Annotated in this window: 104 protein-coding genes, 1 pseudogene and 1 riboswitch (2 of these 106 only partly in view); of the genes and pseudogenes, 68 read left to right on the top strand and 37 right to left on the bottom strand. The window is 61.9% G+C overall.

Going from position 1 to position 112741, the window contains the following annotated elements:
• The 22 genes from tsf to ispD form a co-directional block, all read left to right on the top strand.
• Positions 1-99, top strand: the 3' end of a protein-coding gene (tsf, locus tag DNK06_RS15360; RefSeq protein ID WP_131180859.1) for a translation elongation factor Ts. It extends 765 nt beyond the left edge of the window; only the last 99 of its 864 coding nucleotides appear in the window; its start codon lies beyond the left edge, outside the window; its stop codon occupies positions 97-99.
• 187 nt (positions 100-286) lie between these two features.
• Complete coding sequence (gene pyrH / locus DNK06_RS15355) at positions 287-1027, top strand: UMP kinase (RefSeq protein WP_131180858.1); 741 nt, start codon at positions 287-289, stop codon at positions 1025-1027.
• Entirely contained in the window at positions 1027-1584 is a 558-nt protein-coding gene (frr, locus tag DNK06_RS15350; RefSeq protein WP_131180857.1) for a ribosome recycling factor, read from the top strand. The genes pyrH and frr overlap by 1 nt, the downstream gene beginning before the upstream one ends.
• 16 nt (positions 1585-1600) lie before the next feature.
• On the top strand, positions 1601-2365 hold the full coding sequence (uppS, locus tag DNK06_RS15345) for a polyprenyl diphosphate synthase (protein WP_131180856.1): 765 nt from the start codon (positions 1601-1603) through the stop codon (positions 2363-2365).
• The gene (locus DNK06_RS15340; RefSeq protein ID WP_131180855.1) at positions 2365-3180 is read left to right on the top strand and encodes a phosphatidate cytidylyltransferase; all 816 of its coding nucleotides are present in this window, start codon (positions 2365-2367) and stop codon (positions 3178-3180) included. The genes uppS and DNK06_RS15340 overlap by 1 nt, the downstream gene beginning before the upstream one ends.
• Positions 3177-4370 (top strand): 1-deoxy-D-xylulose-5-phosphate reductoisomerase, encoded by a 1194-nt coding sequence (gene ispC, locus DNK06_RS15335; protein ID WP_131180854.1) that lies wholly within the window; start codon positions 3177-3179, stop codon positions 4368-4370. The genes DNK06_RS15340 and ispC overlap by 4 nt, the downstream gene beginning before the upstream one ends.
• Positions 4367-5719, top strand: a complete 1353-nt coding sequence (rseP, locus tag DNK06_RS15330) for an RIP metalloprotease RseP (RefSeq protein ID WP_131180853.1) — start codon at positions 4367-4369, stop codon at positions 5717-5719. The genes ispC and rseP overlap by 4 nt, the downstream gene beginning before the upstream one ends.
• 73 nt (positions 5720-5792) lie before the next feature.
• On the top strand, positions 5793-8153 hold the full coding sequence (gene bamA / locus DNK06_RS15325; protein ID WP_131180852.1) for an outer membrane protein assembly factor BamA: 2361 nt from the start codon (positions 5793-5795) through the stop codon (positions 8151-8153).
• Positions 8154-8201: 48 nt separating this feature from the next.
• Positions 8202-8705 carry an OmpH/Skp family outer membrane protein gene (locus DNK06_RS15320; protein WP_131180851.1) on the top strand — a complete coding sequence of 168 codons (504 nt, stop codon included), beginning with the start codon at positions 8202-8204 and terminating at the stop codon, positions 8703-8705.
• Positions 8705-9766, top strand: a complete 1062-nt coding sequence (lpxD, locus tag DNK06_RS15315; RefSeq protein WP_131180850.1) for a UDP-3-O-(3-hydroxymyristoyl)glucosamine N-acyltransferase — start codon at positions 8705-8707, stop codon at positions 9764-9766. The genes DNK06_RS15320 and lpxD overlap by 1 nt, the downstream gene beginning before the upstream one ends.
• Before the next feature lie 48 nt (positions 9767-9814).
• Complete coding sequence (gene fabZ, locus DNK06_RS15310) at positions 9815-10255, top strand: 3-hydroxyacyl-ACP dehydratase FabZ (RefSeq protein WP_042555181.1); 441 nt, start codon at positions 9815-9817, stop codon at positions 10253-10255.
• Positions 10252-11028: an acyl-ACP--UDP-N-acetylglucosamine O-acyltransferase gene (lpxA, locus tag DNK06_RS15305; RefSeq protein WP_131180849.1), complete on the top strand. Its 777-nt coding sequence runs from the start codon at positions 10252-10254 to the stop codon at positions 11026-11028. Before fabZ ends, lpxA begins: the two co-directional genes overlap by 4 nt.
• A 3-nt stretch (positions 11029-11031) precedes the next feature.
• Positions 11032-12165 (top strand): lipid-A-disaccharide synthase, encoded by a 1134-nt coding sequence (gene lpxB / locus DNK06_RS15300; RefSeq protein ID WP_131180848.1) that lies wholly within the window; start codon positions 11032-11034, stop codon positions 12163-12165.
• Positions 12165-12773, top strand: a complete 609-nt coding sequence (rnhB, locus tag DNK06_RS15295) for a ribonuclease HII (protein WP_131180847.1) — start codon at positions 12165-12167, stop codon at positions 12771-12773. The genes lpxB and rnhB overlap by 1 nt, the downstream gene beginning before the upstream one ends.
• A 76-nt stretch (positions 12774-12849) precedes the next feature.
• Complete coding sequence (gene dnaE, locus DNK06_RS15290; RefSeq protein WP_131180846.1) at positions 12850-16389, top strand: DNA polymerase III subunit alpha; 3540 nt, start codon at positions 12850-12852, stop codon at positions 16387-16389.
• 256 nt (positions 16390-16645) lie between these two features.
• A complete protein-coding gene (locus DNK06_RS15285; RefSeq protein WP_131180845.1) occupies positions 16646-17596 on the top strand; it encodes an acetyl-CoA carboxylase carboxyltransferase subunit alpha in 951 nt (316 codons plus the stop codon).
• A 121-nt stretch (positions 17597-17717) separates the two neighbouring features.
• The gene (tilS, locus tag DNK06_RS15280; protein ID WP_131180844.1) at positions 17718-19043 is read left to right on the top strand and encodes a tRNA lysidine(34) synthetase TilS; all 1326 of its coding nucleotides are present in this window, start codon (positions 17718-17720) and stop codon (positions 19041-19043) included.
• 295 nt (positions 19044-19338) lie between these two features.
• Positions 19339-20970: a CTP synthase gene (locus DNK06_RS15275; RefSeq protein WP_131180843.1), complete on the top strand. Its 1632-nt coding sequence runs from the start codon at positions 19339-19341 to the stop codon at positions 20968-20970.
• Between the two features lie 3 nt (positions 20971-20973).
• Positions 20974-21819: a 3-deoxy-8-phosphooctulonate synthase gene (kdsA, locus tag DNK06_RS15270; RefSeq protein ID WP_131180842.1), complete on the top strand. Its 846-nt coding sequence runs from the start codon at positions 20974-20976 to the stop codon at positions 21817-21819.
• Between the two features lie 148 nt (positions 21820-21967).
• Positions 21968-23257 carry a phosphopyruvate hydratase gene (gene eno, locus DNK06_RS15265; protein WP_131180841.1) on the top strand — a complete coding sequence of 430 codons (1290 nt, stop codon included), beginning with the start codon at positions 21968-21970 and terminating at the stop codon, positions 23255-23257.
• Between the two features lie 157 nt (positions 23258-23414).
• Positions 23415-23693, top strand: coding sequence for a cell division protein FtsB (ftsB, locus tag DNK06_RS15260; protein ID WP_131180840.1), 279 nt, complete (start codon positions 23415-23417; stop codon positions 23691-23693).
• Positions 23690-24400, top strand: coding sequence for a 2-C-methyl-D-erythritol 4-phosphate cytidylyltransferase (ispD, locus tag DNK06_RS15255; protein ID WP_131180839.1), 711 nt, complete (start codon positions 23690-23692; stop codon positions 24398-24400). The genes ftsB and ispD overlap by 4 nt, the downstream gene beginning before the upstream one ends.
• Positions 24401-24605: 205 nt before the next feature.
• On the opposite strand, the gene DNK06_RS15250 is transcribed toward ispD, so the two are convergent.
• Both DNK06_RS15250 and DNK06_RS15245 read right to left on the bottom strand, forming a co-directional pair.
• Complete coding sequence (locus DNK06_RS15250) at positions 24606-24929, bottom strand: HPF/RaiA family ribosome-associated protein (RefSeq protein ID WP_131180838.1); 324 nt, start codon at positions 24927-24929, stop codon at positions 24606-24608.
• 119 nt (positions 24930-25048) lie between these two features.
• Positions 25049-25936 (bottom strand): LysR substrate-binding domain-containing protein, encoded by an 888-nt coding sequence (locus DNK06_RS15245; RefSeq protein ID WP_131180837.1) that lies wholly within the window; start codon positions 25934-25936, stop codon positions 25049-25051.
• 135 nt (positions 25937-26071) lie between these two features.
• On the opposite strand from DNK06_RS15245, the gene DNK06_RS15240 reads away from it, so the two are divergent.
• Together DNK06_RS15240 and fghA are read left to right on the top strand one after the other, a co-directional pair.
• Positions 26072-27184 carry an S-(hydroxymethyl)glutathione dehydrogenase/class III alcohol dehydrogenase gene (locus DNK06_RS15240; RefSeq protein ID WP_131180836.1) on the top strand — a complete coding sequence of 371 codons (1113 nt, stop codon included), beginning with the start codon at positions 26072-26074 and terminating at the stop codon, positions 27182-27184.
• A gap of 79 nt (positions 27185-27263) precedes the next feature.
• Positions 27264-28103 (top strand): S-formylglutathione hydrolase, encoded by an 840-nt coding sequence (fghA, locus tag DNK06_RS15235; protein WP_131180835.1) that lies wholly within the window; start codon positions 27264-27266, stop codon positions 28101-28103.
• Positions 28104-28229: 126 nt separating this feature from the next.
• Here fghA and DNK06_RS15230 read toward each other — a convergent pair whose 3' ends face one another.
• Both DNK06_RS15230 and DNK06_RS15225 read right to left on the bottom strand, forming a co-directional pair.
• Positions 28230-28775 (bottom strand): Dps family protein, encoded by a 546-nt coding sequence (locus DNK06_RS15230; protein WP_131180834.1) that lies wholly within the window; start codon positions 28773-28775, stop codon positions 28230-28232.
• Positions 28766-29008 (bottom strand): hypothetical protein, encoded by a 243-nt coding sequence (locus DNK06_RS15225; protein WP_131180833.1) that lies wholly within the window; start codon positions 29006-29008, stop codon positions 28766-28768. The genes DNK06_RS15230 and DNK06_RS15225 overlap by 10 nt, the downstream gene beginning before the upstream one ends.
• Positions 29009-29296: 288 nt before the next feature.
• Here DNK06_RS15225 and ispF point away from each other — a divergent pair, with 288 nt between their 5' ends.
• From ispF to rpoS, 7 genes are all read left to right on the top strand, one after another.
• Positions 29297-29770 carry a 2-C-methyl-D-erythritol 2,4-cyclodiphosphate synthase gene (ispF, locus tag DNK06_RS15220; protein WP_131180832.1) on the top strand — a complete coding sequence of 158 codons (474 nt, stop codon included), beginning with the start codon at positions 29297-29299 and terminating at the stop codon, positions 29768-29770.
• Positions 29767-30825: a tRNA pseudouridine(13) synthase TruD gene (gene truD, locus DNK06_RS15215; RefSeq protein ID WP_131180831.1), complete on the top strand. Its 1059-nt coding sequence runs from the start codon at positions 29767-29769 to the stop codon at positions 30823-30825. Before ispF ends, truD begins: the two co-directional genes overlap by 4 nt.
• Positions 30813-31565: a 5'/3'-nucleotidase SurE gene (gene surE / locus DNK06_RS15210; RefSeq protein ID WP_131180830.1), complete on the top strand. Its 753-nt coding sequence runs from the start codon at positions 30813-30815 to the stop codon at positions 31563-31565. Before truD ends, surE begins: the two co-directional genes overlap by 13 nt.
• Entirely contained in the window at positions 31562-32230 is a 669-nt protein-coding gene (locus tag DNK06_RS15205; RefSeq protein ID WP_131180829.1) for a protein-L-isoaspartate(D-aspartate) O-methyltransferase, read from the top strand. The genes surE and DNK06_RS15205 overlap by 4 nt, the downstream gene beginning before the upstream one ends.
• A 26-nt stretch (positions 32231-32256) precedes the next feature.
• Positions 32257-33186, top strand: a complete 930-nt coding sequence (locus DNK06_RS15200) for a polyprenyl-phosphate transporter (protein WP_131180828.1) — start codon at positions 32257-32259, stop codon at positions 33184-33186.
• Positions 33187-33294: 108 nt separating this feature from the next.
• Complete coding sequence (locus DNK06_RS15195) at positions 33295-34086, top strand: peptidoglycan DD-metalloendopeptidase family protein (protein ID WP_131180890.1); 792 nt, start codon at positions 33295-33297, stop codon at positions 34084-34086.
• A gap of 110 nt (positions 34087-34196) precedes the next feature.
• On the top strand, positions 34197-35207 hold the full coding sequence (gene rpoS / locus DNK06_RS15190; RefSeq protein ID WP_131180827.1) for an RNA polymerase sigma factor RpoS: 1011 nt from the start codon (positions 34197-34199) through the stop codon (positions 35205-35207).
• Positions 35208-35461: 254 nt separating this feature from the next.
• On the opposite strand, the gene mqo is transcribed toward rpoS, so the two are convergent.
• Positions 35462-36964: a malate dehydrogenase (quinone) gene (mqo, locus tag DNK06_RS15185; RefSeq protein ID WP_131180826.1), complete on the bottom strand. Its 1503-nt coding sequence runs from the start codon at positions 36962-36964 to the stop codon at positions 35462-35464.
• Positions 36965-37451: 487 nt separating this feature from the next.
• Positions 37452-37646, bottom strand: coding sequence for a hypothetical protein (locus DNK06_RS15180; RefSeq protein ID WP_131180825.1), 195 nt, complete (start codon positions 37644-37646; stop codon positions 37452-37454).
• Between the two features lie 145 nt (positions 37647-37791).
• Between DNK06_RS15180 and DNK06_RS15175 the strand changes: the two genes are divergently transcribed.
• Positions 37792-38376, top strand: coding sequence for a YajG family lipoprotein (locus tag DNK06_RS15175; RefSeq protein WP_131180824.1), 585 nt, complete (start codon positions 37792-37794; stop codon positions 38374-38376).
• A 63-nt stretch (positions 38377-38439) separates the two neighbouring features.
• Here DNK06_RS15175 and DNK06_RS15170 read toward each other — a convergent pair whose 3' ends face one another.
• Positions 38440-39603, bottom strand: coding sequence for a 1-acyl-sn-glycerol-3-phosphate acyltransferase (locus DNK06_RS15170; RefSeq protein WP_131180823.1), 1164 nt, complete (start codon positions 39601-39603; stop codon positions 38440-38442).
• Positions 39604-39755: 152 nt separating this feature from the next.
• On the opposite strand from DNK06_RS15170, the gene DNK06_RS15165 reads away from it, so the two are divergent.
• From DNK06_RS15165 to DNK06_RS15145, 5 genes are all read left to right on the top strand, one after another.
• A complete protein-coding gene (locus tag DNK06_RS15165; protein WP_131180822.1) occupies positions 39756-39938 on the top strand; it encodes a CPXCG motif-containing cysteine-rich protein in 183 nt (60 codons plus the stop codon).
• Positions 39938-40198 carry a putative signal transducing protein gene (locus DNK06_RS15160; protein WP_131180821.1) on the top strand — a complete coding sequence of 87 codons (261 nt, stop codon included), beginning with the start codon at positions 39938-39940 and terminating at the stop codon, positions 40196-40198. The genes DNK06_RS15165 and DNK06_RS15160 overlap by 1 nt, the downstream gene beginning before the upstream one ends.
• Positions 40199-40235: 37 nt before the next feature.
• Positions 40236-40853 (top strand): SOS response-associated peptidase, encoded by a 618-nt coding sequence (locus DNK06_RS15155; RefSeq protein WP_131180820.1) that lies wholly within the window; start codon positions 40236-40238, stop codon positions 40851-40853.
• Positions 40854-40920: 67 nt separating this feature from the next.
• A complete protein-coding gene (locus DNK06_RS15150; protein WP_131180819.1) occupies positions 40921-41736 on the top strand; it encodes a M48 family metallopeptidase in 816 nt (271 codons plus the stop codon).
• Positions 41737-41796: 60 nt separating this feature from the next.
• Positions 41797-42795: an NAD-dependent epimerase/dehydratase family protein gene (locus DNK06_RS15145; protein WP_131180818.1), complete on the top strand. Its 999-nt coding sequence runs from the start codon at positions 41797-41799 to the stop codon at positions 42793-42795.
• Positions 42796-42811: 16 nt separating this feature from the next.
• On the opposite strand, the gene DNK06_RS15140 is transcribed toward DNK06_RS15145, so the two are convergent.
• The 3 genes from DNK06_RS15140 to DNK06_RS15130 form a co-directional block, all read right to left on the bottom strand.
• Complete coding sequence (locus DNK06_RS15140) at positions 42812-43399, bottom strand: TMEM165/GDT1 family protein (protein ID WP_131180889.1); 588 nt, start codon at positions 43397-43399, stop codon at positions 42812-42814.
• 90 nt (positions 43400-43489) lie between these two features.
• A riboswitch (yybP-ykoY riboswitch) is annotated at positions 43490-43644 on the bottom strand.
• 61 nt (positions 43645-43705) lie between these two features.
• Positions 43706-44704 carry a class I SAM-dependent methyltransferase gene (locus DNK06_RS15135; RefSeq protein ID WP_131180817.1) on the bottom strand — a complete coding sequence of 333 codons (999 nt, stop codon included), beginning with the start codon at positions 44702-44704 and terminating at the stop codon, positions 43706-43708.
• 84 nt (positions 44705-44788) lie between these two features.
• Complete coding sequence (locus DNK06_RS15130; RefSeq protein WP_131180816.1) at positions 44789-45754, bottom strand: 2-hydroxyacid dehydrogenase; 966 nt, start codon at positions 45752-45754, stop codon at positions 44789-44791.
• Positions 45755-45916: 162 nt separating this feature from the next.
• Between DNK06_RS15130 and DNK06_RS15125 the strand changes: the two genes are divergently transcribed.
• On the top strand, positions 45917-46546 hold the full coding sequence (locus DNK06_RS15125; RefSeq protein WP_131180815.1) for a LysE family transporter: 630 nt from the start codon (positions 45917-45919) through the stop codon (positions 46544-46546).
• 32 nt (positions 46547-46578) lie between these two features.
• On the opposite strand, the gene DNK06_RS15120 is transcribed toward DNK06_RS15125, so the two are convergent.
• Positions 46579-47754 carry a thiolase family protein gene (locus DNK06_RS15120; RefSeq protein ID WP_131180814.1) on the bottom strand — a complete coding sequence of 392 codons (1176 nt, stop codon included), beginning with the start codon at positions 47752-47754 and terminating at the stop codon, positions 46579-46581.
• A gap of 183 nt (positions 47755-47937) precedes the next feature.
• On the opposite strand from DNK06_RS15120, the gene DNK06_RS15115 reads away from it, so the two are divergent.
• The 7 genes from DNK06_RS15115 to DNK06_RS15085 all read left to right on the top strand — a co-directional run bounded on the left by DNK06_RS15115 (position 47938) and on the right by DNK06_RS15085 (position 59135).
• Positions 47938-49620: a fatty acid--CoA ligase gene (locus DNK06_RS15115; protein WP_131180813.1), complete on the top strand. Its 1683-nt coding sequence runs from the start codon at positions 47938-47940 to the stop codon at positions 49618-49620.
• 226 nt (positions 49621-49846) lie between these two features.
• The gene (locus tag DNK06_RS15110) at positions 49847-51763 is read left to right on the top strand and encodes a DUF1302 domain-containing protein (RefSeq protein WP_131180812.1); all 1917 of its coding nucleotides are present in this window, start codon (positions 49847-49849) and stop codon (positions 51761-51763) included.
• Between the two features lie 28 nt (positions 51764-51791).
• Complete coding sequence (locus tag DNK06_RS15105; protein WP_131180811.1) at positions 51792-53159, top strand: DUF1329 domain-containing protein; 1368 nt, start codon at positions 51792-51794, stop codon at positions 53157-53159.
• 234 nt (positions 53160-53393) lie between these two features.
• A complete protein-coding gene (locus DNK06_RS15100) occupies positions 53394-56105 on the top strand; it encodes a winged helix-turn-helix domain-containing protein (protein WP_131180810.1) in 2712 nt (903 codons plus the stop codon).
• A gap of 90 nt (positions 56106-56195) precedes the next feature.
• Positions 56196-56840 carry an MBL fold metallo-hydrolase gene (locus DNK06_RS15095; protein ID WP_131180809.1) on the top strand — a complete coding sequence of 215 codons (645 nt, stop codon included), beginning with the start codon at positions 56196-56198 and terminating at the stop codon, positions 56838-56840.
• Between the two features lie 121 nt (positions 56841-56961).
• Complete coding sequence (locus tag DNK06_RS15090) at positions 56962-57618, top strand: YiaD family glycine zipper/OmpA-like lipoprotein (RefSeq protein WP_131180808.1); 657 nt, start codon at positions 56962-56964, stop codon at positions 57616-57618.
• Between the two features lie 173 nt (positions 57619-57791).
• Positions 57792-59135 (top strand): GGDEF domain-containing response regulator, encoded by a 1344-nt coding sequence (locus DNK06_RS15085; RefSeq protein ID WP_131180807.1) that lies wholly within the window; start codon positions 57792-57794, stop codon positions 59133-59135.
• Positions 59136-59139: 4 nt separating this feature from the next.
• Here the strand turns inward: DNK06_RS15085 and DNK06_RS15080 are convergent, their stop codons facing one another.
• The 4 genes from DNK06_RS15080 to DNK06_RS15065 form a co-directional block, all read right to left on the bottom strand.
• On the bottom strand, positions 59140-60039 hold the full coding sequence (locus DNK06_RS15080) for an acyltransferase (protein ID WP_131180806.1): 900 nt from the start codon (positions 60037-60039) through the stop codon (positions 59140-59142).
• Between the two features lie 137 nt (positions 60040-60176).
• Complete coding sequence (gene pta / locus DNK06_RS15075; protein WP_131180805.1) at positions 60177-62270, bottom strand: phosphate acetyltransferase; 2094 nt, start codon at positions 62268-62270, stop codon at positions 60177-60179.
• A 13-nt stretch (positions 62271-62283) separates the two neighbouring features.
• On the bottom strand, positions 62284-63468 hold the full coding sequence (locus DNK06_RS15070) for an acetate kinase (RefSeq protein WP_131180804.1): 1185 nt from the start codon (positions 63466-63468) through the stop codon (positions 62284-62286).
• Positions 63469-63813 (bottom strand): DUF3565 domain-containing protein, encoded by a 345-nt coding sequence (locus tag DNK06_RS15065; RefSeq protein ID WP_131180803.1) that lies wholly within the window; start codon positions 63811-63813, stop codon positions 63469-63471.
• Here DNK06_RS15065 and DNK06_RS15060 point away from each other — a divergent pair.
• On the top strand, positions 63782-64267 hold the full coding sequence (locus DNK06_RS15060) for an FKBP-type peptidyl-prolyl cis-trans isomerase (protein ID WP_042555353.1): 486 nt from the start codon (positions 63782-63784) through the stop codon (positions 64265-64267). The genes DNK06_RS15065 and DNK06_RS15060 overlap by 32 nt on opposite strands.
• A gap of 138 nt (positions 64268-64405) precedes the next feature.
• Positions 64406-64888, top strand: a complete 483-nt coding sequence (locus tag DNK06_RS15055) for a glutathione peroxidase (RefSeq protein WP_131180802.1) — start codon at positions 64406-64408, stop codon at positions 64886-64888.
• Positions 64889-64892: 4 nt separating this feature from the next.
• Here DNK06_RS15055 and DNK06_RS15050 read toward each other — a convergent pair whose 3' ends face one another.
• Together DNK06_RS15050 and cysZ are read right to left on the bottom strand one after the other, a co-directional pair.
• A complete protein-coding gene (locus DNK06_RS15050) occupies positions 64893-66107 on the bottom strand; it encodes a glycosyltransferase family 4 protein (protein ID WP_131180801.1) in 1215 nt (404 codons plus the stop codon).
• A gap of 39 nt (positions 66108-66146) precedes the next feature.
• Positions 66147-66914, bottom strand: a complete 768-nt coding sequence (gene cysZ / locus DNK06_RS15045) for a sulfate transporter CysZ (RefSeq protein WP_131180800.1) — start codon at positions 66912-66914, stop codon at positions 66147-66149.
• Between the two features lie 243 nt (positions 66915-67157).
• On the opposite strand from cysZ, the gene trxB reads away from it, so the two are divergent.
• A complete protein-coding gene (trxB, locus tag DNK06_RS15040; RefSeq protein ID WP_423228063.1) occupies positions 67158-68105 on the top strand; it encodes a thioredoxin-disulfide reductase in 948 nt (315 codons plus the stop codon).
• Between the two features lie 90 nt (positions 68106-68195).
• On the opposite strand, the gene DNK06_RS15035 is transcribed toward trxB, so the two are convergent.
• From DNK06_RS15035 to metG, 5 genes are all read right to left on the bottom strand, one after another.
• Positions 68196-68375: a PA3496 family putative envelope integrity protein gene (locus tag DNK06_RS15035; protein WP_131180799.1), complete on the bottom strand. Its 180-nt coding sequence runs from the start codon at positions 68373-68375 to the stop codon at positions 68196-68198.
• A gap of 107 nt (positions 68376-68482) precedes the next feature.
• The gene (gene nth / locus DNK06_RS15030) at positions 68483-69121 is read right to left on the bottom strand and encodes an endonuclease III (protein ID WP_131180798.1); all 639 of its coding nucleotides are present in this window, start codon (positions 69119-69121) and stop codon (positions 68483-68485) included.
• Between the two features lie 31 nt (positions 69122-69152).
• A complete protein-coding gene (locus DNK06_RS15025) occupies positions 69153-70496 on the bottom strand; it encodes an RnfABCDGE type electron transport complex subunit B (protein ID WP_131180797.1) in 1344 nt (447 codons plus the stop codon).
• Positions 70497-70662: 166 nt separating this feature from the next.
• On the bottom strand, positions 70663-71466 hold the full coding sequence (locus tag DNK06_RS15020) for a DUF4349 domain-containing protein (protein ID WP_131180796.1): 804 nt from the start codon (positions 71464-71466) through the stop codon (positions 70663-70665).
• Positions 71467-71910: 444 nt separating this feature from the next.
• Complete coding sequence (metG, locus tag DNK06_RS15015) at positions 71911-73944, bottom strand: methionine--tRNA ligase (RefSeq protein ID WP_131180795.1); 2034 nt, start codon at positions 73942-73944, stop codon at positions 71911-71913.
• A gap of 151 nt (positions 73945-74095) precedes the next feature.
• Between metG and DNK06_RS15010 the strand changes: the two genes are divergently transcribed.
• Positions 74096-74788 carry a YiaD family glycine zipper/OmpA-like lipoprotein gene (locus tag DNK06_RS15010; RefSeq protein WP_131180794.1) on the top strand — a complete coding sequence of 231 codons (693 nt, stop codon included), beginning with the start codon at positions 74096-74098 and terminating at the stop codon, positions 74786-74788.
• A gap of 102 nt (positions 74789-74890) precedes the next feature.
• Positions 74891-75985, top strand: a complete 1095-nt coding sequence (gene apbC / locus DNK06_RS15005; RefSeq protein ID WP_131180793.1) for an iron-sulfur cluster carrier protein ApbC — start codon at positions 74891-74893, stop codon at positions 75983-75985.
• Between the two features lie 153 nt (positions 75986-76138).
• On the opposite strand, the gene DNK06_RS15000 is transcribed toward apbC, so the two are convergent.
• The gene (locus DNK06_RS15000; RefSeq protein WP_042555234.1) at positions 76139-76348 is read right to left on the bottom strand and encodes a cold-shock protein; all 210 of its coding nucleotides are present in this window, start codon (positions 76346-76348) and stop codon (positions 76139-76141) included.
• Between the two features lie 328 nt (positions 76349-76676).
• Between DNK06_RS15000 and dcd the strand changes: the two genes are divergently transcribed.
• On the top strand, positions 76677-77243 hold the full coding sequence (dcd, locus tag DNK06_RS14995; RefSeq protein WP_131180792.1) for a dCTP deaminase: 567 nt from the start codon (positions 76677-76679) through the stop codon (positions 77241-77243).
• A 336-nt stretch (positions 77244-77579) separates the two neighbouring features.
• Positions 77580-77807, top strand: a complete 228-nt coding sequence (locus tag DNK06_RS14990; protein ID WP_131180791.1) for a hypothetical protein — start codon at positions 77580-77582, stop codon at positions 77805-77807.
• A gap of 18 nt (positions 77808-77825) precedes the next feature.
• Here the strand turns inward: DNK06_RS14990 and DNK06_RS14985 are convergent, their stop codons facing one another.
• From DNK06_RS14985 to DNK06_RS14935, 11 genes and pseudogenes are all read right to left on the bottom strand, one after another.
• The gene (locus tag DNK06_RS14985) at positions 77826-78680 is read right to left on the bottom strand and encodes an ABC transporter ATP-binding protein (RefSeq protein WP_131180790.1); all 855 of its coding nucleotides are present in this window, start codon (positions 78678-78680) and stop codon (positions 77826-77828) included.
• 11 nt (positions 78681-78691) lie between these two features.
• On the bottom strand, positions 78692-79537 hold the full coding sequence (gene ntrB / locus DNK06_RS14980; protein WP_131180789.1) for a nitrate ABC transporter permease: 846 nt from the start codon (positions 79535-79537) through the stop codon (positions 78692-78694).
• Between the two features lie 14 nt (positions 79538-79551).
• Positions 79552-80883, bottom strand: a complete 1332-nt coding sequence (locus tag DNK06_RS14975; RefSeq protein ID WP_131180788.1) for a CmpA/NrtA family ABC transporter substrate-binding protein — start codon at positions 80881-80883, stop codon at positions 79552-79554.
• A gap of 391 nt (positions 80884-81274) precedes the next feature.
• A complete protein-coding gene (locus tag DNK06_RS14970; RefSeq protein WP_131180787.1) occupies positions 81275-82582 on the bottom strand; it encodes a nitrate regulatory protein in 1308 nt (435 codons plus the stop codon).
• A 73-nt stretch (positions 82583-82655) separates the two neighbouring features.
• Positions 82656-83402 carry a uroporphyrinogen-III C-methyltransferase gene (gene cobA, locus DNK06_RS14965; RefSeq protein ID WP_131180786.1) on the bottom strand — a complete coding sequence of 249 codons (747 nt, stop codon included), beginning with the start codon at positions 83400-83402 and terminating at the stop codon, positions 82656-82658.
• A 38-nt stretch (positions 83403-83440) separates the two neighbouring features.
• A complete protein-coding gene (locus DNK06_RS14960; protein ID WP_131180785.1) occupies positions 83441-86182 on the bottom strand; it encodes a nitrate reductase in 2742 nt (913 codons plus the stop codon).
• A 56-nt stretch (positions 86183-86238) separates the two neighbouring features.
• A pseudogene (locus DNK06_RS14955) lies at positions 86239-87447 on the bottom strand (NAD(P)/FAD-dependent oxidoreductase); the annotation flags it as partial.
• A 387-nt stretch (positions 87448-87834) separates the two neighbouring features.
• On the bottom strand, positions 87835-90306 hold the full coding sequence (locus DNK06_RS14950; RefSeq protein WP_423228064.1) for a penicillin acylase family protein: 2472 nt from the start codon (positions 90304-90306) through the stop codon (positions 87835-87837).
• A 179-nt stretch (positions 90307-90485) separates the two neighbouring features.
• Positions 90486-90938, bottom strand: a complete 453-nt coding sequence (locus DNK06_RS14945) for a DUF2489 domain-containing protein (protein ID WP_131180782.1) — start codon at positions 90936-90938, stop codon at positions 90486-90488.
• The gene (locus DNK06_RS14940) at positions 90928-91134 is read right to left on the bottom strand and encodes an SEC-C metal-binding domain-containing protein (protein WP_131180781.1); all 207 of its coding nucleotides are present in this window, start codon (positions 91132-91134) and stop codon (positions 90928-90930) included. The genes DNK06_RS14945 and DNK06_RS14940 overlap by 11 nt, the downstream gene beginning before the upstream one ends.
• Before the next feature lie 6 nt (positions 91135-91140).
• Positions 91141-91638, bottom strand: a complete 498-nt coding sequence (locus DNK06_RS14935; protein WP_131180780.1) for an LEA/WHy family protein — start codon at positions 91636-91638, stop codon at positions 91141-91143.
• 210 nt (positions 91639-91848) lie between these two features.
• On the opposite strand from DNK06_RS14935, the gene DNK06_RS14930 reads away from it, so the two are divergent.
• Positions 91849-92388 (top strand): hypothetical protein, encoded by a 540-nt coding sequence (locus tag DNK06_RS14930; RefSeq protein ID WP_131180779.1) that lies wholly within the window; start codon positions 91849-91851, stop codon positions 92386-92388.
• Between the two features lie 14 nt (positions 92389-92402).
• Here the strand turns inward: DNK06_RS14930 and DNK06_RS14925 are convergent, their stop codons facing one another.
• Together DNK06_RS14925 and DNK06_RS14920 are read right to left on the bottom strand one after the other, a co-directional pair.
• Positions 92403-92885, bottom strand: coding sequence for a YchJ family protein (locus DNK06_RS14925; protein ID WP_131180778.1), 483 nt, complete (start codon positions 92883-92885; stop codon positions 92403-92405).
• 2 nt (positions 92886-92887) lie between these two features.
• Complete coding sequence (locus tag DNK06_RS14920) at positions 92888-93385, bottom strand: DUF6231 family protein (protein WP_131180777.1); 498 nt, start codon at positions 93383-93385, stop codon at positions 92888-92890.
• Between the two features lie 163 nt (positions 93386-93548).
• Between DNK06_RS14920 and DNK06_RS25540 the strand changes: the two genes are divergently transcribed.
• From DNK06_RS25540 to DNK06_RS14905, 3 genes are all read left to right on the top strand, one after another.
• Positions 93549-94184: an OmpA family protein gene (locus DNK06_RS25540; protein ID WP_131180776.1), complete on the top strand. Its 636-nt coding sequence runs from the start codon at positions 93549-93551 to the stop codon at positions 94182-94184.
• Between the two features lie 65 nt (positions 94185-94249).
• Positions 94250-94636, top strand: a complete 387-nt coding sequence (locus DNK06_RS14910; RefSeq protein ID WP_317621889.1) for a DUF1145 domain-containing protein — start codon at positions 94250-94252, stop codon at positions 94634-94636.
• The gene (locus DNK06_RS14905; protein WP_131180775.1) at positions 94629-95393 is read left to right on the top strand and encodes a collagen-like protein; all 765 of its coding nucleotides are present in this window, start codon (positions 94629-94631) and stop codon (positions 95391-95393) included. The genes DNK06_RS14910 and DNK06_RS14905 overlap by 8 nt, the downstream gene beginning before the upstream one ends.
• An 11-nt stretch (positions 95394-95404) precedes the next feature.
• Here DNK06_RS14905 and DNK06_RS14900 read toward each other — a convergent pair whose 3' ends face one another.
• Positions 95405-95869 (bottom strand): CopD family protein, encoded by a 465-nt coding sequence (locus DNK06_RS14900; RefSeq protein ID WP_131180774.1) that lies wholly within the window; start codon positions 95867-95869, stop codon positions 95405-95407.
• 267 nt (positions 95870-96136) lie between these two features.
• On the opposite strand from DNK06_RS14900, the gene dinG reads away from it, so the two are divergent.
• The 12 genes from dinG to DNK06_RS14840 form a co-directional block, all read left to right on the top strand.
• Positions 96137-98281, top strand: coding sequence for an ATP-dependent DNA helicase DinG (gene dinG / locus DNK06_RS14895; RefSeq protein WP_131180773.1), 2145 nt, complete (start codon positions 96137-96139; stop codon positions 98279-98281).
• 333 nt (positions 98282-98614) lie between these two features.
• Positions 98615-100852 (top strand): beta-agarase, encoded by a 2238-nt coding sequence (locus tag DNK06_RS14890; protein ID WP_131180886.1) that lies wholly within the window; start codon positions 98615-98617, stop codon positions 100850-100852.
• Between the two features lie 47 nt (positions 100853-100899).
• Positions 100900-102045 carry a serine hydrolase domain-containing protein gene (locus DNK06_RS14885; RefSeq protein WP_131180772.1) on the top strand — a complete coding sequence of 382 codons (1146 nt, stop codon included), beginning with the start codon at positions 100900-100902 and terminating at the stop codon, positions 102043-102045.
• Positions 102046-102174: 129 nt separating this feature from the next.
• The gene (locus DNK06_RS14880) at positions 102175-102876 is read left to right on the top strand and encodes an OmpA family protein (protein WP_131180771.1); all 702 of its coding nucleotides are present in this window, start codon (positions 102175-102177) and stop codon (positions 102874-102876) included.
• A 48-nt stretch (positions 102877-102924) separates the two neighbouring features.
• Positions 102925-103572 (top strand): pyridoxamine 5'-phosphate oxidase, encoded by a 648-nt coding sequence (gene pdxH / locus DNK06_RS14875; RefSeq protein ID WP_131180770.1) that lies wholly within the window; start codon positions 102925-102927, stop codon positions 103570-103572.
• A 95-nt stretch (positions 103573-103667) separates the two neighbouring features.
• Positions 103668-104777, top strand: a complete 1110-nt coding sequence (locus tag DNK06_RS14870) for a sugar diacid recognition domain-containing protein (protein WP_131180769.1) — start codon at positions 103668-103670, stop codon at positions 104775-104777.
• 140 nt (positions 104778-104917) lie between these two features.
• Positions 104918-106276, top strand: coding sequence for a GntP family permease (locus tag DNK06_RS14865; RefSeq protein WP_131180768.1), 1359 nt, complete (start codon positions 104918-104920; stop codon positions 106274-106276).
• Positions 106277-106330: 54 nt separating this feature from the next.
• Positions 106331-107473, top strand: coding sequence for a glycerate kinase (locus tag DNK06_RS14860; RefSeq protein WP_131180767.1), 1143 nt, complete (start codon positions 106331-106333; stop codon positions 107471-107473).
• Between the two features lie 240 nt (positions 107474-107713).
• Positions 107714-108178, top strand: a complete 465-nt coding sequence (locus DNK06_RS14855) for an outer membrane lipoprotein (protein ID WP_131180766.1) — start codon at positions 107714-107716, stop codon at positions 108176-108178.
• A 484-nt stretch (positions 108179-108662) separates the two neighbouring features.
• Positions 108663-111455 carry a monovalent cation/H+ antiporter subunit A gene (locus tag DNK06_RS14850; RefSeq protein ID WP_131180765.1) on the top strand — a complete coding sequence of 931 codons (2793 nt, stop codon included), beginning with the start codon at positions 108663-108665 and terminating at the stop codon, positions 111453-111455.
• Positions 111455-111781 carry a Na+/H+ antiporter subunit C gene (locus DNK06_RS14845; RefSeq protein ID WP_131180764.1) on the top strand — a complete coding sequence of 109 codons (327 nt, stop codon included), beginning with the start codon at positions 111455-111457 and terminating at the stop codon, positions 111779-111781. The genes DNK06_RS14850 and DNK06_RS14845 overlap by 1 nt, the downstream gene beginning before the upstream one ends.
• Positions 111781-112741, top strand: the 5' portion of a protein-coding gene (locus DNK06_RS14840; RefSeq protein ID WP_131180763.1) for a monovalent cation/H+ antiporter subunit D. It continues 542 nt past the right edge of the window; only the first 961 of its 1503 coding nucleotides appear in the window; its start codon is at positions 111781-111783; its stop codon lies beyond the right edge, outside the window. Before DNK06_RS14845 ends, DNK06_RS14840 begins: the two co-directional genes overlap by 1 nt.

Genomic DNA, 112741 nt, shown 5'->3' with positions numbered 1-112741 from the left:
GTTTCCTTCGTACGTTACGAAGTGGGCGAGGGCATCGAGAAGGCCGAGACCGACTTCGCTGCCGAAGTCGCTGCCCAGGTTGCTGCCAGCAAGCAGTAACAGGCACCTCAGCTAGCGCCCCAGAAGAGGCTGCCCGCTCACGCGCGCGGCCTCTTTTACAAATGGGATTTTTTTCAAGGCGGCGGTTGGTGCCTAGGGCACCAACGGTCGTGAGCGCTGTCGAAGCGCTCGATATGGGCGAGCCACAGGGTTCGCACGCTTTCTTACGCCGCAGGAGAGACTGGTAATGGCTCAGCAGGTGAGTGGTCGTCAACCGCGCTACAAGCGCATTCTGCTCAAACTCAGCGGCGAGGCCCTGATGGGGTCGGAAGATTTCGGCATCGATCCCAAGGTACTGGATCGCATGGCGCTGGAAGTCGGCCAGTTGGTCGGTATCGGCGTACAGGTCGGCCTGGTGATCGGTGGCGGCAACCTGTTCCGCGGCGCAGCGCTGAGCGCCGCCGGCATGGATCGGGTCACCGGTGATCATATGGGTATGCTGGCCACGGTGATGAATGCCCTGGCCATGCGCGACGCCCTGGAGCGCTCGAATATTCCCGCGCTGGTCATGTCGGCCATCTCGATGGTCGGGGTCACCGATCACTATGATCGTCGCAAGGCCATGCGCCACCTGAAAACCGGTGAGGTGGTGATTTTCGCCGCTGGCACTGGCAACCCTTTCTTCACCACCGACTCGGCCGCCTGCCTGCGGGCAATCGAGATCGACGCCGATGTGGTGCTGAAGGCAACCAAGGTGGATGGTGTGTACACTGCCGATCCATTCAAGGATCCGCATGCGGAAAAATTCGATCGCCTCACCTATGACGAGGTATTGGATCGCAAGTTGGGCGTGATGGATCTGACGGCCATCTGCCTGTGCCGTGACCACAGCATGCCGCTGCGTGTTTTCAATATGAACAAGCCGGGTGCCCTGCTCAATGTCGTGGTGGGTGGCGCCGAAGGTACTTTGGTCGAGGAAAGTAAGTAATGATCAACGAAATCAAGAAAGACGCTCAGGTGCGCATGCAGAAGAGCCTGGAATCGCTTGCCCACGCATTCAGCCGCATCCGTACCGGTCAGGCTCACCCGAGCATCCTCGGTGGGGTGATGGTGCCTTACTACGGCGTTGATACGCCTTTGAATCAGGTTGCCAGCGTAACCGTAAAAGACTCGCGTACCCTGCAGGTCGTGGCGTTCGAGCGCAGCATGCTGTCTGCCGTGGACAAAGCGATTCAGAGCTCCGGTCTGGGCTTCAATCCGACCAACCTCGGCGAACTGCTGCTGATTTCCATGCCGGCGCTGACCGAAGAAACCCGCAAGGGCTTCACCAAGCAGGCGCGTGACGCTGCGGAAGACGGCCGTGTGGCCGTGCGCAATATCCGTCGTGATGCCCTGAGCCAGCTCAAGGATCTGGTCAAGGAAAAGGAAATCAGCGAAGACGAAGAGCGTCGCGCTGCTGACGACATCCAGAAGCTGACCGACAAGTTTGTGGGCGAGATCGAAGTTGCCGTCAAGCAGAAAGAAGCGGATCTGATGGCCGTCTGACGGCCAGGAAGTCGCCATGGACAATTCCAAAGTCGGTGCCGTGATGGCCGTTCCACGGCATGTGGCGATCATTATGGATGGTAATAACCGCTGGGCGCGCAAGCGCCTGCTGCCCGGTGTGGCCGGGCACAAGGCGGGCGTCGATGCGGTGCGTGCGGTGATCGAGGTGTGCGCTGAATCCGGGGTCGAGGTGTTGACTCTGTTCGCGTTCTCCAGTGAGAACTGGCAGCGGCCTGCCGAAGAGGTCGGGGCTCTGATGGAGTTGTTCCTCAGTGCCTTGCGGCGGGAAACCCGCAAGCTCGACGAGAACGGTATCAGCCTGCGCATCATCGGTGATCGTTCGCGCTTTCATCCTGAGCTGCAGGCCGCCATGCGAGAGGCCGAGGCCAAGACGTCGGGCGCCGCTGGCGAAAAACGCTTCATCCTGCAAATCGCCGCGAACTACGGTGGTCAATGGGATATCGCCCAGGCTGCCCAGCGCCTTGCGCGGGAAGTTCAGGGCGGGCATCTGCAACCTGAAGACATCACCCCGGGCCTGCTGCAAAGCTGTCTGGTCACGGGCGAGTTGCCGTTGCCCGATCTGTGCATCCGCACGGGTGGTGAGCACCGAGTCAGCAATTTCCTGCTCTGGCAGATGGCCTATAGTGAGCTGTACTTCTCCGACCTGCTATGGCCGGACTTCAAACACGACGCCATGCGCGCAGCGCTGGCGGATTTCGCCAAGCGTCAGCGACGCTTTGGCAAAACCAGTGAACAAGTCGAAGCCGAGGCCCGCGCCTGATGCTCAAGCAACGAATCATTACGGCGCTGATCCTGTTGCCGATCGCCCTGGCGGGGTTCTTCCTGCTCGAAGGTGGCGCATTTGCGCTGTTCATCGCCGCGGTGGTGGTGCTCGGTGCCTGGGAATGGGCGCGCCTGGCCGGTTTCGCCACTCAGCCGCTGCGTATCGCCTACGCGGCGCTGGTGGCGCTGCTGTTGTACCTGTTGCACGGTTTGCCGACGCTGGCGCCCTGGGTATTGGCTGTGGGTGTGCTGTGGTGGGCGTTCGCGACCTTTCTGGTGCTCAATTATCCGCACAGCAGCCGTTACTGGGGTGGCCCGCCTGGCCGCTTGCTGATTGGCCTGTTGATTCTCTTGCCGGCTTGGCAAGGTCTGGTGGTGCTGAAGCAGTGGCAACTGGCCAATTGGCTGATTCTGGCGGTCATGGCGTTGGTCTGGGTGGCGGATATCGGGGCCTATTTCTCCGGTAAGCGTTTCGGCAAGCGCAAGCTGGCTCCGCAGGTCAGCCCTGGCAAGAGCTGGGAAGGTTTGATCGGTGGTTTGTTGCTCAGTTTGCTGCTGACCGTCGTGGTCGGTGTCTACCGCGACTGGTCGTTTGCTACGTTCTTGCTGGCGCTGCCGGCGGCTGCATTGGTGGTGCTGATTTCAGTAGTCGGTGATCTAACCGAGAGCATGTTCAAGCGCCAGTCCGGCATCAAGGACAGCAGTAACCTGTTGCCTGGGCATGGCGGCGTACTCGATCGTATCGACAGCCTGACGGCGGCCGTGCCGGTATTTGCCGTACTGCTGTTGCTCGCCGGCTGGGGCACGCTGTGACTCAGGTGCAACTCATTAGCGTTCTTGGTGCGACGGGTTCCATCGGTCTCAGTACGCTCGACGTCATTGCTCGGCATCCCTCGCGGTATCAGGTGTTTGCTCTGACCGCGTTCAGCCGCGTGGCTGAGCTGGAGGCGCTATGCCTGATTCATCGTCCAGGTTTCGCCGTCGTTGCGGATGCGCAGGCGGCGAACGACCTGCAGGCTCGTCTGCGCCTTGCTGGCCTCGATACTCGCGTGCTGTTTGGCGAAGCAGGATTGTGTGAGGTCTCCGCGCATGCCGAGGTAGACGCCGTGATGGCGGCCATCGTGGGTGCGGCGGGGCTCAAGCCGACCCTGGCTGCGGTGGAGGCAGGCAAGAAGGTCTTGCTGGCCAACAAGGAAGCGCTGGTGATGTCGGGCGCGCTGTTCATGCGTGCGGTGCGTCAGAGCGGCGCTGTGCTGTTGCCTATCGACAGCGAGCACAACGCGATTTTCCAGTGCCTCCCTCAGGATTACGCTCGTGGCCTGCAGCCGGTCGGCGTGCGGCGTATTCTGCTGACTGCATCTGGCGGGCCGTTCCGGGAAACCTCGGCCGAAGCGTTGCATGCGGTCACGCCCGAGCAGGCCTGTGCTCATCCCAATTGGTCGATGGGGCGCAAGATTTCCGTCGACTCGGCCAGCATGATGAATAAAGGGCTGGAGCTGATCGAGGCCTGCTGGCTGTTCGACGCGCGCCCCAGGCAGGTCGAGGTGGTGATCCATCCGCAGAGCGTCATTCATTCTCTGGTCGATTACGTCGATGGTTCGGTGCTCGCACAGTTGGGCAACCCCGACATGCGTACGCCCATCGCCCACGCCCTGGCCTGGCCGCAGCGCATCGATTCCGGCGTTGCGCCGCTGGATCTGCTCGCGGTGGCACGGCTGGACTTTCAAGCCCCCGACGATACCCGCTTCCCTTGCCTGCGCCTGGCGCGGCAGGCGGCAGAGGCGGGCGGCAGTGCGCCAGCCATGCTCAATGCGGCGAATGAAGTAGCGGTGGCGGCATTTCTCGAACGGCGGATTCGCTTTACCGATATCGCGCGTATCATTGACGGCGTTCTTGAAGCCGAGCCGGCTGTTGCGGTGGAGTGCCTCGACGCTGTGCTCGAGGCCGACCGCCGTGCGCGGGAATTGGCTGGGCAGTGGTTGAATCGTGGAGAGGTGGCATGAGCGCGCTGTATATGATCGTTGGCACCCTGATTGCGCTCGGGGTGCTGGTGACTTTTCATGAGTACGGTCATTTCTGGGTTGCCCGACGCTGTGGCGTCAAGGTGCTGCGTTTTTCGGTGGGCTTCGGTACGCCGCTGGTGCGCTGGCATGATCGCCAGGGTACGGAGTTCGTGATCGCCGCGATCCCGCTCGGTGGCTACGTGAAGATGCTCGATGAGCGCGAAGGCGACGTGCCGCCGGCGCTGGCCGAGCAGTCGTTCAATCGCAAGACCGTCGGGCAGCGCATCGCCATCGTGGCGGCAGGTCCGGCGGCCAACTTCGCGCTGGCGCTGGTATTCTTCTGGCTGGTCGCCATGCTCGGCAGCCAGCAGGTGCGCCCGGTCATCGGCGCGGTCGAGGCTGGCAGCCTGGCCCAGGTCGCCGGTCTACAGGTCGGCGAAGAGATCGTGTCGGTCAATGGCAAGGCGACTTCTGGCTGGTCGGCGGTGAATCTGCAACTGGTGCGCCGTCTCGGCGAAAGCGGCGAGCTGGAAATTGCCACGCGTCATACGGATGGCGGCGCTGACACGCTGCATCGCATCGATCTGGATAACTGGCTGCGCGGCGCCAATGAGCCGGATCCGATCGCTTCGCTGGGCATTCGTCCGTGGCGCCCGAGCCTTGAACCGGTGCTGGCCGAGTTCGATCCGCAGGGGCCTGCGCAAGCTGCCGGCCTGCGTGTGGGCGACCGCCTGCTAGCGCTCGATGAACAGCCTCTGGTCGACTGGCAGGATCTGGTCGATCGTGTTCGTGGGTTGCCGGGGCAATCGGTATCGATTTCGCTGGAGCGCGATGGGCAGCGTCTGGACGTGCCCGTCACTCTGGCTTCTCGCGGTGAGGGTGGGGCGGCCAGTGGTTATCTGGGCGCCGGTGTCGCTGCTGCCCAATGGCCGGCGGAAATGCTTCGCGAGGTCAGCTACGGCCCGCTGGAGGCCATCGGCGAAGGGGCGTCACGTACCTGGACAATGAGTGTTCTGACCCTCGATTCACTGAAGAAAATGCTGTTCGGCGAGCTCTCGGTAAAAAACTTGAGCGGGCCGATAACCATTGCTAAAGTGGCGGGCGCTTCGGCCGAGTCAGGCCTCGGGGACTTCTTGAATTTCCTCGCCTACCTGAGTATCAGTCTGGGCGTTCTCAATTTGCTGCCTATTCCGGTTCTGGATGGCGGGCATCTGCTTTATTACCTGGTCGAGTGGGTACGGGGTCGTCCGCTCTCCGAACGGGTGCAGGGTTGGGGGATGCAGATTGGCATCAGCCTGGTGATCGGGGTGATGCTGCTGGCTCTGGTCAATGACCTGGGGCGCCTGTGACCTCTGCTGAATTACATATCTTTCGTCTCGAACGACTGATTTCTTATCGTTAGTTGGAATAAGAAAGGACTTCATGAAACGTCTGCTGCTACCTGCGGTTCTTGCCGCATTGATGATCGCCGAAGTTCACGCCGAGTCCTTCACCATCTCCGATATTCGCGTAAACGGCCTGCAACGCGTCTCCGCGGGCAGCCTGTTCGGCGCGCTGCCATTGAATGTGGGCGAGTCGGCCGACGACCGCACGCTGGTCGAAGCGACCCGCGAACTGTTCAAAACCGGTTTCTTCCAGGACATCCAGCTGGGTCGCGATGGCAACGTGCTGGTCATCACCGTGGTCGAGCGTCCGTCGATTTCCAGTATCGAGATCGAAGGCAACAAGGCCATCAGCAGCGATGACCTGCTCAAGGGGCTGAACCAGTCCGGTCTGTCCGAAGGCGAAATTTTCCAACGTGCCACCCTCGAAGGCGTACGTAACGAACTGCAGCGCCAGTATGTGGCCCAGGGGCGATATTCTGCCGAGATCGATGCCGAAGTGATCCCGCAGCCGCGTAACCGTGTCGCGCTGAAGATCAATATCAACGAAGGCACCGTCGCGGCCATCCAGCACATCAACGTGGTGGGCAACAATGTCTTCTCCGATGAGGATCTCAACGATCTGTTCGAGCTGAAGACCACCAACTGGCTGTCGTTCTTCCGCAACGATGACAAGTACGCCCGTGAAAAACTCTCCGGTGACCTGGAGCGACTGCGTTCCTACTACCTGGATCGCGGCTACATCAACATGGACATCACCTCCACTCAGGTGTCCATCACGCCGGACAAGAAGCACGTCTACATCACCGTCAACATCGATGAAGGCGAGAAGTACACCGTCCGCGACGTGAAGCTTTCCGGCGATCTCAAGGTGCCGGAAGAAGAAGTCCGTGCCCTGCTGCTGGTCAAGGAAGGCCAGGTGTTCTCGCGCAAGGTCATGACCACCACCAGCGAGCTGATCACCCGCCGCCTGGGTAACGAGGGTTACACCTTCGCCAACGTCAACGGCGTGCCCGAGCCGCATGATGATGACAACTCGGTATCGATCACTTTCGTCGTCGATCCGGGCAAGCGTGCCTACGTCAATCGCATCAACTTCCGTGGCAACACCAAGACCGAAGACGAAGTGCTGCGCCGCGAAATGCGCCAGATGGAAGGCGGCTGGGCTTCGACCTACCTGATCGACCAGTCCAAGGTGCGTCTGGAGCGTCTGGGCTTCTTCAAGGAAGTCAACGTCGAGACCCCGCAAGTACCGGGTACCGATGACCAGATCGACGTCAACTACAGCGTCGAGGAGCAGGCTTCCGGTTCTATCACCGCCAGCGTCGGTTTTGCGCAGAACGCCGGTCTGATCCTGGGTGGTTCGATCACTCAGAACAACTTCCTGGGTAGTGGTAACCGCGTCAGCCTTGGCCTGACCCGGAGTGAATACCAGACCCGCTATAACTTCAGTTTCACCGACCCCTACTGGACCGAGGACGGTGTGAGTCTGGGCTATAACGCCTTCTACCGCACCACCGACTACGATGAGCTCGATGTCGATGTATCCAGCTACTCGGTCGACAGCCTGGGTGCCGGTATCAATATCGGTTATCCGATCAGCGAGACCTCTCGCCTGAGCTACGGCCTGACCGTGCAGCAGGATGAAATCAACACCGGTCGCTACACCGTCGACGAGATCTTCGACTTCACCGAGCAGGAAGGCGAGAAGTACCTGAACTTCAAGGCCTCCGTCGGCTGGTCGGAGTCGACCCTCAACCGTGGCGTGCTGGCCAACCGCGGTCATTCGCAGAGTCTGGTGTTCGAGACCACCGTGCCGGGCAGCGACCTGTCGTTCTACAAACTCGACTACCGTGGCCAGGTGTTCAAGCCGCTAACCGATACCTACACCATGCGTTTCCATACGCAGTTGGGTTATGGCGGGGCCTTCGGCTCCACCAATAAGTTGCCGTTCTACGAGAACTACTATGCCGGTGGTTTCAACTCGGTGCGCGGTTTTGAAGACAGCAGCCTTGGCCCGCGCAGTACTCCAAGTGACGGTACCAAGCCAGGCACTATCCGCGACCCGGATCAGGATCCGCTGCCGTTCGGTGGTAACGTACTGATCCAGGGTGGTGCCGAGTTGTTGTTCCCGTTGCCGTTCGTCAAGGATCAACGTTCGCTGCGTACCGCTCTGTTCTGGGATGTGGGTAATGTGTTCGATACCGACTGCAATTCCAACCAGAAGCGACGTGGCGATAGCTGCGACATCGATTTCGGCAATCTGGCCAGCTCGGTTGGCGTGGGGGTCACCTGGATCACGGCCCTCGGTCCGTTGAGCTTCAGCCTGGCGATGCCGGTGAAGAAACCGGACGACGCCGATACTCAGGTATTCCAGTTCTCCCTCGGCCAGACGTTCTAAGCGTCTGCTCATGAATCACGAAGACAGTTTTTCTGCAGGAGTTGCACCGTGCGTAAGTTGACTCAACTGGTTCTGTTAAGCGCCGCTCTGCTGGCCACCCCGGCATTTGCGGAAATGAAGGTTGCGGTACTCAATTATCAGATGGCCTTGCTCGAATCCGACGCAGCCAAGCGTTATGCCGTGGATGCCGAAAAGAAATTCGGCCCGCAGTTGAACAAGCTCAAGGCCCTGGAAAGTGATGCCCAGCGCATTCAGGATCGCGTCGTCAAGGACGGCGACAAGATGCAGACTGCCGAACGCGAGCGTCTCGAACTGGACTTCAAACAGAAGGCCCGTGACTTCCAGTTCCAGTCCAAGGAGCTGAACGAAGCCAAGGCTGCCGCTGACCGCGATATGCTCAAGAAGCTCAAACCCAACCTGGACAAGGCTGTTGAGGAGGTCATCAAGGCCGGCAATTTCGACCTGGTGCTGGAGCGTGGCGCAGTGATCGATGTCAAACCGCAGTTCGACATCACTCGCCAGGTCATCGAGCGCATGAACCAGATGCGTTGATGATGTCCATACCTGTATTCACCCTCGGCCAGTTGGCCGAGCGGTTGGGTGCCACTTTGCGTGGCGCCGCGGATCAGACGGTCGACGGGCTGGCAACCTTACAGGATGCCGGCCCGTCTCAGCTGACGTTCCTGGCGAACGCTCAGTACCGTAAGCACCTGAGTCGCTGCCAGGCCGCTGCCGTGTTGCTGACTGCCGCTGATGCCGAAGGTTTTACCGGCAATGCCTTGATCGTCGCCAATCCCTACCTGGCCTACGCTTCGCTGTCCCACCTGTTCGATCGCAAGCCCAGGGCGGCGGCGGGTATTCATCCCACCGCGCTGGTGGCCGACGATGCCCAGGTCGATCCAACTGCCGCTATCGGGCCCTATGTGGTGATCGAGAGCGGTGCGAAGATCGGTGCAGGCGTATCGCTGGGCGCTCATTGCGTAGTCGGCGCGCGCTCCGAGATCGCTGAGGGCGGCTGGTTGGCACCGCGGGTTACGTTGTACCACGACGTGCGTATCGGTAAGCGAGTCGTCATTCAGTCGGGCGCGGTGATCGGCGGCGAGGGCTTCGGCTTCGCCAACGAGAAGGGCGTCTGGCAAAAGATCGCCCAGATCGGCGGTGTGAGCATCGGCGACGACGTCGAGATCGGGGCCAACACCACCCTTGATCGTGGCGCGCTGTCCGACACCCGCATCGGCAACGGCGTGAAGCTGGATAACCAGATCATGATCGCGCATAACGTGCAGGTCGGTGACAACACGGCGATGGCTGCCTGCGTCGGTATTTCCGGCAGTACCTCGATCGGCAAGAACTGCATGATCGCTGGCGGCGTTGGCATGGTCGGGCACATCGATGTGTGCGACGGCGTATTCGTGACGGGCATGACCATGGTCACACGCTCGATCACCGAGCCGGGTGCCTACTCATCGGGTACCGCCATGCAACCTGCGGGCGAGTGGAAGAAAAGCGTGGCGCGTATCCGCCAGCTGGACGACATGGCACGGCGTGTGAAGCAGTTGGAAAAACAGCTGAATGCCGTGACCTCGAGCGGGAATGCCTCATCTGATGCCTGAGTCTGCTGATGGCTGGCTCTCTTCTTTTTATTACGGGCTTCTCTGGAAATGATGGACATCAACGAAATTCGCGAATACTTGCCGCACCGTTACCCGTTTCTGCTGGTGGATCGGGTTACGGATCTGGATCTTGAAGGCAAGAGCGTTCGTGCCTATAAGAATGTCAGCGTCAATGAGCCATTCTTCAATGGCCATTTCCCCGAGCACCCGATCATGCCTGGTGTCCTCATCATCGAGGCCATGGCGCAAGCCGCCGGCATTCTGGGTTTCAAGATGATGGACGTGAAGCCTGCCGACGGCACGCTCTACTACTTTGTCGGCTCCGATAAACTACGCTTCCGTCAGCCGGTAGTACCTGGCGACCAACTGATCCTCGAGGCCAAGTTCCTCAGCAGCAAGCGCAGCATCTGGAAGTTCGAATGCAAGGCCACGGTCGATGGCAAGGAAGTATGCTCGGCCGAAATCATCTGTGCGGAACGCAAGTTATGAGTTTGATTGACCCTCGCGCCATCATCGATCCCAGCGCCAAGCTGGCAGACGACGTCGTCGTCGGCCCTTGGTCGATTATTGGGCCCGACGTAGAAATTGGCGAGGGCTGCGTGCTGGGTCCCAATGTGATCATCAAGGGGCCTACCCGTATCGGGAAGCACAACCGGATTTATCAGTTCGCCTCGCTTGGCGAGGACACTCCGGATCGCAAGTACAAGGGCGAGCCTACGCGTCTGGTCATCGGTGATCACAACATCATCCGCGAAGGCGTGACCATGCATCGTGGTACCGTTCAGGATCGTGACGAAACCACGATCGGTGACCACAACCTGATCATGGCCTATGCCCATATCGGTCATGACAGTGTCGTCGGCAACAACTGCATTCTGGTCAACAACGTGGCGCTGGCCGGGCACGTACACATTGGCGATTGGGCGATCCTTTCCGGCTATACCCTGGTTCATCAGTTCTGCCACATCGGTGCGCATGCCTTCGCTGGCATGGGCGCGGCGATCGGCAAGGACGTTCCGGCTTATGTCACCGTATCCGGCAACCCCGCCGAGGCGCGCAGCATGAACTTCGAAGGCTTGCGCCGTCGTGGGTTCAGCTCCGAGGCGATGCAGGCGCTGCGTCGTGCATACAAGATCGTCTACCGCCAGGGTTTCACCATCGAAGAAGCGCTGGTGGAACTGGAAGACGTGGCAACGCAATTCTCCGAAGTAGCGGTTTTCCGTGACTCCATCCTGACCTCCAGCCGCGGCATCACCCGCTGACCCATGGCTGAAGTATTGCGTGTCGCGCTGGTCGCCGGCGAGGCATCCGGCGATATTCTTGGCGCAGGCCTGATGCAGGCGCTGAAAATCCAGCACCCCAATGTCGAGTTCATCGGCGTCGGCGGCCCGCGCATGCAGGCCGAGGGGCTGGTCAGCGATTTTCCCATGGAGCGCCTGGCGGTCATGGGCCTGGTCGAGGTGCTCGGCCGTTTGCCTGAACTGCTGTCACGCCGTCGTCGCCTGGTCGCCAGCCTGATCGAACGCAAACCCGATGTGTTCATCGGCATCGACGCGCCTGACTTCACCCTTGGTGTCGAACTCAAGCTACGCCGTGCCGGTATTCGCACCGTGCATTACGTCAGCCCCTCGGTCTGGGCCTGGCGGCAGAAGCGCGTACTGAAAATTCGCGATGCCTGCGACCTGATGCTCACTCTGTTTCCGTTCGAGGCGCAGTTCTACGAGGCGCACCAGGTGCCCGTGTGCTTTGTCGGGCATCCGCTGGCTGATGCCATTCCGCTGCAGGCGGATCGCCCTGCTGCCCGAGAGATGCTGGGACTGCCCGTCGATGCTCCCGTGGTGGCTCTGCTGCCGGGTAGCCGCGGTGGTGAAGTGTCGCGCCTCGGCAGCCTGTTCCTCGATGCCGCCGAGCGACTGCGCGCACTGCGCCCTGGCGTGCGTTTCGTATTGCCCTGTGCCAGCCCGGAGCGTCGCCAACAGCTCGAGCAGATGCTCGGTGGCCGTGACCTGCCGCTGTTGCTGCTCGATGGTCGCTCCCACGACGCCCTGGCTGCTTGCGATGCGGTGCTGATCGCGTCCGGCACCGCCACGCTCGAGGCGCTGCTGTACAAGCGGCCGATGGTGGTGGCCTATCGTGTGGCACCCATGACCTTCAGCATCCTCAAGCGTCTGGTGAAAAGCCCTTATATCTCGCTGCCCAACCTGCTCGCGCAGCGGCTCCTGGTGCCCGAGCTGATTCAGGATGCCGCCACTGCCGACGCGCTGGCCCAGACTGTGGCACCGCTGCTGGTCGATGGCGTGGTGCAGACCGAAGGCTTCGATGCCATTCACCGTACCCTGCGACGTGGTGCCTCCGAGCGCGCCGCTGCCGCAGTGCTCGATTTGCTGGGGCGTCGCTGATGCAATTGGGGCTGGATTTCTCGACAGTCGAAGAACTGGTCGCCGGTGTCGACGAAGTTGGCCGCGGCCCCTTGTGCGGTGCGGTGGTGACTGCCGCGGTGATTCTCGATCCGGCGCGGCCGATCCTTGGCCTCAACGATTCCAAGAAACTCAGTGAGGCGCGCCGCGAGAAGCTGTTCGATGAAATCCGCGAAAAGGCCCTGGCCTGGTGCATTGCCCGCGCCGAAGTGGAGGAGATCGACCAACTGAATATTCTGCATGCCACCATGCTGGCCATGCAGCGCGCCGTCGAAGGCCTGAGTGTTACACCGAAGCTGGCGCTGATCGATGGCAATCGCTGCCCGAAGCTGTCCGTACCCAGCGCCGCTGTTGTGCAGGGTGACGGTCGCGTGCCGGCCATCGCTGCTGCCTCGATCCTCGCCAAGGTCAGCCGGGATCGCGAAATGCGTGAGCTCGATGCCCTCTATCCGGGTTACGGTATCGCCCTGCACAAGGGGTACCCGACGCCCGTGCACCTGGAGGCTCTGCTTCGCCTGGGCCCGACTCCGATCCACCGGCGCTCCTTCGCGCCGGTACGCCGCCTGCTGGAAGCCGCAACCGGTAACTGAGCGCACTCAGCCCACTGCCCCTGCTTCCAGTTACGGTACAATCCGCGTTTTGTCGCTTTTCCTGCAGGGCTTTTTCATGGCTGTTTCGTTCGTTCATCTTCGCCTGCACACCGAGTATTCCCTGGTCGACGGTCTGGTTCGCGTCAAACCCCTGGTCAAGGCCGTGGCCGGTTCGGGCATGCCTGCCGTGGCCGTCACCGACATGAGCAACATGTGCTCGCTGGTGAAGTTCTACAAAGCCGCCATGGGTGCAGGCATCAAGCCGATTTGCGGCGCCGATATCTGGCTCGCCAGCGCCTACGAAGATGGCCCGTTGACCCGTATGACCCTGCTGGCGATGAACCCCAAGGGTTATCGCAACCTTACCGAACTGGTTTCCCGCGGCTGGAGTGAAGGGCAGAGCAATGACCTGGTGATCATCCAGCGCGACTGGGTGAAGGCTGCCAGCGAGGGCTTGATCGCGCTGTCCGGTGCCAAGGAGGGTGAGATCGGTCATGCCCTGCTCGATGGCGAACTGGCCAAGGCCGAAGCGCTGCTGCAGGAATGGCAGGCGGTGTTCCCAGGGCGCTTCTACCTGGAAGTACAGCGCACCAGTCGCGTCAATGATGAAGAGCATGTACATGCTGCGGTGGCCTTGGCGGACAAGCTTGGTGCGCCTCTGGTCGCGACCAACGATGTGCGTTTTCTCAAGCAGGACGATTTCGAAGCCCACGAAACTCGCGTATGCATCGGTGAAAGCCGCATCCTCGACGACCCACGTCGACCGCGCATCTATTCCGATCAGCAGTACCTGAAGTCGCCGGAAGAAATGGCCGAGCTGTTCAGCGATCTGCCCGATGCGCTGGAAAACACCGTCGAGATCGCCAAGCGCTGCAATATCGAAGTGCTGCTGGGCAAGTACTTCCTGCCGGACTTCCCGGTTCCGGAAGGAATGACCATCGACGAGTATTTCCGCAAGGTGTCGTTCGATGGCCTGGAGGAACGCCTGGAAGTCCTGTTGCCCAAGGACACGCCGGACTACGACGCGAAGAAGCAGGTCTATATCGACCGGCTGAATTTCGAGCTGGATATCATCATCCAGATGGGTTTCCCCGGTTACTTCCTGATCGTTATGGACTTCATCCAGTGGGCCAAGAGCAATGGCGTGCCCGTCGGTCCGGGCCGTGGTTCGGGTGCCGGCTCGCTGGTGGCCTACGTGCAGAAGATCACCGACCTGGATCCACTGGCCTACGATCTGCTGTTCGAACGCTTCCTCAACCCAGAACGTGTATCCATGCCCGACTTCGACGTCGACTTCTGCATGGATGGCCGTGACCGGGTCATCGACTACGTGGCCGAGAAGTACGGCCGTAATGCGGTGAGCCAGATCATCACCTTCGGCTCGATGGCGGCCAAGGCGGTGGTACGCGACGTGGCTCGGGTGCAGGGCAAGTCCTACGGCCTGGCCGATCGCCTGTCGAAGATGATTCCCTTCGAAGTCGGCATGACCCTGGAAAAGGCCTTCGAGATGGAGGAGCCGCTGCGCGACTTCCTCAAGAACGACGAAGAGGCCGCCGAAATCTGGGACATGTCCCTCAAGCTCGAGGGCATCGTCCGTGGTACCGGCAAGCACGCCGGGGGCGTGGTGATCGCGCCGACCAAGCTTACCGACTTTTCGCCGATCGCCTGTGATGAAGAGGGCGCCGGCCTGGTGACCCAGTTCGACAAGGATGACGTCGAGCAGGCTGGCCTGGTGAAGTTCGACTTCCTCGGCCTGCGTACGTTGACCATCATCAAGTGGGCGTTGGAGACCATCCATCGCGATCAGCGTGCTGCCGGTGAGCCGGAAGAGAAGCTGATCAACATCGATTTCATCCCGCTGGACGACAAGCCGACCTATCAGATGCTGCAGAAAGCGGAGACCACCGCGGTCTTCCAGCTTGAATCGCGTGGCATGAAGGAGCTGATCAAGAAGCTCAAACCCGACTGCCTGGAAGACATGATCGCACTGGTGGCGCTGTTCCGTCCCGGTCCGCTGCAGTCCGGCATGGTGGACGACTTCATCAACCGTAAGCACGGTCGTGCCGAGCTGTCGTACCCGCACCCTGATTACCAGTACGCGGGCCTGGAACCCGTGCTCAAGCCGACCTACGGGATCATCCTCTACCAGGAACAGGTGATGCAGATCGCCCAGGTCATGGGCGGTTATACCCTCGGTCAGGCGGACATGCTGCGTCGCGCCATGGGTAAGAAGAAGCCCGAGGAAATGGCCAAGCAGCGCGGCGGTTTCATCGAGGGTTGCGCCAACAACGGCATCGATGCCGAGCTGGCGGGCAACATCTTCGACCTGGTGGAAAAATTCGCCGGTTACGGTTTCAACAAGTCTCACTCGGCGGCCTACGGCCTGGTTTCCTATCAGACGGCCTGGCTGAAGGCGCATTACCCGGCACCGTTCATGGCAGCGGTACTGTCGGCGGACATGCACAACACCGACAAGGTGGTGATCCTCATCGAGGAATGCCGCAGCATGAAGCTGCGCATCGACCCGCCAGACGTGAATGCCTCCGAGTTCAAGTTCACCGTCAGTCATGACGCGAATAATGTCCCGCGGATTCTCTATGGTCTGGGTGCGGTCAAGGGCGTTGGCGAGGGCCCGGTGGAGGCCATCGTCGAAGCGCGTCAGGGCGGCCCGTTCAAGGATCTGTTCGATTTCTGCTCGCGTGTCGACCTCAAACGCATCAACAAGCGCACCATGGACGCGTTGGTTCGCAGCGGTGCACTGGATCGTCTGGGCCCGCATTTTTACGACGAGCTCAAGGCCTATCAGGCCAATATCGACCGCAACCGTGCGGTGCTGCTGTCGGCGATGGAGGAGGCCGTGCAGGCCGCCGAGCAGACTGCGCGCAGCCATGACAGCGGGCATATGGATCTGTTCGGCGGCGTGTTCGCCAGCCCCGAGGCGGACGTTTACGCCAACCATCACCGCGCCAAGGAGCTATCGCTCAAGGAGCGCCTCAAGGGCGAGAAGGACACCCTGGGCCTGTACCTGACCGGCCATCCGATCGACGAGTACGAGAGCGAGGTACGGCGTTTCGCCCGCCAACGTATCGTCGACCTCAAGCCGGCACGTGATACCCAGACAGTCGCGGGCCTGATCGTCAACCTGCGGGTGATGAAGAACAAGAAGGGCGACAAGATGGGCTTCATCACCCTGGACGATCGTTCCGGGCGCATCGAAGCCTCGCTGTTCGCCGAGGCCTTCTCCAGCAACCAGGCGCTGCTGCAGAGCGACGCGCTGGTGGTGGTGGAAGGGGAGGTGAGCAACGACGATTTCTCCGGCGGCATGCGCCTGCGCGCCAAACGGGTGATGAGCCTGGAAGAGGCGCGTACCGGCCTGGCCGAGAGCTTGCGCGTGCGCGTGCAGGCCACCGCGCTGAAGGGCGATCGTCTACGCTGGCTGGGCGAGCTGTGCCAGCGTCACCGTGGTGCCTGCCCGATCACCCTGGATTACACCGGCGCAGATGCGCGAGCCTTGCTGCAGTTTGGCGAGGACTGGAGAATCGACCCGGCCGACAGCTTGATTCAAGCTTTGCGTGACCAGTTCGGACGAGAAAACGTCTTCCTGCAATACCGCTAGAATTGCGGCGCTGAAATGCGGGGCCAAACAGTCTGTAAAGGCTCCGCACGATGCCCGTGACACTGCATGATCGCCGCTGGCGCGACCGAATCCCTGGGGTTTGGCTGCCGAGCGAATGCCAAAGTGCGTTTGCTGGCATATTCGCTGCCGGAAGTGCCTTGCAAGTGTCGACCTGAATGCGCCTGTTCCTATAAGGTAGGCGCCAAATGGATACACGCTCCCCGGCCCTGTGGCCGTCGACGCATGACGGATGCCTATGAACCCGAATTATCTCGATTTCGAACAGCCGATTGCCGACCTGCAAGCCAAGATCGAAGAGCTTCGCCTGGTTGGTAACGACAACTCCCTGAACATCGGCGACGAAATCGCCCGCCTGCAGGACAAGAGCAGTACGCTGACCGAGAGCATCTTCGGCAATCTGACCAGTTGGCAGATTGCCAGGCTTGCCCGTCACCCGCAGCGGCCCTATACCCTGGACTACCTGCAGCACATCTTCACCGAGTTCGATGAACTGCACGGCGACCGTCATTTCTCCGATGACGCCGCCATCGTCGGTGGCGTGGCGCGTCTGAACGGCCAGCCGGCCATGGTCATCGGTCACCAGAAGGGCCGTGAAGTCCGTGAAAAGGTACGCCGCAACTTCGGCATGCCGCGTCCGGAAGGCTACCGCAAGGCTTGCCGTCTGATGGAAATGGCCGAACGCTTCAAGATGCCGATCCTGACCTTCATCGACACGCCGGGCGCCTATCCGGGCATCGATGCCGAAGAGCGTGGTCAGAGCGAGGCCATCGCCTGGAACCTGCGCGTCATGGCGCGCCTGAAGACGCCAATTATCGCCACCGTGATCGGTGAAGGCGGCTCTGGCGGTGCACTGGCCATTGGCGTGTGCGACAGCCTGAACATGCTGCAGTACTCCACTTACGCGGTGATCTCGCCGGAAGGCTGCGCGTCGATCCTGTGGAAAACCGCCGAGAAGGCGCCGGATGCCGCCGAAGCCATGGGCATCACCGCCGAGCGTCTGAAAGGTCTGGGTATCGTCGACAAGGTGATCGCCGAGCCGCTGGGCGGCGCACACCGTGATCCGGCCGCCGCCGCCGAGTCGATCCGTCAGACTCTGGGCGCTCAGCTCGACGACCTGCGCGAGCTCGACACCGACGCCCTGCTGGCACGTCGTTACGAGCGCCTGATGAGCTACGGTATTGCCTGAGCCGCAAGGCGGATGGCCGCCCCCTACAAGCGGCAAGCTGCAAGTGGGACGATCTCGCTTGGAGCTTGTAGCTTGTAGCTTGTAGCTTGTAGCTTGTAGCTTGTAGCTTGTAGCTGTGCTCATGTCCCTCGAATCCCATCTGCTCGCACGCCTTGCCGTGTGGCGTGAGGCACCTGCCTGGCGGGTGGCTTTCTCCGGTGGTCTGGATTCCAGCGTGTTGCTGCATCTGCTGGTGCAGGCTTCCCGGCACAACGCGCTACCGCCAATCTCCGCTATTCATGTTCATCACGGCCTGCAGGCCGCCGCTGACGCGTGGCCCGCACATTGCCAGCGTCTGTGCGATGAGCTGGGTGTGTCGCTGAGCATTCAGCATGTGCAAGTCGAGCCAGGTGCCAGCCTGGAACGAGCCGCCCGCGAGGCGCGCTATGGGGCGTTCGCTGCGGCTCTGAATGCTGGTGAGGTGTTGCTGCTCGCCCAGCATCAGGATGATCAGGCTGAAACCGTCCTCTATCGGCTGTTGCGTGGCGCTGGAGTGCAAGGACTTGCTGCCATGGCTGATAGCCGCCCGCTCGCTGATGGGCATGCTGTCCGGCCTCTGCTGGGCGTGCCGCGCAGCGTGCTGGAGGCTTATGCCGCAGCCCACGGGCTGCTCTGGGTGGACGACCCATCGAATACCGATACGGGTCTTGCCCGCAATTTTCTACGCCAGGAGATTCTGCCGCGTTTGCAACGGCATTGGCCGAAGGCTGCCCAGGTGCTGGCGCGTGCAGCGGAGCATCAGGCCGAGGCGCAGGGGTTGCTGCAGGCGTTGGCCGAGCTCGATATGCAGCACGCACGCGGACGGCTGAATCTCGATTGGCTGGATATTCCCTGTCTCGATTTACAAGCGCTGCGCCAGCTGTCCGATGCCCGTCAGCGCAATCTGCTCCGGTACTGGCTGGCGGACTTCACTCGCTTACCCGATAGCCGCCACTGGCAGGGATGGCACGATCTGCGTGATGCCGCAGCCGACGCCAGCCCGATCTGGCGTCTGGAGCGTGGAGAGCTCCGTCGCCATGGTGGCAGCCTGTTGTGGCTCGATGCTCGGTGGCGCGCACCCTGGTCGGGACAGCTGCAACCCTGGTCGCAGGTGGAACAGCCGCTTTTGTTACCTGGCAATGGCCGGGTCTGGCTAGAAGGTGTCGTGCCGGCAGGGCAGTTGAGCATCGGCTATCGCCAGGGCGGCGAGATTCTCGATGTGCCTGGGCGTGGTCGGCGCGATCTGAAGCGTCTCTTGCAGGAAGCGGGCGTGCCCGAGTTTATCCGTGGGCGTATCCCGTTGCTGCTGTGCGACGGGCGGCTTGTCGCCGTCGCCAACCTGCTCGCCAGCTCTGGTTGTGGCAAGCTTCACTGGCACCCGCCCGAGCCTGAGTCGCGCCAGAGTGTGCACGGTAACCATCGCCCGTGAGGGCTGGCTGGTGATCGAATCCCACAGGGCGCATCTCCCTTGCTAAAGGCTTTTGGCCGGAAAGTCGCTGTTTCATTTCAGCAGGTTTTGCCGCGCTTTGGGCTTCGTGTTCTTCCCCCGTCAGGACGTTTCCGGTAGACTGCCCTCCCGTCTCTATTCAGGTATTTGCTGCTTCTTCCGGAAGCGGTGAATGTTTGCTATTTGCAGCATGGTTCGCCATGTTTGCTAAGGTGAACCAAGGCCTTCTCTGCTCCCCGGCGGCTTGACCGCCAATGCTGACTTCTTAGGGTTTTTCATGACGCGCTTCATTTTCGTCACGGGTGGTGTTGTTTCTTCATTGGGGAAAGGCATCGCCTCGGCATCCTTGGCGGCCATCCTGGAGGCGCGGGGCCTGAAGGTCACGATGCTCAAACTGGATCCCTACATCAACGTCGATCCGGGCACCATGAGCCCGTTTCAGCATGGTGAAGTGTTCGTCACTCACGACGGTGCCGAGACCGATCTCGATCTGGGCCATTATGAGCGGTTCATCCGCACCACGATGACCCAGAACAACAACTTCACCACCGGCCGCGTCTACGAAGACGTGCTGCGCAAAGAGCGCCGTGGTGATTACCTGGGCGCGACCATTCAGGTCATCCCGCACATTACCGACGAGATCAAGCGCCGCATCATCAAGGGTGCGGGCGACGCAGACGTGGCCATGGTCGAAATCGGCGGTACGGTCGGCGATATCGAGTCGCAGCCGTTCCTCGAGGCGATCCGCCAGCTGCGTTTCGAAGTGGGCGCCAAGCGCGCCATGCTGATGCACCTGACCCTGGTTCCGTACATCGCCACCGCCGGCGAAACCAAGACCAAACCGACCCAGCACTCGGTCAAGGAACTGCGTTCCATCGGCCTGCAGCCGGATGTGCTGGTGTGCCGCTCCGATCACCCGATCGACCTGTCGTCGCGCCGCAAGATCGCCCAGTTCACCAACGTCGAAGAGCGTGCGGTGATTGCCCTGGAAGACGCCGACACCATTTACAAGATTCCCGGCATCCTGCATTCGCAGGGCCTGGATGACTTTGTCGTCGAGCGTTTCGCCCTGGAATGCCGTGGCGCCGATCTGTCGGAATGGGATCGCGTGGTCGATGCCAAGCTGAACCCGGAAAAAGAAGTCAACATCGCCATGGTCGGCAAGTACATGGAGCTGCTGGATGCCTACAAGTCGCTGATCGAAGCGATGAGCCATGCCGGTATCAGCAACCGTACCAAGGTCAACCTGCGCTATATCGATTCCGAAGACATCGAGAATCAGGGTACCGACCTGCTGCAGGGCGTTGATGCCATTCTGGTTCCAGGTGGCTTCGGTCTGCGTGGCGTGGAAGGCAAGATCAAGACCGTCCAGTACGCTCGCGAGAACAAGATTCCCTACCTGGGCATCTGCCTCGGTATGCAGGTCGCGGTCATCGAGTTCGCTCGTAACGTGCTGGGCTGGAGCGACGCCAACTCCACCGAATTCGATATCGCCAGCCAGCATCCGGTGGTCGGTCTGATCACCGAGTGGCAGGACGCGACCGGTGCTACCGAACAGCGCACCGAAGCTTCCGATCTCGGCGGCACCATGCGTTTGGGCGCCCAGGATTGCCAACTGCTGGCCGGCTCCAAGGTGCATGCCTGCTATGGCAAGGATGTGATCGTCGAGCGTCACCGCCACCGCTACGAAGTGAACAACAATCTGCTGCCGCAACTGCTCGAGGCCGGTCTCAAGGTTACCGGCCGCTCCGGCGACGGCGCTCTGGTTGAAGTGGTGGAAAGCCCGGATCACCCGTGGTTCGTCGCGTGCCAGTTCCACCCCGAATTCACCTCCACGCCGCGTGACGGCCACCCGCTGTTCAGTGGCTTCGTCAACGCAGCACTGGCGCACCAAGCGAAGAAGGCCTGACCCATGGCTCAGAAGACCATCCGTGTTGGCGCGATCGAGGTCGCCAACGACAAGCCGTTCGTGCTGTTTGGCGGTATCAACGTACTGGAGTCCCGCGACCTCGCCCTGCGTGCCTGCGAGGAATACGTGCGGGTTACCGACAAGCTCGGTATCCCCTATGTGTTCAAGGCGAGCTTCGATAAAGCCAACCGTTCGTCGGTGACTTCCTTCCGTGGCCCAGGCCTGGAAGAGGGCATGAAAATCTTCGAAGAAGTGAAGAAGACCTTCGGCGTGCCGGTGATCACCGATGTGCATGAACCCCACCAGGCGCAGCCGGTGGCGGACGTCTGCGACATCATCCAGTTGCCGGCCTTCCTCTCTCGGCAGACGGATCTTGTGGTGGCCATGGCCAAGACCGGTGCGGTGATCAATATCAAGAAGGCGCAGTTCCTCGCGCCTCAGGAAATGAAACATATTCTCGCCAAGTGTGTCGAAGCCGGGAACGATCAGCTCATTCTCTGTGAGCGCGGCTCCTCCTTCGGGTACAACAACCTGGTGGTGGACATGCTGGGCTTCGGCATCATGAAGGCCTTCGAGTACCCGGTGTTCTTCGACGTCACCCACGCCCTGCAGATGCCGGGCGGCCGCTCGGATTCCGCTGGCGGGCGCCGCGCTCAGGTCACGGAACTGGCCAAGGCCGGTATGAGCCAGGGCCTGGCGGGGCTGTTCCTCGAGGCTCATCCGGATCCGGAAAATGCCAAGTGCGATGGCCCTTGTGCCTTGCGTCTGGACAAGCTCGAGCCGTTCCTGGCACAGCTCAAGCAACTGGATGATCTGATCAAGAGTCAGGATCCGATCGAAACCGCCTGATTGGCGTTTCCGTGGTTCGCTTATCTGTTTCACCGCCCGGCCTTTTGGCCGGGTTTGTCATGTCAGCCCGGTCTGCCGTTGATCGTGTCCGGCGCTGGCAGCCGAATGCAGCAGTGCGTTTTCGACAATTTCTGGAGAGCTTACAAGAATGGCAAAGATCGTCGACATCAAGGGTCGTGAGGTTCTCGACTCCCGTGGCAACCCCACCGTGGAAGCGGATGTAATCCTCGACAATGGCATCGTCGGCAGCGCTTGTGCGCCATCCGGTGCCTCCACCGGTTCGCGCGAAGCGCTGGAGCTGCGTGATGGCGACAAGAGCCGTTACCTGGGCAAGGGTGTTCTCAAGGCCGTGGCCAATATCAACGGCCCGATCCGCGATGCGCTGCTGGGCAAGGATCCGCTCGACCAGAAAGCTCTGGACAAGAGCATGATCGATCTGGACGGCACCGAGAACAAAGCCACCCTGGGCGCCAACGCCATCCTCGCCGTTTCTCTGGCTGCCGCCAAGGCCGCTGCACAGGATCAGGATCTGCCGCTGTACGCACACATCGCCAACCTCAATGGCACCCCGGGCCAGTACTCCATGCCGGTACCGATGATGAACATCATCAACGGCGGTGAGCATGCCGACAACAACGTCGACATCCAGGAATTCATGGTGCAGCCGGTTGGTGCGAAAAACTTCGCTGACGGCCTGCGCATCGGTGCGGAAATCTTTCATCACCTCAAAGCCGTGCTGAAAGCCCGTGGCCTGAGCACTGCAGTCGGTGACGAGGGTGGTTTCGCGCCGAATCTGGCTTCCAACGAAGACGCGCTGTCGGCCATCGCCGAAGCTGTCGCCAATGCCGGTTACAAGCTGGGCACCGACGTGACCCTGGCGCTGGACTGCGCGGCCAGCGAATTCTACGAAGACGGCAAGTACAACCTGTCTGGCGAAGGCAAGTCGTTCGACGCCGAAGGTTTCGCCGAATACCTGAAAGGCCTGACCGAGCGCTTCCCGATCATTTCCATCGAAGACGGTCTGGACGAGTCCGACTGGGCTGGCTGGAAGATCCTCACCGACAAGATCGGCGCCAAGGTGCAACTGGTTGGCGACGACCTGTTCGTGACCAACACCAAGATCCTCAAGGAAGGCATCGACAAGGGCATCGGTAACTCGATCCTGATCAAGTTCAACCAGATCGGCACCCTGACCGAAACCCTGGAAGCCATTCAGATGGCCAAGGCCGCTGGTTACACCGCGGTCATCTCGCACCGCAGTGGCGAGACCGAAGACAGCACCATCGCCGATCTGGCGGTCGGTACTGCCGCTGGTCAGATCAAGACCGGTTCGCTGTGCCGTTCCGACCGCGTATCCAAGTACAACCAGTTGCTGCGTATCGAAGAGCAACTGGGCGCCAAGGCGCCGTACCGTGGTCGCGGCGAGTTCCGCGGCTAAGGTAGGTTCGCACGGCGAGGTGGCCAACACCTCGCCACGCGGGCTCTGTCGAGAGCTGCCGAGTCGCCTTCACGGTCTTGTTGGATGCCGATGACGCAGGGAGAATCGACAGATGTCCGCAGCAGCGACCCTTTCTTATCCGAGTGCCTCACCTGTCATGCGTAGTTCCTACTGGCTGTTTTTCGTTCTGGTTCTGGTGCTTGCAGGGCTGCAATATCGCCTGTGGGTAGGCGAGGGCAGTCTGGCGCAGGTTAGCGATCTGCAGCAGCAGATCGCCGATCAGGAAGGCGAGAACGAGCGCCTGCTCGAGCGCAACCGTATCCTCGAAGCGGAAGTCATGGAGCTGAAAAAGGGTATGGAAACCGTCGAGGAGCGTGCCCGCCATGAACTGGGCATGGTCAAGGACGGCGAAACCCTCTACCAGTTGGCCGAATGAACACACCTGACCTGCCGTCCTTCTGGGCGGTGATTCCGGCCGCCGGCATCGGTAGCCGCATGCATGCCGACAGGCCCAAGCAATACCTGCAACTGGCCGGCAAAAGCATTCTCGAACATACCCTCAATTGTTTTCTCGATCATCCGTGCCTACGCGGCGTGGTGATCAGCCTGGCCGAGGACGATCCGTTCTGGCCAACCCTGAGTTGCGCCCACGATTCACGCATTCACATTGCCGCAGGCGGTGCAGAGCGTGCCGGCTCGGTACTCAACGCTTTGCTGCGCCTGGGCGAGCTCGGTGCTGCTGAACAGGATTGGGTGCTGGTGCATGACGCTGCACGCCCTAATCTGGCGCAGAGCGATCTCGATCTGCTGTTGGCCGAGCTGGCTGATGACGCTGTAGGCGGGCTGCTCGCCGTTCCTGCTCGGGATACGCTCAAGCGTGTCGGCAGCGATGGGCGTGTGCGCGAAACCATCGATCGCTCGGTGATCTGGCAGGCCTATACGCCGCAGATGTTCCGCCTCGGTGCGCTGCACCGCGCGCTGGCCGAAGCGTTGGTGTCGGATGTCGCGGTGACCGATGAAGCCTCGGCCATCGAATGGGCTGGTCAGTCGCCGCGCCTCGTGGAAGGCCGGGCGGATAACCTCAAGGTCACCCGCCCGGAAGACCTGCACTACCTGGAGCGCCTGTGGCGTGGCCGGAATTGATGCCGCAATAATATGATCGTGTAGGAGCTGCGGGGCGTCTAGCCTTGCGGGCGAATGGTGCAGTTTGTGGACGACGTTTCACCTACGCGGTTCGATCCGTCCACCACTCCGCGATCGCAATGGTGGGTGAAAAAACATCACCCACCCTACGCGCTTCAGCAGCCAGCAGATTGCTGTGTTGATGCAGGGCAGCCCGCTGCCGCTCTCAGTGAATCCACTTCTTGGCATTCTTGCCAAGGTTGCGATCGAGCACACTGGTGAGCTTGTTCATGGCACCGTCGATGGCCTGCTGCATTTCACTGGCATCGAAGGAAACCGACATGGGGTCGCGCCCTTTCATGCGCGCTTCTACCTTGCAACGCTTGTCCTGTGGGCCGCTCTTCAGCGCGTTTTCGTCCGAGAGATGAATTTCCACGCGTGTGAGGTGCTCCTCATAGCGCTGTAATTTGTCCCGGACTCGACCTCGGATATCTGTCTTGAACGCCATCGAGGTGTCGACGTGCTTTCCGCTGTTGACCATGACCTGCATAACCATTTCCTCATGCTGGTGGGTTCGCAACGGCCCGAACAAGGGCCTCATGATTTACGACGAGCTGATGGCGACAGAGGTTCGCTGGCGGTTGTGACAGCATATGAGCGGCTGGGTGCTCAGGTGTATTCAGCACGCTGGCTCAACCCGTCCCGTAACGCATCGATCAATTGCCTGACCTTGGGCGACAGATGCCGCTGTTGCGGATAGAGCGCCCACACAGCGGTATTCGGTGGTTGATGGTTGTCGAGCAGGGACACCAGGGCACCGCTGCGCAAGTGTTCGAGCACGTAATAGTCGGGCAACTGACACAGACCAAGCCCGCCCAGCGCAGCGTCCAGCACGGCCTGGCCACTGTTGCAGCGCCAGTTGCCCTGAATCCGCTGCGAGGCCTCACGGCCATCCAGCTGGAATGTCCAGACATCGCTGCTACCGACCAGGCAGTTGTGGCGAGCCAGCTCCGACAGGCTGTGCGGTCGTCCGTAGCGCTGCAGGTAATCGGGGGATGCACAGAGGTACATGCGCCGGGGCGCCAGGCGCGTCGCCAGCATCCGCGAGTCTTGCAGGCGGCCGAGGCGAATCGCGATGTCGAAACCGTCCTGCAGCAGATCCAGAGTGCGATTGCTCAGCTCGATATCCACGGAAAGCCGTGGATGACGGGCCGCGAATGCAGTGACCAGCGGCACGATGAAGCGCTCGCCGTAGGCCACCGCACAGGTCATGCGCAGCAGCCCCTTGGGCTCGCTGCCGAGATCGCCAATCGCGTTGAGCGCTTCTTCGCGCGCGTCCTGCAGGCGTTGGCAATGCTGCAGAAATGTCTGCCCCGCTTCGGTCAGCGCCACCTTGCGCGTGGTGCGATAGAACAGCCGCGTATGCAGGCGTTCTTCCAGGCGTGCGATCTGCCGGCTCACCTGGGATGAAGAAAGGCCCAGGCGCTCGGCAGCGGCGGTGAACTGACCGCATTCGGCGACGGCTACGAATTCGTCCAAGCCTTCCCAGCGATTCATGCGTTCCCCTTGTCAGGTCGGTAAGCGTCTCATTATCCCTGAATGGCAATAATGTTTTGCATTCTGTCTGATTATCTCTACTGGCAGCTCAACTACACTCCCTGACCATCGCCTTCCCCTCTGGAGAATCAAGTCATGATCAAGTCGCGCGCCGCCGTGGCCTTTGCGCCCAACGAACCATTGAAGATCGTCGAAGTGGATGTCGAGCCGCCCAAGGCTGGCGAAGTACTGGTACGCATCGTCGCCACCGGTGTTTGCCATACCGATGCCTACACCCTCTCCGGCGCTGACTCTGAAGGTGTGTTCCCGTCGATTCTCGGTCACGAAGGTGGCGGTATCGTCGAAGCCATCGGCGAGGGCGTGACCTCGGTGGCCGTGGGCGATCACGTGATCCCGCTGTATACCGCCGAATGCCGCCAGTGCAAATTCTGCCTGTCCGGCAAGACCAATCTGTGCAGTTCGGTGCGTGCCACCCAGGGCAAGGGCCTGATGCCCGACGGCACCTCGCGCTTCAGCTACAACGGCGAGCCGATCTACCACTACATGGGCTGCTCGACGTTCTCCGAGTACACCGTGTTGCCGGAAGTATCCCTGGCGGTGATCCCCAAGGAAGCACCACTGGAAAAGGTTTGCCTGCTCGGTTGCGGTGTGACCACCGGTATCGGCGCCGTGCTCAACACCGCCAAGGTGGAAGAGGGTGCCAGCGTGGCGATCTTCGGCCTGGGCGGTATCGGCCTGGCGGCGATCATCGGTGCGAAGATGGCCAAGGCCTCGCGCATCATTGCCATCGACATCAATCCGGCCAAGTTCGACGTGGCCCGTGAGCTGGGCGCGACCGACTTCGTCAACCCGAAGGACTACGACAAGCCGATCCAGGACGTGATCGTCGAGCTGACCGATGGCGGCGTGGATTACAGCTTCGAATGCGTCGGCAATGTGCAACTGATGCGTGCGGCGCTGGAATGCGCACACAAGGGCTGGGGCGAATCGGTGATCATCGGTGTGGCCGGTGCCGGCCAGGAAATCAGTACCCGCCCATTCCAGCTGGTGACCGGTCGTGTCTGGCGCGGTTCGGCCTTCGGCGGCGTCAAGGGCCGTACCGAGCTGCCGAGCTATGTGGAGAAGTCGCAGAGCGGCGAGATCCCGCTGGACACCTTCATCACCCACACCATGGGCCTGGAGCGGATCAACGAAGCCTTCGACCTGATGCATGAAGGCAAGAGCATCCGTACCGTCATCCATTATTGATAGCTGCAGCGACAAGCTACAAGTGACCTGCGCTGCTTGGCGCTTGAGGCTTGCAGCTTGAAGCTGCCCGGAGGGCCCCATGGAAATCGTTTCCAGCAACAAGAGCTTTGGCGGCTGGCACAAGCGCTATCGCCACCGCTCCACGTCGCTCAACTGCGACATGGTATTCGCCGTCTACCTGCCGCCGCAGGCCGAGCAGGGCGCCAAACTACCGGTGCTGTACTGGCTCAGCGGCCTGACCTGTACCGATGAGAACTTCATGCAAAAGGCCGGTGCCCAGCGCATGGCGGCCGAGCTTGGCCTGATCATCGTAGCGCCGGACACCAGCCCTCGTGGCGAAGGTGTGCCTGATGATGCCAATGGCGCCTACGACTTCGGCTTGGGCGCCGGCTTCTACGTCAATGCCACCCAGGAACCCTGGGCACGCCATTACCGCATGTACGACTACGTGGTGCAGGAGCTGCCGGCGCTGATCGAGGCCAACTTCCCGGTATCGGACAAGCGCGGCATCGCCGGGCATTCCATGGGCGGCCATGGCGCGCTGATCTGCGCCCTGAAGAATCCGGGCCGCTATCAGTCGGTCTCGGCTTTTTCGCCGATCACCAATCCGCTGAGCTGCCCGTGGGGCGAAAAGGCATTTTCAAACTACCTGGGCGAGGATCGTTCGCGCTGGCGCGAGTGGGATGCCAGTGTGCTGATCGCCGAAGCGGCAGAGAAACTGCCGATCCTGGTCGACCAGGGCGATCGCGACGATTTCCTGGAAGACCAGCTCAAACCCAATGTGCTGGAAGCGGCGGCCAAGGCGGCGAATCACCCGCTGACGCTGCGCCTGCAACCGGGCTATGACCATAGCTACTACTTCATCGCCAGCTTTATCGAGGATCACCTGCGCCATCATGCCGAGGCGCTGACTCGCTGAATAAAAAATGGCCGGGAGCCATTTTTAACGTCGCTTGCGACGGCCCGGAGGGTGGCCGCCAGGGATGGCAGGCCATAAAAAAGGGCGCTGCAGACTCAGTCTGCAGCGCCCTTTTTCTGCTACGTGTCACTCGCCAAGGCTGGATCTCAGCATCCAGGCGTTCTGCTCGTGCACACCGATGCGCGCGACCAGCATGTCATGGGTAAACAGATCACCCGCCTCTTCCGCCAGCTCGGCAAACTCGCTTATGCGCCGGGCAACAGCCTCGTTATCCTTGACCAGCTCCTTGATCATCTGCGGGGTCGGCTTATGGGGCGCCTCGTTATCGATCACGGTGAGCGCACGAAAGGTTTCTGCGCCCGTCGGTGCCAGTTTCCCCAGCGCCCGGATACGCTCGGCGAGCTCGTCGGCCGCCTGGTGCAGCTCGTTGTACTGGGCGTCGGTCAGCTTGTGCAGGCCGTAGAAGTTGGCGCCTTGCACGTTCCAGTGCACGCCGAGGGTTTTCACATACAGGGTGTAGCTGTCCGCCACCGCCTTGGTCAGTGCTTCGGCGACCTTCTCACGAGCAGTGCTATCGACGCTCGTGTTGATGGCAAGGCCATCGCCCTTGAGCTTTTGCTGCGTTGCTTTCGACTTGGGTTTTGCTGCTGTCGGTTTGCGTGCTACGGCCATGATGGTCTCCATGGGTGATAGAAATGTTCTGCTATTTCTTGTCGACTCTCGGCAGGCCGAGAACATTCCAACATTTTTATCGCAGATGGCGGGTAAGGGTGAATCGAGGCAAGGTTCGAGAAGTGGTTGAACGTCGCAGCGGCAAAGCAGCGCCCGTCTTCCAGGCATACCGAGAAACGGATGCCCAATGCCTGGATCTGGCGCTGTTCCAGCGCGGTGTCGATCATGTTCATGGCAGTTCGGCTTGCAGGCTATGGAGCACGCAGTGCTGCAGCGCTTTAGCGATCTAACGGTTGACCGTGATGAGCGGCACGTCCTTGTAAGGCAGGCCGTCGAGTTGCGAAATCCTGGTAAATCCGCCCGGCCCGTTGCCGGAGTGCTGCGTCCTTGCTCTACATGAAGGGCTCTGAAATGGGTGGCTAGGAATGCACGTCATTTTCTTGGTTGCTTCAGCGGCCGGGCAAGTCCGCTTCCCACTGTTCTTTCGGGTAGAATCGGCCTTTTTGCGAGGGCACCGGCTCATGCGGATTGGCCATGGTTACGATGTGCACCGTTTTGGCGAAGGGGATTTCATCACCCTGGGCGGTGTGCGTATTCCCCACAGGTTCGGGTTGGTCGCCCATTCCGATGGTGACGTGGTATTGCACGCGCTGGCCGATGCGCTGCTGGGTGCGGTAGCGCTTGGCGATATCGGCAAGCATTTCCCGGACACCGACCCGAACTTCAAGGGTGCCGACAGCCGTGTACTGCTGCGCCATGTGCTGGGGCTGGTACAGGCCAAGGGCTGGAAGGTCGGCAACGTCGACGCGACCATCGAAGCCCAGGCGCCGAAGATGGCGCCGCATATCGAGGCCATGCGCAGCCTGATCGCCGAGGATCTGCAGGTCGAACTGGATCAGGTCAACGTCAAGGCCACCACCACGGAAAAACTGGGTTTCGTCGGCCGTGAGGAAGGTATTGCCGTGCACGCGGTCGCCTTGCTGGTCAGCGCATGACTGAACTGGAATTGCTCGGCCCGCGCGCTCATGGCGAACCCTGTGGTCAGGCCGTGCTCAAGGCCACGGCCGAGGATTTTCACGTCGATGAAGTGCTGGATATCGAGCTGTCCGGTGCTGGCGAGCACCTGTGGCTGTGGGTCGAAAAGCGTGGCCTGAATACCGAGGATGCCGCGCGTCGCCTGGCGCGTGCCGCGGGCGTGCCCGTGCGGATGATCAGTTATGCGGGCTTGAAGGATCGCCAGGCGCTGACTCGCCAGTGGTTCAGCATCCATCTGCCGGGCAAGAGCGATCCTGATCTCGGCGCGGCCCAGGATGAAACCCTGGCCATCCTCAGGCAGGTGCGCCACTCGCGCAAGCTGCAGCGCGGCGCCCATGCGGCCAACGGCTTCACCCTGCGTCTGATCCGGTTGCAGGCCGATCACACCAGGCTGGACGAGCGGCTGCAGCGCATCGTGGCCCAGGGCATTCCCAATTACTACGGCGCTCAGCGTTTCGGCTTCGAAGGGGGCAACGTCGCCCACGCCCGGCATTTTGCCGAGCGCAAGGAACTGCCCGAGAAGCGCAATGTGCGTTCGCGGGTGTTGTCCGCCGCGCGCAGCTTCATTTTCAATCGAGTGCTGGCCGAGCGTGTCGCCGCCGGTACCTGGAAGCAGGCCTTGCCCGGCGACCTGCTGGCGTTCACCGACAGCCGCAGTTTCTTCGCCGCCGGCGAAGCTGAATGCCAGGATCCACGGCTGGCTCAGCTGGATTTGCACCCAACCGGGCCGCTGTGGGGCGAGGGCAAGTCTCCGGCAGGTGAAGCCACTCAAGTACTGGAACAGGGCATTGCCGATGCCGAGGAGCAGTTGGCTGCATGGTTGGCAGAAGCGGGCATGGCGCACGAACGGCGTATCCTGCGCCTCCCCATTAGCGGTTTGACGTGGCATTATCCCGAGCCTGACATTCTGCAACTGGAATTCGTCCTGCCGGCTGGATGTTTCGCCACCGCACTGGTGCGCGAAATCGTCGACCTTTTGCCTGCAGGGCAGACGGACAACCCATGCGTATTCTGATTTCAAACGATGACGGCGTGGCCGCACCGGGCCTCGCCGCGTTGCACGCTGCGCTGGCCGATTACGCCGACTGCACGGTGATCGCACCCGATGGTGATCGGAGCGGCGCCAGCAGTTCGCTGACCCTCGACCGCCCGCTGCACCCGTGTACCCTGGCCAACGGTTACATCAGCCTCAATGGCACGCCGACCGATTGCGTGCACCTGGGACTCAATGGCCTGTTGAGCGAAGCCGCCGATCTGGTGGTGGCAGGTATCAACCTGGGTGCCAACCTGGGCGATGACGTGCTGTATTCCGGTACTGTGGCCGCGGCCCTCGAAGGCCGTTTTCTGGCTCGTCCGGCATTCGCGTTCTCGCTGCTTTCGCGTTCGGCCGAACACCTGCCGACCGCTGCCTATTTCGCCCGCAAGCTGGTGGAGGCTCATGAGCATCTCGACCTGCCGCCGCGCACTGTCTTGAACGTCAATGTGCCTAATCTGCCGCTCGAACATATCCGTGGCGTGCAGTTGACCCGACTCGGCCATCGCGCTCGTGCGGCTGCGCCGGTGAAAATGGTCAACCCGCGCGGCAAGGAAGGCTACTGGATCGCCGCCGCCGGCGATGTCGAGGATGGCGCTCAGGGCACTGACTTCCATGCCGTGATGCAGGGTTATGTATCGGTTACACCGTTGCAGCTCGACCGTACCTATCAGGATGGCCTGAACCGCCTTGAACCTTGGCTGGAGGGGCTGCTGACATGAATCGGGAGCACGACCGCCACGGGATTGGCATGACCTCTCAGCGTACCCGCGAACGCCTGATCCAGCGCCTCTACGACGAGGGTCTGTCCAACGCCCAGGTACTCGAGGTGATTCGCCGCACGCCGCGTCACCTGTTCGTCGATGAAGCCCTGGCCCACCGTGCCTATGAAGACACGGCCTTGCCGATCGGCCATAACCAGACCATCTCGCAGCCTTACATGGTCGCGCGAATGAGCGAGTTGCTGCTCGCCGCCGGGCCGCTGGACAAGGTACTGGAGATCGGTACCGGCTCGGGTTACCAGACCGCGATCCTGGCTCAACTGGTCGAACGGGTGTTCACCGTCGAGCGTATCCAGGGATTGCAGGAACGGGCGAAGGAACGCCTGGTCAAACTGAGTCTGCGCAACGTGGTATTTCGCTGGGGTGATGGTTGGGAAGGCTGGCCGGCGCTGGCACCCTACAATGGGATTATCGTGACCGCGGCCGCATCCGAAGTGCCTCAGGCATTGCTCGATCAATTGGCTCTGGGCGGGCGCCTGGTGATTCCTGTCGGTACAGGCGACGTTCAGCAACTGTTATTGATCATTCGCGAGGAACAGGGTTTCTCTCGGCACATACTCGACGCAGTACGGTTCGTGCCCCTGCTTAACGGCCCTTTGGCCTGATTTGATTCACCCGAACGGAAGGATGCATGAAGAAAACCTTGTTGCTGTATACCAAAGGGATGGCCATGGGCGCCGTCGATGTGGTGCCCGGTTTTTCCGGCGGCACCGTTGCCCTGATCACCGGTATATACGACAAGCTTCTCGCCTCGTTCGCTGCCATGCCCAAAGCACTGATGCTGGTCGTTCGCGGGCGTATCAAGCAGGCCTGGCAGGCTTGTAACGCCAGTTTCCTGCTGGTCGTGCTACTTGGCATCCTCAGCAGTATCTTCACCTTGGCACGCGCCATCAGCTATCTGATGAACGAGCACCCGGTTCTGCTGTGGGCGTTCTTCTTTGGTCTGGTGCTGGTGTCCGTTTACCTGGTGGGGCGCGAGGTGAGTGCCTGGCGAACCAACCGATTTGTAGGGTTTGCCGTCGGGCTGTTGTTTGCGCTGTGGATTACTCTGGCTGTGCCCATGCAGCTTTCCGCAGATCCGCTGATGCTATTCATCGCGGGCGCCATCGCCATCAGCGCGATGATTCTGCCGGGAATTTCCGGCAGCTTTATCCTTGTGCTGCTGGGGCTCTACCCGGTCGTGCTGGGGGCGGTGAAGAATTTCGATATGGCGGTACTGGCGGTGTTCTGCGCCGGTTGCGTGCTGGGATTGCTGACTTTTTCCAAGGTGCTGAGCTGGTTGCTGGCGCACATGCGTGACCTGACCATGGCCTTTCTGGCCGGCCTGATGCTCGGCTCGCTGGTCAAGGTGTGGCCCTGGAAGCAGACGCTGACCTGGCAAACCAACCGACATGGTGAATCGTTTCCGTTGGAGCAGGTCAATCTATTGCCATGGCAGTTCACCGAGGTCAGCGGTGAGGATGCGCAATTGTTGCTGGCCATCGCTTTGAGCTGCTGTGCCATCGTACTGGTGCTGGGTGTGGAATGGCTGGCGCGCCGCCGTCAGTTGAAAGATGTCTGACGTTCCGGCGTTTGTTACTGGCCGTCTGCAAGGGAGATACGGGTGAGTTTCACAGCCAATCAAGGGCGCTGTTCCTCGGGCACGCTACGTAACCTGCTGGCCCTGGCAATGATCGGCACGTTGCTGGCCGGTTGCGCCAGCTCACCTTCCGGTGGCGTGCAGGTGGTCGATCGCAACAGCGCTGCGGCACAGCGCCAGCCGGTTACGTCCGGTCAGTACCGTGTGCAACGCGGTGACACACTTTATTCCATCGCCTTTCGTTACGGCTGGGACTGGAAGGCCCTGGCCTCGCATAACGGCATCGCCGCTCCCTACCTGATCCGTGTCGGGCAGGTGATACGTTTCGATCGGGGCGCCCCCAGCAGACCTGCTGTCGCTTCCAGGCCTACCGTCACAGCTCCCGTGGTGACTACGCCGAGCCGTCCTTCCACTCCGGTTCAGGCGCCTCCCGCGCAGACCACTACGCAGCCTGCCACTCCGGTGGTGGTAACGCCGGCGACCACGCCCGTGCAGACGGTACAGCGTTCCGCCACGGGCTGGGCATGGCCTGCCAATGGTGCGATTATCGGCCGATTTTCTTCAAACGGTAGTTTGAATAAAGGCATTGATATCGCCGGTGAATTGGGACAGCCTGTTTTAGCTGCGTCTGGTGGCTCAGTGGTCTACGCCGGGAGTGGTTTACGGGGCTACGGCGAGTTAGTGATCATCAAACACAGCGATACCTACGTGAGTGCCTACGGCCACAACCGCAGGCTGTTGGTAAAGGAGGGGCAGCAGGTCAAAGTCGGGCAGCAGATTGCCGAGATGGGTTCCACAGGAACTGACCGGGTGAAGCTTCACTTCGAGATTCGTCGCCAGGGTAAGCCTGTAGATCCAATGCAATACCTGCCACGCCGTTGATTTGTCGCTCGTCTGTTCCCTCATGTGGGATGGACGGGCTCGGATGTAGCCAAGGATAGAGGCGACATCGGGGCTTGCTGGTCGAACTCAGCAAGGGACGGAACGATAAAATGGCACTCAAGACCAAAGAAGCGCCGGAGTTTGACATCGACGATGAAGTGCTCCTGATGGAGCCTGACATCGATCTGGACGATGGGGCTGGCGAGCAGGCAGGTGCAAAGACCGCTGCGCGCAGTAAAGCCAAGCAATCCACCGGCAGCAAGCAGCACAAGTACATCGACTACACCCGGGCGCTCGACGCCACTCAGCTTTATCTCAACGAAATCGGTTTTTCTCCCCTGCTCACTCCGGAAGAGGAAGTGTTCTTCGCGCGTCTCGCGCAGAAGGGGGATCCTGCCGGCCGCAAGCGCATGATCGAGAGCAACCTGCGGCTGGTGGTCAAGATCGCCAGGCGCTACGTCAACCGCGGGCTCTCGCTGCTGGATCTGATCGAAGAGGGCAACCTCGGTCTGATTCGGGCCGTTGAAAAATTCGACCCCGAACGTGGTTTCCGTTTTTCCACCTACGCCACCTGGTGGATTCGGCAGACCATCGAGCGGGCCATCATGAATCAGACCCGCACCATTCGCCTGCCCATCCATGTGGTCAAGGAGCTCAACGTCTACCTGCGCGCCGCGCGGGAATTGACCCAGAAGCTCGATCACGAACCCTCCCCCGAAGAAATCGCCAACCTGCTGGAAAAACCGGTGGGCGAAGTCAAGCGCATGCTTGGCCTGAACGAGCGCGTATCGTCCGTGGACGTGTCGCTTGGCCCGGATTCCGACAAGACGTTGCTCGATACGCTCACCGATGATCGACCCACCGACCCTTGTGAGTTGCTGCAGGATGACGACCTTTCCCAAAGCATTGATCAGTGGCTTTCGGAGTTGACCGACAAACAGCGTGAGGTGGTGGTACGCCGTTTCGGCTTGCGTGGACACGAAAGTTGCACGCTCGAAGAGGTTGGCCAGGAAATAGGCCTGACCCGTGAGCGCGTGCGGCAGATCCAGGTAGAAGCACTCAAACGCCTGCGCGAGATCCTCGAGAAGAACGGCCTTTCTGCCGACTCCCTGTTCCAGTAACCCCGGCCTGCCAGCCGTGTGCCAGTCAGCTTTGCTGACTGGCATTTTTATTGGGCGGCGCGCTTCCTGGGAGCGTACTTTCGCAGCAGCTCTGTTCGCTTGGGGAAGGGTGCTTTCATAAATGAGCGGGCAAAAAATCGCCGGGAGCGATTTTTGACGTCGCTTGCGACGGCCCGCAGGGTGCCCGCCAGGGATGGCGGGGCACAAAAAAACGGCGCCTGAGCAGGCGCCGTTTCATTTTCACGCTTGGATGATCAAGCCGGCAGCGTTTCTTTCAGCTGCAGCAGTTCATCCGATTGCGACTGCACTGCACGATACTGCTCGGCATCGCTGCTCAGCACCTCAGAAGGTGCCGGGAAGATCTCGTGCAGCTTGCTGCTCCACTCGGCCGAAGCCGCCTGCTCGGGGAAGCAGCGACGGATCAGGTCGAGCATGATCGAGACCGTCACCGACGCGCCTGGGGAAGCGCCCAGCAGGGCGGCGATGGAACCGTCCTTGGCAGCCACCAGCTCGGTGCCGAACTGCAGAATGCCGCCTTTCTTGGCATCTTTCTTGATGATCTGCACGCGCTGGCCGGCGATCTCCAGGCGCCAGTCGCTGGCCTTGGCTTCCGGGTAGAAGCCGCGCAGCGTGTTGAGGCGCTGCTCCTGGGACTGCATGACTTCCTTGACCAGATAGCGGGTCAGGTCGAAGTTGTCGCGAGCCACTGCCAGCATCGGACCGATGTTGTTGAGGCGCACCGACATGGGCAGGTCGAGGAACGAACCCTTCTTCAGGAACTTGGTGGTGAAGCCGGCATAGGGCCCGAACAGCAGGGACTTCTTGCCGTCGACCATACGGGTGTCCAGGTGCGGAACCGACATGGGGGGCGAACCCACTGCGGCCTGGCTGTACACCTTGGCCTGGTGCTGGTTGACCACTTCCGGGTTGTCGCAACGCAGCCACTGGCCGCTGACCGGGAAACCGCCGAAACCCCTGCCTTCTGGAATCCCCGACATCTGCAGCAGGGGCAGGGCACCGCCGCCGGCACCGAGGAACACGAAGCGGGCCTGGATCTCGCGGTGGTGGCCGCTCTTCTGATCCTTGGTGCTCACGCGCCAGCCTTGCTCGTTGCGAGTCAGGTCTGTGACCTTCTGGCTGCAGGTCACGCGTGCATTGCCCTGTAGCGCCAGGTAATCCAGCAGGCTCTTGGTCAGCGCGCCGAAGTTGATATCGGTGCCATTGGCCACGCGGGTCGCTGCAATAGGCTCATCGGGGCTGCGACCCGGCATCATCAGTGGCATCCACTGAGCCATGGTGTCGCGGTCTTCGCTGTACACCATGTCTTCGAAGGCATGGTGTACACGCAGGGCCTCGAAGCGCTTCTTCAGGTAATCGATGCCTTCCTGGCCGCGAACGAAGCTGAGGTGTGGAACCGAGTTGATAAAGGTCTTGGGCGAGCCAAAGGTGCCTTTCTTGACCAGGTAAGCCCAGAACTGCTTGGATTCCTCGAACTGGGCGTTGATGCTCACCGCCTTCTTGATGTCGATGGAACCGTCCGCGGACTCTGGTGTGTAGTTGAGCTCGCACAGGCCGGCGTGGCCGGTGCCTGCGTTGTTCCAGGGGTTGGAGCTTTCCACCGCACCGGAATCCATCGCTTCCACGATTTCCAGTTTGATGCCCGGATCGAGTTCCTTGAGCAGCACGGCCAGTGTTGCGCTCATGATGCCGGCTCCGACCAGCACTACATCTACAGCTTCGTAATCGTTCTGCGCCATTACCACATCTCCAAAAAATCAGCTTCCAATCGATGGCCTTCGGCCTGGGCGTCAGATGCGCCTGTCAGCGGTTGCAGAGCTGTCCTGGGGATCCGGATGACGGGAGGGGGTCGCCTTGTCCTGCCGCAAGATGATTCATATGTTCGCCACACTCTTGTGAAGTTTATTGAAACCGTTTTTTCACGTTCTTTTGGAACGCGAACCTCAAAAGTTCATGTGCCTGTTGGGCCATCCTCGGTGGCAGATGTTCCGCGAAAACGCGGGAATCGCTGCATGGCGCGAGGAGGGCTGTCGATATCGAGCAGCACGAAGTGGGCGACTCTCTGTGGCATTGCCGATGGCATGAAGTGCATCAGCGGTACGGCGAGGCCGATCAGGAGGCGTCCTTATAATCGGGGCGCGATTATAAGGCGAAAGCGAGGAAATTGATCGACTGCGTGTGACTTTTATTGCACACGCGTTCGGGGCGAAAGTGACGGGGCGGTGTTCAGCGGGGAATGAAGGCGCTTTCCGGGAGCGAAGTACCTAGCCAGGTCAGGCGTTGTTCGTTGACCTCGTGCCAGCTCGCAGGCCCCGGAGGCTGGGCGCTCTGGCGGAATGCACGGCAGATACCTTGCTCGTCGAGGCAGGCAAAGATGCGCGGGCGTGGCGGGGTGGCGACCTTTTCCAGGAGTGCGTGCATCAAACAAACTTCCATCATGCAAAGCGACTAAAGTCTTATACCGCTGGCATGTGACGGGTCTGTGACCGGAACCGCTTTCACCCATTGCAGGTCGATTGGTTATACTTCGCGGCGCCTTATGCGCCCCCTCCATGGAGAACCGAATATGCATCGCCTGTTGTTTGGTCTGGTTGCCGTTATCAGTCTGGCCCTTGTTGGCTGTGCCCATAGCCCTCAACAACTCAGCCCGCAGCCCAAGCTCACCGGGCCGTTGACCGCAGTCGGTCAGGGGCAGCCCGTCGTGGTGCGCGTGGTTGATGGGCGTCCATCTCCGGTTCTGGGAACCCGTGGTGGTCTGTATCCGGAAACCAGCGCCATCAGCGTGACTGGTCAGGATGTACTGCCCAAGTTGCAGGCTCAGGCCGAAATAGCGGTGCGCCTGCTGGGCTTCACCCCGTCGGCCAACGCCTACAACGCGCCTCAACTGACCCTGACTCTGGCCGAGCTGAAATATCAGTCGCCGAAAGAAGGCCTGTATGTCACCGAAGCTGATATGACTGCCACCTTCCGTGCTGATGTGCAGAACAGCAACCGCCGTTACAGCGGTCGCTACGGTGCGTCCCTGAACCAGCGCTTCGGCATGGCGCCGAACCAGGAAACCAACACCAAGCTGGTCAGTGATGTGTTGAGCGATGCGCTGACCCGTGCGTTCAAGGATCCGACCCTGGCGCAGATCCTCAGCGGCCAATAAGCCGGTTGCGCTACAAGAAAAAGCCCCGACATGTCGGGGCTTTTTCGTTTCTGTGCCAAGGTTTTAGAGCGCAAGACCAGCCTTGATACGGTACTGGTTGCGTACCGGCATGGCGTACTGCAGCACCAGGTAGGGCTGTTGCTCGCTCGGACAGTTGCTCAAGCGTTGCTGCCATTGTTGCTTGGCGGCTGCCAGTTCGGCAGCATCGAACAGCGATTCGGCCGCTGGTACCTCGAGCTGCGGGTCACGCTCGCTCCACATGGCATACGCCAGGTAGTGCACGGGGAACAGGCGGTAGCCGGTGAGGATATGTGCATCGGTGATGGCCGCCAGTTGCTTGGCATCCTCGAAACCACTGGTCAGCGGATCACCGAAGTGCACGTGCACGCGACCCTTGTAGCCAGTGATGCCCAGGGCGATGCTCTTGTCGTCCTCGCCAGGTTGTTTGGTATAGCTGCCGGTCGTGGCGCGGGTGTAGAGCTCACGTGCCTTGGCCAGGTCACAGGGGTCGTATTCGTAGCTGATCGATACCGGGGTCAGCTTGAGGCTGCTGATGACCTCGGCGAACGGCTCGTTCTTGCGGCTCATGTGGAACATCTTGAGGATCGCTGAGTCGGTGCGGTCGTCACCGTCCTTGGCACGGCCTTCGGCCTGGGCGATCCAGATCGACTCGCCGTCGTGGCGAATCGAGTGGCTGATGTAAGCCGACAGCAACTGGTAAGCCGCCAGTTTCTCGCGGCGGCCGCTGATCGAGCGGTGCACGATGAAACTCTTGTTCAGGCGCATCAGATCGCTGACGAAAGGCTTCTGCAGCAGGTTGTCGCCAATGGCGATGCGTGGCGTCTTCAGGCCGGCGTGGTACACCGCGTAGTTGACGAAGGCCGGATCCATGACGATGTCGCGGTGATTGGCCAGGAACAGATAGGCGCTGCCGGACTTCAGGGTTTCAACGCCGGAGTAGGTCACGCCATCGGTGGCTTTCTCGACGGTACGGTCGACATAGGGCTCGATGGTGTCCTGCAAGGTGCTCACCGAATCGATGGAGCGGAACTGCGAGCGCAGCCGATGAGCTATAAGAGGTTTGAGCAGCCAGCCGAATGGCCCCGCCAGACGCGGGAAACGAAACTGGGTAAGGATGTCGAGGAATGCATCATCGGCCAACAGGCGCGCCAGAACCGCTGGAATTTCCGCGTCGGCGTAGGGTCGGATGCTATCGAATTCGCCCATCATGATCTCTTGTGGTTGTCGCTGCGATTGAGAGGTTAGTGCCCCGTCGAGGAGAGACGCTGCCGTTCGAGCCTGTGGGGCGCGACGACAGCCGACTCGAGAGGCAGCAATAGACCGCCGATTATACCCTGCAAGTCACATGGAGGCGCCCTATGCTGGAAACCCAGGATTACCAATGCCCATACTGCGGTGAGCCGGTCGAGGCGGTGCTCGATCTCTCGGCGGGTGATCAGCAGTACATCGAGGACTGTCCGGTGTGCTGCCGGCCGATCATCTTCTCGCTCAGTACCGACGGTGTGGACTGGCAACTGGATGTGCGCGGGGAGAACGACTGATGAAGCGGATCTACGAGCCACAGGATCTGATGGAGGGCGAGCTATTGAAGGGCATGCTCGCCAGTGAAGGTATTCAGGCACACCTGGTTGGCGGGCACCTGGTCGGTGCGGTTGGCGAGCTGCCGGCCTGTGGTTTGCTCGGGATGCTGGTCGAAGACGACGATGCCGAACGCGCCCACCAGTTGATCGCCGAGTACAATGGTGCGCAACCGCTGCCCGGTGACGAACCGGATAATTTTCAGGGCGTGTTGCTGTGCTGAGACAGTGGCGCGTCCGCCAATCCTATCGGGTCACCCCATGAGTGGACGCTTCGCCCTGTTTCGCTGGACGCCTGCCTTTGCAGCGCAACCCGGCTTCCCCGCTGATCAACAGCCGCACTGGAACCTCGCGCCCGGTTCCCAGGTGCTCTTGCAGCGTGCCGATGGCGAGCAGCGTTCGCTGGTTCGGGCGCGCTGGGGGCTTACTCCGCCCTGGCTTACGGATCTGTCGAAAACGCCGGCCCACGCCCGCGCCGAGACGCTGGTCGATCAGCCGATGTTTCGCGAGGGTTTTCGCCTGCGTCGTGGGTTGATCCCGGCCAACGGTTTCTACGAGTGGCGCGGTGCCGCGCGCAAGCGCCCCTACTGGTTGAGTGGCCAGGACTCGCTGCTTTATTTCGCGGCCATCTGGGAGGCCTATCCGGTCGAGGGGCATGTCTACCACAGTACCGCCATGGTCACCCAGGCCGCCGCCTCGCTGCGTCGCCCGCTGATTCTGAATGCGCAGGATCAGCAGCGCTGGCTGGCTACGGATACGCCATTGGAGGAGCTGCAGGCGCTGCTCGTCGGCCCGCCGCAGGCACTGCGGGAACGGGTGTTGAGCAACCTGGTCAATGATCCGAAGCTCGATGGGCCGGAGTGCCTGACGCCCGCCTGACCGCTTGGCTTGCGAGCACCTCTAACACCCCCTAGCATACGTCGCTCAGTTCTCAGGGAGATCCAGCATGAAACCGTCGTTGTCTTTCACCACTCTGGCAGCGGCCTTGCTGTTGGCAGGATGCCAGGCCGTCAATACCACCAGCGGTGGCGCGGTCGGCGTCGAGCGCAAGCAGTACATGTTCAGCGCGCTGTCGACCGATGAAGTCAACCAGATGTATGCCCAGTCCTACCAGGCAACGCTCAAGGAAGCTTCCACCAAGGGCGTGCTGGACAAGAACAGTGCGGACGCCAAGCGCCTGCAACGCATCGCCGACCGCCTGATCAAGCAGGCACCATTGTTTCGGCCCGATGCCGCGCAGTGGCAGTGGGAGGTCAACCTGATCGACAGCCCTGAGCTGAATGCAAACTGTGGCCCCGGCGGCAAGATCATTTTCTACACCGGCATCATTCAGAAGCTGAAACTCACCGATGACGAGATCGCTGCGGTGATGGGCCATGAAATCGCCCATGCCCTGCGCGAGCATGGTCGCGAAGCGATGTCCAAGGCTTATGGCGTGAACCTGGCCAAGCAGGGCGCTGCCGCGCTGCTGGGCGTGACGCCGGACAAGATGGCCCTGGCCGATGCTGCAGTGAACTATGGTATGACCCTGCCCAACAGCCGCAGCAACGAGAACGAAGCCGATCTGATCGGTCTGGAGTTGTCGGCGCGTGGGGGATTCAACCCCAATGCGGCGGTTTCGCTGTGGGAGAAAATGGCCAAGGCCAGTGAGGGCGCACCGCCCGAGTTCATGAGCACTCACCCTTCGTCGTCGAGTCGCATCGCCTCGCTACAGGCAGCCATTCCGAAAGTGATGCCGTTGTATGAGCAAGCGAAGAAGTGACCTAGCCGTTACGTTCGAGCCCCATCCGTTGGGATTCTCCCGGATGCCTGGGAGCCTTTCGTGAAAATCGCCGTCGTCGGTGCACCGGGCCTGCTCGGGCATCACGCGGCTCGTGCGGTCAAGGCTGCCGGGCATCAGCTGGTGCTGATTCACAGGCTGTCTTCGCGCATCGAGCGCCTGGCTTATCTTGGTGCCGAATGCCGGGCCGCTGAGCTGCTCGACCAGCGCGCCCTGACCCGAGCCCTGCAAGGTGTCGATGGCGTCATCTTCTGCGCCGGGTACTACCCGCAGCGGCCTCGGCACTGGCAGGACGAGGTCGCCAGTGCGCTCGACCAGACCCAGCATTTCTACAATGCCTGCCAGGCGGCTGAGGTGACGCGCATCGTTTACGTCGGCTCGGCGATCGCCCTGCCACGGCATCCCCAGGGCCAGCCCGGGCATGAGGGGCTGTTCTACGACGAGATGCCGCGCTCGCGCAATGCTTACCTGCTGTCGAAATGGGCGCTGGATCAGCAGGCCCGTGAGCAGGCGCGCGCCGGCCTGCCGGTGGTGATCGCGATTCCCGGCCTGTGCCTTGGCGAGCTGGATGCCGGGCCAAGCAGTGGTCGGCTTATCACTGCCATCGACAGTGGTGAAATGCGCGGTTACGTGCCGGGAGAACGCAATCTGATCGATGCCGGTGAGGCTGGACGTGGTTTGCTGCTGGCCCTCGAGCATGGCCGCGTGGGCGAGCGTTACCTGATCTGTGGCGAGAACATCCAGATGGCGGATCTGGTCAGCCGTATCGCTGAGCGGCTTGGCGTAGCTGCGCCGGCAGAGTTGTCACTGAACAAGGCTAACGGCCTGGTGGCCTGGGGAAGGCTGCGTCACCGTTTGACCGGTGCCTGGCCGTGGCTGGATGAGACGGCCATCGCACTGATGTCCGGGAGCCAGTTCCTCAGTGGGCGCAAGGCCTGGGAGGAGCTGGGCTTCGTTGCCCGTCAGTCGGTGGACGACACCCTGCAGCGCAGCATTCAGTGGTTCGCCGAGAACGGCTATTTACGTCGCCGCCCGAGCTAGAGCCTGTACGGAGCGATCATCTACCGATCAGTCCACTCAACAGCAGCGCCTGGTAGGCCGCATAGAGCGCCAGGGCCGCGAAGGCGGTGGCGGCCAATCGGCGGATCAGGGTGAGAGGCAGGCGATCCGCTGCGAAGTTACCGGCCAGTACCACCGGCACGTTGGCGATCAGCATGCCCAGGGTGGTGCCGATCACCACCATGATGAAGTGCGGGTACTGGGCGGCGAGCATCACTGTCGCCACTTGGGTCTTGTCGCCCATCTCGGCGAGGAAAAAGGCGATCAGGGTGGTCAGGAACGGCCCGTAGCGTTTCAGCTTGGAACTTTCGTCATCGTCGAGTTTGTCTGGAATCAGCGTCCACAACGCCACGGCGATGAACGAGGCGGCGAGTATCCAGCTGAGCAATGCCGGCGAGAGCAGGCCCGCGACCCAGTTACCGACCGCGCCGGCGACCAGATGATTGGCCAGGGTGGCGACCACCATGCCCCAGATGATCGGCCACGGCCTGCGAAAACGCGCCGCCAACAGCAACGCGAGCAGCTGCGTCTTGTCGCCGATTTCCGCCAGGGCAACGATCAGGGTGGGAACGAAAAGAGATTCCAACATCAGATTTCCTAAAGGGGCGGGTAGACACGGCTATGACACGTACAGCCTTCCCGCCCCGGGTAAGGTGTTCGTGTCATAGGTCTTGTCAAACCCTGCGCGGCACTCGTGCTTGCTGTGGCCGAGTTGCGCAGATCCGTCTTGGCGGATCTTGGGTCGCATGCACCATGGTCAGCTGACCAAGTATGTTGATGCATGCCGGGCGAGCTGGCGCTCGCGGGAGACTACTCCCCTAGGACGCGCGCATTCTGCCCAAGTGGGGCGCTTTGGGCAAGGGCTGCGCCGCTGTGCCGCAGCCCCGAAGATTCAGCGGCTGACGGCCTGGTAGATGCGAAAACCATCGGCGTCGGCCAGGGTGCGACAGGTGCCGATGTGTTGCTCGATCAGCGGTGGATACTTGAGGAAACGGTTGGCCACCAGGCGGATCTGACCGCCGCTCCGCAGATGCTTGGCCGCCTGGCGTAGCAGGTCTTCGCTGGCCTGATAATGGGTGTGCACACCCTGGTGGAAGGGTGGGTTGCTGAGGATGGCGCTTAGCTCGGAGGGCGCCGCAGCGATGCCATCACCGCTGATGACATCGGCCTCCAGACCGTTCGCTGCCAGGGTCAGGCGGCTGCTGGCGACGGCAAACGCATCGACGTCCAGCAGGGTGACGTGGCTGTCTGGATAACGGCGCTTGAGCACCGCGCCGAGCACGCCGGCGCCACAGCCGAAATCCAATAAGTGACCGCCCGGCAGCTCGTTCAGGTGTTCGAGTAGCAGGGCGCTGCCGACATCCAGTCGCCCGTGGCTGAACACGCCGGGAAGGGTGATCACCTCGAGCGGGCCGTCATCGAGTTGCAACTGGTAGTGCTGTGCCAGGGTGGAGAGATCAGGTGTGGCGGGCGCCTGTTCCACGCGCACTTGCCACAGCTGGCAGTGGCGCGCGCTGTCGAGTTTGCGCGGTGTGCCGTAAGCAGCCATCTGCTTGGCTGCACGCTCGACGCCGGCGCGTTTTTCGCCGACCAGGTAGAGCACACCGCCAGGCAGACGAGCGGCGAGGGCGTCCAGCAGGTAACCCGTCAACTCACGGGATTTGGGCAGGAAGAGCACGGCGGAATCGAAGGCAGTTTGCGGCGGGGTAACCCCAAAGGTACTGCGTTCGGCGAAGCGCGCCTCGAGTCGGTCATGGTCGCCAGCATGCCAGCCCCAGCCAAGTGCCTCCGGCAGTTGCCCGAGCAGATCATCGGCCGGCAGTCCCGCGAGCAGTATCGGGCCGTGGAACAACTCGGCCTGACGCAGCAGCACTTCACTTCGCGGATCCATGAGATCTCCCCCGGCAAAAGCGCGAAGGGTAGGGGGGCCAGCTTCAAGCTGCAAGCCTAACGCTACAAGCGAAGCGGGCAGACTTCAGTTCACTTGCCGTTTTGCTTGGCCAGACAGAAAACCTGCCGCGTTCTCGGCCAGTTGCCCGACAATCCGCTGGCGCGCCTCGCGGCTGCCCCAGGCGCTGTGGGGCGTGACGATCAGGCGAGGGATGTCGCCGGCCAGCAGTGGGTTGCCATCCCTGGGAGGTTCCTGAGTCAGCACGTCGGTAGCTGCTCCACCGAGTTTGCCGGCGCGCAGGGCGTCGGCCAGCGCTTGTTCGTCGATCAGGCCACCGCGTGCGGTATTGATCACGAAGGCGCCGGGTTTGAGCAGATCCAGCTCACGGGCGGTAATCAGATTGCGGGTCTGCTCGGTCAGCGGGCAGTGCAGAGTCAGTGCATCGACCTGCGGCAGCAGCTCATCCAGAGGCAGGCGATCGGCCCGTGTCGGGCGACCTGGTAATTGCCCATAAAGCACGCGCATACCGAAAGCCTCGGCGAGACGTGCTACGGCGCCACCGAGCTCGCCGTGGCCAAGCATGCCCAGGGTCTTGCCTTCGAGCTCGACTATAGGATGGTCGAGCAGGCAGAACATCGGCGATTGCTGCCAGTGGCCGGCGCGGATATCACGCTGGTAATCCGGCAAGCTGGTGGCCAGGGCGAGCAGTAGCGTCAGGGTGTGCTGCGCCACGGATGGCGTACCGTAGCCCTGACAGTTGCAAACGGCGACGCCATGGGCCCGAGCGGCATCGAGGTCGACGTTGTTGGTGCCGGTGGCTGCCACCAGTACCAGCTGGAGATCAGGACAGGCGGCGAAGACCGATGCATCAATCACTGCCTTGTTGCTGATGACCACGCTGGCACCCTGCAAGCGTTCGATGATCTGTTGGGGCGTGCTCTGGGCGTGCAGCACCAACTCCGCGAACTGATCACGCAACGGGGTCATGTCCAGGTCGCCGAGGTCGAGGGAACGGTAGTCGAGAAATACTGCGCGGCCGGTTTTGCTCATCAGCTGTACCTTTCTGGCTGTCTTGTTGGAAAGTAAAGTGCAGCCTATCAGAACCCGTGCCATTTGCCGGTTGCGTGTCCGTCAGGGGCGAGGCCCCAGATGCCACGGGTTCGCGAAATCGTAAAGCGCTTATCCAACCCAATTGTCCGATGCGGAGCCGCTATGTACTGGATGGAATTTTTCACCGTCGCCCTGATTCATCTGCTGGCGGTGGCCAGCCCTGGGCCGGATTTCGCCATCGTGGTGCGGGAAAGCGTGGCGCACGGTCGCCGCACAGGTGTGTTCTGCGCACTCGGCGTGGGTATGGGGATCTTCGTTCACGTGACGTATTCGCTGCTGGGTATCGGCCTGATCGTTTCCCAGTCCATCGTGCTGTTCAATGCCTTGAAGTGGCTGGCCGCGGCCTACCTTTTGTACATAGGCTTCAAGGCGCTGCGCGCCAAGCCGGCGGCACCTGATGCGTTGCAAAGCCAGGCCCCAGTGGCAGCACGTACGTCTCGCGGGGCGTTCGTCACCGGTTTCGTCACCAATGGCCTGAACCCCAAGGCGACGCTGTTCTTCCTGTCGCTATTCACCGTGGTGATCAACCCGCACACCCCGCTGGTCGTGCAGGGCGGTTACGGTATCTACCTGGCTGTGGCCACCGCTCTGTGGTTCTGCCTGGTGGCGATGCTGTTCAGCCAACAGCGAGTGCGCAATGGCTTTGCGCGCATGGGCCATTGGTTCGATCGCCTGATGGGCGCGGTACTGGTTGGCTTGGGTATCAAACTGGCCTTCACCGAACTGAAGTGAGGAACGCCTTGGCGCTCCTCCTTCGCTGAGGGTTACAGGGCTTCCACAGCGATTGCCGTCGCCTCGCCGCCGCCAATGCACAGCGAGGCGATGCCGCGCTTGCCACCGGTCCGGCGCAGCGCGTTGATCAGCGTGATGATGATCCGCGAGCCGGTCGAACCCACTGGATGACCTTGTGCACAGGCCCCGCCATAGATGTTCACCTTGGCATGATCGAGGCCGTGTTCGCGGATGGCCAGCATGCTGACCATGGCGAACGCCTCGTTGATTTCGAACAGGTCGACCTCGTCCTTGTGCCAGCCGACCTTACGCAGCAGGTTGCCGATGGCACCGATCGGGGCGAGGGTGAACTCACTGGGATCCTGGCTCTGCGTCGCGTGTGCAACGATCCGGGCCAGTGGTTTCAGGCCGCGCGCTCTGGCTTGCTCGGCGCTCATCAACAGCAGCGCGCTGGCGCCGTCGGAGATGGAACTGGCGTTGGCCGCAGTAATGCTGCCGTCCTTGCTGAAGGCCGGTTTCAGGTCTGGAATACGGTCGATCCTGGCACTCAGCGGCTGCTCGTCCTCGCTTACCTGCACGTCGCCCTGGCGGGTCGTCAGTGTGACGGGAACGATCTCGTCGGCCAGCAAACCTGAAGCCATGGCGTGCTGCGCGCGCCGCAGCGACTCGATGGCGTAGGCATCCATCGCTTCGCGGGTGATGCCATAGCGATCCGCCGTCTCCTGTGCGAAGGAGCCCATCAGGCGGCCCGTGCGGGCATCCTCCAGGCCATCGAAGAACATGTGATCCTTGACCTCGCCGTGGCCCATACGCAGGCCGCTGCGCGCCTTCTGCAGGAGGTACGGGGCGTTGGACATGCTTTCCATTCCGCCGGCGATCATCACCTCGTTGCTGCCGGCCTTGATCAGATCGTGAGCCAGCATCACGGCTTTCATGCCCGATCCGCAGAGTTTGTTGATGGTGGTGCAGCCCGTGGCGCTGGGCAGGCCTGCGGCCAATGATGCCTGACGTGCCGGGCCCTGTTTGAGGCCCGCGGGCAGTACGCAGCCCATGATCACTTCCTGCACATCGGCCGGCTCGATGCCGACTTTGGCTATCGCCGCACGGATTGCAGTGGCACCCAGTTCCACGGCGCTGACAGCCGACAGGCTGCCCTGGAAACCACCCATGGGCGTGCGTGCGCCACTGACGATGACTATGTCTGACATGCTTTACCTCGTTCTTGTTGGAGTTGGCGAAACGGCCATCGTGGCACCGGGAAGACGGCAAAATCATCCTTTCGGCTGATTGAGCGAGCGCGTGCTCGCGCTACTGTCGGCCAAGGTGCCAAGACACATTCAGGTTCCGCGTCATATCGTCGCCTTCAACAATAGCCCAGAACAGGTGAGCCCATGCTGCAGACCCGCATCATTCCTCCCGCCGCCAATGCCCATCAGTACCCGTTGCTCATCAAACACCTGCTGTTGTCCGGCAGTCGCTATGAGAAAACCCGCGAAATCGTCTATCGAGATACGCTGCGCTACAGCTACGCGACCTTCAACGAGCGGGTGGCGCGCCTGGCCAATGTGCTTAGCCAGGCAGGGGTCAAGGCCGGAGATACGGTGGCGGTGATGGATTGGGACAGCCATCGCTATCTGGAGTGCATGTTCGCGGTGCCGATGCTGGGTGCCGTGCTGCATACCGTCAACATTCGCCTGTCGCCCGAGCAGATTCTCTACACCATGAACCATGCCGAAGACCGCTTCGTGCTGGTCAACAGTGATTTCGTGGCGCTCTACCAGGGCATCGCCGGACAGCTCACTACCGTCACCGGCACGCTGCTGTTGAGCGATGGCGATAGCGCCAGCGCAGAGCTTCCTGGCTTGGTTGGCGAGTACGAACAACTGCTGGCAGCGGCCAGACCGGAGTACGATTTCGCCGACTTCGACGAGAATTCCGTCGCCACCACTTTCTACACCACGGGAACCACTGGCAATCCCAAGGGCGTGTACTTCACCCATCGCCAACTGGTGCTGCACACCCTGTCCTTGGCCTGTACCGTCGGCGGCCTGGACAGCATCCGCCTGATGGGTAGCGATGACGTGTACATGCCGATCACCCCGATGTTCCACGTGCATGCCTGGGGCGTGCCCTATGTCGCTACCTTGCTGGGCATCAAACAGGTCTACCCCGGCCGTTACGAGCCGGAGATGCTCTGCAAACTGATCAAGGGTGAGCAGGTGACGTTCTCTCACTGCGTGCCGACCATCCTGCAAATGCTGCTCAACGCCCCTGGCGCCCAGGGGCACGACTTCAAAGGGCTGAAGATCATCATCGGAGGCAGCGCCCTCAATCGCTCCGTGTACGACGCCGCCAAGGCCCGAGGTATCCAGTTGACGGCGGCTTACGGCATGTCGGAAACCTGCCCGCTGATTTCCTGCGCCTACCTCAACGACGAACTGCTCGCCGGCAGTGAGGACGAGCGCATTACCTATCGCATCAAGGCGGGTATCCCGGTGCCATTGGTGGAAGCGGCGATCATGGATGCCGACGGCAATCGACTGCCGGCAGATGGCGAAACCCAGGGCGAGCTGGTGCTGCGATCTCCCTGGTTGACCCAGGGCTATTACCGCGAGCCGGAAAAGAGCGAGGAGCTATGGGCACACGGCTGGATGCACACCGGCGATGTGGCGACCCTGGACGGCATGGGCTTCATCGATATTCGTGACCGCATCAAGGATGTGATCAAGACCGGCGGCGAGTGGATTTCCTCGCTGGAACTGGAAGACCTGATCAGTCGTCACCCTGCGGTGCGCGAAGTGGCAGTGGTTGGCGTGGCAGATCCGCAGTGGGGCGAGCGTCCGTTCGCCCTGGTGGTCGCACAGGAAGGGCAAGCGCTGGACGCCAGAATACTCAAGGAACACCTCAAACCATTCGTCGAGCAGGGGCACATCAACAAGTGGGCCATTCCCACTCAAATCGCTCTTGTTACCGAAGTTCCCAAGACCAGTGTGGGTAAGCTGGACAAAAAGCGCATTCGCGCCGACATCGTGCAGTGGCAGGCGGCAGGAAGTGGGTTTCTGTCGACCCTGTGAGGCACGAATTTCAACGCCGAAAATGTGACTGATCAGTCAAACAAGCGTTTGGCTTGCTAATTGCTGGGTTCAGGCCATTCTTGGCTTGTCACGGATGGGACTGATCCGTCGAAACCAGCGAGCCAGAGTGTCTCGGGCACTGCAAATCACTCTTTCGAGTGATCCACTGGCAAGGCTCGCTGGCTATAGTCAATCAGCCATAACAAAAACAAATGGAGTAGCGTCGATGACCATCACAACAAGGCCGTTCTGGCGTCTGGCAAAACTGCCGCTGGCCGTCAGCCTCGCATCAACTCTTGCCAGCCCGGCATTCGCCGTCAATTTCAATATCGGGGAGATCGAAGGGCAATTCGATTCGTCGTTGTCGGTGGGGGCCAGTTGGTCGACTTCCAAGGCTGACAGAAATCTCATCGGTATCAACAACGGAGGCTACGGGCTTTCGCAAACCACTGATGATGGTCGGTTGAACTTCAAACGCGGTGAAACGTTCTCGAAGATCTTTAAAGGTATCCATGATCTCGAACTCAAGTATGGGGATACTGGCGTTTTTGTACGTGGAAAATATTGGTACGACTTTGAGCTCAAAGACGAGAGTCGCGAGTTCAAAGCTATTAGTGACTCCAATCGCAAGGAGGGTGCCAAATCTTCAGGTGCCGAGTTGCTGGATGCGTTTGTTTATCATAATTACAGCATCGCGGATCAGCCAGGTACCGTACGTTTAGGCAAGCAGGTCGTTAGCTGGGGCGAAAGTACTTTCATCCAAAACAGCATCAATGCGATTAACCCAGTAGACGTTGCCGCGTTCCGTCGTCCCGGTGCCGAGGTCAAAGAAGGGCTGATCCCGGTCAATATGTTCTACGTATCGCAAAGCCTGACCGATAATCTTTCTGCCGAGTTTTTCTATCAGTTGGAGTGGGATCAGACGGTCGTCGATAACTGCGGCACGTTCTTCTCTCAGCCGGATGTATATGCCGATGGTTGTGACGGTAATCTCGCTGTACTAAACCCGGCGTTAGCTCCCTTCGCCGCAGCAGCAGGGCCGTTCGCTTACAACACGACTTCAGAGGGGGTGATTGTACCTCGGAGTGCTGATCGGGATGCTCGCGACAGTGGGCAGTTTGGCCTGGCTTTGCGTTGGTACGCACAGGAGCTAGATACTGAGTTCGGCGCATACTTCATGAACTATCACAGCCGAGCACCAATATTCAGCGGTGGCGCTACCAGTTCTGCAGTTATCGGCGCGATTCCTACCCTTACAGCTCCCGGATCGCCTGCCTTCAACGCTGCAGTTTCAGCCTGTGGCGGAGATCCTACCTGTATTTCAACCTTGCTAACGGGCTTCGCCTCGTCCGTGGTGGCGGGTAATAGCAATTACTTTATTGAGTATCCTGAAGATATTCGCCTTTACGGTCTGAGCTTCTCCACCACATTGCCCACTGGAACTGCCTGGAGTGGTGAAATCAGCTATCGCCCCAACGCGCCAGTACAAATTAACTCGACCGACATCCTGTATGGTGGCTTGACGCTGATTGACCCTAGCGTTTCACCAATTCAGGCGACTGCAGGTGAAGACAGCCACGGGTATCGGCGCAAAGAAATAACGCAGCTGCAAACTACGTTCACCCACTTTTTTGACCAAGTCATGGGCGCGGCCCGCATGACTTTAGTCGGGGAGGTCGGTTGGACTCACGTTGGTGGGCTTGAGAGTGTCTCTGATATCCGTTACGGGCGTGATCCTGTGTTCGGCCCGGGCCCTCTGGCTGGCGGGCGATGCCAGTCGCTGAATGCCAGCACTATTGGTGCTGGTGGGGATGCGCGAAACCTCAGCCGCTATTGCGAGAATGATGGCTATACCACCACGGATTCGTGGGGTTACCGCATGCGTGCAATTTGGGATTACAACGATGCATTCGCTGGGGTAAACCTCAAGCCGAACGTGGCTTGGTCTCATGATGTGAAAGGTTATTCCCCAGGCCCAGGCTCCAACTTCGAGGAAGGCCGTAAGGCCGTCAGTTTGGGATTGGATGCTGAGTATCAGAACACGTATACCGCCAGTTTGGCCTATACCAACTTCTTTGGTGGCAAATACAACGTGCAGAAAGACCGTGACTTTGTCGCACTCAGCTTCGGCATGAACTTCTAAGCGCCCGTATTCATAGGAAAACGCATTTATGAAAACAACAAAAAGACTGTTGCAGACCGGCGCTCTGACTTTGTCGCTGCTGGCCTGTGGCGTGATGGCGGCGGTGTCTCCTGACGAGGCAGCCAAGCTGGGTGACACGCTGACGCCGCTCGGCGCGGAAAAAGCCGGTAACGCCGATGGCAGCATTCCGGCCTGGACCGGTGGGCTGCCGGTCAATGCTGCTGCCGTCGACGGCGGTGGTTTCCTGGCTGACCCGTTCCCCAACGAGAAACCACTGTTCACCATCACTGCGCAGAACGTCGAGCAGTACAAAGACAAGCTCACGCCGGGCCAGTACGCGATGTTCAAGCGCTATCCGGAAACCTACCGGATGCCGGTGTTCCCGACCCATCGGACGGCTACCGTTCCGGACAACATCATCGCCGCGACCAGGAACAATGCGGTCAACACCAAGTTGTTGCCGGGCGGTACCGGTCTGGAGAACTTCGAACTGGCCAACCCGTTCCCGATTCCGAAGGATGGTCTGGAAGCGATCTGGAACCACATCACCCGTTATCGGGGCGGCAGCGTGCGCCGCAACGTTGTGCAGGTAACGCCACAGGCCAATGGATCGTTCAGCCCGGTCAGCCTGCAGGAGGAGTTCGCTTTCCGCTCGATGATGCCAGGTGTCGATACCAGCAAACCAAGCAATATCCTGTTCTACTTCAAGCAGCGGGTGACGGCGCCTTCGCGCCTGGCCGGTAACGTACTGCTGGTGCACGAGACGCTCGATCAGGTGAAGGAGCCGCGTATGGCGTGGCTCTACAACGCCGGTCAGCGCCGCGTGCGCCGTGCGCCACAGGTGTCCTATGACGGTCCGGGTACTGCGGCCGACGGCCTGCGTACCTCGGACAACCTGGACATGTACAACGGCTCGCCGGATCGCTATGACTGGCAGTTGCTGGGCAAGAAGGAAATCTACATTCCTTACAACAGCTACCGTCTCGACTCGCCGAAGCTGAAGTACGCCGACATCGTCAAGGCCGGGCACTTGAACCCTGATCTGACGCGTTATGAGCTGCACCGCGTCTGGCACGTGACGGCCACCCTCAAGCAGGGCGAGCGTCACATCTATGCCAAGCGCGATTTCTATATCGACGAGGATACCTGGCAGGCCGCTGCCATCGACCACTATGACGGTCGCGGTACCCTGTGGCGCGTGGCCGAGTCCCATGCTCTGTACTACTACGACAAGCAGGTACCGTGGTACAGCGTTGAGTCGATCCACGATCTGCTCTCCGGGCGTTACCTGGCCCTGGGCCTGAAGAACGAAGAGAAGCGTGCCTACGAGTTCGATTATCCGGCCAAGGAAAGCGATTACACCCCGGCAGCCCTGCGCCAGTCCGGCGTTCGTTGATCGAAACGAGTGACAGAAAAGCCGGCCTCAGGGTCGGTTTTTTCTTGTCCGTTGGAGATGTTCTGGCATGTTCACGGTGCCTGCCGAGCCCATCCGGCGGGCCAGGCCTGGGTTATGTAAGCCGGACGCATCCTGAATCATCCAGTGCATTTATAAAGGCTTCTAAAGCGTCAGGTTACGGACTAGGCTCCAGGCTTATCTGCCCAATTCGCCGCGCCCTATAAGATCCTGGCAATGAACGATCTGTCCCCTTCGCTGCGTTCTGCCCCCTTCGTCGTACCCGTCGAGGGTGGCGGGCATTTCTTTCGGCCGCCCTTGCCTCTGGGCTATATATCGCGGCCACGCTTGTGCGAGCGGCTGCGGCAAGGATTGGGTGGGCGCCTGCTGTTGGTTGATGCACCGGCAGGGTTTGGCAAGAGTTCGCTGGCCATCGAGTTCTGCGAGCTGTTGCCTGCGAACTGGCAAAGCCTGTGGCTGGGCTTGGCCAGTCGTGATAGCGATCCAGGTCGATTTCTCGAACGTCTGTTGGCCGGGCTGCAGTCCTGCTATCCCGGTTTGGCGGGCGAGGCGGCTAGCGTGCTCAAACTGCGTCAGCGGCATCAACCGTTCGCTTTCGAGACCTGGCTTGACGGTCTGCTCGATGAGCTGGCCGAGCGTCTCGACACCAGCAAACCACTGCTCGTGGTACTCGATGATTACCACCTGGCTCAGGGGGCGGTACTGGACGGTTGCTTGCAGTTTCTGCTCAACCATCTGCCGGCTGGTTTGGTGATCCTGGTGACCAGCCGGCAGCGCCCCGAATGGCATCTGGCTCGCCTGCGTCTGTCACGGCAATTGCTGGAGCTGCAGGAGCAGGATCTGCGCCTCGACGAGCACGAGGTCGAGACCCTGCTGCGCGAGCAGGGTGTCAGTCTGCCCGCCGTCGAACTGGCAGAGTTGCGCCAGCGCAGCGAAGGCTGGGTGGCTGGGCTGCGCCTGTGGTTGCTGGCGGCTGAGGAGGGCGGCGACAAGGCTCGTGGACAGGCGCGCTTGCATGGCGCCCAGGGTTTGATTCGCGATTATCTGCTCGAAGAGGTGATAGGCCGTCAGCCACCGCCGGTGCAGACGTTCCTCTACGAAACGGCAGGGCAGGAGCGCATCTGCGCCGAGCTCTGCGATGAGCTACGCGATGCACATGACAGTGCCGGCATCCTGCGCCATCTGCAGACCTATCAAGTCTTTCTCGTACCCCTCGACAGTCAGGGCCGCTGGTTTCGTTATCACCACCTGTTTTCCGATCTATTGCGTGCCCGGTCGGATCCGGCGATGACCAGGATTCGCCATTTACGTGCCAGCAACTGGTTCGCTGCCCAGGGTTTGATTGGCGAAGCGGTGGAACACGCACTGCGATCCGGGCAGCCGGGAGTTGCCGCGCAGTTGGTTCAGAACCTGTCCGAGGAGCAGTTGCTCGGCGAACAGAGTTTCGCCACCTTGCTACGCTGGAAGAGCAACCTGCCGGACTGCCTGCTGGTCAGCACGCCACGTCTGATCGTGCTGTATGGCTGGGCGCTGGTGCTGGCCTGCCAGTTGGATGCTGCCGAGGACTTGCTTGGGCAGTTGTGCCGCTTCCTGCCTGCGCCGAACGCCGAACAGCAGCGTAACCTGATGGCGCAATGGCTGGCGCTGAGCGGGGTGATCGCCCGCGGTCGTGGTGATCGTGAGACAGCACTGGGATACTGTGAGGCGGCGTTGCAGGATCTGCCGCAGGAGCGCTATGGCCAACGGCTGTTGTGCCTGTCAGCCCTCGGTAATCTGGCCATTACCCAGAACGATATCTGGCAGGCCCGTGCGATCAATCGCAACGCACTGGAACTGGCGCAACGAGCCGGCAATCCGCTGTTCGAAGCTTTGGTGCATTACGATCGTGCACGCAGCCTGCAGGCCCGCAGTGAAGTGTCGCGGGCGCTTGGCGAGGTCGAGATCGGCCTGGAGCGGCTGAGCGATTTGCCAGGCACTGCCTATGTCGCCAGAGCCCGCTTGCAGTTGTATCGCGGGTATCTGCTGACCTTGCGGCTGCAGCCGCACCTTGCTCGTGAGCATTTGCGAGCCGGCATCACCGAGGCTCGGGCGTGTCGTGATCTCAGCCTGCTGCTCGGGCATTGCTGCCTGGCTGCGCTCGAAGGCCGCGAAGGCCGTTTCGCCGAGGCGTTCGCCGAGCTGGCTGAAGCCGAGCGGTTGATGCATATATGGGACGTGCCGGCGGTTTATCACCTGGCGATCATCACCCTGAGCAAATGCGAACTCTGGCTGCTTCAAGGGCAGAGCGAGCTGGCGGCGGTCTGGTTGCAACGCCTGGCAGAAACCTATCGTGGAGAACAGGCCGCGGCAGCGCCGGAATTTCAGCCTCAGTTGCACCTGTATATCGCCTTGTTACAGGGCATGTTGGCAGATGCCCAAGGCCATCCCGAGGATGCCGAGCAGCTTTTTTCAGAACTGACGAAAACAGGTTTCGACAGCCTGCCGGGGACGACGGCGCGAGTACGGATGATCCTGCTGCTGCGGCGCGCCGGCCGCGAACAGGAAGCTCGCGCAGTCCTGCGTGGCTGTGTGCAAGCCCTGGCGGGCGGTGCGCTACTGCCGTTTCGCGAACTGCTGCAGCAGGAGCCACAATGGCTGGGCGAACGCTTACGCGAGTACCCGAGCTGTCCGTTGTGCCTGTCACTGCTCGAACACTTGCCCGCCGCGCTGGTGTTCCCTGGGGCCAGCAACGAAGGGCTAAGTACGCGAGAGTTGGCGGTGCTGCAGCTGATCGCCCAAGGCTGTTCCAATCAGCAGATCAGCGAGCGCCTGTTCATCTCCCTGCATACGGTGAAAACCCACGCGCGTCATATCAACGGCAAGCTGAACGTGCAGCGCCGCACCGAGGCAGTGGCACGCGCCCAGGTGCTGGGGCTGTTGAGCCTATGATTGCGCCTGGTAGAAGCGTGACGCTCCGTCGTCAGCATCTTTGCGGCTAGAATCTGTGCCCGGTCTGCCATCAGCTTTACAGGAACACCTATGCCACCCTCACAGCCCACTCTGATCCGCGAAACCTTCCCCGTCGGCCCCTTGCAGTGCAACTGCACCATCATCGGCGATCCATTGACCGGTAAGGCCATCGTGGTCGATCCGGGTGGCAATCCGGAGTTGATCATGGCGCGTCTGGAGGTATTGGGCCTGAAAGTGGTGAGCATCATTCACACTCATGCTCACCTCGATCACTTTCTCGCGTCCGGGCAGATGAAGGAGAAAACCGGGGCGACGCTGCACTTGCACAAAGACGACCAGTTTCTCTGGGACAACCTGGAGATGCAGTGCCAGATGTTCGGCGTGCCTTATACGCCTGTTCCGGCTCCGGATCAGTGGTTGGCCGATGATGAGGCGCTCGCCTGCGGTTGTGGGGTGGCGCTGCACACTCCAGGACATACGCCAGGCTCGATGAGTTTCTGGTTCCCCGAGGCGAAACTGCTGATTGCCGGCGATACGCTGTTCCGGCGAGGTATCGGGCGTACCGATCTGTGGGGCGGCGACTATGCCACCATCGAGCGTTCCATCAAGCAGCGACTGTACCGCCTGGATGAAGACGCCACTGTGGTGACCGGCCATGGTGCGGATACGCTATTAGGTGATGAAATGCGCGAAAATCCATTCGTGAGAGCTTGAAAAACAAGTGCTTACAGATTTTCTTCTTTGCGGTTGTTAGGCTTGGCCGGGAACTTGGCCCTGTTTGCTGGCTCGAAGCCGCGGATAAATCCTGTCATTACACAACACAAGGGAATCATTCATGAATAAGTGCCGCTCTCTGATGGCCGCGATCGCTGTATTGGCCGTTCTGTCCGGTTGTACGGCCAACCCCTATACCGGCGAGAGTCAGGCCGGCAAGGCCGGGGTTTACGGTGGTGTTGGCGCCCTGGCCGGCGCAGCGATAGGCGCGGCTACCTCGAGCAAGAAGGATCGCACCAAAGGTGCCTTGATCGGTGCAGCCGTAGGCGGCGCCGCGGGTGGCGGCTATGGTTACTATGTCGATACCCAGGAAGCCAAGCTGCGTCAGCAACTGCAGGGCACGGGTGTTCAGGTGCAGCGCAATGGCAACGACCTGACCCTGATCATGCCGGGCAATATCACCTTCGCCAGCAACTCGGCGGACATTTCCAGCAGCTTCTATCCGACACTGAACTCCCTGGTGCTGACCTTCAAGGAGTTCGACAAGAACGGTGTGAGCATCGTCGGCCATACCGACAGCACCGGTTCGGCCGATCTGAATCAGAACCTGTCCAATCGTCGTGCCCAGAGCGTTGCCTCCTATCTGGCGGCCAATGGCGTCGCATCGTCGCGTATCTCTGCCTACGGCGCTGGCCCGAATCAGCCGATTGCCAGCAATGCCAACGAAGCTGGCCGTGCACAGAACCGTCGCGTAGAGATCAACCTGCGTCCGCTGTAAGGATTGCCGGTGTATCCGGAACCCCGCTCAGGCGGGGTTTTTCATGCCTGCGATTGTGCTTCCAGCGCGTGGCTATGCAGCAGAGCATGGCTAGACTGTGTGAAGCAATGGTCGAACCCATAGGATCGCTTTCGACGCCTGTCAGGCGTTGACAACCACGTTGGATCGCAGTCATGGGCATGGAGGTAGGTGTGGTGCTGGATCAGGATGAGACGCTGGAAATCCTCGTCGTCGATGACCTCTGGGACAATCTCGAGGGTATGCAGGAGCTGCTGGAGGTGATCGACCGGCCGGTGCACTGTGTCGACTCCGGCGCCAAGGCGCTCGAATTCCTGGCACAAGGGAATGTGGGTCTGGTGCTGCTCGATGTGCAGATGCCCCGTATGGACGGTTTCGAGGTGGCGCGACGCATGCGCGATGACCCGCGCATGCGGTTCACGCCCATCATCTTCATCTCCGGGATGATTCAGACCGATGATGTTCTGAGCCAGGGCTACGGCGCGGGTGCGGTGGATTTCATTTCCAAGCCGGTGCAGCCGGCGATCCTGCTGCACAAGGTGCGGGCGCTGCTCGAGCATGAACAGTATCGCAGAGGCCTGTTGCGTCTGAGCCTGCAACTGGAGCGCGAGCGCGCTTTCAACGCTTCGATTGTGGAAAACACCGCCGAAGGCATCATGGTGGTGGGGGAGGATGGTCGCATCCGTTTTGCCAATCCGGCGATCACCCGGATGCTCGGCTGCGCAAGCGATGAACTCGCGGGTAGCGAGTTGTTGGTCTGGGTCGACACCCCGTGCGAGGAATGCTGGCAGACGTCGACCTTCTACCAGCATTGGCAACGCAGAGAGGATCTACGCCTGCACGACGCCAACCTGCGCACCCGGGATGGCCATGGCGTACCCGTGGCGTTGTCCTGCTCGCCCTTGCCGGATGACCAGAACGCGATGATTCTGCTGGCGCTGGACATGTCGGTGGTTCGCGGCCTGCATCGTCAGCTCGAGTCGCTGGCGATCACCGATGCGTTGACCGGGCTGCTCAATCGACGGGGCTTCCTCCAGGAGCTGCAAGCTTCGATCTCGCGTAACGAGCGCACAGGCCAGAAAGCTGCCTTGCTTTATCTCGATCTGGATGGCTTCAAATACATCAACGACACCTTGGGCCATGAGATGGGCGATGAGGCGTTGCGTTGGGTCAGCGTGCAGCTCAAGGCCTGCCTCAGGCCGTACGACCGTCTGGCGCGGATAGGTGGCGACGAATTCACGGTGATCCTCGACAGCCTGAGTAGCCCGGAGGATGCCGCGTCCGTGGCGGAAAAACTGATCGAGCAGGTATCCAGCGAGCAGGGCACTCAGGGTCGGTCGTTCAGCCTGGGGGTGAGCATCGGCATCGCTTGCGTGCCAGCCGATGGCAAGACCACCGAAGAGGTGCTGCGCGCCGCCGATACCGCCATGTACGCGGCCAAGCGTGGTGGGCGGCGGCAGTTCCGCTTTTACGGCGCCGAGCTGCAGCCGGTGAGCTGAGGGTTCATGGGTGCTGCTGATGCAGCCGTGTCAACTGGCTATCCTTGGCCTGCCAGAGCGCGTTGATCCATTGCTGGAATTCTTTGCGGTAGGCCTCGTCCTGATCGTAGGCGCGGCCGATGAAGTGCGTCGGAATCGGTAATTGTTCGATGACCACCACCACTTCCTCCAACTGGCCGCTGAGTAGCGCCCAGAACCCCGGGCTGCCCTGAGGGTAATGCAGCGTGACATTGATGATGCCGTGCAGTTGTTCACCCATGGCGTCGAGTACGAAGGCTATACCACCCGCTTTGGGCTTGAGCAGATACCGGTAGGGCGACTGCTGTTCCTGGTGTTTGGCCGGGGTGAAACGCGTGCCTTCGACGAAGTTGAAGATGCCCACCGGGTTGTGCCGGAACTTGTCGCAGGTTCGCCGTGTGGTCTGCAGATCCTTGCCCTTTTTCTCCGGGTGCCTGGCCAGGTATTCCTTGGAATAGCGCTTCATGAAGGGGAAACCCAGTGCCCACCAGCACAGCCCTATTACCGGTACCCAGATCAGCTCCTGCTTGAGGAAGAACTTCAGCGGGCGGATGCGTCGGTTGAACAGGTACTGCAGTACCAGGATGTCCACCCAGCTCTGGTGGTTACTGGTCACCAGGTAGGAGTGCTGGTAGTCGAAGCCCTGCGTCCCTTCGATCTGCCAGCGGGTGTTGCCCAGAAGCTGCATCCAGACCTTGTTGCAGCTGATCCAGCCTTCGTGGATGAAGGTCATCAGCCGATCGCAACCACGCTGCACCACAGGCAACGGCAGGACGATGCGCAGCAGCGTTACGGCAAACAGCGGCCAGCACCAGAACAGTGTATTGAGAGCCAACAGGAAAGTGCCCAGCAGGCCGAGCAATGGGGCAGGCAGAAAATGCAGCATGGATGTGCGAACCTCATGCAGGTTAGGGCCTCGAGCATGGCGTCGGGGCGGTTGGCGCACAGGTTAACGATTGGCGATGGAACTGCAAGCCGATCCGAACGCGAGCCTCAGTGCTCCGCGTTCGAATTGGCGGGCCCTCACTGGTGCATGTTGGCGGCCTGAATGGCGGTGAGCGCGATGGTGAAGACGATATCGTCGACCAACGCGCCGCGCGATAGATCGTTCACCGGCTTGCGCAGGCCCTGCAGCATGGGGCCGACACTGATGCAGTCGGCACTACGCTGTACCGCCTTGTAGGTGGTGTTGCCGGTATTCAGATCCGGGAATATGAACACCGTGGCACGCCCGGCCACTGGGCTGTTGGGGGCCTTTTGCCGGCCCACGCTTTCGATGGCGGCGGCGTCGTACTGCAAGGGCCCATCGAGGAGCAGATCCGGATTGGCCTGGCGGGCCAGGCGGGTCGCCTCGCGCACTTTCTCCACTTCCTCGCCACTGCCGGAGTCGCCGGTGGAATAGCTGAGCATGGCCACGCGTGGAGGGATACCAAAAGCCTGTGCCGAGTTGGCGCTCTGCAGAGCGATCTCGGCCAGTTGTTCGGCATTGGGATCCGGGTTGACCGCGCAATCACCGTAGACCAGTACCTGATCCGGCAGCAGCATGAAGAACACCGAGGACACCAGGTTGTAGCCCGGTGCGGTCTTGATCAACTGCAGCGCCGGGCGGATGGTGTTGGCGGTGGTATGCACGGCACCGGACACCAGGCCGTCGACTTCATCCAGGGCCAGCATCATGGTGCCCAGCACCACGGTATCTTCCAGCTGGGCGCTGGCCATGGGCGCATTGAGGCCCTTGCCCTTGCGCAGCTCGACCATGGGCTCGACGTAACGCTCGCGGATCAGATCCGGGTCGAGAATCTCCAGGCCTGGCGGCAGTTCGATGCCCTGGGCCTGAGCCACGGCATGAACCTCTTCAGGTTTGGCCAGCAGCACGCAGCGGGCGATACCGCGCGCCTGACAGATGGCGGCAGCCTGCACGGTGCGCGGCTCGGCGCCTTCGGGCAGGACGATGCGCTTGTTCGCCGCCTTGGCCTGCTGCACCAGTTGATAGCGGAACGCCGGAGGCGACAGGCGCAGCTCACGCGGGCTGCCGCAACGGGCGGCGAGCCAGTCGTGGTCGAGGTGGCTGGCGACGAAGTCGGCGACCTTCTCGGCGCGCTCCTTGTCGTCCACCGGAATTTCCTTGTTCAGGCGGTTCAGGTTGGTGGCGGTGTCGTAGGAGCCGGTGCTCACGGTCATCACCGGCAGGCCGCTTTGCAGAGCTCCGCGGCACAGTTCCATGATGCGTGGATCAGGGGCGAAATCGCTGCACAGCAGCAGGCCAGCAAGCGGCATGCCGTTCATGGCGGCCAGGCTGGCGGCGAGGATGATGTCGTCGCGGTCGCCGGGCGTCACCACCAGCGTACCGGGTTTGAGCAATTGCACGGTGTTGGCCACCGCACGGGCACAGAGTACGATCTTCAGCATGCGCCGCTGTTCGTAGTCACCGGCGTTGAGCACGCGGGCGCCGAGCAGTTCGGCGATATCACGGGTACGTGGCGCGTTCAGTTCGTCGAGCCAGGGAATGCAGCCGAGCAGGCGAAAGTCCGGGTGACGCAGCAGCGAGGAGTGATCGCGCAGGCGTGCGGCGAAGGCGTCGAGGCCATCGTCACTGCGGATCTTGTTGAGGATCACCCCGAGCACCTTGGGATCCTTCGGCCCGCCGAACTGCTGGGCCTGGATTTCCACACGGTCGCACAGCTCGCTGAGGCTTTCCTGCTCCGGCGCGGAAACCAGGATCACGTCGGCGTCCAGGCTCTTGGCCAGGTGGAGGTTGACCCGCGCGGCGTAACTGGCCTGGCGCGTCGGCACCATGCCTTCGACGATCACCACGTCCTTGTCCCTGGCGGCCTCCTGATAGAGGCTGATGATTTCCTCGAGCAGTTCGTCCAGGTCGCCATCGCCAAGGCGTCGCTCGACATGGGCGAGGGCCAGCGGCTTGGGGGAATGCAAGCCGTGGGTACGGGCGACCAGCTCGCTGGAGCGCTCCGGGCCGGCATCGCCCTGATGCGGCTGGGCGATGGGCTTGAAGAAACCGACCTTGAGGCCGGCACGCTCCAGTGCGCCGACCAGGCCCAGGCTGATGGAGGTGAGGCCGACGCCGAAGCCGGTCGGGGAAATGAAGAAGGTGTGCATGGGGTTCTCCGTGTCAGTCGAGCAGCGCCAGTGTGTCGAGGGCGATCTGTCGCTCTTCATTGGTGGGCACCACCAGCACCCGAGTATGGTTCTGTGCGTGGATCGGGCCGCTGACGCCACGCAGGCAACGCTCGTTGGCGGCTTCGTCCAGTTGCAGGCCGAGCAGACCCAGGTGGGCGACCGTCTTGCTGCGGATCAGTGGCGAGTTTTCGCCGATGCCACCGGTGAAGATCAGCCCATCCAGGCACGGCAAGGCGCAGCTCATGGCGGCCAGGGATTTGGCCAGGCGGTAGCAGAACACCTCGATGGCCAGGGTGGCCCCGGCATGCCCTTCATCGCGGGCCTGTTCCAGGCTGCGCATGTCGTTGGACAGGCCGGACAAGCCAAACAGGCCGCTATCGTGGTTGAGCATGCGATCGATCTGCTCCAGGCTCCAGCCCAGGGCGCGCGAAAGGTGGCTGTGCAGGTTGGGGTCGACATCACCGCTGCGGGTACCCATCACCAGGCCCTCCAGGGGCGTCAGGCCCATGCTGGTGTCGCGGCTCTGGCCGTTGACCACGGCGCAGGTCGAGCAGCCATTGCCCAGGTGGGCGACCAGCCAGGCGCTATCGTCGACGGCCAGGCCGGTGATCTCCGTGGCGCGGGCGCTGACGAAGCGGTGGCTGGTGCCGTGGAAACCGTAGCGCCGCACGCCGTGGTCGCGGTACAGCTGTTCCGGCACCGCGTAGCGGAAGGCATGCTCGGGCAGGCTCTGGTGAAAGGCGGTGTCGAACACCGCTACCTGCGGCAGTTGCGGGTACAGCGCCAGAGCCGCTTCGATGCCCAGCAACCCCGCCGGGTTATGTAACGGTGCCAGGGGCGCGACGGCACGGATCGCCGCGATCACCTCATCGTCCAGGCGCTGAGCGCTGGTGAAGTGCTCGCCGCCATGTACCACGCGATGGCCGATGCCATGCAGATGGCCGCCGGTGGTTTCCTGCACCCGCTGTAGCAGGTGAGCGAGAGCTGCGCGGTGGTCGTCTCCGGGTATCGCCTGGGTGTGCTTGATGCCATCTCGCTGCCAGTGCAGGGCGGCATCCGCGCTGCCGAGGCGTTCAGCCAGGCCGCTGATGGCGAACTGAGCCTGATCCGGATCGACCAGCGCGAATTTGATGGAGGAACTGCCGCAGTTGATCACCAGAATATTGCGTGCGGGCATTCAAAGATCCTTAGGGGCTGTTGACGTTTCGGCTAGAGCTGCGACACACCAGCCACAGGTGAAGTTCGTGCCGATATGCGCGCGCCGTTGCGTGGTATCGAGCACCCAGGCGCGATTCTGCCAGGGTGGCTGGTGGCGCAGGTGTTGAGTATGGCCACAAGATAAGACAGCCACCCAGTGACCGTCATGATCTTGCTCAAAACCGACCACGGTAATGCCCGATGCGGCCCGCCCGTCAGGGGTTGGGTCGCTTTCGCATCCACCCTTGGTTACACTCTCACGTTCATTTTCCTCGAGCAAAAGGTTCGCCCCCATGCAAATCGCCGCCAACAAGGCCGTTTCCATCGACTATACCCTGACCAACGATGCCGGTGAGGTGATCGATAGTTCCGCTGGCGGCGCGCCGCTGGTTTACCTGCACGGCGCTGGCAACATCATCGTCGGTCTCGAGAAGGCTCTGGTCGGCAAGCAGGCTGGCGACGAAGTCAACGTCTCCGTCGAGCCGGAAGAGGCCTACGGCGAATACAGCGCTGAGCTGGTCGCCACCCTGAACCGTTCGATGTTCGAAGGCGTCGACGAGCTGGAAGTCGGCATGCAGTTCCATGCCTCCGGCCCGGACGGCGGCATGCAGATCGTCACCATTCGCGAGCTGGATGGCGACGACGTGATCGTCGACGGCAACCACCCGCTGGCCGGCCAGCGTCTGACCTTCGCGGTCAAGGTTGTCGACGTGCGCGATGCCAGCGCTGAAGAAGTCGCCCACGGTCACGTGCATGGCGAAGGTGGCCACCACCACTGATCCGTATGTCGGCAGTCGATCCTTCGCTGCTGGCCGCTGGTCATCCGTGACTGCTAAGCTGCAGTCACTAGAAGGGCGCCTTTTCAGGCGCCTTTTTTGTCCCTTCTTCACTCGTTTTCGCGTTGCCCGGAGCACACCATGAGCGCTTTTCACGACTTGACACTGCACGCACTGGACGGCCAGGAGCTGCCTCTGGCTCCGCTCAAGGGCAAGGTCGTGCTGGTGGTCAATGTCGCTTCCAAATGCGGGCTCACACCGCAATATGCGGGGCTGGAGCGTTTGCAGCAAGTGTACGCCGCCCAGGGTTTCAGCGTGCTTGGCGTGCCGTGCAACCAGTTCGCCGGCCAGGAGCCGGACAGCGAATCGGCGATCGCCCAGTTCTGCAGCCTGAACTACGGCGTAAGCTTTCCGCTGAGCAGCAAGCTCGAGGTCAACGGCAGTGGCCGCCACCCGTTGTATCGTCTGCTGGTGGGTGAAGGTGCGGAGTTTCCAGGCGATATCACCTGGAACTTCGAGAAGTTTCTGGTCGGCCAGGACGGTCGTGTGCTGGCGCGTTTCTCGCCGCGCACCGCACCGGATGATCCTGCCTTGATCCAGGCCATCGAGAAAGCACTGGCCTGACCGATCAGACCGCCTTTTTGTGTGCCCGCTTGGTTTCGATAGCCAGCGAGGCACGCCCGGCGGTCTGTGTATCGCTGCCGAGCATGGCGCCGTGCAGGTGGTTTTCGAACTGTTCGATGATTGCCGACCAGTTCTGCCTGGCCGCGTGCCGGCGCGCATTCAGGCGCATGCGGCGCAGGTTTTCCCGGTTCTCAAGGAGCCAGTGGGCGGCGTCGATAAAGCTCTGTTCATCGTCGACGCTGGCCAGCATGCCGTTGTGCCCGTGCTCGACGTGTTGAGCGGCTGCCGCCTGGTCGAAGGCGACCACGCCAAGGCCCGCGGCCATGGCTTCGAGCAGCACGTTGCCGAAGGTTTCCGAGAGACTGGGGAATAGAAACAGATCGCCGCTGGCGTAATGCTCGGCCAACGTTTCGCCGCGTTGTATACCGCAGAACAATGCATCTGGCAGTTGCTGCTGCAGGTTTTCGCGCTGCGGGCCGTCACCGACCACGATCAGCCTGAGCCGCTGCGCCGTGCGTTGTTTCTGCAGGGCCTCGAAAGTGCTGACCAGCAAGTCCAGGTTCTTCTCCGGGGCCAGGCGGCCGACATGCAATACAGCGATATCCTGCTCGCCCAGCCCCCAACTGCGGCGCAGCTCGTCGTTGCGCCGTGCGGGATTGAACAGTTGGGCATCGACGCCACGGGCGAGCAATTCCAGGCGCTCGAAACCGCGGCGTTGCAACTCGCAACGCTGGCTGAGGCTGGGTACCAGGGTCATGCGCGAGGCGTTGTGGAACCAGCGCAGGTAGTTGGTCAGCAGGCGTGTCAGCAAGGTGATGCCGTAGTGCCCGGTGTACTGCTGGAAGTTGGTGTGAAAGCCGCTGATCACCGGGATGCGCAGGCGCCGGGCCGCTCTCAGGGCTGAGAGGCCCAGTGGTCCTTCGGTCGCGATGTAGAGTACGTCCGGGCGTTGCCTGCGCCACAGGCGCAGCAGCTTGTGGCGCGCCGACTGGCCCCATTGCAGGCCGCGGTAACCGGGCAGCGGCCAGCCGCGGGTGAGCAGCAGATCGTCATCATTGGCCGCAGGGGCGTCGGCGATCTGTCTGGGGCGAATCAATTGCAGGCGATGACCGCGTGCGCGCAGCCCGGTGACCAGGTGACCGAGGGTATTGGCCACGCCATTGATTTCCGGGCTGAAGGTCTCGCTGACCAGGGCGATGAATAGCGGGGGAGTGCTCATGACAGCAGTCTGGGCTGCCGCCATGTAGCGTTTGTGACATCAATGTGGCGTTTGCGTGACAGCGCGCGAGCCATCGCTGACGCCGCCTTCACGCACCCAGAACAGGGTCGCGCCCGCTACGGCTGCCGGCATCATCAGGATATTGACGAAGGGAATCAGTAGCACGGCATAGGTGATGCCGCCGAAGCCCAGAGACTGCCAGCGTTTCTCGCGCAGCCAGGCGAGCATGTCCTGCCAGCTCACCTTGTTGTTGTCGGCGGGGTAGTCGATGTACTGGATTGCCATCATCCATACGCCGAACAGCAGCCACAGCGGCGCCGCAACCAGGTTGACCACCGGAATGAAGGAAAGGATCAGCAGGCCCAGTGCCCGCGGCAGGAAGTAAGCGAGCTTGCGCGCCTCGCGGCCCAGGGTGCGCGGCACCATGGCCATCAGCTCGCCCCAACTGAAAGGCGGGAAATTATCTTCGCCGCGTACCACTACCTCGACCTTCTCGGCGAGAAAACCGTTGAACGGCGCGGCGACGATATTGGCCAGCATGGTGAAGGTGAAGAACACCATCAGCACCACCAGCACCACGAACAGTGGCCAGAGGATGTACTGCAGGAAGCTCAGCCAGCTCGGCAGGTTCGGCATGAAGGTGTCGACCCAACTGCTGAACTGTTGCACGGCGAAGCCGATCAGCAGGCTGAACAGGATCAGGTTGATCGCCAGGGGCAGCAACACGAACAGCCGCAGGCCGGGGCTCAATACCAGCTTCAGGCCCTCACTGAGGTATTGCGGGCCGGACAGCACGGGGGCGCGCATGAAGGTGTCTCCAGAAAGTGAACGTCGCGCGACCTTAACCATTTTGCAGGCCTGGCGAAAGCGCGGGCGCGTTACCGGTGGCGTCATAGACCCGGGCTATACGCGGGATTGGCAAAGCGCATTTCCATCATGTACGGGATGCGCCTTAGTCTTTCGGCGTCCCTTTTGGAGCCGTTCCGTCAGACCTTCCGGTTTCTGAGGGCTCCTTTTTTTCTTCGGCAGCTTTGCTGTGAGGAGTCTCTGATGTCCAGTGCACGCCACGCTCGCGTGATCATTCTCGGATCCGGCCCGGCCGGCTACAGCGCAGCGGTCTATGCCGCGCGCGCCAATCTCAAGCCATTGCTGATCACCGGGCTGCAGGCCGGCGGCCAACTGACCACCACCACCGAGGTGGACAACTGGCCCGGCGACGCTCACGGCCTGACCGGGCCGGAGCTGATGCAGCGCATGCAGGACCACGCCGAACGTTTCGAGACCGAGATCATCTACGACCATATCCAGGCGGTGGATCTCGCTGCACGGCCGTTCACTCTGGTTGGCGACAGCGTCTCCTACACCTGCGATGCACTGATCGTCGCCACCGGTGCCAGCGCTCGTTATCTGGGGCTGCCGAGCGAAGAGGCGTTCATGGGCAAGGGCGTGTCAGCCTGTGCCACCTGTGACGGCTTCTTCTACCGTAATCGTGAAGTGGCGGTAGTTGGTGGCGGCAATACGGCCGTTGAGGAGGCCTTGTATCTGGCCAATATTGCCAGTCGGGTGACGCTGATCCACCGGCGCAACGTCTTCCGGGCAGAAAAAATCCTGCAGAACAAGCTGCAGGCCCGGGTGGCCGAGGGGCGCATCGTATTGGCACTGAATGCCGAGGTCGATGAGGTGCTGGGTGATGCGTCAGGCGTTACCGGTGTACGCCTGCGCGAGCATGATGGCGCTACGCGAGACCTGCAGGTCGATGGTGTGTTCGTGGCCATCGGACATACCCCGAACACTGCGCTCTTCGAAGGGCAGTTGGCTCTCAAGGATGGTTATCTGCAGGTCAATGGTGGGCGTGACGGTAATGTCACCGCGACCAACATTGCGGGTGTGTTTGCCGCAGGCGACGTGGCGGACAGCGTCTATCGCCAGGCCATTACCTCGGCAGGCGCCGGCTGCATGGCGGCGCTGGATGTGGAGCGCTATCTGGATGGCCTTTGACCGCTGAACTTCAGGCCAATGCTCTGAACGACGATGCCCGTATCGACTGATACGGGCATCCTTTCATCCTGCTCCGACGAGGGCGTCGTCTTACAGGTCGAAGTCGTATTCGGCCAACTGCTTGTGCAGGCGTCGCTCCTCGAGAAAATTGTCGATGATGCGACGCTTGGTCAGGTTGGTTTTCGCCACTTCCACGGGGGCTTCGCTATTGTCCGTGTCGTCGCTGACGAAGTCGTCTTCCAGTTCCAGGTCTTCTTTGCCGTTGCTCATTCGCTTTACTCCCGGCTACAGGGGCCATTTGCCGACCTTATAAGGGCAAACGTCAGGCGAGTAAAAAAGATTTTTTCAATCGACTGATGCAGGAAGTATATGAAGCCTCAATCGTCAGAGGTTTTCAGTTTGTATTCGCACAGGTCTTCGATCCGGCAACTGCCGCAGCGCGGCTTACGTGCCTGGCATACGTATCGGCCATGCAGGATCAACCAGTGATGGGCATCGAGGAGAAAATCCCTGGGTACGAACTTCAATAGTTTCTTCTCCACCTCCACCACGTTCTTGCCTGGGGCGATGCCGGTGCGATTGCTGACCCGGAAAATGTGCGTGTCCACCGCCATGGTCAACTGACGAAAGGCAGTATTGAGCACCACGTTGGCGGTCTTGCGACCGACACCGGGCAGGGTTTCCAGGGCTTCGCGGGTTTCCGGCACCTGGCTGCCGTGTTGCTCGACGAGGATGCGGCAGGTTTCGATGACGTTCCTGGCCTTGCTGTTGTACAGGCCGATGGTCTTGATGTATTCGCTGAGCCCCTCGACGCCAAGCGCCAGAATCGCTTCCGGGGTATTGGCCACCGGATAGAGTTTGGCGGTGGCCTTGTTGACGCCGACATCGGTGGCCTGAGCGGACAGAATCACTGCGATCAGCAGTTCGAAGGGGGTGCTGTAGGCCAGCTCTGTCTTGGGCTCAGGATTGTCTTCGTGCAGGCGGCGGAAGATTTCAAGGCGTTTGGCTGCGTTCATCGTCAGGGTTGTTCACGGTAGTCGGTGCGCTCTAGGTGGCGCTGGTATGCGCTTGCAGCCGGCGTTCGGCGGTGGCAAGGCGTTCGAGTGCGGCATTCAGGGTGTGTTCGTCAGTGTGTGCGTTGCGTTGCAGCTTGCTCAGGTCGGCGCGGGCATAGGCCAGGTCGGTTTTCAGTTGGCGCAGTTCGGCGCTCACCCCAGGCCTGTCGACCAATATCCGCTGCGGTGCGGGTTTGCCGCATTGCTGCTCGGCGTCGTGCAGCGCTTGCTGAGCCGCTGCGTAGTCTGCACGCAGGATACTCAGCATGGCGCCATCGACGCCCCGTCGCTCGCCGGATTGCAGCGCTGCGCGGCGGCTGGCGACTTTGATCTTGGCCTGTTTCAGCGCCTGCTCTCCAGCGCTGGGCGCTTCGCCGGCGGTATCTGGCAGTAGCTCGGCAAGCCGTCGCTGCGCCTTGTCGGCTGCCTGGCGCAGCGTATCGAGTTGCTGCCTCTGAGGTTCATCGGGCGCTTCGCCAAAGGCCTTCAGCGCCTTCTGCAGCTGCGCCCGGCTCATCGCCGCATCGATCTTCGCCCGTTTCAATGCGCCCTCGTCGGTGGCCGCAGAGGCGGTAACCGTTGATGGCGTCTCGTTCTGGGCGGCCTGCAGTGCGGCGGCGGCCCGTTCGCTGGCGCTTTGCAAGGCATCCAACTGTGCAGCGAACGGTGAGTCGGGGTGCATGGCGACCTGTTTGCGGATTTTTTCGTAGGCGACCTTGGCCATGGCCGCTTCGATCTTCAGACGCTTGAGTCGCGCGGCCTGATTGTCATCGGTAGCGGGGACACTGGTAACGACCGCTGCCGATCTGGGGCGCGTGATCGGCGTGCTGCGCGCGGCGCGGCGGCGTGCATCTTCGCGGGCCAAACGGGAGAGACGTGCCTGATGGCGAGCGCGGAACTGGTCGGCACGCTCGCGCTGGATCGTCGCTTGCGGCGCAGAGAGGGTAATCAGGTCGATGCAATCCACCGGGCAGGGCGCAATACACAGTTCACAGCCACTGCATTCGTCGGTGATTACCGTGTGCATCAGCTTGGCGGCGCCGACGATGGCGTCCACGGGGCAGGCCTGGATGCATTTGGTGCAGCCGATGCACTCGTCCTCGCGGATCACCGCAATCTGCGCCGGTGTCGCCGGTAAGGCCAGTGGCAGTTCTGGAACCTGCAGCAAATCGGCTAGCGCATGGATGGTGGCCGTGCCGCCTGGCGGACACTTGTTGATCGCCTCGCCGGCGGCGATGCCTTCGGCGTAAGGCTGACAGCCTGGGTGGCCGCATTTGCCGCATTGCGTCTGCGGTAACAGGGCATCGATGGCGGCGATACGCAGGGCGTTGCTCATGATCGATGCACGCAGCGTTGCTCGCACGGCGTCGGCCCGTGAGAGCGCATGCATGGGAAGTCGCGAGATTCGATCATCGGTGTTGCAGGTCTGGCTGAAGCGTTAGCCGTGCATTATCCGGCATGTGCCGCGCCCGGTACAGCGGCACGGCCATGCTAGCGCGGACTCAGATGCCGTTACGGGCGCGGCTGGCCTTGCGCCACAGCCAGCGGATCAGCAGGGCAAGGGGAAACAGGATGATCACGAAGGGAATGCCGTAGCCGAGCAGTTTGAGGGCTTCGGTGGCGCCCTCGGTGGCGTTGTCGAGCATGCCACCAGCGGCTTCGCCGATACGTGCCAGGCGCCCGACCGGCTTGCCTTCGGTACTGAAACTGAGGGTCAGCAGGTTGGTCGTGAGGCGACGTTGCTGCTGGGCCGATTGCTGGGCTGCGCCCGCCAGTTGCACCTCGACCTCGGCCAGTTCGCGGGCCAGGGCGAGCATGTCGCTGACGCTCAGGTCGCTGCGAGCCTGGTACTGCAGCAGGGTTTTCTGCTGGCGCTCCAGGCGCTGGCGTTGCTGTTCGGTATCGCTGACGGCCTGGGCCAGGTCTTCGGCGCGGGTGTGGCGGCTCTGCAATTCGCCACCTTCGCCAGCGAAGCCGACCAGAGGCTCGACACCGGCCGGGGCAATGCGCACGCTAATGCTCGCCGCCTGGTAGTGACCCTGGCTCTGCTCGATGGCCAACAGGTCGCACTGACCGAAACGCTGGCTGCTGCACGCTTCACGCACGGCCGCCAGGCGCGGTTCGACCTGCTCGACAGGCAGGCGGATGCCCACGCTGTGTTCGTAGGCGAGGAACGCACCCCGTTGCGCCGTTTCGCCGAGCAGCGCTGCACCTGCGGGCGACTGGTTTTCGCCGGACGGCGAGCAGCCGACCAGTGTCAGCAGGGCTAGAGCGGTGGTGAGAAAACGGGATTTAGAGAAAAGCATCCTTGCACCTCAGAAACAGTTCGCGATCTGCTGCACATCGCTTGCCAGCGCGTATGTGCGGCAGCAAAAAGCCGATTCTGTTGAAAAAGTCGGTTTCTGAGAGAGCTGCTATTCGGTAGCTCAAAAAATGCTCGATTTCGGTGTTGCTACGTAAAAACCAAGACAGAGATGTCTTCTCAATGCATCAGATTTCAACGTCGCACATGCTCTTTCATGGGCAAAAATCGCAACGGGACTTTTTCAACAGAATCAGCCGATACCGGACATTCGATTTGGTGGGCTTCATGACGGGTGGACGAGGCTTCACCTGCGCGGCCCGATCCGTCCACCAACCTAGCGATCGCAATGGTGGATGAAAAGAGCGTCATCCACCCCACGTCTGCTTACGCCTTTAATTAGCCAACTCCCGGCTTTGGGTGAGGAGAGCCGGGGGTCGATAATTATTTACTTGACCCGTTGGCCCGGCTTGGCGCCGCTGTCCGGGCTGAGCAGGTAGATTTCTTCGCCGCCGGGGCCAGCAGCCAGCACCATGCCTTCCGACACACCGAACTTCATCTTGCGCGCTGCCAGGTTGGCCACGTACAGCGTCAGGCGACCTTCCAGCTTGCTGGGCTCCGGGTAGGCGCTCTTGATGCCGGAAAACACGTTGCGCTTCTCGTCACCGATATCCAGGCTCAGGCGTAGCAGCTTGTCGGCGCCCTCCACGAACTCGCATTTCTCGATCAGCGCGATGCGCAGGTCGACTGCTGCGAAGGCGTCGAAGGCGATTTCGGCTGCCAGCGGATCCTTCTTCAGCTCTCCATTGCCTCGAGGGGCGTCGGCAGCGGCCAGGTCTTCCTTGGAGGCTTCGACCATGGCTTCGACCTTGGCCGGTTCGATGCGGCTGAGCAGCGGGGTGAACGGGTTGAGCTGATGGTCGGCCAGCGGCGTGGCGAGGTCATCCCATGCCAGCGGCGCGACGTTGAGGAACGCCTCGGCGTCACGGGCCAGGTGCGGCAGTACCGGCTTGAGGAAGATCACCAGTTGACGGAACAGGTTGACGCCCAGGGAGCAGATCGCCTGCACCTCGTCGGCCTTGCCTTCCTGCTTGGCCAGCGACCAGGGCGCCTTGTCGGCGATCCAGGCGTTGGCACGGTCGGCCAGGGCCATGATTTCCCGCATGGCACGAGCGAAGTCGCGGCTCTCGTAGGCTTCGGCGATGCTCGGTGCGGCGCTCTGGAAGGCATTCCACAGTTCCGGCTCGGGATCGGCCGCCACCAGTACCCCGGCATTGCCCTTATGGATGAAGCCGGCGCAACGGCTGGCGATGTTGACCACCTTGCCGACCAGATCCGAATTGACCTTCTGGATGAAGTCCTCGAGGTTCAGATCGAGGTCATCGACGCCGCGGCCGAGCTTGGCCGCGTAGTAGTAGCGCAGGTATTCCGGGTTGAGGTGATCCAGATAAGTGCGTGCTTTGATGAAGGTGCCGCGCGACTTGGACATCTTCTGCCCGTTCACGGTCAGGTAACCGTGCACGTTGATGCCGGTCGGTTTGCGGTAGCCGGCACCTTCGAGCATGGCAGGCCAGAACAGGGCGTGGAAGTTGACGATGTCCTTGCCGATGAAGTGATACACCTCGGCGCTGGAGTCCTGCTTCCAGAACGCGTCGAAATCCAGTTCCGGGCGGCGCGCGCAGAGGTTCTTGAAGCTGGCCATGTAGCCGATCGGCGCATCCAGCCAGACGTAGAAATACTTGCCCGGCTCGTCGGGAATCTCGAAGCCGAAGTAGGGCGCGTCACGGCTGATGTCCCACTCGTGCAGGCCGCCATCGAGCCATTCGGCGAGCTTGTTGGCGACCGATTCCTGCAGGGTGCCGCTACGCGTCCATTTCTGCAGCATGTCCTGGAACTGCGGCAGCTTGAAGAAGAAATGCTTGGAGTCCTTGAGCACCGGCACCGCACCGGAAATAGCCGAGCGCGGGTCTTTCAGTTCGGTGGGCTCGTAGGTGGCACCGCATTTTTCGCAGTTGTCGCCGTACTGGTCGGGCGTCGCGCATTTCGGACAGGTGCCCTTGATGAAACGGTCGGCCAGGAACATGCCTTTTTCCGGGTCGAAATATTGGGTCACCGAGCGGGTGGCGATATGGCCATTGTCGCGCAGTGCCTTGTAGATCGATTCCGACAGCTCGCGGTTTTCCGGCGAGTGGGTGGAGTGGAAGTTGTCGAACTCCACCAGAAAGTCGGCGAAGTCACCGCTGTGCTCGGCCTTGACGCCGTCGATCAGCTGTTCGGCGGTGATGCCTTCCTTCTCCGCACGCAGCATGATGGCCGAGCCGTGGGCATCGTCCGCACAGACGTAGATGCACTGGTTGCCGCGCAGCTTCTGGTAGCGCACCCACATGTCGGTCTGGATGTACTCGAGCATGTGGCCAAGGTGGATCGAACCGTTGGCGTAGGGCAGGGCGCTGGTAACGAGAATCTGGCGAGCTTGGGACATTGTCAGGCTGTCATCGGGTGAAGGGAGGTCGGTCACTATAAAGTAACCGAGCGCGTTCCGGCCAGCGGGCAAATAGCGCTGACATCGACTTGAATTTAGAGGCGCAAGCGGGTTCCAACGAGAACCTTCCGCTCCAGCAAGGAGATGAATCATGCCTGCAGTTTTACGTCCGCTCGCCTGTGCCACCGCTCTGGCCCTGTTGGTTGGCTGTGCCTCGAACAACCCTTATGACAACGCCGGGGGTGGAGCAGCCAGTGGCGGCGGCCACCGCACTGCGACCTATGGCGGCCTGGCGGCGCTCGCCGGTGCGGCGGTAGGTGCGGCGGTCAATCATGATGATCGCGGCAAGGGCGCCGCCATCGGTGCCGTGCTTGCCGGTGCTGCGGGCGCCGGCTATGGCTATTACGCCGATCGTCAGGAAGCCGAGCTGCGCCGCAGCATGGAAGGTACCGGTGTGGAGGTGCAGCGTCAGGGTGACGACATCAAGCTGATCATGCCGGGCAATATCACCTTCGCCACGGATTCCGCGGATATCGCCCCGAGTTTCTACGCGCCGCTGAATAACCTGGCGACCTCGTTCCAGCAGTTCCAGAACAACAGCATCGAGATCGTCGGTTACACCGACAGCACGGGCTCGCGCCAGCACAACATGGCGCTGTCCCTGCGCCGCGCGCAGAGCGTGACGAGCTACCTGACTGCCCAGGGCATCGACGGCACGCGCCTGTCCAGCCGTGGTGCCGGCCCGGATCAGCCGATTGCCGACAATGCCACCGCCGACGGTCGTGCGCAGAACCGTCGCGTCGAGGTGAACCTCAAGCAGTTGCCGGGCCAGCCCGTGCAGTGAGCCTTTGCCGGCTGGCGATCCCATTCGGTTCGCCAGCCGGTCTGCATCCAGGCTGTGGCTCGGGTAGGATAGACGCCTTTCCTGCCATCTCCGGAGCCAAGCATGAGCGCTGATATCCGCGCTGCGGTCGAAGCCGTATTGCGCCAGTACACCGATCCCCATCTCGACCAGGATCCGCTAAGCGCCGGCTGTGTGCGGGCCATCGACGTGCAGGACGGCCAGGTCAGCGTCAAGCTGGAGCTGGGCTACGCTGCCGCCCTGTTCAAGCAGGGGTGGGCGCAACTGCTGCAACTGGCTATCGAGAATATCGAGGGCGTACGCCGCGCCAGCGTAGAGGTGAACTGCGTGATTGCCGCGCACAAGGCCCAGGCTCAGGTGCCGGCCCTGGCCAACGTCAAGAACGTGATTGCCGTGGCGTCCGGCAAGGGCGGGGTAGGCAAGTCGACCACCGCTGCCAACCTGGCCCTGGCTTTGGCCCGTGAAGGCGCTCGGGTGGGCATTCTCGATGCGGATATCTACGGCCCCAGCCAGGGCATCATGTTCGGCATCCCTGAAGGCACACGGCCTCAGGTGCGTGAGCAGAAGTGGTTCGTACCGCTCGAGGCCCATGGCGTACAGGTGATGTCCATGGCCTTCCTCACCGATGACAACACGCCGGTGGTATGGCGGGGGCCGATGGTCTCCGGGGCGCTGCTGCAACTGGTCACCCAGACCGCCTGGGATGACCTCGACTATCTGATTATCGACATGCCACCCGGCACGGGCGATATCCACCTGACTCTGGCGCAGAAAGTCCCGGTGGCGGGCGCGGTCATCGTCACCACTCCGCAGGATCTGGCCCTGCTCGACGCCCGCAAGGGCGTGGAGATGTTCCGCAAGGTGAACATTCCGGTGCTGGGTGTGGTGGAGAACATGGCCGTGCACATCTGCTCCAACTGCGGTCATGCCGAGCATCTGTTCGGTGAGGGTGGCGGCGAGAAGCTGGCCGCCCAGTTCGGTGTCGAGCTGCTGGCTTCGATGCCGCTGTCCATGGCCATCCGCATGCAGGCCGACGGTGGCAAGCCGACGACCATCGCCGACCCGGAAAGCCAGATCGCCATGCTCTACCAGCAGGTGGCCCGGCAGGTCGGTGCGCGCATCGCCTCGAGTGCGGCGGCTGCGCAGGCCGTGCCGACCATCGTCATCGCTGACGATTGATCGCCGTTGTGCGTCCGCCTTTGGCGGGCGCGCAACGTGAATTGAATTCCGAGAGCAATTTTTAACGTCGCTCGCGACGGCCCGAAGGGGCTGACATGGATGGCAGGCATAAAAAAACCCCGCCGAAGCGGGGTTTTTTATAGAAAGAGCAGGTTAGATAACCTGAACTTCCTCAGCTTGCATGCCTTTCTGACCACGGGTGGCCACGAAGGAAACTTGCTGGCCTTCTTTCAGGCTCTTGAAGCCATCGCTCTGGATAGCTTTGAAGTGTACGAACAGGTCGTCACCGGATTGCGGAGTGATGAAGCCGTAGCCTTTCTCATCGTTGAACCACTTAACGGTGCCATTCTGACGATTGGACATGTGATGTCTCCTAATATCTAAATAAATAACAGCCCTGGATAAAACCAGGCCGGGACTGAGTGCAACGAGTACTAGGAGTCGGACGATGTTTGGATCGAAATCTAGGCATCATGTAGCGATTCGCGGTGACACATGCAGCACAGTGGGGTCACCATACCCGCTTTTTTCGCTAAGTGCGAATGGTCTGTAAGTCTTTCTGCGATTTCCTTGCATTCTTCCCGACGGTTCCTCGTTCAGGCGGCCTGTCGAGAGGCTTTGAACCCTGCCGCTCGGCCCGGTAAGATGCGCTCACTTTTTCACCGCACAGACCTTTCAGGACGGCCCCGCCATGAGCATTAAATCGGACAAGTGGATTCGCCGCATGGCCCAGGAACACGGCATGATCGAGCCTTTCGTCGAGCGCCAGGTGCGCAACGAAGGCGGTCAGCAACTGATCTCCTACGGGGTGTCGAGCTACGGCTACGATGTGCGCTGCGCCGACGAATTCAAGGTCTTCACCAATATCAACTCGGCTACCGTCGACCCGAAGAATTTCGACGAGAAGAGCTTCGTCGATATCAAGAGTGACGTGTGCATCATCCCGCCGAACTCCTTCGCCCTGGCGCGCACCGTGGAGTTCTTCCGCATTCCGCGCAATGTGCTGACCATCTGCCTGGGCAAGAGCACCTATGCGCGCTGCGGCATCATCGTCAATGTCACGCCGCTGGAACCTGAGTGGGAAGGGCATGTGACGCTCGAGTTCTCCAACACCACCACGCTACCGGCGAAGATCTACGCCAACGAGGGCGTGGCGCAGATGCTGTTCCTCGAGTCCGACGAGGCTTGTGAGGTGTCGTACAAGGATCGTGGTGGCAAGTACCAGGGCCAGCGAGGTGTGACGCTGCCCAAGGCCTGATGTAGTCTTTCGGGACGCTTCGAAAAGCCGGGTTTTCCCGGCTTTTTTGTGCCCAGCCTTCCCTGCGATCCATCGCAAGCGACGTCAAAAATGGCTCCCGGCCATTTTTTGTGGCCGAGATTTCTCGGGGGCAGGGTGTGAAGGCAAATCCCAGGCAAAAAAATGGGCGCCTTGAGCGCCCGGAGAAATCAATCGATGCCTAGTTTCTGAGTGGTGGTGCCGAACGAAGTTCCCTGGATTTATAGGGCGAACTGTTCACGGACGGCTGGTCTACATGGTTACGTACGGCGCGCATGTTTGCGTGCCAGCCGCAAAGCCACCCGCTGGAGACACGCTATGAGTCAATGGAATATCGCCTACAGCAGAGACGAGGCGGCCGAAGTCCTCAAGGTCAAATCGAGCGAGAAACCGAGCCTGGAGCAGGCCGTGATCTGGTTGCTGGAATGGGCCGAAGAGAACCTGGAGCGCCTCGAACCGAAGGAGCAGCCCCGCGAAGAGCAGACTCCCGCGGTGCGCCTGGAGGAGCGCTTCGGCATTACCGTCACGGGTATCGCCCGCGACTGACGACGAAGCGCCTTTGCTTCAGGCTCGGGCGCGCTCTTTGCTGGCCGGTTCTGCAACGGCGGCACTACGGCGCGCTCCCAGAGGTTCGACCTTGCGCTGCTTCTCGTGCAGGAAGCTCAACACGGCATGGCGATACGCGTTGTAGCGCGGGTCGTCAGCCAGGGCGATGCGGTCACGGGGTCTCGGCAGGTCGATGGTGAGGATCTCGCCAATGGTCGCCGAGGGGCCATTGGTCATCATCACGATGCGGTCGGAGAGCAGCACTGCTTCGTCGACGTCGTGGGTGATCATCATCACCGTGTTGTGCAGCTCGCTCTGGATGCGCATCACCTCGTCCTGCAAGTGGGCGCGGGTCAGGGCGTCTAGGGCGCCGAAGGGTTCGTCGAGCAGCAATACCTTGGGTTCCATGGCCAGCGCGCGGGCGATGCCGACGCGCTGCTTCATGCCGCCGGAGATTTCATTGGGCCGCTTGTGCAGCGCGTGGCCCATGCTCACCAACTCCAGGTGATGCAGCGTCCAGTCGCGGCGCTCGGCCTTGCTCTTGGTACGCTTGAACACCTTGTCCACGGCCAGCGCGACGTTTTCCTGCACCGTCAGCCAGGGCAGCAGCGAATGGTTCTGGAACACCAGGCTGCGATCCGGGCCGGGGCCGCGAACTTCCCGGCCGTCGAGGATCACCGCGCCGCTGCTGGAGTCGGTCAGGCCGGCGACGATGTTCAGCACCGTCGATTTGCCGCAGCCGGAGTGGCCGATGATGGAGATGTATTCGCCACGGTCGACGTTGAGGTTGATCTGGTTCAGTACGTGGGAGCTGACGCCGTCACGCTCGAAGTACTTTTCCACATGCTCGATGCTCAGGTAATGCTTGCTCATATCCGTACTCCTCAGGCCGATGTGCCGCGGGTGATGCGATTGCCGACGAACAGCACCAGACGGTCGAGCAGGAAGCCGACCACGCCGACGTAGACCAGGGCGAGAATGATGTCGCTGATACGCGAGGCGTTCCACGCATCCCAGATGAAGAAGCCGATACCGACGCCACCGATCAACATCTCCGCGGCGATGATCGCCAGCCAGGACAGCCCCACGCCGATGCGCAGCCCGGAGAAGATGTAGGGCGCAGCGGCTGGCAGCATGATCTTGTGGAAGTACTCCACGCCGTTGAGGCGCAGCACCTTGGCGACGTTGCGGTAGTCCTCGGGGATATTGCGGATACCCACCGAGGTATTGATGATGATCGGCCAGATGGCGGTGATGAAGATCACGAACAGTGCCGACGGGTGGCTGTCCTTGAAGCCGGCCAGGGACAGTGGCAACCAGGCCAGCGGCGGCACGGTACGCAGGATCTGGAACAGCGGATCGAGACCGCGCATCGCCCAGGTCGACTGACCGACCAGCACCCCCAGGGCCACGCCGACCACCACCGCCAGGGCATAGCCGTAGGCCACGCGCTCGAGGCTTGCGAGCAGTTGCCAGGCCATGCCGACGTCGGTGCCGCCATTGTCATAGAACGGGTTGACGATCAGTTCCCAGGTGTCTTCGATGACCTGGCTGGGAGGCGGCAGCGAGGCGTTGGGGCCGCTGCACAGCAGTTGCCAGATCAGCAGCAGTGCTGCGGTGATCACCAGTGGCGGCAGCACCGACTGCAGCAGCGTGTTCGACAGACGCTTCAGCCAGCTTGGAGCGGTGACGCCGGCCGGCAGGGCCAGCGATTTGACGGGCGCATTCATGGGCGTTTCTCCGGTTAGGCCTTCAGGAGCAGGCTGTCGAGATAGGCTTGCGGGTTCTGCGGGTCGAAGGTCTTGCCGTCGAAGAAGGTCTCGAGGCCACGCGATTTCGATTGCGGAATCTGCTCGGCAGGCACCGCGAGCTCGGCGGCGGCCTGGCGCCAGATGTCTTCGCGATTGACGGTGTCGATCAGCGCCTGGCTGTCGAAGTCGTTCGGCAGGTAGCCCCAGCGTTTGTTTTCGGTCAGGAACCACAGGTCGTGGCTCTGGAAGGGGTAGGACGCGAACTCGCTCCAGAAGCGCATCAGGTGCGGGCTGTTTTCCACGACGCGGCCGTTGCCGTAATCGATGTTGCCTTGCAGACGTGCCAATAGATCCTTGGCGGGAGCGCCGATCCAGCGGCGCTTGGCGCAGATCTCGGCGACCTGTTCCTTGTTCTCCGCCGCTTCGCAGAACATCTGCGCTTCCATCACCGCCTTGAGCAGCGCGCGGGTCGCGTTGGGGTTGGCATCGACATAATCGGCTCGCAGCGACAGGGCCTTTTCCGGGTGGTTGGCCCACAGCTCACCGGTGGTCACCGCGCTGTAGCCAATGCCCTGGTTGACCAGTTGCGCGTTCCACGGCTCACCGACGCAGAAGGCGTCCATGCTGCCAACCTTCATGTTGGCGACCATCTGTGGTGGTGGGATGACCACCGTCGGCAGATCCTTGTTCGGCTCGATGCCACCGGCCGCCATCCAGTAGCGCAGCCACAGGTCGTGGGTGCCGCCCGGGAAGGTCATCGCCGCAGCGATCTTCTGGCCCTTGGCCTGCTTGGCGGCGACGGCCTGTTTGAAGGCGCTGGCGTCGGTGCCGAGCTTGAGATCCTGATATTCCTTGCTGATGGATATGCCCTGGCCGTTGAGGTTCAGGCGCGCCAGCAGGTACATCGGCAACGGCGTGTTGTTGGTGGTGATCTTGCCGGCGGCCATCAGGTAGGGCATCGGCGTGAGGATGTGGGCGCCGTCGATGCCGCCACTGCCGGCGCCGAGCACCAGGTTGTCGCGGGTGGTGCCCCAGGACGACTGTTTGAGCACCTCGACACCGGTCATGCCGTGCTTGGCGAACAGGCCCAGTTCATCGGCCACGAACAGTGGCGCGGCATCGGTCAGGGCGATGAAACCGAGCTTGGCCTTGGTGGTTTCCAGATCATCGCTGCCCGCAGCCCATACCGCGCTGCTCAGGCCCGCTGGCAGCAGGCTCATCAATGCGCTGCCCCCGAGCAGGCCCATGGACTGCTTGAGAAAGGTACGACGCGGCTGACTGGCGCTGTCGTCGACGTTCGGCAATGTACGTGGCTTGTCGTCCATATCGTTTTCCCCAAAAGGCACGCATAAAAAAACGGCGTCACTCTCATGGCAGCGCTCGGGCTGCAACAAGGGTGGACGCCGTTGTCCAGGATTCGGATTGTGGAGGGACAGAGCCTGCCTCCTCGTTACGGACTTAGCAGGTTGCATGCCAGTAGCAGGAGCGCCTGGCCTGGCTGTCTGGCAACTGGCCTGGGAAATTCGATGTGCGGGGGCTAACTGATTGAGTGGAAAAGCTTTTCAGCCTGTGCTGAGCAATTCCGTCGACTCTGTGCTTGATTGACTAGGCCGCTGGCGCCGCACAGCAGCGGGGCGTCGGCCGCTTGCCGTGCGCGGCGCAGGTGCAGGTACATGGTCGCCAGAGTGCCGGTGGCAACGCTATGCCTGGGCATCCTCAGGCACGCTTGCCCCTGTCGCTATGTGGAGTGTTCTGGCTCTTGCGTGCGGCGAAGGCGAGCAGGCTCTGAGCGACATCGACCAGGCGCATGCTGCGCTCCATGGCGGATTGGCGAAGGCGTGCGTAGGCATCTTCTTCGCTGAGCCGGTAGTCGTTCATCAGCAGTTTCTTGGCCCGCTCGATCAGCTTGCGCTCGTTGAGCGTTTCGCGGGTTTCCTTGAGCTCATCGCTGACCCGCTGCAGGCGCTGGTTCTGCTCGTGCAGCAGGTCGAGCACCGAACGCGCCAGGTGGTTGCCCACCGAATCCTGAGGCGCGCTGTCCAGGGTGCTGCTGTGCACGCTGAACAGCAGCGCCTGATCGCTTCCGACATCCATCTGCGCCAGGCGCCCCAGCAGGGTGCGATGGTTGTCGAGGTCGGCATGGGCTTCGGCGATGCTGCTGCGACAATGTTCCAGCAGGCGCGTGGCGAGATGGTTTTCCACCTCCTTCATGGCGTCGATACGTCGGGTGTTGAGCTCGAACCACAGCTCACACAGGCCTGGATCCACCGTGGCGTTGGCCGACGTGCGCTTGGCGATGCCGCGCAGGCTGATCACCTGGGCGACGGTATCGCTGCTGTGGATCTGCTGCCACAGGGCGACCGCCTCGCCATCGGCGAACTCGCTGAACACATCGAAGCAACGTTCCTGGCCTTCTTCGAGATGCTGCAGGCGTTCCTGCAACTCGCCATCGAAATGCCCGCGCGAGAACCCTTCGACGCCGGCAGCGCGCTCCTGACCGGCCAGCTCCTTGCCCTGCATGAAGTTGAACATGGCCACCAGCAGCCGGGTGATGCTCGGGTCGACAGCGGTATCGGCGGCTTCGAAAACCACGGCCAGCAGCCCGCCGATCAATCGGGTGAAGGCCTGGGTCGCCTGACGTGGAGCAGGCTCCAGTTCACGGATGCGTCGGCGCAGGCCAGGCAACTCGTCCAGGCCATGCAGCACGTAGGCGATGCGGTTGAACAGGCGGGCGCGATCCGCGGCATTGGCCTGGGCGGTATCCATGGCCATGAAGCACTCGTGTACCTGACGCTCCACGGCGGCTGACTCGGCACTGTGTGCGTCAAGTTGGTGCAGGTAATGGCTCGCCTGGTTGCCGAGATAGATGTTGGAGTAGCCCCTTTCTTTTTGCAGCTGGTGAACCAGTTGACTGATGCGGGTCACCAGTTGGCAGGTGAAGGACAGGCTCTCCAGGCCCTGCAGCTCGCAGCGGCGGGCAGCGAGCATGAAACGCAGGGTGGCAGGCATGGCGGTATCAGGCATGGGGGCAGTCTTTCAGGCAGTACGGTTGAACTAAAACAGTGCAAATAGCAGTCCAGTTGCTTAGGGTCTGTCCTCAGGCGCTGCGCATCTCGAGCTCTCTGGCAGCCTCGATAGCAGTGCCGACCACATCGCCGATCACCAGAATGGCTGGGCTTTTCAGCTTGAATGCCAGGGCGGCATCGACCATTTCCAGCAGCGTGCTGCGGCATTCGCGTTGATCCGGCAGCGAGGCGTTCTCGATCATCGCCACAGCGGTGTGCGCCGCCATACCGGCATCGAGCAGGTGCTGGCGGGTATCGGTCAGAGTGGCGATGCCCATGTACACCACCAGCGTCGTACCGCTGTCGGCCAGTGCCTGCCAGTTGGGCGAGCTGCCATCCTGGGTGTGTGCGGTTACCAGAGTGACGCCGCGGGCGACACCGCGCAGGGTCAGGGAGATGCCGCAGCGGGTCGCCGCGGCCAGGCCGGCGGTGATGCCGTTGACGATCTCGCAGTGCACGCCGCGGGCGGCCAACCAGTCGGCTTCTTCGCCGCCACGGCCGAAGATGCACGGGTCTCCTCCCTTGAGGCGCGCGACCACCTTGCCCTGGCGGGCATAGCGCAGCATCAGGCGATGGATGAACGCCTGGGGTGTCGAACGACAGCCCCCGCGTTTGCCGACGCGGATCACCCGCGCGCCGGGGCAATGCTCCAACACCTGCGGGTTGACCAGATCGTCGATCAGCACCACATCGGCCAGGCCGAGGGCACGCACCGCCTTGAGAGTGAGCAGTTCCGGGTCGCCGGGGCCGGCGCCGATCAGCCATACGCTTGGGTTCATCACGGTATTCCTTTTATCTAGGTTCAACCCAGTCTTCGCTAGGCTTCGATGGTCTGTAGCGCCAGCAGACGCTTGATTTCCGGTACGCAGGAGCCGCACTGGGTGCCGCAGCCGAGATTCTGTTTGAGCGCGATGAGGTCGCAGCCGCGCTCGATACCCTCGCGCACCGCGGCCTCGCTGACGTTCATGCAGGTGCACAGGGTCTTGCCGGTGTGCTGACGAGCCTGGCCGGGCGGGCTCTCCACCGGCGCCAGTAGCCAGCGGCGCAGGGCCCGGCCGCTGTCGTCATCCAGTGAGGTCTGGTTTTGCCAGAGGTCACGCAGCCAGCCGCGAGCGCGGGTCTCGCCGCTCAGGCAGAAGCCCGTCAGGCGGCTCCCGTCGATACGCACACGCTTGTGGATGGGTAAGCAGCCTGGGCCATCATGAGGGTCGTCGTAGCGGATCACCGGCCCTTCGGTCAGGCCCAGCTTTTCGTGAAGCTGTTCGAGCAACGCCGCATCGGGCGCGTGATGGTGGGCGGCACGCATCACCAGTGCCGAGGTCTCGCGACCGGCGAGGCCGAAGCTGGCGTAGGCGAAGGTCTCGCACAGCGGGCGCAGGGCTTCCAGGCGTTGCTGAACATCACCTTCGATCAGGGCGTGGAATGTCCAGGGCAGGTCGACGGGCTGTACGTCTATCCCGGCGTGTTTGAGCTCCGGCTGTTTCGACAGCGGGTCGAACGCCGGCAAGGTCAGGGCGTTGATGCCGAGACCCTTGAGAAAGCGGTCACCCCAGTGCATGGGCAGAAAGGCCTGGCCCTGCTGCAGGCTGCTGTCGGCCTGCACGCGTACGACCAGCGCGCCACGGCGGCTGTGCACCTCGACCAGTTGGCCATCCTGCAGGTGCCGCTGCGCCATGTCCTGCGGGTGCAGGCCGAGCAGTGGTTCTTCGACGTGGGCGAACAGCCGTGCCGCAGTGCCGGTACGGCTCATGCCGTGCCACTGATCGCGTAGGCGACCGGTGTTGAGGGTCAGCGGATAGCGCTTGTCGCGCTGCTCCCTGGCCGGTTGGTAAGCCTCGGCGATAAAGCGCGCGCGACCGTTGGTGCTCGCAAAGCGCCCATCGCCGTACAGGCGTGGCGTACCGTTTTGCGCACCTTCGGGAAAGGGCCACTGCTGCGGGCCGCGCGCTTCCAGCAGCGCGTAGCCCAGGCCGCAGAGATCCAGGTCTCGCCCGCGAGTCAGAACCTTGTATTCCTCGAACAGTTGCTCGGGATTTTCGAAGGTGAAATGTCCCGATGGCTCGCCTGGCAGACGGATTTCCAGGCGGCGGGCAAAATCGCAGGTGATCGACCAGTCGGCTCGCGCCTCGCCAGGTGCGGGCACCGCGCGGCGCACGCGACTGACTCGGCGCTCGGAGTTGGTCACCGTGCCTTCCTTCTCGCCCCAACTGGCGGCGGGTAGCAGCAGGTCGGCGTAGCGGCAGGTTTCGGTGGTGAAAAAGGCCTCCTGTACCACCACGAAAGGGCAGTCGCTCAGGGCCTGATGAATCCTGTGCTGATCCGGCATGGACTGGGCCGGGTTGGTGCAGGCGATCCACAGCGCCTTGATCTTGCCGCTGCCCACGGCTTCGAACAGTTCGATGGCGCTGAGCCCAGGCGTTTCCGGCAGCGCGTCGACGCCCCAGTAAGCCGCGACTTCGGCGCGGTGTTCGGGGTTGGCGACCTCACGGTGACCGGGCAGCAGGTTGGACAGGCTGCCGGTTTCCCGGCCGCCCATGGCATTGGGTTGGCCAGTGAGGGAAAAGGGCCCGCTGCCGATCTTGCCGATCTGCCCGGTGGCCAGGTGCAGGTTGATCAACGCGCAATTCTTCGCGGTGCCGGCGGTGGACTGATTGACGCCCATGCACCACAGCGACAGAAAACGCGGCGAACTGCCGATCCACTCCGCGCAGCGGCGCAAGTCCGCTTCGCTGATTGTGCAGAGCTGGGCGACGCGCGCGGGCTCGTAATCCGCGACCAACGCTTGCAGCGCCTCGAAACCTTCGGTGTGCGTCTCGATGAAGGTGCGGTCGATGCGGTCTTGCTCCAGCAGCAGGTGCAAGACGCCGTGCAGCAGTGCCACATCACTACCGGGCGCAATGGCCAGGTGCAGATCGGCGAGGTCGCAGGTGTCGGTGCGCCGTGGGTCGACGACGATGACCTTCATCTGCGGATTGCATGCCTTGGCCGCTTCCAGACGGCGAAACAGGATCGGGTGGGCGTAGGCCATGTTGCTGCCGATGATCAGCAGGGTGTCGGCCTGCTCGATGTCTTCGTACGAGCAGGGCGGCGCGTCGGCGCCCAGGCTGCGCTTGTAGCCGACCACCGCCGAGGACATGCACAGGCGCGAATTGCTGTCGATATTGTTGGTACCGACCAGGGCGCGGGCCAGCTTGTTGAAGGCGTAGTAATCCTCGGTCAGTAACTGCCCGGAAATGTAGAACGCGACGCTGTCCGGGCCATGCTCGCGGAGGGTGCGGGCGAATACGTCGGCAGCGTGATCCAGGGCCGTGTCCCAGTCCGTGCGGGTGCGGCCCAGCCCTTTGCCGAGGCGCAGTTCGGGGTACAGGGCACGGGCGGCGAGATCGCCGGTCAGGTGCAGCGAGGCACCCTTGCTGCACAGCTTGCCGAAGTTCGCCGGGTGCGCGGGATCGCCGCTGACGCCGAGAATGCGCTCGTCGTCGTGCTCGATCAGCACGCCGCAGCCTACGCCGCAGTAGCAGCAGGTCGAGGCAGTGGTGTGCGTCGTGCCGGCGCTCATCAGGCCGCCCCCCGCAGGGGAATCGGTTCGGCGGCGAAGTCGGGGGACAGGCTGTTCACTGCGTCTTCGCCGAACATCAGCGCATCGCGGATATCCGTCACCTTGCACCCCTCGCGGATCAGCCGCCAGTACCAGGCGGCATCGGCGGTATCGCCATACAGGCAGGCACCGACCAGCACGTCGTTCTTCAGCACCAGCTTGCGATAGCTGCCAGTGATGGGGTCGTCGAGAGTGATGCTCTGCGTCCCTGGGCCGCCAGCGAAGTCGCCCGCGGAGAACAGGTCGATACCGGTGACCTTGAGCTTGGTGGAGGTCAGCGAGCCGAGGTAACGACGAAATCCCTGCATGGCCAGGTGGCTGGCACATACCCGTGCCTGTTCGAACAGTGGCGCCACCAGGCCGTAGGCGATACCGCGGTGGCTGACGCATTCGCCCACGGCGTACACCCGTGGGTCGAAGCTCTGCAGCGTGTCGTTGACCAGGATGCCGCGGGCGCAGGGCAGGCCTGCACGCTGCGCCAGTTCGATGTTGGGGCGAATGCCGGCGGCCATCACCACCAGGTCGGCGGGCAGTTGCTCGCCATCGCTGAAGCGTACGGCGCTGACCCGTCCGGCGTCGGTGCCGATCAGCTCGGCGGTCTGCTTGCCGAGGGCGAAGTGCAGGCCGCGTCGCTGCAGAGCGTTTTGCAGCAAGCCACCGGCGCGCTCGTCGAGCTGGCGTTCCAGCAGAGTGGCGCCGTTGTGCACCACGCTTACGTCCATGCCGCGCAGCTTGAGGCCGTGGGCCGCCTCCAGGCCGAGCAGGCCACCGCCGATGACTACTGCACGGCGGTGCAGGTTGGCGCTGTCGAGCATGCAGCGGGTGTCGGCGATATCGCGGTAGCCGATCACGCCTTCCAGCCCATTACCCGGTATCGGCAGGATGAACGGCCGCGAGCCGGTGGCGATCAGCAGGCGGTCATAGTCGGCGCTGCTGCCATCATCGGCGATCACCCGGCGGTGGATACGGTCGATCTCCACCACCTTGCGGCCCAGCAGCAGGTGGATGCCGTGCTCGGTGTACCAGCTCAGCTCGTTGAGCACGATGTCATCGAAGGTCTGCTCGCCTGCCAGCACCGGTGAGAGCAGGATGCGGTTGTAGTTGGGATGGGGCTCGGCGCCGAATACGGTGATGTCGTAGAGATCCGGGGCGATCTTGAGCAGCTCTTCCAGCGTGCGTACGCCGGCCATGCCGTTGCCGATCATCACCAGCTTCAATCGTTTCATCCGCTACCTCCGTGGCTCTGAATGAATCGTGAGCGCACAAAAAAGGCGTCCTGCACCGTGAGTGCAAGGACGCCTTTGTCCGATCCCGATTCGTTTCGGGGAGCCTTGCCGTCTGACGGCGTGCTCTATGTCTGCAAGGACATGAGCAGGGAGTGTGCCAATTGCTCGAGAACGGCCTGGCAGATTGGAGAGGGCGGCAGGAAATGACCCAGTGAATCAGGGTTCGCGTTGCTGTAACCCTGCACGGCCTTGCCATGGGCTGTCTTGTGGTGGGCTAGGGCGCAGCCGGCATCGTGTCGTTCGATGCACCGATGGCTGCGCCTGATCCGCCCTGTGGTGAGCGGTATGTCTGCGCCTTGTTGGTGCGTTGCGCCCCTGGGTTGTGCGTCAGGGTGTCAGCAGCAGGCGTTTGCTGCCGTAGGTTTTCTCCAGGTTCTGCTGTTGCACCGGAAAGCTCAGGTACTGGGCCCGGCGCCAGGCATCGATGCCGTCGGCATAGTGCGGGCTGGCCGGGTTGCCGGATTGCCCGGAGCTGTTCAGGCCGATCATCGGTTCTTCGCGGCCGAAGTCGACGATCATCCGCATGCTCGGTATCAGCCAGGTATCGAAGTCCTGGCCCCAGTTGTAGGCCGACACGTTCAGCGTGCTGTGGTCACCGCCGGCCGGGTAGGGGCCACGATCCAGATAACCCTTCAGCGAGCCGATGCTGGCGCGTTGGCCGACGCTCAGGTAGGGCGCCATCTGCGTGCTGCCGCTCAGCCACTCATAGGTGTGCAACTTGCCCCACTGCCAGGCGGTGCGTTCACTGCCCAGGCGTTTTTCGAGCAGCTCGATGCTGGCCGCCAGGCTACGGGCGAGAATCGCCGGCTTGTCTTCCTTCTGCGGGGTGCGCACGTCGTCCCAGAATGGGCTGTCGTCGCGGCCGAGCAGATGATCGGCCTGGGCCGAATAAGAGAGGTTGGCTGTGTCCACCAGGGCTTTCCAGGCCTGTGAGGTGTCCGGGCCGAGCTCGTCGAGGAAGATCTGCCGCGCGCTCTCGTGCAGAAAGGCGCCATACACCGCCGCGTCCGTCGAGGTCGCGGAGAGCTTGCCGTCGAAGGCCATCAGCCGGCTCAGGGCTTCACGCGCCTTGCCGCGTTGCGCCTCGGGCAGGCGGTCGATGGCCTGGCGCAGCGGTTCGGCTATGTTCTGGGCTTCGAACATGCTCTGCAGCTTGGCGACGAAGGGCGAGGTCTGGTCGTACTGCATGGCAATCATGCTTTGCGTGTCATGGCGGCCACTGGCGGCTAACTGCGCCAGGCGCTCGTAGCGCTCCGGGGCGTACCAGGAGTTGGACAACTGCATACCGTAACCACGCGGCACGCTGCGCTGGTTGGCACTGCCCAGCCAGCCCTGCTGGGGATCCTGATCGTAGGGGTGGAGCATCGGATCGGCGAAGCCATCCCACTCATAGCGGCTGTCCCAGCCTGGTGACGGCACCAGGCCCTGGCCGCCGAGACGGTTGGGGAAGCGCCCGGTGACCTGCCAGCCGATATGTTCGGCGTCGGCGAACACCAGGTTCAGCGGCATGGCGCGGATTTCCCGGGCCGCCTCGAAGGCCTGCTCCACCGACTGTGCGCGGGACAGGTCGAAGAAGGCGTCCAGGCTGGCGTCGTCCTCGAACTGGGTGGTCTGCAGCGCCAGGCCGTAGCCGCTTTGCAGCTGGAGCGGTTGCAGCGGGTGCTTGCGCTCGCCCAGTACGCTGTTGAGCAGCGGGCCGTGACGGGTTTCGTAGACCGTCTCGCGAATCGGTTTCTGGCCCTTGATGAAGAAGGTTTCCTGGCGCTCCTGGGTCGGCTGCCATTTGTCGTCGGCGAGATACAGCAGGCGATTGCCTTCGCGTTTGACCTGCTCGAGGAACAGATCCTGGTTGTCGCCCATGACCATGGTCATGCCCCAGGCCAGTTTGCCGTTGAAGCCGGCAACCACCGCGGGCATGCCGGCGACCGTTACCCCAGAGGCCTGGAATTTCGGCGCGCGAATCTGCACGAAGCTCCATACCGAGGGCAGTGCGATCGGCAGATGGGTGTCGTTGGCCAGCAGGCTCTTGCCGCTGCGGCTGCGCGAGGGAGCGATAGCCCAGTTGTTCGAGGCGGCGACGCCGAGCATGTGCCGCTCGGACACCTGCGCGGCGGCGGCATTGAGCGCCTGCAGTTCGGGAATGCGCCCGTCCAGCGCCAGGCCCTTGAGCTTTTCGGCTTCCTCGAACGGCAACGGCTCGTCCGGGTAGGTAGGTAGCAGCCAGGCCAGTTTGTCGGCACCGACTTTCTGGGTCAGGGTCAGTGCCGCGATCTCTTCCTGCAGGTTCACCGACAGGCCGAAGTTGAGCAGGCAGAAGATCAGTACCGAGTCTTCGGGCTTCCAGTAAGGCGGGCGGTAGCCGGCCTCGGCCAGATCCATCGGCAGCTTGTCGCGGTAGCGGAACAGGTAGGCGTTGACGCCACGGGCGTAGACCTCGAAGAACGTCTTCATCCGCGGCGAGGCATTCTTGTAGAGTACCTCGGCGCTTTTCTTGAGATTCACGGCACGCATGAACCTGTCCATTTCCAGCACGCCCGGGCCGGCCATTTCCGCCAGGCGTCCCTCTGCCATCAGGCGCAGGCTGACCATCTGGCTGAGGCGGTCGCTGGCGTGCACGTAGCCCAGGGTGAACAGGGCATCGTGAAATGTATGGGTTTCGATCAGCGGCATACCCAGCGGGTTGCGGCGTACCGAGGCGGTCTGCGCCAGCCCCTGGACGCGGAAGGAGCCATGATCCGGATGCACGCTGTCGCGGTAACGGCTGTCGAGCAGGGACTGGCAACCGCTCAGTGCAACCATGCCGGTCACGATGCCAGCGAGGCTCAGGGTAGCGAGAGAACGGAAAGCGCGCGGCAGCATGCGGCGGACTCCTAGCGGAAAATGGCGGTGGTGGGCGAGTGCCCGGGCGCGAATGGCGCTAAAGGTAGAGAGCGGCATGGCGCCTGGCAAGTGGCGCGGCAAATGGGACGACGCAGGGCCTATGGCCGGGTGGCCAGTCCTTCGTCGAGCAGCCAGCGAGCAGCCTCTCGGGCCTGCCGGTCGTGGGCCTGGGTCAGCTCGGTGAACCGCTCCTCGTGCTGGCGGCGTTCGGCCCGGCTCAGGGCTTTCCAGTCGGCATGGGTGGGCACGTGAGCGGTCGCTTGGTACAACTGCTGAAAAATCTGGGTCTGAGGAGTAAGGCTCAACCCACTGTCGTAGTTGTCGAGCAGTACCTTGATGCGGATCGCGCCTTCGATCAGTGGCACCTGACCGTCGAGCAGACAGCTGGCCAATACCCGTAAATCGTCGTGCAGACGCTGGCGCTGCGCATGGCGAGCCTCGGCCTGCCGACGCTGCCTGGCCCAGACCTGACGCCACAGATGGGCGGCGTACAGAGCCAGGGCGACGACAGTGAGGGTCGCGAGCAGGATCAGCAGGTGATCAGGCTCCATGGCACTTCTTGAATTTCTTCTCGCTACCGCACGGGCAAGGGTCGTTGCGACCAATGTCCTTCAGGGTGTTGCGTACCGGTTCCTGAGGTGCGTGGTTGCAATGCGGGCCGTGCACATGGCCGTGATGGTCGTGGCCATGATCATGTTCATGATCGTGGTTGCAGTCGGGGCCATGGACATGGGGTTGCTGGGTCATGCGAGGTTACTCCGGAAGATATTCACCGGGAATTATCTCGCCATTGCGTGCCATGTGCACGCGGCGACCGAAGAATAATCCGGTTTTCACTTCGCCCTGCAGGCGGTAGCTGATGGGCTGATCCGGCTGTTCCAGCAATTTGACCACCTGACGAACGTGGCGCCACAGGTTGGTACGCACGGGAACGTCGAATTCGATATGACCATTGGCGGGCACGGTGAACCAGACTTCCGACTCACCCTCGGCCAGCTTCACGTCATTGAGATGCACCACGTAGTTGAGACCACGCACGGGCAGGCTGACGTTGTTGGGATTGTCGATACGAAAGCGCAGGACGAAGCGCTGCTCCAGCAGTTTGGCCCGCACCACGTTGACATCCACGAGGCGGACATCGGGATCTTCGAAATTGTCCGAAAGCCAGGTCGAGCAACCGCTCAATGCCGAGTACAGGCCAAGAAATACCGTTAGGCTAAGAGTTCTTATCATTTGCGCCTGAGAAAACATTTCATACTCCGTTCGAGGCCTCAGTGTAACAAGAGACGGCTTTGCTGCCCTAGGGCCTAGTTGTCATTTCATCGCAAGCCCTTTGCTGCGAGGAAATGCCGACGAACTCTCGTGTGCTCGCAAAAAGCTGCGTCATACTGGCCTGCATGCATTTAGGTTTTATTGCTGTGGCCAAAACAGCGATACGAGACGACGAAAAGGAGCGTGGTGATGGCTCGATATGAAATCGCATTTTCCGGTGAGTTGGTGCCCGGCGCTCAGTTGGAAACGGTGCAGGCCAATCTGGCCAAGCTGTTCCAGGCAGATGCCCAGCGGATCGCCCAGTTGTTTTCCGGGCGTCGTGTGGTGATCAAGAGCAATCTGGACGAGGCCGCTGCCGAGAAGTACCGCAGCACCCTGGAGCGCGCCGGGGCACGTGTCGAGGTGGTCGACACGGAGCCGGAAATCATCGAAGAGATCGAACTGGCGCCACCACCTGCCGAACCCGTCAGCCAGGCTGCCAGTCAGCCCCAAGGTCGCCTGCAGGTGGCGCCGCGTGACGAGTACATGGCGGCCTTCGCCGATGTCGATGCACCGGATTTCGGTGTCGCTGCGCTGGGCGAAGATCTACAGGATACCGCGCCCCAAGCGCCCGAGCCTGCACTGGATCTGTCGCAGTTCAGCCTGGCCCCGGTGGGCAGCGACATGGGCCAGGTGAAGGCTCGGCCTGCCGCACCGGCTCCCGATACCTCGCATCTCAAGCTGGTGTAAGGTCAGCCGTCCGCTTATAAATAGCCGGCGCAGCACTTCTTGAACTTCTGGCCGCTGGCACAAGGGCAGGGATCGTTGCGCCCGGCCTGCAGGCCCACCGTAGGGTCGATGAAATACCAGCGACCCTGGTTCTGCACGAAAGCGGAGCACTCGCGGTGGCTGTGCTCGCCGGCTTCGTCATGCCAGCGGGCGATGAAGGTGACTCGCGCATGTTCGGGCTGGCCACCTAGCAATTCGGAGTGCTCGACCTCGAGGCCCAGCCAGGTGCTCTGCAGGCTCCAGGCGCGGATGCCTTCGACATCCAGCTTCGCCTGCTGCGCCGGCAGCGAGGTCGCCAGCAGATAATCGATGTTGCCGAGTACATAAGCGCTGTAACGCGAGCGCATCAGGCTCTGGGCGCAGGGGGCCGGCGTGCCGTCGTGATAACGGCCGCAGCAGTCCGGCAGGGAGTCGCCGCTGCCGCAAGGGCAGCCAGTCTGCGAGGCTTCGGTTGCCATCCTTACCACCAGTATTTGCCGAAGTTTTCCGGATTGGCCCAGAACTTGGCGTTCAGCCAGTCGGGGGCCTGTTTGTATTCCAGCAGATCGTAGGTGAACAGGCTGAGAACCTGCTCATCCCGTGCGAAGCGCTCGCTGACGTGCAGGGCGAGAGCGAAGAAGTCGGTGTCTTTCCAGCCACTGGCCTGCAGATCGACCAGCACGGCCATGCGGCTGGCATTCAAATTGCGTATGCCACCGAGCAATTGTAGGCCATCGCGTTTGGGCATGTGCTCCAGGCAATCGACCACGATGGCGAGATCGAAACGTTGCCCGGCCAGCTCTGGCGGCAGGTTGCCCGTGGCGGCATGGGCGATCAGGCTCTGTGGATGTGCCTGTCGAAAGGCATTTATCGCAGGCTGCTCGCTTTCGCCGATCAACAGCAGGCGTTTGGGTGCATAACGTTGAAGTAGAGCTGCCAACGATTGTTGTGGTGTACGGCTAGAAGTGATGTGGCTCATCGAAAACCTCGAAGGAATCACAAAAGACTACCGTGCACGGATGCAATCAACTAGAACTGTTCGCTCTGCTCGGCTGTCGTAAAGCTGTCTGGCAGATTTTAAAACGGGCGTCTTTAATCCAGAGTGTCGGTTTTTGCGCCGATTCCCATTAGGAGACTTGCATATGAGTATTACAAGGAAAGCGGTACCCCTGATCATTGCGTCCACCTTTCTGACGGGGTGTGCTGGTGTCCAGAAATCCGACTGGCCAACCTGTGCCGCGGTAGGTGGCGTCGGTGGTGCTGCGCTAGGTGCCATCGAAAGCTCGACTTGGGCCGGTGGCGGTGCGGTAATCGGCGCGGGCTTGGCTGCCGCCTACTGCTGGGTACACGGCGCCGACGGTCAGGAAGAGCTGGTGTTGGTCGAAGAAACCATCGTTGAAGAGCCGGTCGCCCCTGAGCCGGTCGCCGAAGCGGTGCGTGTCGAACTCGATGTGAAATTCGACTTCGACAAGTCCCAGGTCAAGCAGGAAAGCTACGGTGATATCCAGAGCCTGGCTGATTTCATGAAACAGTACCCGCAGACCACTACCGTGGTTGAAGGCCATACCGACTCCGTTGGTACTGATGCCTACAACCAGGCCCTGTCCGAGCGCCGAGCGAATGCCGTGCGTGAAGTCCTGGTCAACCAGTACGGTGTCGGCGATACCCGCGTGAACGCAGTCGGCTATGGTGAGAGCCGTCCGGTTGCCGACAACGCCACTGAAGAAGGCCGTGCGATCAACCGTCGCGTGGAAGCGGAAGTCGAAGCTCGGCCATAAGCCAGCCTCGAAGTTCGTGAGAATCCTGGCCGGCCCAGCGCCGGTCAGGAGCACGGTGTCACGCAATGGGCATCGTTTTCGTTCCACCCTCTGGTTTCCCAACCCGCAAACGCAGTAATGTGCCGCAAAATCATAAGTGGTCGGGGCGGGGAATGAAGACTATCGCGGGACTGGGCAAACTGCTGGCGACACTATTCTGGTGCGTCGTGCTTGCCAATCTGATCAACCCATACGCTCACCCTTTCGACCAGTTGCTGATGCTCGCTGGCGTTGCCGTGCTGGCGCTGCATCTCGTCGAACTGGCGCTGTTCAACGGTGTTCTTCGCGCGCAGCCTCGATCCGCTGTCGCACGGGCTCAGGTTCTGGCCTTTGGCATTTTCCATATCTGGACACTCCCAGACGCTGTCGCGGCGCCTCGGCAGGTGAACGTCGAGGAGGTCGCACATGCGTAAGCTGATACTGCTGGCTGCGTTGTGTTGCCCCTTGCTGGCGGTGGCCGAGGCAATCATTGAAGTCGACTCCCATCATTTCATGCGTCTGCCTGCGCAGGGTAGCGTGCTGCAACTGAATCGTCTGGCGGTTGCCGATAACGGCACCTTGCTGATTCCCGTGGGTGTGAGCGAGTTACGCATTGACGAGCTGTACCTGGGGCATAACGCGCAGATCGCCATCGCACCGTCCAACGAAAGCCTGCATCTGGACATTGGCTCCGGCGAGATCGCTTCCGGCGCGCAGATCAGTGCACCGGGCGCACCGGGTACTGCGCAGCGTGCGGCGATACCCGGGCGCACGCTGGTCATCCGCCTGCAGGCGGTGACGACCGATCAGTGGCTGCTCGATGCCCGCGGTGGTCGTGGCGCTCCTGGCTATGCCGGGCTGGACGGCGCCGACGGCAAAAGCGGTGGTTGCGCCTGGGGTCAGGCCAGCGCAGGCCATGATGGTCAGAACGGCACCGATGGTCATCCTGGTGCGCCGGGTGGCCAGGTGCGCCTGGAAGTCCCGGCGGATTTCCCCGTCGACCGTTTGCAGACCCGGCTCGAAGGCGGTGCGGGCGGCCCGGCCGGCGCCGCTGGTAGTGCGGGTTCTGGTGGCGCGAGCAAGGGCTGCTGGATCTACAGCACCAGCGGTGCTCGCGATGGCCAGCCCGGCCTGGCCGGGCAACCCGGTGTGGCCGGGCATGACGGGCGGCTGGACGTGGTGCGTTTCTAAACGATTATGGCCTAGAGACTGGGGCGGGCTGCCGCGATCGCCACTACCGCCAGCCCCAGCAACAGGTTGATTGCGACCAGCCGGCGGATATGGCCCAGCACGGCGCCTCCGGCCGGCCAGTCCTGAGCGTCCACAGCGCGGCGCAAAGCCGGTAGCTGCAAGGCCTGGATGCGTAGGAACAGCGCCAGCATCGCCAGGTACAGAGCCATCATCACGTGCACGTAGCGCGGTGCGCCATCGAACCCGCTGAAGCCCATATGCAGCATGCCGACCCCGCTGATCGGCAGCAGCAGAACGGCGACCCACACCCAGACAAAGAAGCGGCGAAACACGTCCAGCCACAGCGTCAGCCGTTCAGGGGCCTGCAGCGTGCTCGTTGCCGCAGGCCGCAACACCATCCAGGCGAAGAACATGCCGCCGACCCAGATCAGCGCGGCGAGCAGGTGCAGGGTGTAGACGAGGGAATAAGGTTGCATTCACACACTCCGGTTACAGACCTGATCATGCTGCGTTGGTTGGTGCACACCTGTGCCTCCCCGGCGGGACGAGCCGGTTCGTGAACTCCATTTCTTCGCCGTCCTCACGGCTGCGCAATGCGCTGATCAGGTTTCAGAAAGTCTGGCCAGGCGCTGCTCTTCATCCGGTTTCGGCAAGCGAGTCAGCGCGCAGGCGATTGGCGCGTTATGATAGCGGCCGTTTGCAAACACTGAAAATATATCCAGCCTTTTTAGCCTAAGTTCTTCATGCTCAGTACCGAACTCAAATCCCAGATCCAGGGCGCCTATTCCCGTTTTCTCGAGTCCAAGGGGCTCAAGCCGCGCTATGGGCAGCGCCTGATGATCGCTGAAATAGCCAAGGTGCTTGGTACCATCAAGACCGACGACGAGGAGCGCCGCCTGGGCGAACCTGCTGTGGTTGCGGTGGAGGCTGGCACCGGTACCGGCAAGACGGTGGCTTACAGCATGGCGGCCATCCCTATCGCCAAGGCGGCGGGTAAGCGCCTGGTGATCGCCACGGCCACCGTGGCCCTGCAAGAGCAGATCGTGCACAAGGATCTGCCGGATCTGATGCGCAACAGTGGCCTCAGTTTCAGCTTCGCGCTGGCCAAGGGCCGCGGGCGCTACATGTGTCTGTCCAAGCTTGACGTGCTGTTGCAGGAAGGTCAGGCGCAGAGTTCCACCGCTCAGTTGTTCGAGGAAGAAGGCTTTCGTATCGACGTGGACGAGGAGGGACAGAAGCTCTTCACCAGCATGATCGAGAAACTCGCCGGTAATAAATGGGACGGTGACCGTGACAGCTGGCCCCAGGAACTGGAAGACAGCCGCTGGGCGCAACTGACCACCGATCACAGCCAGTGCACCAGCCGGCACTGCCCGAACTTTGGACAGTGCGCCTTCTACAAGGCGCGTGAAGGCATGGGCAAGGTCGACGTGATCGTCACCAACCACGATATGGTGCTGGCGGATCTCGCCCTTGGCGGCGGCGCGGTGCTGCCCGATCCGCGCGACACACTTTATGTGTTCGACGAAGGCCACCATCTGCCGGACAAGGCCATCGGCCATTTCGCCCACTTCACCCGGCTGCGCTCCACCGCCGACTGGCTGGAGCAGATCGCCAAGAACCTTAGCAAGCTTCTGGCCCAGCATCCCCTGCCTGGCGATCTCGGTCGGCTGATCGAGCAGGTGCCGGAGCTGGCGCGTGAGCTCAAGACCCATCAGCAGTTCATGTTCAGCGCCTGTGAGCAGGTTGCCGACTTCAAACCGGGCGAGGACATGGAGGGCCGCGAGCGACCGCGCCATCGTTTTATCGGTGGCGTGGTACCCGAGCATCTGATCGAGCTGGGGCTGGAACTCAAGAAGGGCTTTTCCAAACTCACCGATCTGTTCACCGGTGTGACCGAAAAGCTCAAGGAAGCCATGGACGGTGAGACCAGTATCGGCATCGCCAGCCATCAGGCCGAAGAGTGGTACCCGCTGTTCGGCAGTCTGCTGGCGCGGGCTCAGGGCACCTGGGAACTGTGGCTGGCCTTTACCAGCGAAGACCCGGAAGACAGCCCGCCGATGGCGCGCTGGCTGACTCTTGCCGAGAGTGGCGCGTTGTTCGATATCGAGGTCAATGCCAGCCCGATTCTCGCCGCCGAGACCCTGCGGCGCAATTTGTGGAACGTGGCCTATGGTGCCCTGGTGACTTCGGCGACGCTGACCGCCCTGGGAACCTTCGACCGCTACCGTATGCGTGCCGGGCTGCCGAAGGTGGCCGTTACTGCGGTAGTGCCGAGCCCCTTCCATCATGCCGACGCCGGCGTGTTGCGGGTGCCGGATCTGAAGGCCGACCCACGCAACGCCGCTGAGCACACCGCGGCGATCATTCGCGAGTTGCCGGGGCTGGTGCAGGGTTCGCGGGGCACGCTGGTGCTGTTTTCTTCGCGCCGGCAGATGCAGGACGTGTTCGATGGCCTGGAACGTGACTGGCGCAAGCGGGTGTTCATCCAGGGCAATCTGTCCAAGCAGGAAACCCTCAACAAGCACAAGGCACGGGTCGACAGTGGCGAGGAAAGCGTGTTGTTCGGCCTTGCCAGTTTCGCCGAGGGTGTCGACCTGCCTGGCGCCTACTGCGAGCACGTGGTGATCGCCAAGATTCCCTTCGCCGTACCGGATGACCCCGTAGAGGCCGCCCTGGCAGAGTGGATCGAAGCCCGTGGCGGCAATCCGTTCATGGAGATCTCCGTGCCCGACGCCTCACTGCGCCTGGTTCAGGCGTGCGGGCGTCTGCTGCGCACCGAAGCGGATCGCGGCACCATCACCCTGCTGGATCGGCGGGTGGTTACCCAGCGTTACGGCAAGGCGATTCTCAATGCGCTGCCACCGTTTCGCCGGGAAATCTCCTGAGCGCCGTTCTGCGAGCCTTCAGACCCCGGTTCCGCTGCGTTGACAACAGGCGTCGAAGCGCTCCTTAAACGACATGCGGGCTTTGCGGTCGAGCCCCCATCTGGCGCACTATTGCGGCTTCGCGCGTGATGCGTGGCAAAGGGCGCGTGACGGGACTGTTGCGGGCCATTCATATTCGTCGAATTGCGGGGAGAAGGGGCCTTGAAGGTCAACACCTGGCTGCTGTCGGCCGACCGTTCGGGGCAATGCGACGCGCACGCATCCACCGAGGGGCTGGTTTCCAAAGCACTGTCATTGTGCATCGCTGCAGCCCGTCTTCGACACTCTCTGGCAATGGGGCGCCTGGCGCTGGTCGCGTTGCTCGGTCTGCCCGCCATGGGCAGTGCCGCGAATCGCCAGGAACTGTTCAACTTCGTGCGACCGCTGGATGCCGTGCAGATTACTGGCGATGGCGCCTACCTGCCTAGCGTCACGGCGGAAAGTGCCGCGCAGGGCGAAATCCTGCGCCGCGCCACCTTCAGTCCGGGCGAACGCCCGACCTTGCGCCTGAAGCCGCAGAGCGGTAGCTGGGACTGGTCGGCGTCGAGCGCCATGAGCCTGCGCGTGCAGAATGCCATGGACTGGGCGCTGACCGTCGATGTGACCATCGAAAGTGCCGACGGCAAGCGCCTGACTACCCAGGTCGCACTGCCAGCCGGGCCCGCGCAGACGCTGCTGGTGCCGCTGGGCGCCACTTCGCCGCGTGCCCAGGGCATGCGTGCCGGGGCCGTGATGCCCTGGCGTTACGACGGCCGCCTGCTGCTGTTGGCGGAAACCGTGAACGGTGAGATCGATCCGCTTAACGTCACTGCCGTGACGCTCTCGATTCCCAACCCTCAAGCCGCCCAATATCTGCTGCTGGGGCGCTTCGGTGTGCGTGGCAGCGCCGATCTGGAAGAAGCCTACCGTGGCATCGTCGATACCTATGGCCAGTTCACCCGCCGCGATTGGCCGGGTAAGGTCAAGAACGATGAGCAGCTACGCCACGGCGTTGCCCAGGAAGACAAGCAACTGCACGCCTGGCAGGCCGAACGGCCCAAGCAGGACAATTACGGCGGCTGGATCGGTGGCTCGTCCTTCGAGGCCAGTGGCTTTTTCCGTACCGAAAAGCGGGCAGGGCGCTGGTTCCTGATCACCCCTGAGGGCAACCCCTTCTATTCCCTGGGTGTGAACACCGTGACCGGTGCGCAGAGCCAGACCTATATCGAAGGCCGTGAGAAGATGTTCAGTGCGCTGCCAGTCGAGGGTGAACCGCTGGCTGCTTTCTACGGCAGCAGCGACAACCAGGCCGACACCGGCGCCAACCGCGGCCGCGCCTTCGCCAGTGGCCGCTGGTATGACTTCTACAGTGCCAACCTGCAGCGCACCTACGGCTCCCAGGAGCCGCAAGTATGGCGCGATCGTGCGCAAGATCGCCTGCAGGCCTGGGGTTTCAACACCCTGGGTAACTGGAGCGAAAGCGATTTCGCCGTCGACAAACGCATGCCTTACAGTATTCCGCTGTCCATTCATGGTGACTACGCCACCATCAGCACTGGCATCGACTGGTGGGGCGGTATGCCCGACCCCTTCGATCCGCGTTTCGCCATGGCCGCCGAGCGCGCCATTGCCATCGCGACCCGCGATCATCGTGACGATCCGTGGGTGATCGGCTACTACGCCGACAACGAACTGGCCTGGGCCGGCCCGGCTGAAGACCCGCTGTCGCGCTACACCCTGGCCTACGCGACCCTGCGACTGACCACTGACGTGCCGGCCAAACGCGCCTTCCTCAAGCAGTTGCGCGACAAGTACCGCAACCAGGAAGGTCTGTCCAAGGCCTGGGGCATCGAGCTGGAAGCCTGGGAACTGATGGAGGATCCGGGCTTCCAGGCACCGCCGATCAACCCGGCTTACCCGGCCATCGAAAGCGATATGAAGCGTTTCCTGCGTCTGTTCGCCGATACCTATTTCAAGACCATCGCCGATTCCCTCGACTGGCACACGCCGAACCATCTGCTGCTCGGTGGCCGTTTCTCCGCCAGCATTCCCGAGGCGGTGGAAGCCTGCGCCGAGTATTGCGACGTGCTGAGCTTCAACTTCTACACCCGTGAACCGCAGCACGGTTACGATTTCGAAGCCCTGCGCAAGCTGGACAAGCCACTGTTGGTCACAGAGTTCCATTTCGGCTCCCGTGATCGCGGCCCGTTCTGGGGGGGCGTGGCCGAGGTGTACAAGGAAGAAGAGCGCGGCCCGGCCTATGCGCACTTCCTGGCAAAGGCTCTGGAAGAGCCGCAGATCGTCGGTGTGCACTGGTTCCAGTACCTCGATCAGCCGGTAACCGGGCGCCTGCTCGATGGCGAGAACGGTCACCTGGGGCTGGTGGCGATCACCGACAGACCGTGGGACGCTTTCGTCAAAGCGGTGCGCAAGGCCAACCTGAGCGTGCCGCCTCTGCTGCTCAAGGAGGCAGCCAAGGAACCGCAGCCCGAGGCAGTGCCGGGCAAAGACGCTGCAGCCGAGCTTGAACCAGCCGCAGCGGCCAAACCTTAACCATCGAGCGCCAGCAGCGTCTGGCGCTTCCCTCGCAGGAGCAGCTTGTGCAGATTCAGGGTTACTTCGACCTCAAGTTCGAAGCGGTGAAAGACGCCTTTGCCGCACTCTTCGACGATCCCCAGGAGCGCGGTGCTGCGCTCTGCGTGCAGGTCGGCGGCGAAACCGTGGTGGATATCTGGGCCGGTATCGCCGACAAGGACGGCCAGCAGGCCTGGCACAGCGATACCATCCTCAACCTGTTTTCCTGCACCAAGCCCTTCACCGCCGTCACGGCGTTGCAACTGGTAGCAGAGGGTAAGCTGGAGCTGGATGCGCCCGTGGCTCGCTACTGGCCGGAGTTCGCAGCAGCGGGCAAGGAGCGCATCACTTTGCGCCATCTGCTCAGCCACCAGGCTGGTCTGCCGGCGATACGTGAGAGCTTGCCGGCCGAAGCCCTCTATGACTGGCAGACCATGACCACCGCGCTGGCGGCAGAGGCACCCTGGTGGGCGCTCGGCGATGGGCATGGCTATGCGCCGATCACCTTCGGCTGGCTGGTTGGCGAGTTGCTACGGCGCATCGAGGGTCGTGGCCCGGGTGAATCGATAGTTGCACGCACCGCCAAACCGCTGGGGTTGGATTTCCATGTCGGCCTTGACGATGCAGAATTCCACCGTGTGGCGACCATCAGTCGTGGCAAGGGCAATGTTGGCGATGCGGCGGCCCAGCGCCTGCTCAAGACCATGATGAGTGACGCCCAGGCCCTGACCACCCGAGCGTTCGCCAATCCGCCTTCGATCATGACCAGCACCAACAAGCCGGAGTGGCGACGCATGCAGCAGCCTGCCGCCAATGGCCATGGAAATGCCCGCAGCCTTGCCGGTTTCTACAGCGGCTTGCTCGATGGTAGCCTGCTCGACAGCGAGCTGCTGGCTGAACTCACCCGTGAGCACAGTGTCGGTGAGGACAGGACGCTATTGACCTCGACGCGTTTCGGCCTCGGCTGCATGCTCGATCAGCCTGCCGTGGCCAATGCCACTTACGGCATGGGGCCGGGGGCCTTTGGCCACCCCGGTGCGGGAGGTTCCACCGGTTTTGCCGACCCGCAGCGTGACGTGGCCGTGGGTTTCGTTACGAATAACCTGGGGCCGTTCGTCTTAATGGATCCGCGGGCACAGAAACTTGCAGGTATCTTATGCGAGTGTTTTTAAGAATCGCGGCTAAACTATTGCGCAGTATGGTTTTAGAGCCTGTTTCTCACGCAGCAGGTGGTGAGCGGATTCTTTGCTTCTGACTCCGGGTTACCCGGGTGACTTCGACCGATTAGATGTGGATGACCGATGCTTTCCTACAAGAAGACTTGCGCACTGGCGCTTTGCGTACTGTTGACAGGTTGCTCCCTGTTCGAGAAGAAGGAAGACCCCAATTCGGCGTTGATGCCGCCGCCGGAGGTTACCCAGGCCTGGTTGGATGAATACGAGCCGCTGCTGCGTGAGGCGATCAAGGACAGCAATTTCGAAATGGAGCGTCGCGAGAACCTGCTGATCGTCACTGCGCCGGTCAAGGGTTCGTTCAACCCGGATCGTCCGAGCATGTTGCTACCGGTCACCCTCGGTCCGATCACCCGCGTTGCCAAGGTGCTGGAAAAAGACAACAAGGTCGGTGTTCTGGTATTGGGTCATGCGGACAGCAGCGGCGCACTGGAAACCAATCGCGAGCTGAGCCACGAGCGAGCCCGCGCCTTCACCGCCATCTTCCGCCTCAGCGGCCTCAAGCAGGATCGCCTGCTGGTCAAGGGCATGGGCCCGGATATGCCGCGCGCCGCCAACGACAGTGCCAATGGCCGTGAGCTGAATCGCCGGGTGGAAATCATGCTGACCCGTCAGGACACCCTGAGGGCGCTGATCGCCCAATATAGCCAGCCAGCCCCGGCTGCCGCCGTAGAGGCCAGCGCTGTTGCCGTCGCCGACAAGCCTGTTGGCAAGGGTGCTACCAAACTGGCCGACGCCAAGAAAGTGGTTGCCGCAGATCAAGCCAAATAAGAGCTACGCCATTAAGCTAGGGCCTTTGTCGCCTCCGAGAGCACTCTCATGACCCAGACCCTGGCCGATATGCGCCGTGACTACACCCGTGACGGGTTGAGCGAGGATCAGGCTCCGCTGGAGCCCTTCGCCCTGTTCAGACGCTGGTTCGCCGATGCGGTGAAAACCGAGCAACTTCCTGTAGAGCCCAACGCCATGAGCCTGGCGACCGTCGATGCCGATGGTCGTCCGCACTGCCGTGTGCTGCTGCTCAAGGGGCTGGATGAACAGGGTTTCACCTTCTTCAGCAATTATCAGAGCGCCAAAGGCGAGCAGCTGCAGGCCAATCCCTTCGCGGCGATGACTTTCTTCTGGCCGACCCTCGAGCGCCAGGTGCGCATCGAGGGGCGAGTGGAGCGGGTTTCAGTGGCCGAGTCCGATGCCTACTTCCAGGTACGCCCGCTGGGCAGTCGCCTGGGGGCCTGGGCCTCGCCACAGAGCCGGGTGATCCGTGATCGCGGCGAGCTGGAAGGACTGCTGGCACAGACCGAACGGCGTTTTGCCGACCACGCGCCCGAGTGCCCACCGCATTGGGGCGGTTATCGTCTGCTACCCGAGCGCATCGAGTTCTGGCAAGGCCGTTCCAGCCGCCTGCACGATCGCCTCGATTATCGCCGCGCTGACGAGGCCTGGTTGCGTCAGCGCCTGGCACCCTGAGTCGCCCGCATGCCTCGCCGCCGATGCGGCGCATGGCATGTCGCCGCCTCCTTCATTCTGCCTACAATGGCGGCTTCCTTTCCGGAGGCCGCGTAATGCTCGAACTCGACTCCACCCTGGCCCAGCACATCGTTGATCGAGCCATGGCCATTCTGCCGTATAACATCAACGTGATGGACGCCCAGGGCATGATCATCGGCAGCGGCGATCCGGCGCGCCTGCATACCCGTCATGAAGGCGCGCAACTGGTGCTGGCCAACCGCCGCGTGGTGGAAATCGACGAGCAGGCCGCGACCTGTCTGCGTGGCGTGCGCCCCGGGGTCAACCTGCCGTTGTTGCATGACGACGACCTGATCGGTGTGCTGGGTATTACCGGTGCGCCCGAGGTGGTGCGTCCCTATGCCGAGCTGGTGCGCATGGCAGCGGAAATGCTGGTCGAACAGCGCCAGTTGCAAGCCGAGCGGCATTGGCAGCGGCATCAGCTGGACGCCTGGCTGCGCCAGTTGTTCGACCCTGCGGTTGCGCTCGGCACGCTGGCGGCGGATGCCGAGCGCCAAGGCCTGGCGCTCGCCTGGCCACGCCAGGTGTGTCTGCTGGAATTGCAGGAGCAGGGTGAGCCGCTGGCGCAGCAGGCGCGTCTGCTCGGCGTCTTGACTGGCAAGAGCGAGCACCTGTGTGCGCCACTGGGCATGCGCGAGCTGCTCTGGTGCAGGCCGCTGACTGCAGGCCGTGGTGATGCCCACTGGCTGGAAAGTGCGGATGAGCGCGGTTGGGGTGTGGCCCGCTTGCTGGTCAGCGATCCGGTACAGTCTCTCGGGCAATTGCGTCAGGCCTGCCTGGCGTTACGCGATCTGCAGGCCTTCGCACGGGCGCGCTACCCATCGCAGCGCCTGGTGTCGCTGGAGGAGCATCGCCTGCCGACCCTGCTCTACGCCCAGCGTAACAGCTGGTTGCTGCAAGGCTGGCTGGCACCGCTGAAGCAGGTGCTGGCCCAGGACGGCAACGGTGTGCTGCGGGAAACCCTGGAAGCCTGGTGTGCCCATGACGGTCAGGTGCAGAGCTGTGCCGCGGCCCTGGGCATTCACCGCAATACCTTGCGCTATCGTCTGGAACGCATCGCCGAACTCAGCGGTGTGGAGCTGACGCGTCTGGATCGCCGCCTGCAGCTTTCGCTGGGGTTGGGGCTGATAGAGCCAAACGGATAACTATCCCCATGTTGCGCTTGCACAGTAACTGACGTGTGGTTTGCGCTGTTGGTTGTGCGAGTGAACAGGGTGTCACCGCATGCCGCTGAGTGACAATGCGCAGCAGTGGCACCCACCATAACAACAACGAGGACACCGGCATGGCTCTGGTTCTGATCCTGGTCGCATTGATCGCGTTCATCGTGCTCTCGACCACCCGTCTCAAGTTGCACCCCTTTCTCGCATTATTAGCTGCTGCCCTGATCGCTGGTTTTGCCTACCAACTGCCCCATCAGGACATTCTCAAGACCATCGCCACCGGCTTTGGCGGCATCCTGGGCAACATCGGTATCGTGATCGTGCTCGGTACCATCATCGGTGTGATTCTCGAGCGCAGTGGTGCCGCCATCACCATGGCGGAGACCGTGATCAAGCTGCTCGGTGAGCGCTTTCCTACGCTGACTATGTCGATCATTGGCTACCTGGTATCTATTCCGGTGTTCTGCGACTCCGGTTATGTCATCCTCAACTCGCTGAAAAATGCATTGGCCGCGCGCATGAAAGTGTCGGTGGTGGCCATGAGTGTGGCGCTGGCTACGGGTCTGTATGCCACCCACACCTTTGTCCCGCCAACCCCTGGGCCGATCGCCGCCGCTGGCAACCTCGGGTTGGGTTCGAGTCTGGGGCTGGTGATCGCAGTGGGCCTGGTTGTCGCGCTGGTCACGGCATTGGCTGGTATGTTCTGGGCCAACCGCTTCATCGGCAAGGACATCGTCCTTGAAGATAACGGTACGCCACTGCCGGCAGATGAAGATTTCGCAACCCTCAGGGCCAAATACGGCACGCTGCCGAGCGCCACACAGGCCTTTGCACCTATTTTCGTGCCGATTCTGCTGATCTGCCTGGGTTCCATCGCCGTATTCCCGAGTAAGCCCCTGGGTGACGGTGCACTGCTCAGCGTATTGGGCTTTCTGGGGCATCCAGTCATGGCGTTGCTGGTGGGCCTGGTGCTGGCCTGTACCCTGCTCAAGGGCAAAGGCAAGCGGCAGAATCTACATGACCGCGTTTCCGAGGGCATCGTCTCCGCCGCGCCTATCATTCTGATCACTGGTGCTGGTGGTGCATTCGGTGCAGTGCTCAGTGCGACCCCTCTGGGCAACTACCTGGGTACGACCCTGTCGGCACTGGGCGTTGGGTTGTTTATGCCGTTTCTGGTAGCTGCTGCTCTGAAAACGGCCCAAGGTTCCACCACTGTTGCGTTGGTCACCACCTCGGCGATGGTTGCGCCACTCCTGGGCCAGTTGGGGTTGGATAGCGAGATGGGGCGCGTACTGACCGTGATGGCCATCGGTGCCGGTGGTATGACCGTATCCCACGCCAACGACAGTTTCTTCTGGGTGGTGACCCAGTTCAGCCGCATGCCGGTAGCCGTTGCTTACCGTGCGCAGACCATGGCCACCCTGATCCAGGGCTTGGTCGGTATCACCACCGTGTGGCTGCTGAGTCTGGTGCTACTGTAATCCGCCGTATTACGGGACGCCTTCGTGGCGTCCCGCTGCTATCGAGGTCTTTCCATGAAAATCGTCATCGCTCCTGATTCGTTCAAGGAGAGCCTGAGTGCGCCCGACGTTGCCCAGGCGATTGCCCGCGGCTGGCTCGCCGTTTACCCGGATGCCGAGATCGCGCTGTGCCCCATGGCCGACGGCGGCGAGGGCACGGTGGATGCCGTGCTCGCGGCGACTGGCGGTGAGCGTCGTGAACTGAGTGTGCAAGGCCCCTTGGCTACGCCGGTACAGGCCCACTGGGGCTGGTTGGGCGATGGCACCGCAGTAATCGAGATGGCGGCAGCCAGCGGTCTGCACTGGGTGCCGAGCGCGCAACGTGATGCCCGGGTGACCAGCAGCTACGGCACCGGAGAGTTGATTCGGGCGGCGCTGGATGCCGGTGCCACGCGGATCATTCTGGGGCTCGGTGGCAGCGCTACCAACGATGGTGGCTGCGGTCTGCTGCAGGCCCTGGGCGCGCGTTTTCTCGATGTTGATGGTAATGAATTGCACCCCGGTGGCGCTGCCTTGGCCGCGCTGCACAAGGTCGACCTGGAAGGGCTCGATACGCGCCTGCAAGACGTGCAGGTCGAGGTAGCCGCGGATGTCGACAATCCCTTGTGTGGGCCGCGTGGCGCCTCGGCGATCTTCGGCCCGCAGAAGGGCGCCAGCCCGGAGCAGGTCAAGGAACTGGACGCCGCGCTTGCGCGTCTGGCCGAAGTGGTCGGCGAAGCATTGGGCGAAGATTTCAGCACCTTTCCCGGGGTTGGTGCTGCTGGCGGGCTGGGCTTTGCGGCCAAGGTCTTTTTCGGCGCCCGCTTTCGTCCGGGTATCGAGCTGGTCGCCGAGTTGTCCGGGCTCGCGGAGGCGGTCACCGGCGCCGATCTGGTGATCACCGGGGAAGGGCGGCTGGATGCCCAGAGCCTGCATGGCAAAACCCCGGTCGGCGTAGCTCGGGTGGCACAGGTTCAAGGCGTTCCGGTGATTGCCCTGGCCGGTAGCCTCGGCGAGGGATATCAGCAGGTGCGCGAGGCCGGTATCGAAGCCTCTTTCAGCCTGGCTCCCGGGCCGATCAGCCTGGAGCATGCCTGCACGCATGCGGCGCAGGAGCTGGAAGCGCGTGCTGCCGACCTCGCCAGGTTCTGGCGCCTGGCGCAGGCTGCACGCAACTGATCGCGGCGCCGCAAGGTGATCTTTCGCATGGTTCGATACTGTGCGCTCGGGCCTTGTATGCACTGTGTCAGGGCGGTGACAATGATGACTGGCCGCTGTCTATACTGCAGCGAATGAGGATGTTGGCTGCGTCGCCCCCTGTACGGCTGCTGAACGAGTGCCGTAATTTATCGGCAATCACAGTGAGCTTCCTGGCGACCGTGCTGTCATAGCGTTATCAGTCCAGTCTGGAGAATCGTCATGCATAAACCTGGTATTTTCGTTGTCCTGTTTGCCGCAGCGACTCTCACCCTCGGCGGCTGTGCATCGAGCCTGACCGGCGACAGCTATTCGCGCGATGAAGCGCGTGCCGTGCAGACCGTGCGCATGGGCACCATCGAATCCCTGCGTCCGGTGAAGATCGAAGGTACCAAGACACCAATCGGTGGCGGTGCTGGTGCGGTGATCGGCGGTGTAGCGGGTAGTGGTGTCGGTGGCGGTCGTGGCTCGGCCGTGGCGGCGGTGATCGGTGCGGTAGCCGGTGGTTTGCTGGGCGCTGCAGCCGAGGAAGGCATCACGCGGACTCAAGGCGTTGAAATCACCGTGCGTGAAGATGACGGCAGCATGCGTGCCTATGTGCAGGCTGTAGAGGAAAATCAGGTCTTTCGCGTCGGTGAGCGGGTGCGCATCATGACCGTCAACGGTACCAGCCGTGTGACTCACTGATGCTCCGCTGACAGCGCCCGGAGCTCTGTTTGTGTTGCTGTACGAAGGCCGGATCAGCTTGCTGCCCCGGCCTTTTTCATGGCTGTGATTCGCTGTGAAGGCCAGCCTAGAGCGCTCGGTTTTGTTTGCAGGAGATGAGTTGGAGATAGCTTTAGTAATAATTCTATCCATGACGCGCAGTCGATAGTTAAGCATAATCGAGGGCGCTTCTCGCTCAGAACGCTCCAAGGTCTACGACCAGAAAAACAAGTCGAACGCCTGGGGTATTCGCCAGTCAGTTAGAGCGACCGCAAGATATGCGGATACTTGATCGAAACTGACTCGACATGCTCCGAGTCGGGCTGCTACAGGTGGTTTTTCCGCCTGCCGGGTTGGCATCACGCACACCATCGCAGGGATCGGCCGGGCGCTACGCACTCGGTATTCTGGCACACACTAACTGGCCGTCTGGCTGCATGACGGGCTTGTACAAGGGGTTTAGTGTATGGCGCTTGCGCTGATCATCGCCTTACCATTTCTAGGCATCTTTCTGCCGTTGCTGGCTGACCGCATGGGGCGCTCGCTCTGTGCGCTGGCGGCTGCGCTGGGGCCGGCGGCTGCGCTGATCCTGTTGTGGCTGCAGCAGCCAGCGGTGTTCGCTGGCGAGGTGCAGATCGTCCGCTATCCGTGGCTGTCGGATCTCGGCCTGGATCTGAGCCTGCGCCTGGACGGGCTCGGTTTCCTGTTCGCCTTGATGATCCTCGGCATTGGCTTGCTGGTGATCCTCTACGCCCGCTATTACCTGAGCAAGCAGGAGCCGATGGGGCGTTTCTTCGCCTACCTGCTGTTGTTCATGGGGGCCATGCTGGGCGTGGTGCTCTCGGAAAACATGCTGCTGATGCTGGTGTTCTGGGAGCTGACCAGCCTGTCGTCGTTCCTGCTGATCGGCTTCTGGAGCGGCAGCTCGGATGCGCGTCGCGGATCGCGCATGGCACTGACCGTCACCGGCGGTGGTGGCCTGGCGCTGCTGGCGGGGATTCTGCTGCTCGGCAACATCGTCGGCAGTTTCGAGCTGAGCCAGGTGCTGGCGGCTGGCGATGTGATCCGTAGCCACGCCCTGTACCCGATTACCCTGATCCTGATCCTGCTGGGTGTCTTCACCAAGTCTGCGCAATTCCCCTTCCATTTCTGGTTGCCCCAGGCCATGTCGGCGCCTACGCCGGTGTCGGCCTATCTGCACTCGGCGACCATGGTCAAGGCCGGCGTGTTCCTGCTGGCGCGCTTTTACCCGGCGTTGGCGGGTACCGAGTGGTGGTTCTATCTGGTCAGCATGACCGGTATGGCGACCCTGTTGTTCGGTGCCGGCATGGCGTTGTTCCAGCACGACCTCAAGGGGTTGCTGGCCTACTCGACCATCAGCCACCTCGGGCTGATTACCCTGCTGTTCGGCCTGAATACCGATCTGTCCTCGGTCGCAGCGGTGTTCCACATCATCAACCATGCGACGTTCAAGGCCTCGCTGTTCATGGCCGCCGGCATCATCGACCACGAAACCGGCAGCCGCGACATGCGGCGTATCGCCGGGCTCTGGAAGTACATGCCGCACACCGCCGTACTGGCCATGGTGGCGGCATCGGCGATGGCCGGGGTGCCGCTGCTGAACGGCTTCCTGAGCAAGGAAATGTTCTTCACCGAGACGCTCAATCAGAATCTGCTCGGTATCTTCAGCTGGATGATTCCCGCGGCCGCCACACTGGCCGGGGTGTTCTCGGTCGCCTATTCGCTGCGTTTCATCCACGACGTGTTCTTCAACGGCGAGCCGAAGGATCTGCCCAAGTATCCGCCTCATGAGCCGCCGCGCTACATGAAGATTCCGGTGGAAGTTCTGGTCTTCCTCTGCCTGCTGGTGGGCATGTTGCCGGCCTACACCGTGGCACCGCTGCTGGCCTCGGCGGCCTCGGCGACGCTGGGTGGTGAGGTGCCTTATTACAGCCTGTCGATCTGGCACGGTTTCAACCTGCCGTTGGGCATGAGCGTGATCGCCCTGGTCGGCGGGATCATCGTCTATGCCTGCCGCGAGCCGCTGTTCCGCTGGTATAACGGCATGCCGGAGGTGGATGCCAAGGAGATGTTCGAGCTGCTCAACAGCCGTTTGGTGAAGAGCGCTCGCTGGATCACCAGGCTGCTCGAAAGCGGCTCCCAGCAGCGTTACGTGGCACTGCTGCTGGTCAGCGCCCTGGTGCTGATCACCATTGCGCTGTCGTCGATGGATTCGCTGGGCGGCAACGTGCCGCTGTCGCCGCTCGATGGCATCACCGTGCTCGGTATGCTGGTGCTGTGCGTGATGGCCGTGCTCACGGTGGTGTTCCACCGCAACCGCCTCAAGGCGCTGATGACACTGAGCTGCGCCGGGCTGATGGTGGCGCTGGCGTTCGCTCGCTATTCCGCGCCGGATCTGGCCCTGACCCAGCTGTCGGTCGAGGTGGTGACCATCATCCTGCTGGTGCTGGCGCTGTTCTTCATGCCGGATCGCACGCCGATGGAGTCGAGCAGCCTGCGCGGCCTGCGTGATGTCCTGTTGGCTGGTGGTTGCGGTATCGCCGTCTCGCTGCTGGCTTACGCGGTCATGACCCGCCCCTACGACAGCATCGCCTCGTTCTTCCTCGAGAACAGCGTCAGTGGTGGCGGTGGTACCAATGTGGTCAACGTGATTCTGGTCGATTTCCGCGGCTTCGATACCCTGGGAGAAATCAGCGTGCTGGCGATCGCAGCGGTAGGTATCTACGGCTTGCTCGCCGGGCTGCATCTGCCGCACCCGCTCACCGACCCGAACGGCAAACCCTGGTCGCGCGACAGCCACCCGATGATCCTCGACAACATTGCACGGGTGCTGCTGCCGATGGCGCTGCTGGTGTCGGCTTTCATCTTCCTGCGCGGGCACAACCTGCCAGGCGGCGGCTTCATTGCCGGCCTGATCACCGCCATTGCCCTGATCCTGCAATACGTGGCTCATGGGGTCGAATGGACGCAGCGGCGTATGCCCTGGAGTTTCCACAGCATCGCCGGACTCGGCGTGATGATCGCCGGGCTCACTGGCCTCGGCAGCATGGCCTTCGGTGCGCCGTTCCTGACGTCGGCCTTCGACCATTTCCACCTGCCGCTGATCGGTGAGTTCGAGCTGGCTACCGCGCTGTTCTTCGACCTGGGTGTGTACCTGGCAGTAGTCGGTTCCACGCTGCTGATCCTGTCCAACATCGGCCACGTCAGTCAGGACGAATCGAGCAAGGAGGTACTCTGATGGAAGCACTATTCGCGATTACGCTGGGTGTGCTGACTGCCAGCGGTGTGTACCTGCTGATGCGAGCTCGCATTTATCCCGTGGTGATGGGGCTTACCCTGATTTCCTACGGGGTCAACCTGTTCCTGTTCGCCATGGGCCGTCTGGGCACCGGCGTACCGGCGGTGATCGGCAAGAGCGCCGAGTACGGTGATCCGATTCCCCAGGCACTGGTGCTCACCGCCATCGTCATCGGCTTCGCCATGACGGCCTTCGTCGTGGTGCTGTCGCTGCGGGCGCTGGGTGACTTGCGAACCGACCATGTCGATGGCGAGGAGCCGCGCTGATGAATCACGCGTTGATCCTGCCGATCCTGATACCCCTGTTTACCGGCAGCCTGCTGCTGATTCGCTCGCAGTTATCGCTGAGCGCCAAGCGCTGGATTTCCCTGCTGGCTACCTGGGCACTGCTGCCGTTGAGCGCCTGGCTGGTGCTGCAGGCGGATTCCGGTGTGTTGCAGGTGTATGCCCTGGGCAACTGGCAGGCGCCATTCGGCATCGTACTGCTGCTCGATCGCCTGGCTGCGCTGATGTTGCTGGTGACCGCCGTGCTGGCAAGCTTCGCCATGCTCTATGCGGTGCGCGGCGACGACGAGCGCGGGCCGAACTTCCACGCCCTGATGCAATTCCAGCTGCTCGGCATCAACGGTGCGTTTCTTACCGGCGATCTGTTCAACCTGTTCGTGTTCTTCGAGATCCTGCTGATCGCCTCGTACTCGCTGCTGGTCTATGGCGGTGGCCCGAAGCGGATCAAGGCGGGCATGCACTACGTGGTGCTCAACCTGGTGGCCTCGTCGTTCTTCCTGATCGGTGTGGGCATTCTTTACGGCCTTCTTGGCACCCTGAACATCGCCGACCTGGCGTTGAAAGTTTCCGAGGCTGATGCCGACCGCCTGCCGCTGATCGCCGCTGCTGGATACCTGCTGCTGATCGTGTTCGGCCTTAAAGGCGCGATCCTGCCGCTGTACTTCTGGTTACCCAACGCCTACGCGGCAGCCACGGCACCGGTGGCCGCACTATTCGCCATCATGACCAAGGTCGGGCTGTATGCGGTGATCCGCGTTTTCACTCTGGTCTTCGGCAGCGAGGCAGGCGAGCTGGCCCATCTGATCGACTACCTGTTGTGGCCGCTGGCGGCACTGACCCTGGCAGTCGGTGTGATTGGCGCCCTGGCTGCACGTAGCCTGGGCCGGCTGATCGGTTATCTGGTGATCGTCTCGGTTGGTACGTTGCTGGCGGGCGTAGCCC

Origin of the sequence: Phytopseudomonas daroniae, from assembly GCF_004327285.1 — a bacterium.
Lineage (GTDB): Bacteria > Pseudomonadota > Gammaproteobacteria > Pseudomonadales > Pseudomonadaceae > Aquipseudomonas > Aquipseudomonas daroniae.
This window is presented reverse-complemented; position numbering and strand designations above follow the sequence as displayed.

Bases quoted from the DNA above. Each gene is read 5' to 3' on its own strand.
- truD (WP_131180831.1), top strand. From the start codon at position 29,767: ATGACTGAACTGGAATTGCTCGGCCCGCGCGCTCATGGCGAACCCTGT.
- cysZ (WP_131180800.1), bottom strand. From the start codon at position 66,914: ATGCGCGCCCCCGTGCTGTCCGGCCCGCAATACCTCAGTGAGGGCCTG.
- surE (WP_131180830.1), top strand. From the start codon at position 30,813: ATGCGTATTCTGATTTCAAACGATGACGGCGTGGCCGCACCGGGCCTC.
- ispD (WP_131180839.1), top strand. From the start codon at position 23,690: ATGAACACACCTGACCTGCCGTCCTTCTGGGCGGTGATTCCGGCCGCC.
- DNK06_RS15050 (WP_131180801.1), bottom strand. From the start codon at position 66,107: ATGAGCACTCCCCCGCTATTCATCGCCCTGGTCAGCGAGACCTTCAGC.
- pta (WP_131180805.1), bottom strand. From the start codon at position 62,270: ATGCACACCTTCTTCATTTCCCCGACCGGCTTCGGCGTCGGCCTCACC.
- DNK06_RS15055 (WP_131180802.1), top strand. From the start codon at position 64,406: ATGAGCGCTTTTCACGACTTGACACTGCACGCACTGGACGGCCAGGAG.
- dcd (WP_131180792.1), top strand. From the start codon at position 76,677: ATGAGCATTAAATCGGACAAGTGGATTCGCCGCATGGCCCAGGAACAC.
- DNK06_RS15340 (WP_131180855.1), top strand. From the start codon at position 2,365: ATGCTCAAGCAACGAATCATTACGGCGCTGATCCTGTTGCCGATCGCC.
- DNK06_RS15170 (WP_131180823.1), bottom strand. From the start codon at position 39,603: ATGGGCGAATTCGATAGCATCCGACCCTACGCCGACGCGGAAATTCCA.
- eno (WP_131180841.1), top strand. From the start codon at position 21,968: ATGGCAAAGATCGTCGACATCAAGGGTCGTGAGGTTCTCGACTCCCGT.
- kdsA (WP_131180842.1), top strand. From the start codon at position 20,974: ATGGCTCAGAAGACCATCCGTGTTGGCGCGATCGAGGTCGCCAACGAC.
- DNK06_RS15000 (WP_042555234.1), bottom strand. From the start codon at position 76,348: ATGTCCAATCGTCAGAATGGCACCGTTAAGTGGTTCAACGATGAGAAA.
- DNK06_RS14960 (WP_131180785.1), bottom strand. From the start codon at position 86,182: ATGAGCGCCGGCACGACGCACACCACTGCCTCGACCTGCTGCTACTGC.
- DNK06_RS14855 (WP_131180766.1), top strand. From the start codon at position 107,714: ATGCATAAACCTGGTATTTTCGTTGTCCTGTTTGCCGCAGCGACTCTC.
- DNK06_RS15105 (WP_131180811.1), top strand. From the start codon at position 51,792: ATGAAAACAACAAAAAGACTGTTGCAGACCGGCGCTCTGACTTTGTCG.
- rnhB (WP_131180847.1), top strand. From the start codon at position 12,165: ATGCAATTGGGGCTGGATTTCTCGACAGTCGAAGAACTGGTCGCCGGT.
- DNK06_RS14845 (WP_131180764.1), top strand. From the start codon at position 111,455: ATGGAAGCACTATTCGCGATTACGCTGGGTGTGCTGACTGCCAGCGGT.
- DNK06_RS15065 (WP_131180803.1), bottom strand. From the start codon at position 63,813: ATGGAAACGGCCTTGTTGGCGGCGATTTGCATGGGGGCGAACCTTTTG.
- metG (WP_131180795.1), bottom strand. From the start codon at position 73,944: ATGTCCCAAGCTCGCCAGATTCTCGTTACCAGCGCCCTGCCCTACGCC.
- DNK06_RS14985 (WP_131180790.1), bottom strand. From the start codon at position 78,680: ATGAGCAAGCATTACCTGAGCATCGAGCATGTGGAAAAGTACTTCGAG.
- DNK06_RS14990 (WP_131180791.1), top strand. From the start codon at position 77,580: ATGAGTCAATGGAATATCGCCTACAGCAGAGACGAGGCGGCCGAAGTC.
- tilS (WP_131180844.1), top strand. From the start codon at position 17,718: ATGTCCCTCGAATCCCATCTGCTCGCACGCCTTGCCGTGTGGCGTGAG.
- DNK06_RS14870 (WP_131180769.1), top strand. From the start codon at position 103,668: ATGCTCGAACTCGACTCCACCCTGGCCCAGCACATCGTTGATCGAGCC.
- DNK06_RS15010 (WP_131180794.1), top strand. From the start codon at position 74,096: ATGCCTGCAGTTTTACGTCCGCTCGCCTGTGCCACCGCTCTGGCCCTG.
- DNK06_RS14975 (WP_131180788.1), bottom strand. From the start codon at position 80,883: ATGGACGACAAGCCACGTACATTGCCGAACGTCGACGACAGCGCCAGT.
- DNK06_RS15090 (WP_131180808.1), top strand. From the start codon at position 56,962: ATGAATAAGTGCCGCTCTCTGATGGCCGCGATCGCTGTATTGGCCGTT.
- DNK06_RS15275 (WP_131180843.1), top strand. From the start codon at position 19,339: ATGACGCGCTTCATTTTCGTCACGGGTGGTGTTGTTTCTTCATTGGGG.
- DNK06_RS15080 (WP_131180806.1), bottom strand. From the start codon at position 60,039: ATGCTGCATTTTCTGCCTGCCCCATTGCTCGGCCTGCTGGGCACTTTC.
- apbC (WP_131180793.1), top strand. From the start codon at position 74,891: ATGAGCGCTGATATCCGCGCTGCGGTCGAAGCCGTATTGCGCCAGTAC.
- frr (WP_131180857.1), top strand. From the start codon at position 1,027: ATGATCAACGAAATCAAGAAAGACGCTCAGGTGCGCATGCAGAAGAGC.
- DNK06_RS15285 (WP_131180845.1), top strand. From the start codon at position 16,646: ATGAACCCGAATTATCTCGATTTCGAACAGCCGATTGCCGACCTGCAA.
- DNK06_RS15245 (WP_131180837.1), bottom strand. From the start codon at position 25,936: ATGAATCGCTGGGAAGGCTTGGACGAATTCGTAGCCGTCGCCGAATGC.
- DNK06_RS15070 (WP_131180804.1), bottom strand. From the start codon at position 63,468: ATGCCCGCACGCAATATTCTGGTGATCAACTGCGGCAGTTCCTCCATC.
- DNK06_RS14905 (WP_131180775.1), top strand. From the start codon at position 94,629: ATGCGTAAGCTGATACTGCTGGCTGCGTTGTGTTGCCCCTTGCTGGCG.
- fghA (WP_131180835.1), top strand. From the start codon at position 27,264: ATGGAAATCGTTTCCAGCAACAAGAGCTTTGGCGGCTGGCACAAGCGC.
- DNK06_RS15205 (WP_131180829.1), top strand. From the start codon at position 31,562: ATGAATCGGGAGCACGACCGCCACGGGATTGGCATGACCTCTCAGCGT.
- DNK06_RS15110 (WP_131180812.1), top strand. From the start codon at position 49,847: ATGACCATCACAACAAGGCCGTTCTGGCGTCTGGCAAAACTGCCGCTG.
- nth (WP_131180798.1), bottom strand. From the start codon at position 69,121: ATGAACGCAGCCAAACGCCTTGAAATCTTCCGCCGCCTGCACGAAGAC.
- DNK06_RS14930 (WP_131180779.1), top strand. From the start codon at position 91,849: ATGGCTCGATATGAAATCGCATTTTCCGGTGAGTTGGTGCCCGGCGCT.
- DNK06_RS15160 (WP_131180821.1), top strand. From the start codon at position 39,938: ATGAAGCGGATCTACGAGCCACAGGATCTGATGGAGGGCGAGCTATTG.
- DNK06_RS14880 (WP_131180771.1), top strand. From the start codon at position 102,175: ATGCTTTCCTACAAGAAGACTTGCGCACTGGCGCTTTGCGTACTGTTG.
- uppS (WP_131180856.1), top strand. From the start codon at position 1,601: ATGGACAATTCCAAAGTCGGTGCCGTGATGGCCGTTCCACGGCATGTG.
- rpoS (WP_131180827.1), top strand. From the start codon at position 34,197: ATGGCACTCAAGACCAAAGAAGCGCCGGAGTTTGACATCGACGATGAA.
- DNK06_RS14945 (WP_131180782.1), bottom strand. From the start codon at position 90,938: ATGGAGCCTGATCACCTGCTGATCCTGCTCGCGACCCTCACTGTCGTC.
- ispF (WP_131180832.1), top strand. From the start codon at position 29,297: ATGCGGATTGGCCATGGTTACGATGTGCACCGTTTTGGCGAAGGGGAT.
- DNK06_RS15180 (WP_131180825.1), bottom strand. From the start codon at position 37,646: ATGCACGCACTCCTGGAAAAGGTCGCCACCCCGCCACGCCCGCGCATC.
- DNK06_RS15165 (WP_131180822.1), top strand. From the start codon at position 39,756: ATGCTGGAAACCCAGGATTACCAATGCCCATACTGCGGTGAGCCGGTC.
- DNK06_RS14970 (WP_131180787.1), bottom strand. From the start codon at position 82,582: ATGCCTGATACCGCCATGCCTGCCACCCTGCGTTTCATGCTCGCTGCC.
- DNK06_RS14925 (WP_131180778.1), bottom strand. From the start codon at position 92,885: ATGGCAACCGAAGCCTCGCAGACTGGCTGCCCTTGCGGCAGCGGCGAC.
- DNK06_RS14850 (WP_131180765.1), top strand. From the start codon at position 108,663: ATGGCGCTTGCGCTGATCATCGCCTTACCATTTCTAGGCATCTTTCTG.
- DNK06_RS15150 (WP_131180819.1), top strand. From the start codon at position 40,921: ATGAAACCGTCGTTGTCTTTCACCACTCTGGCAGCGGCCTTGCTGTTG.
- DNK06_RS15195 (WP_131180890.1), top strand. From the start codon at position 33,295: ATGATCGGCACGTTGCTGGCCGGTTGCGCCAGCTCACCTTCCGGTGGC.
- bamA (WP_131180852.1), top strand. From the start codon at position 5,793: ATGAAACGTCTGCTGCTACCTGCGGTTCTTGCCGCATTGATGATCGCC.
- DNK06_RS15100 (WP_131180810.1), top strand. From the start codon at position 53,394: ATGAACGATCTGTCCCCTTCGCTGCGTTCTGCCCCCTTCGTCGTACCC.
- dnaE (WP_131180846.1), top strand. From the start codon at position 12,850: ATGGCTGTTTCGTTCGTTCATCTTCGCCTGCACACCGAGTATTCCCTG.
- DNK06_RS14860 (WP_131180767.1), top strand. From the start codon at position 106,331: ATGAAAATCGTCATCGCTCCTGATTCGTTCAAGGAGAGCCTGAGTGCG.
- pdxH (WP_131180770.1), top strand. From the start codon at position 102,925: ATGACCCAGACCCTGGCCGATATGCGCCGTGACTACACCCGTGACGGG.
- DNK06_RS14865 (WP_131180768.1), top strand. From the start codon at position 104,918: ATGGCTCTGGTTCTGATCCTGGTCGCATTGATCGCGTTCATCGTGCTC.
- lpxA (WP_131180849.1), top strand. From the start codon at position 10,252: ATGAGTTTGATTGACCCTCGCGCCATCATCGATCCCAGCGCCAAGCTG.
- cobA (WP_131180786.1), bottom strand. From the start codon at position 83,402: ATGAACCCAAGCGTATGGCTGATCGGCGCCGGCCCCGGCGACCCGGAA.
- DNK06_RS14940 (WP_131180781.1), bottom strand. From the start codon at position 91,134: ATGACCCAGCAACCCCATGTCCATGGCCCCGACTGCAACCACGATCAT.
- lpxD (WP_131180850.1), top strand. From the start codon at position 8,705: ATGATGTCCATACCTGTATTCACCCTCGGCCAGTTGGCCGAGCGGTTG.
- DNK06_RS14890 (WP_131180886.1), top strand. From the start codon at position 98,615: ATGGGGCGCCTGGCGCTGGTCGCGTTGCTCGGTCTGCCCGCCATGGGC.
- trxB (WP_423228063.1), top strand. From the start codon at position 67,158: ATGTCCAGTGCACGCCACGCTCGCGTGATCATTCTCGGATCCGGCCCG.
- mqo (WP_131180826.1), bottom strand. From the start codon at position 36,964: ATGGCGCAGAACGATTACGAAGCTGTAGATGTAGTGCTGGTCGGAGCC.
- DNK06_RS15115 (WP_131180813.1), top strand. From the start codon at position 47,938: ATGCTGCAGACCCGCATCATTCCTCCCGCCGCCAATGCCCATCAGTAC.
- DNK06_RS15120 (WP_131180814.1), bottom strand. From the start codon at position 47,754: ATGTCAGACATAGTCATCGTCAGTGGCGCACGCACGCCCATGGGTGGT.
- ftsB (WP_131180840.1), top strand. From the start codon at position 23,415: ATGCGTAGTTCCTACTGGCTGTTTTTCGTTCTGGTTCTGGTGCTTGCA.
- DNK06_RS15035 (WP_131180799.1), bottom strand. From the start codon at position 68,375: ATGAGCAACGGCAAAGAAGACCTGGAACTGGAAGACGACTTCGTCAGC.
- fabZ (WP_042555181.1), top strand. From the start codon at position 9,815: ATGATGGACATCAACGAAATTCGCGAATACTTGCCGCACCGTTACCCG.
- ntrB (WP_131180789.1), bottom strand. From the start codon at position 79,537: ATGAATGCGCCCGTCAAATCGCTGGCCCTGCCGGCCGGCGTCACCGCT.
- DNK06_RS14910 (WP_317621889.1), top strand. From the start codon at position 94,250: ATGGGCATCGTTTTCGTTCCACCCTCTGGTTTCCCAACCCGCAAACGC.
- DNK06_RS15225 (WP_131180833.1), bottom strand. From the start codon at position 29,008: ATGAACATGATCGACACCGCGCTGGAACAGCGCCAGATCCAGGCATTG.
- DNK06_RS15095 (WP_131180809.1), top strand. From the start codon at position 56,196: ATGCCACCCTCACAGCCCACTCTGATCCGCGAAACCTTCCCCGTCGGC.
- DNK06_RS15155 (WP_131180820.1), top strand. From the start codon at position 40,236: ATGAGTGGACGCTTCGCCCTGTTTCGCTGGACGCCTGCCTTTGCAGCG.
- DNK06_RS15200 (WP_131180828.1), top strand. From the start codon at position 32,257: ATGAAGAAAACCTTGTTGCTGTATACCAAAGGGATGGCCATGGGCGCC.
- DNK06_RS15025 (WP_131180797.1), bottom strand. From the start codon at position 70,496: ATGAGCAACGCCCTGCGTATCGCCGCCATCGATGCCCTGTTACCGCAG.
- DNK06_RS15240 (WP_131180836.1), top strand. From the start codon at position 26,072: ATGATCAAGTCGCGCGCCGCCGTGGCCTTTGCGCCCAACGAACCATTG.
- DNK06_RS15020 (WP_131180796.1), bottom strand. From the start codon at position 71,466: ATGCTTTTCTCTAAATCCCGTTTTCTCACCACCGCTCTAGCCCTGCTG.
- DNK06_RS14920 (WP_131180777.1), bottom strand. From the start codon at position 93,385: ATGAGCCACATCACTTCTAGCCGTACACCACAACAATCGTTGGCAGCT.
- rseP (WP_131180853.1), top strand. From the start codon at position 4,367: ATGAGCGCGCTGTATATGATCGTTGGCACCCTGATTGCGCTCGGGGTG.
- DNK06_RS14950 (WP_423228064.1), bottom strand. From the start codon at position 90,306: ATGGTTGCACTGAGCGGTTGCCAGTCCCTGCTCGACAGCCGTTACCGC.
- DNK06_RS15085 (WP_131180807.1), top strand. From the start codon at position 57,792: ATGGGCATGGAGGTAGGTGTGGTGCTGGATCAGGATGAGACGCTGGAA.
- DNK06_RS15175 (WP_131180824.1), top strand. From the start codon at position 37,792: ATGCATCGCCTGTTGTTTGGTCTGGTTGCCGTTATCAGTCTGGCCCTT.
- DNK06_RS15060 (WP_042555353.1), top strand. From the start codon at position 63,782: ATGCAAATCGCCGCCAACAAGGCCGTTTCCATCGACTATACCCTGACC.
- lpxB (WP_131180848.1), top strand. From the start codon at position 11,032: ATGGCTGAAGTATTGCGTGTCGCGCTGGTCGCCGGCGAGGCATCCGGC.
- DNK06_RS15135 (WP_131180817.1), bottom strand. From the start codon at position 44,704: ATGGATCCGCGAAGTGAAGTGCTGCTGCGTCAGGCCGAGTTGTTCCAC.
- pyrH (WP_131180858.1), top strand. From the start codon at position 287: ATGGCTCAGCAGGTGAGTGGTCGTCAACCGCGCTACAAGCGCATTCTG.
- DNK06_RS15125 (WP_131180815.1), top strand. From the start codon at position 45,917: ATGTACTGGATGGAATTTTTCACCGTCGCCCTGATTCATCTGCTGGCG.
- DNK06_RS14935 (WP_131180780.1), bottom strand. From the start codon at position 91,638: ATGTTTTCTCAGGCGCAAATGATAAGAACTCTTAGCCTAACGGTATTT.
- DNK06_RS15230 (WP_131180834.1), bottom strand. From the start codon at position 28,775: ATGGCCGTAGCACGCAAACCGACAGCAGCAAAACCCAAGTCGAAAGCA.
- DNK06_RS15250 (WP_131180838.1), bottom strand. From the start codon at position 24,929: ATGCAGGTCATGGTCAACAGCGGAAAGCACGTCGACACCTCGATGGCG.
- dinG (WP_131180773.1), top strand. From the start codon at position 96,137: ATGCTCAGTACCGAACTCAAATCCCAGATCCAGGGCGCCTATTCCCGT.
- DNK06_RS25540 (WP_131180776.1), top strand. From the start codon at position 93,549: ATGAGTATTACAAGGAAAGCGGTACCCCTGATCATTGCGTCCACCTTT.
- DNK06_RS14900 (WP_131180774.1), bottom strand. From the start codon at position 95,869: ATGCAACCTTATTCCCTCGTCTACACCCTGCACCTGCTCGCCGCGCTG.
- DNK06_RS15130 (WP_131180816.1), bottom strand. From the start codon at position 45,754: ATGAGCAAAACCGGCCGCGCAGTATTTCTCGACTACCGTTCCCTCGAC.